The sequence below is a fragment of the Synechococcus sp. L2F genome (assembly GCF_024345695.1).
Taxonomy (GTDB): Bacteria; Cyanobacteriota; Cyanobacteriia; order PCC-6307; family Cyanobiaceae; genus MW101C3.
The window spans coordinates 1-110,562 of sequence record NZ_JAGQBP010000004.1 but is presented as its reverse complement, the minus strand read 5'-3'; the positions used below and the strand labels follow the sequence as shown (position 1 = coordinate 110,562).

At 67.6% G+C, this 110,562-nt stretch carries 117 protein-coding genes and 1 tRNA gene (1 of these 118 only partly in view); 57 read left to right on the top strand and 61 right to left on the bottom strand.

Features of this window, described 5'->3' with window-relative positions:
• The 5 genes from KBZ19_RS11640 to ftsH form a co-directional block, all read right to left on the bottom strand.
• A protein-coding gene (locus KBZ19_RS11640; protein WP_255101048.1) for a potassium/proton antiporter crosses the window boundary here: on the bottom strand, positions 1-1,336 show its 5' portion. The gene continues 365 nt to the left of window position 1, outside the view; 1,336 of the gene's 1,701 nt are visible here — the first part of the coding sequence; it begins with the start codon at positions 1,334-1,336; the stop codon falls past the left edge of the window.
• 727 nt (positions 1,337-2,063) lie between these two features.
• Positions 2,064-2,136: transfer RNA gene (locus tag KBZ19_RS11635), tRNA-Ala, on the bottom strand.
• 85 nt (positions 2,137-2,221) lie between these two features.
• Positions 2,222-2,866: a transcriptional repressor LexA gene (gene lexA, locus KBZ19_RS11630; protein WP_255101148.1), complete on the bottom strand. Its 645-nt coding sequence runs from the start codon at positions 2,864-2,866 to the stop codon at positions 2,222-2,224.
• Between the two features lie 187 nt (positions 2,867-3,053).
• Complete coding sequence (argF, locus tag KBZ19_RS11625; protein WP_255101047.1) at positions 3,054-4,037, bottom strand: ornithine carbamoyltransferase; 984 nt, start codon at positions 4,035-4,037, stop codon at positions 3,054-3,056.
• A gap of 106 nt (positions 4,038-4,143) precedes the next feature.
• A complete protein-coding gene (gene ftsH / locus KBZ19_RS11620; RefSeq protein ID WP_094512639.1) occupies positions 4,144-6,042 on the bottom strand; it encodes an ATP-dependent zinc metalloprotease FtsH in 1,899 nt (632 codons plus the stop codon).
• Between the two features lie 108 nt (positions 6,043-6,150).
• Between ftsH and KBZ19_RS11615 the strand changes: the two genes are divergently transcribed.
• From KBZ19_RS11615 to KBZ19_RS11605, 3 genes are all read left to right on the top strand, one after another.
• Positions 6,151-6,837, top strand: a complete 687-nt coding sequence (locus KBZ19_RS11615; RefSeq protein ID WP_255101046.1) for an SOS response-associated peptidase — start codon at positions 6,151-6,153, stop codon at positions 6,835-6,837.
• A gap of 74 nt (positions 6,838-6,911) precedes the next feature.
• Positions 6,912-7,718 (top strand): potassium channel family protein, encoded by an 807-nt coding sequence (locus KBZ19_RS11610; protein WP_233132934.1) that lies wholly within the window; start codon positions 6,912-6,914, stop codon positions 7,716-7,718.
• A 191-nt stretch (positions 7,719-7,909) separates the two neighbouring features.
• The gene (locus KBZ19_RS11605; RefSeq protein ID WP_255101045.1) at positions 7,910-8,155 is read left to right on the top strand and encodes a Nif11-like leader peptide family natural product precursor; all 246 of its coding nucleotides are present in this window, start codon (positions 7,910-7,912) and stop codon (positions 8,153-8,155) included.
• A gap of 92 nt (positions 8,156-8,247) precedes the next feature.
• On the opposite strand, the gene KBZ19_RS11600 is transcribed toward KBZ19_RS11605, so the two are convergent.
• Positions 8,248-8,517 carry a hypothetical protein gene (locus KBZ19_RS11600; RefSeq protein ID WP_255101044.1) on the bottom strand — a complete coding sequence of 90 codons (270 nt, stop codon included), beginning with the start codon at positions 8,515-8,517 and terminating at the stop codon, positions 8,248-8,250.
• Between the two features lie 49 nt (positions 8,518-8,566).
• Positions 8,567-9,145 (bottom strand): rhomboid family intramembrane serine protease, encoded by a 579-nt coding sequence (locus KBZ19_RS11595; RefSeq protein WP_255101043.1) that lies wholly within the window; start codon positions 9,143-9,145, stop codon positions 8,567-8,569.
• 261 nt (positions 9,146-9,406) lie between these two features.
• Here KBZ19_RS11595 and KBZ19_RS11590 point away from each other — a divergent pair, with 261 nt between their 5' ends.
• From KBZ19_RS11590 to KBZ19_RS11580, 3 genes are all read left to right on the top strand, one after another.
• Positions 9,407-9,706 carry a hypothetical protein gene (locus tag KBZ19_RS11590; protein WP_144036994.1) on the top strand — a complete coding sequence of 100 codons (300 nt, stop codon included), beginning with the start codon at positions 9,407-9,409 and terminating at the stop codon, positions 9,704-9,706.
• Between the two features lie 32 nt (positions 9,707-9,738).
• The gene (locus tag KBZ19_RS11585) at positions 9,739-10,203 is read left to right on the top strand and encodes a DUF427 domain-containing protein (RefSeq protein WP_255101042.1); all 465 of its coding nucleotides are present in this window, start codon (positions 9,739-9,741) and stop codon (positions 10,201-10,203) included.
• Positions 10,204-10,728: 525 nt separating this feature from the next.
• Positions 10,729-10,956, top strand: a complete 228-nt coding sequence (locus KBZ19_RS11580; protein ID WP_255101041.1) for a hypothetical protein — start codon at positions 10,729-10,731, stop codon at positions 10,954-10,956.
• Between the two features lie 222 nt (positions 10,957-11,178).
• On the opposite strand, the gene KBZ19_RS11575 is transcribed toward KBZ19_RS11580, so the two are convergent.
• The gene (locus KBZ19_RS11575) at positions 11,179-12,306 is read right to left on the bottom strand and encodes a fatty acid desaturase (RefSeq protein ID WP_255101040.1); all 1,128 of its coding nucleotides are present in this window, start codon (positions 12,304-12,306) and stop codon (positions 11,179-11,181) included.
• A 418-nt stretch (positions 12,307-12,724) separates the two neighbouring features.
• On the opposite strand from KBZ19_RS11575, the gene KBZ19_RS11570 reads away from it, so the two are divergent.
• The gene (locus KBZ19_RS11570; protein ID WP_255101039.1) at positions 12,725-13,342 is read left to right on the top strand and encodes a DUF3598 family protein; all 618 of its coding nucleotides are present in this window, start codon (positions 12,725-12,727) and stop codon (positions 13,340-13,342) included.
• 4 nt (positions 13,343-13,346) lie between these two features.
• Here KBZ19_RS11570 and KBZ19_RS11565 read toward each other — a convergent pair whose 3' ends face one another.
• The 7 genes from KBZ19_RS11565 to KBZ19_RS11535 form a co-directional block, all read right to left on the bottom strand.
• Positions 13,347-13,625 carry a DUF427 domain-containing protein gene (locus KBZ19_RS11565; RefSeq protein ID WP_094512630.1) on the bottom strand — a complete coding sequence of 93 codons (279 nt, stop codon included), beginning with the start codon at positions 13,623-13,625 and terminating at the stop codon, positions 13,347-13,349.
• 83 nt (positions 13,626-13,708) lie between these two features.
• Positions 13,709-15,238, bottom strand: a complete 1,530-nt coding sequence (locus tag KBZ19_RS11560) for a peptide ligase PGM1-related protein (protein ID WP_255101147.1) — start codon at positions 15,236-15,238, stop codon at positions 13,709-13,711.
• A gap of 17 nt (positions 15,239-15,255) precedes the next feature.
• Positions 15,256-16,296, bottom strand: coding sequence for a mechanosensitive ion channel family protein (locus KBZ19_RS11555; protein ID WP_255101038.1), 1,041 nt, complete (start codon positions 16,294-16,296; stop codon positions 15,256-15,258).
• A 48-nt stretch (positions 16,297-16,344) separates the two neighbouring features.
• On the bottom strand, positions 16,345-17,418 hold the full coding sequence (gene ribD / locus KBZ19_RS11550) for a bifunctional diaminohydroxyphosphoribosylaminopyrimidine deaminase/5-amino-6-(5-phosphoribosylamino)uracil reductase RibD (protein ID WP_255101146.1): 1,074 nt from the start codon (positions 17,416-17,418) through the stop codon (positions 16,345-16,347).
• A 44-nt stretch (positions 17,419-17,462) separates the two neighbouring features.
• A complete protein-coding gene (locus KBZ19_RS11545) occupies positions 17,463-17,981 on the bottom strand; it encodes a DUF3122 domain-containing protein (RefSeq protein ID WP_094512628.1) in 519 nt (172 codons plus the stop codon).
• A complete protein-coding gene (locus tag KBZ19_RS11540; protein WP_255101037.1) occupies positions 17,978-20,485 on the bottom strand; it encodes a GH116 family glycosyl hydrolase in 2,508 nt (835 codons plus the stop codon). Before KBZ19_RS11540 ends, KBZ19_RS11545 begins: the two co-directional genes overlap by 4 nt.
• Before the next feature lie 27 nt (positions 20,486-20,512).
• Positions 20,513-20,764 carry a hypothetical protein gene (locus KBZ19_RS11535; RefSeq protein ID WP_094512626.1) on the bottom strand — a complete coding sequence of 84 codons (252 nt, stop codon included), beginning with the start codon at positions 20,762-20,764 and terminating at the stop codon, positions 20,513-20,515.
• A gap of 53 nt (positions 20,765-20,817) precedes the next feature.
• On the opposite strand from KBZ19_RS11535, the gene cbiE reads away from it, so the two are divergent.
• On the top strand, positions 20,818-22,227 hold the full coding sequence (gene cbiE / locus KBZ19_RS11530; RefSeq protein WP_255101036.1) for a precorrin-6y C5,15-methyltransferase (decarboxylating) subunit CbiE: 1,410 nt from the start codon (positions 20,818-20,820) through the stop codon (positions 22,225-22,227).
• Between the two features lie 266 nt (positions 22,228-22,493).
• Here the strand turns inward: cbiE and KBZ19_RS11525 are convergent, their stop codons facing one another.
• The 4 genes from KBZ19_RS11525 to pheS form a co-directional block, all read right to left on the bottom strand.
• A complete protein-coding gene (locus KBZ19_RS11525; protein WP_315856355.1) occupies positions 22,494-23,102 on the bottom strand; it encodes a DUF192 domain-containing protein in 609 nt (202 codons plus the stop codon).
• The gene (locus KBZ19_RS11520; protein ID WP_094512624.1) at positions 23,099-23,767 is read right to left on the bottom strand and encodes a response regulator transcription factor; all 669 of its coding nucleotides are present in this window, start codon (positions 23,765-23,767) and stop codon (positions 23,099-23,101) included. Before KBZ19_RS11520 ends, KBZ19_RS11525 begins: the two co-directional genes overlap by 4 nt.
• Positions 23,764-24,720 carry an NAD(+) kinase gene (locus tag KBZ19_RS11515; protein ID WP_255101035.1) on the bottom strand — a complete coding sequence of 319 codons (957 nt, stop codon included), beginning with the start codon at positions 24,718-24,720 and terminating at the stop codon, positions 23,764-23,766. Before KBZ19_RS11515 ends, KBZ19_RS11520 begins: the two co-directional genes overlap by 4 nt.
• A gap of 92 nt (positions 24,721-24,812) precedes the next feature.
• A complete protein-coding gene (pheS, locus tag KBZ19_RS11510; protein ID WP_255101034.1) occupies positions 24,813-25,820 on the bottom strand; it encodes a phenylalanine--tRNA ligase subunit alpha in 1,008 nt (335 codons plus the stop codon).
• A gap of 97 nt (positions 25,821-25,917) precedes the next feature.
• Between pheS and surE the strand changes: the two genes are divergently transcribed.
• Positions 25,918-26,745 (top strand): 5'/3'-nucleotidase SurE, encoded by an 828-nt coding sequence (gene surE / locus KBZ19_RS11505; protein ID WP_255101033.1) that lies wholly within the window; start codon positions 25,918-25,920, stop codon positions 26,743-26,745.
• On the opposite strand, the gene KBZ19_RS11500 is transcribed toward surE, so the two are convergent.
• Positions 26,728-27,327 (bottom strand): DUF3611 family protein, encoded by a 600-nt coding sequence (locus tag KBZ19_RS11500; RefSeq protein WP_094512620.1) that lies wholly within the window; start codon positions 27,325-27,327, stop codon positions 26,728-26,730. The genes surE and KBZ19_RS11500 overlap by 18 nt on opposite strands.
• Positions 27,328-27,466: 139 nt before the next feature.
• On the opposite strand from KBZ19_RS11500, the gene ribF reads away from it, so the two are divergent.
• The 4 genes from ribF to KBZ19_RS11480 all read left to right on the top strand — a co-directional run bounded on the left by ribF (position 27,467) and on the right by KBZ19_RS11480 (position 31,080).
• A complete protein-coding gene (gene ribF / locus KBZ19_RS11495) occupies positions 27,467-28,483 on the top strand; it encodes a riboflavin biosynthesis protein RibF (protein ID WP_094512619.1) in 1,017 nt (338 codons plus the stop codon).
• A 229-nt stretch (positions 28,484-28,712) separates the two neighbouring features.
• Positions 28,713-29,819 (top strand): thiamine phosphate synthase, encoded by a 1,107-nt coding sequence (locus KBZ19_RS11490; protein ID WP_255101032.1) that lies wholly within the window; start codon positions 28,713-28,715, stop codon positions 29,817-29,819.
• Between the two features lie 39 nt (positions 29,820-29,858).
• Complete coding sequence (gene thiS / locus KBZ19_RS11485; protein ID WP_094512617.1) at positions 29,859-30,068, top strand: sulfur carrier protein ThiS; 210 nt, start codon at positions 29,859-29,861, stop codon at positions 30,066-30,068.
• Between the two features lie 28 nt (positions 30,069-30,096).
• Entirely contained in the window at positions 30,097-31,080 is a 984-nt protein-coding gene (locus KBZ19_RS11480; RefSeq protein WP_369803013.1) for a DUF1517 domain-containing protein, read from the top strand.
• Between the two features lie 142 nt (positions 31,081-31,222).
• Here KBZ19_RS11480 and larB read toward each other — a convergent pair whose 3' ends face one another.
• The 6 genes from larB to era form a co-directional block, all read right to left on the bottom strand.
• On the bottom strand, positions 31,223-32,014 hold the full coding sequence (gene larB, locus KBZ19_RS11475; protein ID WP_094512615.1) for a nickel pincer cofactor biosynthesis protein LarB: 792 nt from the start codon (positions 32,012-32,014) through the stop codon (positions 31,223-31,225).
• Positions 32,011-32,490 (bottom strand): TIGR03792 family protein, encoded by a 480-nt coding sequence (locus KBZ19_RS11470; protein ID WP_255101031.1) that lies wholly within the window; start codon positions 32,488-32,490, stop codon positions 32,011-32,013. Before KBZ19_RS11470 ends, larB begins: the two co-directional genes overlap by 4 nt.
• Entirely contained in the window at positions 32,487-32,966 is a 480-nt protein-coding gene (gene ispF / locus KBZ19_RS11465; RefSeq protein WP_094512614.1) for a 2-C-methyl-D-erythritol 2,4-cyclodiphosphate synthase, read from the bottom strand. Before ispF ends, KBZ19_RS11470 begins: the two co-directional genes overlap by 4 nt.
• 28 nt (positions 32,967-32,994) lie before the next feature.
• Positions 32,995-33,723 carry a tRNA (guanosine(37)-N1)-methyltransferase TrmD gene (gene trmD, locus KBZ19_RS11460; protein WP_094512793.1) on the bottom strand — a complete coding sequence of 243 codons (729 nt, stop codon included), beginning with the start codon at positions 33,721-33,723 and terminating at the stop codon, positions 32,995-32,997.
• Between the two features lie 14 nt (positions 33,724-33,737).
• Positions 33,738-34,211, bottom strand: a complete 474-nt coding sequence (locus tag KBZ19_RS11455) for a phycobiliprotein lyase (protein ID WP_094512613.1) — start codon at positions 34,209-34,211, stop codon at positions 33,738-33,740.
• A gap of 102 nt (positions 34,212-34,313) precedes the next feature.
• The gene (era, locus tag KBZ19_RS11450) at positions 34,314-35,327 is read right to left on the bottom strand and encodes a GTPase Era (protein ID WP_255101030.1); all 1,014 of its coding nucleotides are present in this window, start codon (positions 35,325-35,327) and stop codon (positions 34,314-34,316) included.
• A gap of 31 nt (positions 35,328-35,358) precedes the next feature.
• Here era and KBZ19_RS11445 point away from each other — a divergent pair, with 31 nt between their 5' ends.
• Positions 35,359-35,922, top strand: a complete 564-nt coding sequence (locus KBZ19_RS11445; RefSeq protein ID WP_255101029.1) for a hypothetical protein — start codon at positions 35,359-35,361, stop codon at positions 35,920-35,922.
• A 57-nt stretch (positions 35,923-35,979) separates the two neighbouring features.
• On the opposite strand, the gene KBZ19_RS11440 is transcribed toward KBZ19_RS11445, so the two are convergent.
• The gene (locus KBZ19_RS11440) at positions 35,980-38,124 is read right to left on the bottom strand and encodes a bifunctional aldolase/short-chain dehydrogenase (RefSeq protein ID WP_255101028.1); all 2,145 of its coding nucleotides are present in this window, start codon (positions 38,122-38,124) and stop codon (positions 35,980-35,982) included.
• Between the two features lie 55 nt (positions 38,125-38,179).
• Here KBZ19_RS11440 and KBZ19_RS11435 point away from each other — a divergent pair, with 55 nt between their 5' ends.
• The gene (locus KBZ19_RS11435) at positions 38,180-38,644 is read left to right on the top strand and encodes a hypothetical protein (protein WP_255101027.1); all 465 of its coding nucleotides are present in this window, start codon (positions 38,180-38,182) and stop codon (positions 38,642-38,644) included.
• 10 nt (positions 38,645-38,654) lie between these two features.
• Complete coding sequence (locus KBZ19_RS11430) at positions 38,655-39,656, top strand: zinc-binding alcohol dehydrogenase family protein (protein ID WP_255101026.1); 1,002 nt, start codon at positions 38,655-38,657, stop codon at positions 39,654-39,656.
• A 31-nt stretch (positions 39,657-39,687) separates the two neighbouring features.
• Here KBZ19_RS11430 and KBZ19_RS11425 read toward each other — a convergent pair whose 3' ends face one another.
• Complete coding sequence (locus tag KBZ19_RS11425) at positions 39,688-40,665, bottom strand: class I SAM-dependent methyltransferase (RefSeq protein ID WP_255101025.1); 978 nt, start codon at positions 40,663-40,665, stop codon at positions 39,688-39,690.
• A 95-nt stretch (positions 40,666-40,760) separates the two neighbouring features.
• Between KBZ19_RS11425 and KBZ19_RS11420 the strand changes: the two genes are divergently transcribed.
• Both KBZ19_RS11420 and KBZ19_RS11415 read left to right on the top strand, forming a co-directional pair.
• Positions 40,761-41,189, top strand: coding sequence for a hypothetical protein (locus KBZ19_RS11420; RefSeq protein WP_255101024.1), 429 nt, complete (start codon positions 40,761-40,763; stop codon positions 41,187-41,189).
• 24 nt (positions 41,190-41,213) lie between these two features.
• Positions 41,214-41,633 (top strand): cytochrome c oxidase assembly factor Coa1 family protein, encoded by a 420-nt coding sequence (locus KBZ19_RS11415; protein ID WP_094512598.1) that lies wholly within the window; start codon positions 41,214-41,216, stop codon positions 41,631-41,633.
• Between the two features lie 30 nt (positions 41,634-41,663).
• Here the strand turns inward: KBZ19_RS11415 and mtnA are convergent, their stop codons facing one another.
• A complete protein-coding gene (gene mtnA, locus KBZ19_RS11410) occupies positions 41,664-42,782 on the bottom strand; it encodes an S-methyl-5-thioribose-1-phosphate isomerase (RefSeq protein WP_255101023.1) in 1,119 nt (372 codons plus the stop codon).
• 142 nt (positions 42,783-42,924) lie between these two features.
• On the opposite strand from mtnA, the gene KBZ19_RS11405 reads away from it, so the two are divergent.
• Positions 42,925-43,296, top strand: a complete 372-nt coding sequence (locus KBZ19_RS11405; protein ID WP_094512593.1) for a VOC family protein — start codon at positions 42,925-42,927, stop codon at positions 43,294-43,296.
• Between the two features lie 73 nt (positions 43,297-43,369).
• Here KBZ19_RS11405 and KBZ19_RS15225 read toward each other — a convergent pair whose 3' ends face one another.
• From KBZ19_RS15225 to KBZ19_RS11375, 7 genes are all read right to left on the bottom strand, one after another.
• A complete protein-coding gene (locus KBZ19_RS15225) occupies positions 43,370-43,639 on the bottom strand; it encodes an HD-GYP domain-containing protein (RefSeq protein ID WP_399220175.1) in 270 nt (89 codons plus the stop codon).
• Between the two features lie 283 nt (positions 43,640-43,922).
• Positions 43,923-44,798 carry a bile acid:sodium symporter family protein gene (locus tag KBZ19_RS11400; protein WP_094512587.1) on the bottom strand — a complete coding sequence of 292 codons (876 nt, stop codon included), beginning with the start codon at positions 44,796-44,798 and terminating at the stop codon, positions 43,923-43,925.
• A gap of 500 nt (positions 44,799-45,298) precedes the next feature.
• Positions 45,299-45,928, bottom strand: coding sequence for a DJ-1/PfpI family protein (locus tag KBZ19_RS11395; RefSeq protein WP_255101022.1), 630 nt, complete (start codon positions 45,926-45,928; stop codon positions 45,299-45,301).
• An 86-nt stretch (positions 45,929-46,014) separates the two neighbouring features.
• Positions 46,015-46,239: a DUF2164 family protein gene (locus KBZ19_RS11390; protein ID WP_255101021.1), complete on the bottom strand. Its 225-nt coding sequence runs from the start codon at positions 46,237-46,239 to the stop codon at positions 46,015-46,017.
• Between the two features lie 172 nt (positions 46,240-46,411).
• Positions 46,412-46,861 carry a hypothetical protein gene (locus KBZ19_RS11385; RefSeq protein WP_255101020.1) on the bottom strand — a complete coding sequence of 150 codons (450 nt, stop codon included), beginning with the start codon at positions 46,859-46,861 and terminating at the stop codon, positions 46,412-46,414.
• A gap of 331 nt (positions 46,862-47,192) precedes the next feature.
• Complete coding sequence (locus KBZ19_RS11380; RefSeq protein WP_255101019.1) at positions 47,193-47,693, bottom strand: hypothetical protein; 501 nt, start codon at positions 47,691-47,693, stop codon at positions 47,193-47,195.
• 237 nt (positions 47,694-47,930) lie between these two features.
• Positions 47,931-48,872, bottom strand: a complete 942-nt coding sequence (locus KBZ19_RS11375; protein ID WP_315856354.1) for an SDR family oxidoreductase — start codon at positions 48,870-48,872, stop codon at positions 47,931-47,933.
• On the opposite strand from KBZ19_RS11375, the gene KBZ19_RS11370 reads away from it, so the two are divergent.
• Both KBZ19_RS11370 and KBZ19_RS11365 read left to right on the top strand, forming a co-directional pair.
• The gene (locus KBZ19_RS11370) at positions 48,871-49,269 is read left to right on the top strand and encodes a helix-turn-helix domain-containing protein (protein ID WP_255101018.1); all 399 of its coding nucleotides are present in this window, start codon (positions 48,871-48,873) and stop codon (positions 49,267-49,269) included. The genes KBZ19_RS11375 and KBZ19_RS11370 overlap by 2 nt on opposite strands.
• A gap of 189 nt (positions 49,270-49,458) precedes the next feature.
• Positions 49,459-50,187, top strand: coding sequence for a class I SAM-dependent methyltransferase (locus KBZ19_RS11365; protein ID WP_255101017.1), 729 nt, complete (start codon positions 49,459-49,461; stop codon positions 50,185-50,187).
• 14 nt (positions 50,188-50,201) lie between these two features.
• On the opposite strand, the gene KBZ19_RS11360 is transcribed toward KBZ19_RS11365, so the two are convergent.
• From KBZ19_RS11360 to KBZ19_RS11340, 5 genes are all read right to left on the bottom strand, one after another.
• Positions 50,202-51,488: a SufS family cysteine desulfurase gene (locus KBZ19_RS11360; RefSeq protein ID WP_255101143.1), complete on the bottom strand. Its 1,287-nt coding sequence runs from the start codon at positions 51,486-51,488 to the stop codon at positions 50,202-50,204.
• 92 nt (positions 51,489-51,580) lie between these two features.
• The gene (locus tag KBZ19_RS11355) at positions 51,581-52,921 is read right to left on the bottom strand and encodes a SufD family Fe-S cluster assembly protein (protein ID WP_255101016.1); all 1,341 of its coding nucleotides are present in this window, start codon (positions 52,919-52,921) and stop codon (positions 51,581-51,583) included.
• Positions 52,921-53,724, bottom strand: a complete 804-nt coding sequence (gene sufC / locus KBZ19_RS11350) for a Fe-S cluster assembly ATPase SufC (RefSeq protein WP_255101015.1) — start codon at positions 53,722-53,724, stop codon at positions 52,921-52,923. Before sufC ends, KBZ19_RS11355 begins: the two co-directional genes overlap by 1 nt.
• Positions 53,725-53,802: 78 nt before the next feature.
• Entirely contained in the window at positions 53,803-55,245 is a 1,443-nt protein-coding gene (gene sufB / locus KBZ19_RS11345) for a Fe-S cluster assembly protein SufB (protein ID WP_255101014.1), read from the bottom strand.
• A 13-nt stretch (positions 55,246-55,258) separates the two neighbouring features.
• Positions 55,259-55,621 (bottom strand): ferredoxin-thioredoxin reductase catalytic domain-containing protein, encoded by a 363-nt coding sequence (locus KBZ19_RS11340; protein WP_094512789.1) that lies wholly within the window; start codon positions 55,619-55,621, stop codon positions 55,259-55,261.
• Positions 55,622-55,937: 316 nt separating this feature from the next.
• Between KBZ19_RS11340 and sufR the strand changes: the two genes are divergently transcribed.
• Together sufR and KBZ19_RS11330 are read left to right on the top strand one after the other, a co-directional pair.
• On the top strand, positions 55,938-56,618 hold the full coding sequence (sufR, locus tag KBZ19_RS11335; protein WP_255101013.1) for an iron-sulfur cluster biosynthesis transcriptional regulator SufR: 681 nt from the start codon (positions 55,938-55,940) through the stop codon (positions 56,616-56,618).
• On the top strand, positions 56,611-57,012 hold the full coding sequence (locus KBZ19_RS11330; RefSeq protein WP_255101012.1) for a hypothetical protein: 402 nt from the start codon (positions 56,611-56,613) through the stop codon (positions 57,010-57,012). Before sufR ends, KBZ19_RS11330 begins: the two co-directional genes overlap by 8 nt.
• On the opposite strand, the gene KBZ19_RS11325 is transcribed toward KBZ19_RS11330, so the two are convergent.
• The gene (locus KBZ19_RS11325) at positions 56,960-57,892 is read right to left on the bottom strand and encodes an EamA family transporter (protein WP_399220167.1); all 933 of its coding nucleotides are present in this window, start codon (positions 57,890-57,892) and stop codon (positions 56,960-56,962) included. The genes KBZ19_RS11330 and KBZ19_RS11325 overlap by 53 nt on opposite strands.
• A 21-nt stretch (positions 57,893-57,913) precedes the next feature.
• Between KBZ19_RS11325 and KBZ19_RS11320 the strand changes: the two genes are divergently transcribed.
• From KBZ19_RS11320 to KBZ19_RS11290, 7 genes are all read left to right on the top strand, one after another.
• On the top strand, positions 57,914-58,543 hold the full coding sequence (locus KBZ19_RS11320; protein WP_094512540.1) for a phycobiliprotein lyase: 630 nt from the start codon (positions 57,914-57,916) through the stop codon (positions 58,541-58,543).
• A 105-nt stretch (positions 58,544-58,648) separates the two neighbouring features.
• Positions 58,649-59,410: a phycobilisome rod-core linker polypeptide gene (locus KBZ19_RS11315; protein ID WP_094512535.1), complete on the top strand. Its 762-nt coding sequence runs from the start codon at positions 58,649-58,651 to the stop codon at positions 59,408-59,410.
• 222 nt (positions 59,411-59,632) lie between these two features.
• On the top strand, positions 59,633-60,745 hold the full coding sequence (locus tag KBZ19_RS11310; RefSeq protein ID WP_255101142.1) for a DUF4912 domain-containing protein: 1,113 nt from the start codon (positions 59,633-59,635) through the stop codon (positions 60,743-60,745).
• Positions 60,746-60,816: 71 nt separating this feature from the next.
• Positions 60,817-60,978, top strand: coding sequence for a hypothetical protein (locus tag KBZ19_RS11305; protein WP_198948281.1), 162 nt, complete (start codon positions 60,817-60,819; stop codon positions 60,976-60,978).
• Positions 60,979-61,553: 575 nt separating this feature from the next.
• Positions 61,554-62,933: a phosphatidylserine/phosphatidylglycerophosphate/cardiolipin synthase family protein gene (locus KBZ19_RS11300; RefSeq protein ID WP_399220245.1), complete on the top strand. Its 1,380-nt coding sequence runs from the start codon at positions 61,554-61,556 to the stop codon at positions 62,931-62,933.
• Between the two features lie 439 nt (positions 62,934-63,372).
• On the top strand, positions 63,373-64,608 hold the full coding sequence (locus KBZ19_RS11295) for an FAD-dependent oxidoreductase (RefSeq protein WP_255101010.1): 1,236 nt from the start codon (positions 63,373-63,375) through the stop codon (positions 64,606-64,608).
• Between the two features lie 134 nt (positions 64,609-64,742).
• Positions 64,743-65,195, top strand: a complete 453-nt coding sequence (locus KBZ19_RS11290; RefSeq protein ID WP_255101009.1) for a hypothetical protein — start codon at positions 64,743-64,745, stop codon at positions 65,193-65,195.
• A 6-nt stretch (positions 65,196-65,201) separates the two neighbouring features.
• Here the strand turns inward: KBZ19_RS11290 and KBZ19_RS11285 are convergent, their stop codons facing one another.
• Positions 65,202-65,441, bottom strand: coding sequence for a hypothetical protein (locus tag KBZ19_RS11285; RefSeq protein WP_094512518.1), 240 nt, complete (start codon positions 65,439-65,441; stop codon positions 65,202-65,204).
• Between the two features lie 6 nt (positions 65,442-65,447).
• Positions 65,448-65,849, bottom strand: a complete 402-nt coding sequence (locus tag KBZ19_RS11280; protein WP_255101008.1) for a hypothetical protein — start codon at positions 65,847-65,849, stop codon at positions 65,448-65,450.
• 105 nt (positions 65,850-65,954) lie between these two features.
• Between KBZ19_RS11280 and KBZ19_RS11275 the strand changes: the two genes are divergently transcribed.
• Positions 65,955-67,616 carry an alpha-D-glucose phosphate-specific phosphoglucomutase gene (locus KBZ19_RS11275; RefSeq protein ID WP_255101007.1) on the top strand — a complete coding sequence of 554 codons (1,662 nt, stop codon included), beginning with the start codon at positions 65,955-65,957 and terminating at the stop codon, positions 67,614-67,616.
• A 172-nt stretch (positions 67,617-67,788) separates the two neighbouring features.
• Here KBZ19_RS11275 and KBZ19_RS11270 read toward each other — a convergent pair whose 3' ends face one another.
• The 7 genes from KBZ19_RS11270 to KBZ19_RS11240 form a co-directional block, all read right to left on the bottom strand.
• The gene (locus KBZ19_RS11270) at positions 67,789-69,519 is read right to left on the bottom strand and encodes a SulP family inorganic anion transporter (protein ID WP_255101006.1); all 1,731 of its coding nucleotides are present in this window, start codon (positions 69,517-69,519) and stop codon (positions 67,789-67,791) included.
• 62 nt (positions 69,520-69,581) lie between these two features.
• Positions 69,582-69,878, bottom strand: a complete 297-nt coding sequence (locus tag KBZ19_RS11265) for a hypothetical protein (protein ID WP_094512510.1) — start codon at positions 69,876-69,878, stop codon at positions 69,582-69,584.
• Between the two features lies 1 nt (position 69,879).
• Entirely contained in the window at positions 69,880-73,155 is a 3,276-nt protein-coding gene (locus KBZ19_RS11260) for an efflux RND transporter permease subunit (protein ID WP_094512504.1), read from the bottom strand.
• Entirely contained in the window at positions 73,152-74,165 is a 1,014-nt protein-coding gene (locus KBZ19_RS11255) for an efflux RND transporter periplasmic adaptor subunit (RefSeq protein ID WP_255101005.1), read from the bottom strand. Before KBZ19_RS11255 ends, KBZ19_RS11260 begins: the two co-directional genes overlap by 4 nt.
• A 285-nt stretch (positions 74,166-74,450) precedes the next feature.
• Positions 74,451-74,735, bottom strand: a complete 285-nt coding sequence (locus tag KBZ19_RS11250) for a hypothetical protein (RefSeq protein ID WP_094512495.1) — start codon at positions 74,733-74,735, stop codon at positions 74,451-74,453.
• Complete coding sequence (locus tag KBZ19_RS11245; RefSeq protein WP_255101004.1) at positions 74,735-78,142, bottom strand: efflux RND transporter permease subunit; 3,408 nt, start codon at positions 78,140-78,142, stop codon at positions 74,735-74,737. Before KBZ19_RS11245 ends, KBZ19_RS11250 begins: the two co-directional genes overlap by 1 nt.
• Before the next feature lie 10 nt (positions 78,143-78,152).
• The gene (locus KBZ19_RS11240; RefSeq protein WP_255101003.1) at positions 78,153-79,259 is read right to left on the bottom strand and encodes an efflux RND transporter periplasmic adaptor subunit; all 1,107 of its coding nucleotides are present in this window, start codon (positions 79,257-79,259) and stop codon (positions 78,153-78,155) included.
• A 92-nt stretch (positions 79,260-79,351) separates the two neighbouring features.
• Here KBZ19_RS11240 and KBZ19_RS11235 point away from each other — a divergent pair, with 92 nt between their 5' ends.
• The gene (locus KBZ19_RS11235) at positions 79,352-81,619 is read left to right on the top strand and encodes an AAA family ATPase (RefSeq protein ID WP_255101002.1); all 2,268 of its coding nucleotides are present in this window, start codon (positions 79,352-79,354) and stop codon (positions 81,617-81,619) included.
• A 17-nt stretch (positions 81,620-81,636) separates the two neighbouring features.
• Here the strand turns inward: KBZ19_RS11235 and KBZ19_RS11230 are convergent, their stop codons facing one another.
• Together KBZ19_RS11230 and KBZ19_RS11225 are read right to left on the bottom strand one after the other, a co-directional pair.
• On the bottom strand, positions 81,637-82,290 hold the full coding sequence (locus KBZ19_RS11230) for an alpha/beta hydrolase (RefSeq protein WP_094512787.1): 654 nt from the start codon (positions 82,288-82,290) through the stop codon (positions 81,637-81,639).
• A gap of 200 nt (positions 82,291-82,490) precedes the next feature.
• Positions 82,491-83,015, bottom strand: coding sequence for a hypothetical protein (locus KBZ19_RS11225; RefSeq protein WP_094512480.1), 525 nt, complete (start codon positions 83,013-83,015; stop codon positions 82,491-82,493).
• Between the two features lie 68 nt (positions 83,016-83,083).
• On the opposite strand from KBZ19_RS11225, the gene bcp reads away from it, so the two are divergent.
• Positions 83,084-83,563: a thioredoxin-dependent thiol peroxidase gene (bcp, locus tag KBZ19_RS11220; RefSeq protein ID WP_094512786.1), complete on the top strand. Its 480-nt coding sequence runs from the start codon at positions 83,084-83,086 to the stop codon at positions 83,561-83,563.
• Here bcp and KBZ19_RS11215 read toward each other — a convergent pair.
• Together KBZ19_RS11215 and KBZ19_RS11210 are read right to left on the bottom strand one after the other, a co-directional pair.
• Positions 83,529-84,359 (bottom strand): type III pantothenate kinase, encoded by an 831-nt coding sequence (locus KBZ19_RS11215; protein ID WP_255101001.1) that lies wholly within the window; start codon positions 84,357-84,359, stop codon positions 83,529-83,531. The two genes, bcp and KBZ19_RS11215, sit on opposite strands and share 35 nt — an antisense overlap.
• Positions 84,360-85,109, bottom strand: a complete 750-nt coding sequence (locus tag KBZ19_RS11210; protein WP_233132926.1) for a phosphoadenylyl-sulfate reductase — start codon at positions 85,107-85,109, stop codon at positions 84,360-84,362.
• A gap of 77 nt (positions 85,110-85,186) precedes the next feature.
• On the opposite strand from KBZ19_RS11210, the gene KBZ19_RS11205 reads away from it, so the two are divergent.
• From KBZ19_RS11205 to KBZ19_RS11170, 8 genes are read left to right on the top strand one after another with little or no spacing between them, the layout of a single operon-like run.
• Entirely contained in the window at positions 85,187-86,488 is a 1,302-nt protein-coding gene (locus KBZ19_RS11205) for an NAD(P)/FAD-dependent oxidoreductase (protein WP_255101000.1), read from the top strand.
• Positions 86,485-87,147 carry an HAD-IA family hydrolase gene (locus KBZ19_RS11200; protein WP_261346547.1) on the top strand — a complete coding sequence of 221 codons (663 nt, stop codon included), beginning with the start codon at positions 86,485-86,487 and terminating at the stop codon, positions 87,145-87,147. Before KBZ19_RS11205 ends, KBZ19_RS11200 begins: the two co-directional genes overlap by 4 nt.
• 18 nt (positions 87,148-87,165) lie before the next feature.
• Entirely contained in the window at positions 87,166-88,803 is a 1,638-nt protein-coding gene (gene hflX, locus KBZ19_RS11195) for a GTPase HflX (RefSeq protein WP_255100999.1), read from the top strand.
• 44 nt (positions 88,804-88,847) lie between these two features.
• The gene (locus tag KBZ19_RS11190) at positions 88,848-89,483 is read left to right on the top strand and encodes a peroxiredoxin (RefSeq protein WP_094512461.1); all 636 of its coding nucleotides are present in this window, start codon (positions 88,848-88,850) and stop codon (positions 89,481-89,483) included.
• Positions 89,484-89,532: 49 nt separating this feature from the next.
• A complete protein-coding gene (locus tag KBZ19_RS11185) occupies positions 89,533-89,754 on the top strand; it encodes a hypothetical protein (protein ID WP_255100998.1) in 222 nt (73 codons plus the stop codon).
• On the top strand, positions 89,751-89,918 hold the full coding sequence (locus KBZ19_RS11180; protein WP_255100997.1) for a hypothetical protein: 168 nt from the start codon (positions 89,751-89,753) through the stop codon (positions 89,916-89,918). The genes KBZ19_RS11185 and KBZ19_RS11180 overlap by 4 nt, the downstream gene beginning before the upstream one ends.
• A 43-nt stretch (positions 89,919-89,961) precedes the next feature.
• Positions 89,962-90,666 (top strand): TrkA family potassium uptake protein, encoded by a 705-nt coding sequence (locus KBZ19_RS11175; protein ID WP_094512450.1) that lies wholly within the window; start codon positions 89,962-89,964, stop codon positions 90,664-90,666.
• 4 nt (positions 90,667-90,670) lie between these two features.
• Positions 90,671-91,828, top strand: a complete 1,158-nt coding sequence (locus KBZ19_RS11170; RefSeq protein WP_255100996.1) for an anhydro-N-acetylmuramic acid kinase — start codon at positions 90,671-90,673, stop codon at positions 91,826-91,828.
• Between the two features lie 72 nt (positions 91,829-91,900).
• Here the strand turns inward: KBZ19_RS11170 and KBZ19_RS11165 are convergent, their stop codons facing one another.
• Positions 91,901-92,233: a ribbon-helix-helix domain-containing protein gene (locus KBZ19_RS11165; RefSeq protein WP_094512444.1), complete on the bottom strand. Its 333-nt coding sequence runs from the start codon at positions 92,231-92,233 to the stop codon at positions 91,901-91,903.
• 220 nt (positions 92,234-92,453) lie between these two features.
• Between KBZ19_RS11165 and KBZ19_RS11160 the strand changes: the two genes are divergently transcribed.
• From KBZ19_RS11160 to KBZ19_RS11150, 3 genes are all read left to right on the top strand, one after another.
• Positions 92,454-92,747: a hypothetical protein gene (locus KBZ19_RS11160; RefSeq protein WP_261346545.1), complete on the top strand. Its 294-nt coding sequence runs from the start codon at positions 92,454-92,456 to the stop codon at positions 92,745-92,747.
• A gap of 133 nt (positions 92,748-92,880) precedes the next feature.
• The gene (locus KBZ19_RS11155) at positions 92,881-94,944 is read left to right on the top strand and encodes a glycosyltransferase (RefSeq protein ID WP_255100995.1); all 2,064 of its coding nucleotides are present in this window, start codon (positions 92,881-92,883) and stop codon (positions 94,942-94,944) included.
• A gap of 34 nt (positions 94,945-94,978) precedes the next feature.
• Positions 94,979-95,224, top strand: a complete 246-nt coding sequence (locus tag KBZ19_RS11150; RefSeq protein ID WP_094512441.1) for a hypothetical protein — start codon at positions 94,979-94,981, stop codon at positions 95,222-95,224.
• A 114-nt stretch (positions 95,225-95,338) separates the two neighbouring features.
• Here KBZ19_RS11150 and KBZ19_RS11145 read toward each other — a convergent pair whose 3' ends face one another.
• Positions 95,339-95,572 carry a hypothetical protein gene (locus tag KBZ19_RS11145; RefSeq protein ID WP_255100994.1) on the bottom strand — a complete coding sequence of 78 codons (234 nt, stop codon included), beginning with the start codon at positions 95,570-95,572 and terminating at the stop codon, positions 95,339-95,341.
• 116 nt (positions 95,573-95,688) lie between these two features.
• On the opposite strand from KBZ19_RS11145, the gene KBZ19_RS11140 reads away from it, so the two are divergent.
• From KBZ19_RS11140 to KBZ19_RS11130, 3 genes are all read left to right on the top strand, one after another.
• Complete coding sequence (locus tag KBZ19_RS11140) at positions 95,689-97,416, top strand: ABC-F family ATP-binding cassette domain-containing protein (protein WP_315856353.1); 1,728 nt, start codon at positions 95,689-95,691, stop codon at positions 97,414-97,416.
• A gap of 404 nt (positions 97,417-97,820) precedes the next feature.
• Entirely contained in the window at positions 97,821-98,021 is a 201-nt protein-coding gene (locus KBZ19_RS11135) for a hypothetical protein (protein ID WP_094512430.1), read from the top strand.
• A gap of 129 nt (positions 98,022-98,150) precedes the next feature.
• Positions 98,151-98,423 carry a hypothetical protein gene (locus KBZ19_RS11130; protein ID WP_094512427.1) on the top strand — a complete coding sequence of 91 codons (273 nt, stop codon included), beginning with the start codon at positions 98,151-98,153 and terminating at the stop codon, positions 98,421-98,423.
• 331 nt (positions 98,424-98,754) lie between these two features.
• Here the strand turns inward: KBZ19_RS11130 and KBZ19_RS11125 are convergent, their stop codons facing one another.
• Positions 98,755-99,894 carry a trypsin-like peptidase domain-containing protein gene (locus KBZ19_RS11125; RefSeq protein WP_233132923.1) on the bottom strand — a complete coding sequence of 380 codons (1,140 nt, stop codon included), beginning with the start codon at positions 99,892-99,894 and terminating at the stop codon, positions 98,755-98,757.
• A gap of 320 nt (positions 99,895-100,214) precedes the next feature.
• On the opposite strand from KBZ19_RS11125, the gene KBZ19_RS11120 reads away from it, so the two are divergent.
• The 3 genes from KBZ19_RS11120 (at position 100,215) to hrpB (ending at position 103,956) form a co-directional block, all read left to right on the top strand.
• Positions 100,215-100,517, top strand: coding sequence for a DUF2973 domain-containing protein (locus KBZ19_RS11120; RefSeq protein ID WP_094512419.1), 303 nt, complete (start codon positions 100,215-100,217; stop codon positions 100,515-100,517).
• Positions 100,518-100,655: 138 nt separating this feature from the next.
• Positions 100,656-101,039, top strand: a complete 384-nt coding sequence (locus tag KBZ19_RS11115) for a hypothetical protein (protein WP_094512782.1) — start codon at positions 100,656-100,658, stop codon at positions 101,037-101,039.
• A gap of 331 nt (positions 101,040-101,370) precedes the next feature.
• Entirely contained in the window at positions 101,371-103,956 is a 2,586-nt protein-coding gene (hrpB, locus tag KBZ19_RS11110) for an ATP-dependent helicase HrpB (protein ID WP_255100993.1), read from the top strand.
• Positions 103,957-104,021: 65 nt separating this feature from the next.
• Here the strand turns inward: hrpB and KBZ19_RS11105 are convergent, their stop codons facing one another.
• Positions 104,022-104,780 carry an HAD family hydrolase gene (locus tag KBZ19_RS11105; protein WP_233132922.1) on the bottom strand — a complete coding sequence of 253 codons (759 nt, stop codon included), beginning with the start codon at positions 104,778-104,780 and terminating at the stop codon, positions 104,022-104,024.
• Positions 104,781-104,798: 18 nt separating this feature from the next.
• Between KBZ19_RS11105 and KBZ19_RS11100 the strand changes: the two genes are divergently transcribed.
• From KBZ19_RS11100 to KBZ19_RS11075, 6 genes are all read left to right on the top strand, one after another.
• Positions 104,799-105,302, top strand: coding sequence for a hypothetical protein (locus KBZ19_RS11100; RefSeq protein WP_255100992.1), 504 nt, complete (start codon positions 104,799-104,801; stop codon positions 105,300-105,302).
• Positions 105,295-105,441 (top strand): chlorophyll a/b-binding protein, encoded by a 147-nt coding sequence (locus tag KBZ19_RS11095; protein WP_094512408.1) that lies wholly within the window; start codon positions 105,295-105,297, stop codon positions 105,439-105,441. The genes KBZ19_RS11100 and KBZ19_RS11095 overlap by 8 nt, the downstream gene beginning before the upstream one ends.
• 149 nt (positions 105,442-105,590) lie before the next feature.
• A complete protein-coding gene (locus KBZ19_RS11090; protein WP_255100991.1) occupies positions 105,591-105,767 on the top strand; it encodes a hypothetical protein in 177 nt (58 codons plus the stop codon).
• The gene (gene xseA, locus KBZ19_RS11085) at positions 105,757-106,956 is read left to right on the top strand and encodes an exodeoxyribonuclease VII large subunit (protein ID WP_255100990.1); all 1,200 of its coding nucleotides are present in this window, start codon (positions 105,757-105,759) and stop codon (positions 106,954-106,956) included. Before KBZ19_RS11090 ends, xseA begins: the two co-directional genes overlap by 11 nt.
• Complete coding sequence (gene xseB / locus KBZ19_RS11080) at positions 106,953-107,267, top strand: exodeoxyribonuclease VII small subunit (RefSeq protein WP_255100989.1); 315 nt, start codon at positions 106,953-106,955, stop codon at positions 107,265-107,267. The genes xseA and xseB overlap by 4 nt, the downstream gene beginning before the upstream one ends.
• Positions 107,264-107,680, top strand: coding sequence for a DUF2834 domain-containing protein (locus KBZ19_RS11075; RefSeq protein WP_255100988.1), 417 nt, complete (start codon positions 107,264-107,266; stop codon positions 107,678-107,680). The genes xseB and KBZ19_RS11075 overlap by 4 nt, the downstream gene beginning before the upstream one ends.
• A 755-nt stretch (positions 107,681-108,435) precedes the next feature.
• On the opposite strand, the gene KBZ19_RS11070 is transcribed toward KBZ19_RS11075, so the two are convergent.
• The gene (locus KBZ19_RS11070; RefSeq protein WP_144036990.1) at positions 108,436-108,921 is read right to left on the bottom strand and encodes a zinc ribbon domain-containing protein; all 486 of its coding nucleotides are present in this window, start codon (positions 108,919-108,921) and stop codon (positions 108,436-108,438) included.
• A 256-nt stretch (positions 108,922-109,177) separates the two neighbouring features.
• The gene (locus KBZ19_RS11065; RefSeq protein WP_255100987.1) at positions 109,178-110,170 is read right to left on the bottom strand and encodes a YihY/virulence factor BrkB family protein; all 993 of its coding nucleotides are present in this window, start codon (positions 110,168-110,170) and stop codon (positions 109,178-109,180) included.
• Between the two features lie 133 nt (positions 110,171-110,303).
• Here KBZ19_RS11065 and KBZ19_RS11060 point away from each other — a divergent pair.
• Positions 110,304-110,562 (top strand): hypothetical protein (locus KBZ19_RS11060; protein ID WP_255100986.1); only part of this gene is annotated, 259 nt, incomplete at its 3' end.

The window sequence follows — 110,562 nt, the reverse complement described above, 5'->3', positions numbered from 1 at the left end:
CCCGCAGGATCAACGTGACCAGGACACCATCGGGCAGGGCCAGATCACGCAGGTGCTGGCCGGCCACCTGGGCGCCTGGCTTCACGGTGTAATCCACGATCTCGCCATCGACATGGCGCAAGGCGTGGATCTCCACCGACAGGGCCGGTGCCGGATCCGCCGGGCGGCCGATGCGCAGCCAGCGCGCCACCAACGGCAACGACCAGCCCTGGGTGATCGCCGAGATCAGCACCACAAAAAACACCGCATTGAAGATCAGCTGGCTCTGGGGAACTCCGGCCAGCAGCGGAAAGGTGGCCAGGGTGATCGGCACCGCCCCCTTCAGGCCCACCCAGGAAAGAAAGGTGAGCTCGCGCCGTCGAAAACGGAACGGCAGCAGGGACACCACCACCGCCACGGGTCGCGCCAACAGGATCAGCACCAGGGCGATCAGCAGCCCCTCGCCGGCAACGGCCAGCAGCCGACTGGGAAAGCTGAGCAGGCCGAGCATCACGAACAGCACGATCTGGCCCAGCCAGGCCAGCGCATCGTGAAAGGAGAAGATGCCGCGCCGGAACACGATCGAACTGTTGCCGAGCACGATGCCGGCGACGTACACCGCCAGAAAGCCGCTACCCCCCAGCACCGCCGCCAACCCGAAGGCCACCAGCCCAAAGGCCAGTGCCAGCAGCGGATAGAGGCCCGGGTAATGGAGATGGATCCGGTTCACCGCCCAGGCCGCCAGCCGGCCCACGGCGATGCCCACCAGGCTGCCCACGCCGAACTGGCTGAAAAACAACCCCACCAGACCCTGGAAGGAATCGCTGCTGCCGGTGATCAGGCTGATCAGCCCAACGGTGAGGAAGATGGCCATCGGGTCGTTCGACCCGCTTTCCACTTCAAGGGTGTCGGTGAGGCGCTCTGGCAACTTCAGCCCGCTGGTGCGCAGCACCGAAAACACCGCCGCCGCATCCGTGGAGCCGACGATGCTTCCCAGCAGCAGCCCCTGCAGCAATGGCAGTTGCAGCACCCAGGCGGCTGTCAGGCCCGTGAGCAGCGAGGTGATCAGCACCCCCACGGTGGAGAGCGCCAACGCCGGGCGCCAGACGGATCGCACCGCGCTCAGGGACGTGCGCAGGCCGCCGTCGAACAGGATCAAAGCCAGCGCCGCGCTGCCGGCGTTGCTGGCCAGGGCGTAGTCCTCGAAGGGGATGCGCCCGAGGCCCTCCGAACCCGCCAGCATGCCAACGCCGAGAAACAGCACCAGCACCGGCACACCGAGGCGGGCGGAGAATTTGCTGGAGCCAATGCCCACCAGCAGCAGCACGCCCACCAGCAGCATGGAGACGTTGATCACGCGCTGATCTCCTGCAACTGCGGCATGGGTCGCTGACGGTCCAGATGCATGGCCGAGCCCTGGGCGAGGTGATGGAGGAGGGGATGGGGGGATGGACGGACCTGTCCCTCGTGTTTACCCACCAGCTTGCTCAAACCCCAGCTGGGCGAGCCACTGCCAGGGGAACCCTCCAGGCTGATGAGGCACCTGCGCTCCCCCACACCTTCGTCACCACACCTTCGTCAATGGAGAGCACCTCAATACAGACCGCTGAGCGGCTGCCGCCGATCTCAGGCCCTCGTCCAACCCGGGTCCAGCCCAGGTCCAGCGCCGCCTTACGCAACCACAACCGCATGGACGAGCTGCTCAGGCGTGAGCCGGCAGGCTTCTCGGCAGCACTGCCCGGTTCCCTCTGCAAGGGTCTGGAGCGGCACGGCATCGACGAGGCGCTGACCCATCAGGCGCTGCAGGCTGATTGGGGAGCTACCAGCGATCGGTGTGCGGTCTTGGCAGGAGTAGTGGCGCCCCGCCCTGGTGGTCTCACCCCTGTTGGCTGCTGTCCGAATTGGTGGGTGTCGTCAGCCCCCGGCTGCAATGGGTTCCGATCGTTGGCTTTCGACCGCTCGAAAGGAGGACGATCTGGTCACCCACCCGTGGATTCTGCGCACAAAAAAATGGTGCTGAGATGGGGAGCAGATGTGCGCCCATTTCTGCAACAAGGGTGTCTGGCGGTGATCCAGAAAGTGAATGGAGCCAAGCGGATTCGAACCGCTGACCCCCTGCATGCCATGCAGGTGCTCTACCAGCTGAGCTATGGCCCCATTGGGCTCACGCCGATGCTCGAAAGCCCCGCCGTTTTGCCTCGAAAAGCTTACACCGCAGGCTGACTGGCCCCCGGCAGCGGCCTCACACCTGGCGCCAGACGGCCACCAGCCGGCCCTGCACCGTGACCTGATCGGCGTCCAGCACGATCGGGTCATAGGCAGGGTTGGCGGCCTCCAGCCGCACCTGGTGCCCCACCCGCTGAAAGTGCTTGAGGGTAGTGCCGCTGCCTGGCACAAGCGCCGCCACGATCGTGCCCGGCTTCAGCCGGGCCGGGTCGGCCACCGGCTCCATCAGCACCACATCGCCGTGGTCGATGTGGGCGTCCACCATGCTGTCGCCGTTCACGGTGAGGGCGAACAGGCCGCGGGTGTCGAGCACGGGCTGCAGGTCGAGCCGCTCCTCGTTGTCGTGGAAGGGCTCCACCAGCCCGCCCGCCGCCACCGATCCCAGCACCGGAATCCCCGGACGCTGGCCGCCCAGCAGCTGCAGGGTGCGTGCCTGGCCCTCCTGCCAGGTGATCCAGCCTTTCTGCTGCAGGTGCCGCAGGCGGCTCTGGATCGGCGCCGGGGAGCGCAGCCCCATGGCCTCCATCATCTGGCGGATCGAGGGGCTGTGGCGGTGTTCACCGATGTAGCCGGCGAGCCAGTCGAACAGTTCCTGCTGGGCGCTGGTGAGCTCGCCCTGGGGGCCGTTCTCGCCGCCGGAGCCGGCAGGGGCCAGCGGCAGCGGGGCGCCGAACGGGGCGCGCGAGGGGTTGGAGCGCGATGGTGCAGATCGCGATGGGCCAGAACGGGACGGGGCAGAGCGGGGCACCATGGGCAAGGTCACAGTTGCCGGTCAGTACATTTGTGCCATCGATCGGCGCACTTGTCCAGTCCCTGGCCTGGTTTTGACTGCGGTTCGCCGGCCCGGTTCAGCCCGCCACGCCCCCCAGGAGAGCCGCCAGCAGGGCCTGCTGCACGTGCAGGCGGTTCTCCGCCTGGTCGAACACGCGGCTGGCGCTGCCTTCGATCACACCGGCGCTGATCTCCTCGCCCCGGTGGGCCGGCAGGCAGTGGAGCACGATCGCGCGCGGATCGGCTTCCGCCAGCAGGTTTTCATCAAGGCAGAAGCCGGCGAAGGCCTGCTCGCGCTGGCGCTGCTCCTGCTCCTGCCCCATCGAGGCCCACACATCGGTGTAGAGGCCATGGGCGCCGCGTACCACCGCCACCGGATCGTGGCTCACCTCAATGCTGCTGCGGCTGCCCGCCAGCTGGCGGGCGTGGTCGAGCACCTGCGCCGACGGCTCAAAGCCCGGCGGGCAGCCGATCCTCACATTCACCCCCAGTAAGGCGCCGCAGAGCAACAGCGAGTGAGCCACATTGTTGCCATCGCCCACGTAGGCCAATGTGAGGCCGGCAAGGCCATCCGCCGCCGCACGGCTGCTGGAGCCACTGCCGCAGAAGGCCTCCTGCAGGGTCAGGTAGTCGGCGAGGGCCTGGCAGGGGTGCTCCAGATCGGTGAGGGCATTGATCACCGGAATCGAGGCCCAGTGCGCGTACTCCTCCAGCTCGCTCTGGGCAAAGGTGCGGATGGCCAGGACGTCCACGTAGCGGCTCAGCACTCGGGCGGTGTCGGCGATCGGTTCGCCGCGCCCCACCTGGGTGACGGCCGGGTTGAGGTCGAGGGTCTGGCCGCCGAGGCGGGCCATCGCCACTGAAAAACTCACCCGCGTGCGGGTGGAGGCCTTCTGGAAGATCAGCCCCAGCACTTTGCCGCCGAGATCGATGCGTTGCTCACCGCGCTTGAGCGCCGCCGCCAGCCGCAGCAGCTCCAGCGTCTGGTCCCCGTTGAGATCGGCTGAGGAGAGCAGGTCGCGGCCTTGGAGCGGGTTCAGGGCGGCGAAGGAGAACGCCATCGGCCCACGGCAAACAACACTTATGCGAGATCAACCCCCCTGACGTCAAGGGGGGAGATCCCGCTGGTGGTGGACGCGCCGGTGCTGGTGCGGCTACTGGCCGGGCTCAGGCGGGAACCGGCACCGGCTCGGCGAAGGCGGCGTCCTCAGGCATCACGCTGGAGGAGAGCAGCTGCTTGAGCTCGTCGCCTTCGATCACCTCTTTCTCGAGGATCTTGGCGGCGATGTCCTCCAGCAGGCCGCGGTTCCCCTTGAGGATCGCCAGCGCCCGTTCATGGGCCCGGTCCACCAGGCTGCGCACCTCGCGGTCGATCGCCACCGCCGTGGAATCGCTCACCACCCTGCGGGGGTTGCTGCCGTTGCCGAGGAAGCGGTTGCCGCCCTGCTTGTCGTAGGCCAGGGGGCCGAGCGTGTCGCTCATGCCGTAGGTGCCCACCATCTGCTCGGCGATATCGGTAGCGCGCTGCAGGTCGTTGGCGGCGCCGGTGGTGATTTCACCGAACACCACCTCTTCGGCGGAACGACCGCCCAGCAGGGTGGCGATCTGGCCTTCGAGGTCTTCCTTGGAATTGAGGAAGCGCTCTTCCTGCGGCAGCTGCAGGGTGTAGCCGAGTGCCGACATGCCGCGCGGCACGATCGAGATCTTGGCCACCTTGGCGCCGCCGGGCATCAGGTGCCCCACGATCGCGTGGCCCACTTCGTGGTAGGCCACCACCCGCTTCTCGTCGTCCTGCAGGACGCGGCTGCGCTTCTCGAGGCCCGCCACCACCCGTTCGATCGCTTCGTTGAGGTCGCCCTGTTCCACCGAGGTGCGCTTGACCCGTGCCGCCAGCAGGGCCGCTTCATTCACCAGGTTGGCCAGGTCGGCACCGGCGAAGCCGCTGGTGGCCTGGGCGATCTTGTCGAGATCGACGCCAGGGGCGAGTTTCACCTTGTCGGCGTAGATCTCCAGGATCGTCTTGCGGCCGGAGAGGTCGGGGCGGTCGACCAGCACCTGGCGGTCGAAGCGGCCAGGACGCAGCAGGGCGGCATCGAGGGTTTCCGGCTGGTTGGTGGCTCCCACCACGATCACCGGCTTGTCCTTGGAGGTGAAGCCATCCATTTCGGTGAGCAACTGGTTGAGGGTCTGCTCCCGTTCGTCGTTGCCGCCCACCACGCCCATCGAGCCGCCCCGGCTCTTGCCGATGGCATCGAGTTCGTCGATGAAGATGATGCAGGGCGCCTTCTGTTTGGCCTGCTCGAACAGATCACGCACGCGGGCGGCACCGGCACCCACGAACAGCTCCACGAATTCCGAGCCGGAGATGATGAAGAACGGCACGCCGGATTCACCCGCCACTGCCTTGGCCAGGAGGGTTTTGCCGGTGCCCGGAGGGCCCACCAGCAGCACGCCTTTGGGGATGCGGGCGCCGATCTCCACATAGCGCTCAGGGGTCTTGAGGAAGTCGACGATCTCGGAGAGCTCGGCCTTGGCTTCATCCACGCCGGCCACATCCGCGAAGGTGACGCGGGATTCCTCATCAGGCACGTAAACGCGGGCCTTGGATTTTGTGAAGCTGAGCGCGCCCTGGGCACCGCCACCGCCCATCGAACGGCGGGCGAAGAACTGCAGCACCACGATGAAGATCAATGGCGGCACCACCCAGCTCAACAGGGTGGTGAAGAAGCTGGGGCGCTTCGGTGGCGCAGCGGCGAATTCCACCCCTTTCTGCTCCAGGCGCTGGGGCAGGTCCATGTCGAAGATCGGCGTGGTGGCCAGCACCGACGGTGATCCCTCAGGGGCGTTGCTCAGCTCGTAGCGGATCTGATCCTGGGTGATGAAGGCACGTTTGACATTGCCGTCATTGACCTGGTCGATGAACAGGGAATAGGGGACGCGCGGCACCTGGGTGGCCGGGTTCGGCAGGAAGTTGCTGAACAGCAGCAACACGCCGAAGCCGATCAGCACCAGATTGATGATGCTGAAACGGCGGTTCGGCTTGTTCTCGTCCTGACGGAGGGCCATCGCCTGAAGATGCAGTGGAGCCAAGCTAAGCGGCCCTCCTGAGGCAGCGGCCCCTGCACCGGGGGGTGACAACCGAACGTGACCTGACCCGCCTGAACGTGTAACGCCATGTGTGGCCGCTACTCCCTCACCAGCGATCTCGACCGCCTGCTGCCGCGGCTCGGCGGTCGCCTGCCGGCGGATCTGGCGGCCCATCACGCCGCCCGGCCCGAGGTGCGCCCGGGCGAGCCGGTGCTGGCCCTGCGCCAGGAGCACGGCGTGATCGGCGCCGCCCTGCTGCTCTGGGGCCTGCTGCCGGAATGGGCCAAGGACCCGCTCGGGGCACCGCGGCCGATCAACGCCCGCGCCGAGACGGTGGCGGAGAAAGCCTCCTTCCGTGGCGCCTGGCGCCACCGCCGCTGCCTGTTGCCCGCCGACGCGTTCTACGAATGGAGCGGCCCGAAGGGACGGCGCCGGCCCTGGCGGATCCACCGCCGCGATCAGCAGCTGTTCTGGCTGGCGGGAGTGTGGGACCGCTGGATCGGCCCTGACGGCAGCGAGGTGGAGAGCTGCTGCGTGCTCACCACCTCCCCCAATGCGCTGATGGCGCCGATCCACGGCCGCATGCCGGTGATCCTTCCCGACGGCCTGGAGGAAGCGTGGCTGGCGCCCAGCGATGGCGCGGGGCTGCGGGCCCTGGAGCCGCTGCTGCGCGGCTGGGAGCCGGAGGCCTGGCAGGCGGATCCGCTCGGGACTGACACCACGGACACCAGGGAGACCGGCAGAGCGGCAGCGCAGCTGGATCTGTTCGGCTGAGCGCTGGCCGGGGCTGCTGCTGCTGGTTTCGGTGCTGCCGTCGACACAATGGGTGGCCCGCTGCGGTCGCGCCCTTGTTCGCTCCGGCCTTCCGGCATGACCCCAGCGCGCTGCTGCGCCTGGAACGTCGCCTGCGCTTCTACCCCGCCCTGCTGCTGCTCACCGTGCTGGTGATGGCGAGCTTCGCCCTGCCGATGGAATGGCGCCCGCTCGGCGCCCTCGGCTACGGGCTCACCCTGCTGCTGCTCGTGGTCGCCATGGGCGGACCGATCCGGCTCGCGGGACGGCCCTGTCTCGGCAATCTCCTTTACCGCCTGCTGGGCCTCTCGGTCCTGATGGTGCAGGGGCTGTGGTCGTTTGCCCCCGCCGGCGCGCAGCGCAGCGGGCTGCCGCTGCTGGTGATGGTCACGGTATTCATCACCTGGAGCGTGCTGCGGCTGCTGGCGCTGCTGGCACTGGAGCCCACGGTGGAGCGGCGGGTGCTGATGGGTGCCGTGGCCGGCTATCTGCTGCTCGGCCTCACCGCCGGGCTGTTGATGACGATCCTCGAGACGATCGTGCCCGGCAGTTTCACGGCGCTGGATGCCTCGACGCAGCTGCTCGGGCCGATCACCTCGGCCGAGATGCAGAAGCTCATCTGGCAGCTCGATTTCGTGCGGCTCAACTATTTCGCCTTCGTCTGCCTCACCACCGTGGGCTTCGGGGACATCGCCCCCCAGACCCCGCAGGCGCAGATGCTCACGATCAGCTTCTGCGTGATCGGCCCCACCTACATGGCCCTGGTGCTGGGCTTGCTGATCAACCGCTCCAATTCCGCCGAGGCGCAGGAGGTGGCGGAAGCGCTCAGGCAGCTCAAGGCCGGTCGTCCGCCATCGCCCTGAGGGTTGACGCTGGCCGCTCGCCAGTTGGCCCTTCGCCGGACGCCCTTCTGCCGGACGCCCACCAGCAGGTTGACCGCCCGCCATCGCACCGAAGGTTCCCGGTTGGCCGGTTGCCGGAGGCCCGAGTGCCTCGTTCGACTGAGTTCTTTTGGCAGCGATCCGTTAGGACAGAGCCGATCCGCCCGGACACCGTGAGCCTCGCCCAACTCGATGCCTTCCTGGCTCACGCCCGCCGCACTCCGGCTCTGCAGGCGCGCCTGGCTGAACCGCTGGAGCTGGAGGCGTTCCTCGCCCTGGCTTCCCAGGAGGGCTACACGGTGGAGGAGCGCGACGTGCTCGCCGCGCGCGAACGGGATGAGTCGCAGTGCAGCGCCGCCGAGCTGCAGCAGCGGGCTGGCGCCGATGCCCGCCGCCTGCGCAGCTTCATCCCTGGCTGAGCGGCAGGCCTTCAAGCAGAGCTGCCGGCGCAGGGCACCCACGCAGTTCGCGGCTGCGCCGGGTTGGGGCGGCTAAGCGGCTCAACGAACGGTCAGCGGACCTGAGTGGCGGGTGGCCACTCCTGGGGGCGATCGGCGCTCACCTGGGCCAGGTAGGCGCTCACCAGCAGCAGGCCGAGCGGCAGCGTCCAGCGCCATGACCGCAGCCGGGAGAGCCCGCCCAGGCGTGGCAGACCGGAGCGGGGAGTACCGCCGCGACTGGCGTTCGGGCCCAGCGGCAGGCTGCAGTTACCGCACACCATGCGTCCGGCCAGGCTGCGGTCCCTTCGCACACTCCAACTGCCGCAGCGGGGGCAGGACATCAGAACAAGCGCAGAGTCGAAGGGGAAAGGGCAATGCGAAGGACAGGCCCTAAAGCCTCGGTCCTGGTGCGGGCTCCCGGTAGATCGCCCCAGCCGCCAGTATGCCGCCTGCGAATCCGGACGCATGGCCGATCCAGCTCACTCCCGGTGGGGAGAAGAAGGGAATCAGGCTGGGCAGCAGGCCGCCGTAGCTCACCAGGCTGAACAGCGACAGGGCCAACACCAGCGGGCGCTTCTCCAGAAAACCGATCACCAGCAGATAGCCCAGCAGGCCGAACACCACCCCCGAAAGGCCATGGCTGCCATTGGGCCAGAGCAGCCATACCGGAATGGCGGTGGCGTACACCCCGAGCCACACCGCCAGGTAGTCGCGCCAGCTCTTCAGCAGCACCAGCCAGGACAGCGGCAGGAACCAGAGGGTGTTGCCGATCAGGTGGCCGAAGCCGCCGTGGCTGAACGGCGCCGTGAGCACGCCCATAAACGAGCCACCGGGCTGCATCGGCAGGTTCCACTGGCCGCCGAAGAAGATCTGGTCGATCAGCTCCTGGCCCCAGGGCACCGCCACCACCAACAGCGGCAGCCAGAAGGTCTGCTGCAGTTTGACCATCACACCGGAGCCGTTCGCCATCAGCGGCAGCCGCGGGAGAAACGGCGGGCGAAGGCATGAGCGGAGAGATGGCCTGGGGCCGGCTGCAGCCCCGGCAGGATTGGAAGCGGCATCGTTAGCCAACGCTCCTTGGCGCGTCCGACGCTATCGGGTAAGGGGCGCCTGGGGCGGGCCGGCTGCCTGAGAGCCCCCAGCCCGTTCGCTGGCTGGCTGGGCGGGCTTCCCAGGCCTGACCACCGTTGCCATTGTTTTTCTCGAAGTTGGGAGTTTCCCCGGAACGTCATGGCCGCTCCTGCTTCCTCCAACAACCCCTCGCTCAAGGATCCGCTGGCTCCATCCCCATCTCCACCTTTGTCCCCGCTCACGCCCCCTCCAATGGGCGCCGAGCCCCAGCAGCGTCAGGGGTCGATTCGGTTTCCGCTCGCCTGGATGGGCTCGCTGGTGGTGGTGGACGGCAGCTTCCTGCTGGCTGCCGCCGCCATTCACCAGCCAGGCTGGGCCAGTGCCGTGCTGGTGATCGCGGCGGTGATCAACGTGCCGCTCTTCCTTGGCGCGCTGCTGCTGCTGCGGGGGAAGTTCTGAGCCATCACACTGACGGCAGCACAGCCAGGACCATGGAGCGCGTCGCTGACTATCCCCGTCCCCCCGCCCTCGTGGCGAGCACAGCCCATGTGGAAGTGGAGGCCCTGGGCAGGCGGCTCGCCGACAGCCACCGCTCCCTGCTGGTGAAGGAAACCTTCCATCCCCCCACGGTCTACCTACCACCGGAGGCCGTGCAGCTGGAGCTGCTTGAGGCTGTGCCGGGCCGCAGCTTCTGCGAGTGGAAGGGGCTGGCCACCTACGTGGATGTGGTGCTGGACGAGCGGCGCCTGCGCCGTGCGGGCTGGACCTACACAGACCCCACGCCGGCGTTCCGTGAGCTGGCCGGCTGGTTCAGCTTCTATCCGGCCCTGATGGACGCCTGTTTCCTTGATGGTGAGCGTGTGACGCCGCAACCCGGAGGCTTCTACGGTGGCTGGATCACCTCGCGGGTGTGCGGCCCGTTCAAGGGAGATCCACAGCATCCGGAGCTGATCTGAGTGGATCTCATCAGAGTGGATCTCATCAGAGTTGATCTGATCGGAGTGGATCTGATCTGCCCGGACCCCCCCCACTAGCAGCCGATCCGATCCGCAGCATCGTGGAATTCCCTGGAGGGTGTACGGTGAAGTGTCGGCCGAAGCTCCGCGAGGGGCCGATTCAATCAACGGTTTGTTTCAGCGGCTTCCTCCAAGCTGGCTCAACCCACCTGTTTCATCGCCTGGCTGCATCGCTTCAGCGCCAGGCAAGAGCTGGATGGCTTTCCGGGATTCCGGTCTTCCTCTGCTCGTGGTCAATCCGGCTCCGGCCTTCCTCCCTTGATGGCCCTTTCTCACGCAGCGCGTGAGGCGGCTTGTTCGGTGACTGGATCCAACGGCGCCTCGTGGCCGGATCCAGTGTTTCTGCGTCAAGCCCGGGCTTTCTGGGTCCGTGCCGTGCTTGCTCCTTGCTCCTGGGCGTTTCCATGCCCCGCTTTTTCACTTCATCCAACGTTCTTGACCCGTTTTTTCATGCCCACTGTTTCCATGACCATCACCACCACCTTGCCCACCACCACCAGCCCGGCGACGCGTACCACCCGATCGGCCCGCCGCCAGGTGCTGCCGGCCCCGGCCGCCACCAGCGCCCTGTTCTGCTGCATTGATCGCGCCAGCCACTTCGCCGGCCTGGCTTCCATGGCCTCGAAAGCGCGTCGCAGCAAGGAGCGCGCCCACCAGCCACTCAGCTGGGCTGAGCTGCTCGGCGAGCGCTGAGCACCGAGCAGATCCTCCGAAACGGGCGCCGTTATCGGCGTCCAGAGGCATCAAGGAGCCACACCCTGGTGCCTAGATCAATCAACGCGAATGGCGCCCAAGCAATGACGTCAGCCTGAGAGCGTCGGGTTGCTGAACCAATCAATGTCTGAAGCCCGGCCCGGGGGTTGAGGCCGACGCCGTCATTCGGGCTGACACCCTGCCCCTGAGGGAGGTGCCCCCTCAGGCCCGCGCCTCAACCACGGGAGCCTGTGGCCCGGCGGCGCCGGCCAACGCTTCCGCAAGGGCGGCCGCCACCGACTGCAGGCGATCGCGGTTGCGATCCCACAGGACGAACTTGAAGCAATCCGGTATGTCGCGGATGTGCAGAACCTGGGCGTGTTTCAGGAGCTCTGCGTTGCGTTCGTGGCAGGCCCGCAGGCGGTAGTTCGGGATCGTTTCGCAGAGGTGATGGATGTTGTGGAAGCCGATGTCGGCGGTGAACCAGTTCAGGATCGGCGGCAACAACAAAAGGCTCGTGCCATCGAGAGCACCGGTTAAGCCACTCCAGCCCTCGGTGCGATGGGCATAGGAGGTTTCAAAGTTGTGCTGCACGAAGAAGATGCAGATGAACAGCGCCGCCGAGCAAGCCATCACGATCGAATACACACTCCAGAAACGTCCGGCCCCCAGCCAATGGGAGAGCAGCACCCAGCCGCTGATCACGCAGATGTTGTTCAGAAGCAGATCAACAAACTGGGAAGTGGAATACCAGTGCTTTGAGGTGTGGGTGCTGAGCAGTTTGTTGAAGGGCGTGCGTGGGTTCTGGCGCCAGGTGCGCGCCGCATGGCGCAGCGCATCCACACTGCCAAGCAACAGGGCCACGCGGGGCTTGATCACCAGATAGAAGAAGCCACCGGGAAACAGCATCAGCGGGTGACGCAGAAACTGGTAAAAACGCTGCTGGCCGGCTGAGAGGTTGAGGAATTCGTCTACCGAAATCAGCGCCGATGGGCCTCGGTAGAGCTCCCAGTTGCCGTTGTGGCGGTGGTGATAGGCGTGCCCTTCCGACCAGGGATGCTGCGGAATGGCATTGATCACACCCAGCAGGAAGCCCGCGCCCCGGTTCATCCAGGCGGTGCGGAACAGCGAGCGGTGGCCGCAATCGTGCATCAGCGAAAAGCACCGCCCGGAGAACAGCACCATCACCACCAGCAACGGGGCGCACAGCCAAGGGTGACCGGCTGCCAGCAGCCGCATCACCAACGCCCACAGCAACAGGTAGGGCACCACGGTGTTGACCAGCTGCCAGGCAGCGATGCGGTCGTCGCTGCGGCAATAGGGGGTGAGGATGAAATCGGAGCGGCGCACGCGGCGGGATGGCAGGGCCTGGCCTGCTTGCGGCTGGGCGGCAACTGAAGGCCTGCTCTGCGCAGCCGCAGCGCGTGACGTCGGGCCCGGCGAATTGGCGCCAGGTTGGGTGGAAGTGGTGACGGACGGGATCATCGTTGGGGGGCGGCTGCCGCCGAAGCCGTGAGTGGACGGAGAAGGGGGCTGCAGGTCAGCAGCAATTGAAGGCTCAGGCGCGGGCCTCGGAATCACGATGATTCCCCGATGGTAGGCAGGCCTGCTGCGGAACGAAGCCACCGGCGATGACCCAGCCACCAGCCTTGGCCAAGGCCCCTGTCCCGGACCAGGCGCCGGCCGCACCATGGCGCAGGCCGTTCAGTGCCTCCGCTCGCGCGGCCAGCGCCATGCTTGCCAGCATGGGCGGTCTTACCAGCGCCCCATGCCCCGATCGCCGCGCCAGATCCTTCTCGATGCCAGCGCCGGGCTGTGGGAGGGCACCTTCATCCGGCTGGATGGGGCCGGGATCGAAGCTGAGCGCTTTCCCACCGGACTGGAGGTGCGGGAGGTGGACGGCAACGTGGAGGCCGCCCTCACCTACCGCCACACCGGCCGGGTTGCCACGATGCGGTTTCAGGAGCCTCCCGCCGAGATGGAGATCTCCCCGCAGGGGCACTGGAGCCTCGGCCCCGACAAGGTGGGCCCCTGGAGCTGTCTCACCGAGCTCTGCCTCGTGCACGGCGAGCGGCGCCGGCGGGTGGTGGTGCGGCACGGCGCCGAGCGCCTCGAAGCCGTGGTGCTGGTGGTGGAAGCCCGCCCCGGCCTCCAGGAGGCGGCGCCGGCAGCGCCCCATCGGGTGCGTCGCCAGCCCGCCGGCGGCAGCCGGGAGCTTTGGCAGCTGGAGGCGAACCTGCAGCTGGAAACCACCAACCCGCGCCTGCCGGGTGAACCGCTGATCACGGAACTGCGCTGGACGCCGGAGCCAGGGCTGGTCCACCACCTGCAGCGGGCCTACGGACCCCACGGGCTGCCGCTGCCGCAGCTGGCCGCGTTGGCTTGAGCGTTCAGGCCACGCTGACGCCTTTCCAGAAGGCCACCCGTCCGGCGATCTCCTCCGCGGCTGGCTTGGGCGACGGGTAGAACCAGGCGGCATTGACGTTCACCTGGTCTCCCACCACCACGTCGTAGTAGTGGGCTTCCCCCTTCCAGCCACAGACGCTGCGGTGCGTGGAGGGGCGGAAGCATTCCGGCCGCAGGGCCTGCGGCGGGAAGTAGGCATTGCCTTCGAGCTTGACGATGTCGTCACTGGAGGCGATCACGCAGTCGTTCCAGCGGGCTTCCATGGAAAAGGCACAGGGGCCCTCCATTTTCGGGCCTTTCGCAGAGGGTTGTCGCGCCGGGCCAGGCTGCCGCTGATGTGGCCACCTCAGCGTGTGCCGGGGTGTGGCTCCCGCCGCAGCGCCTGCGCGCCCTGCATCAACCGCTCGGCTGTGGCCTGGTAGAGGCGACTGGCTTCGGCGGCGTCATGGCCGATGCAAGTCATGCCAAGCTTGCCGTACTGGGACAGGCAACCCAGCAGGTGAAACAGGCTGCCGCGCAGCTCCGCGGGATCGAAGTGCAGCCCCGCCACGGCCACGATGTCGATCAGGTCGATCGGCAACAGACCGCGCAGGCGGGCATCGCAAAGGTTGTCGGTGGCCACATAGCAGAGCTCCTGGCCCGTGGGCGAATGGAACACGCCACTGACCGGATCGATCCGGCCATTGGTGGCGTAGCGCAGGGCCATGAACGGATGGGTGGTGCCCCCTTTGCGCAGGTTCACCTCGATCGCCTGCACATCCCACTGCTCAGCGAAGCGGCGGGCGATGAAATCCACCGCGAAGCGCTCCAGCGCGCCCTCCTGCGCCAGCGCTTCCCCCACCGCCCGCCCATGGCGCAGCAGCGCCTCCCGGTAGGCGGCGTCGGCGGGGAAGCGGCAGCCCTGATACGTCTGCCCGTTCGGACCGCCGAGGATCTGCTCGTGGGTGGAGAGCATCTCCACCTGCCCGCCCGGGTGGATCGTGCCCTGCACGCTGGGTGAGCTGAGCGCCTCTCCCCCCTGCAGCCAGGCCTCCACCAGGGCCCCCTGCTCCACCAGCAACTGCTGCCACTGGGGCGGCGGCATCGGCAGCACCTCCAGCACCTGACGCAGCAGCCGGCGCCGTTCGCCGCCACTGCGTTCCGCCAGCTGCAGCGGCCCCAGCTCCAGCGGGGCGTTGCCTTCGCCACTGAAGCCTTCGTTCAGCTTCACCACCACCCGCTCCAGATCCGGATGGGCCTCCCACAGGGCAGCGGTGGCCTCGCTGAGAGCGTCGAGATCGTGCACCAGCGCGCTGCCGGCCGGATGGGGCACCCCGCAGCGGCGGAACAGCTCGCGGCTGCCCGCCTTGCTGCCCCAGCGCCCCAGACCGGGATCGGTGCCCAGCAGCGGTACCTGCAGCCGCACCGAGAGTTCCTTCTCCAGTGGCGTCACGTTGAAGCAGGTCATGAAGCTGCGGCCGGGACGCAGCCGCTCGCGGATGCGCTGCAGCAGGGCGGGCCGCTCCAGCAGTTTCTGGGTGAGGGGCCGCGGCGAGGCGTCGTCGGTGTCGAACAGCTGCAACCGGCGCCGGGCGTGGGAGGCGGGCACCCCCGGCAGCAGCTCCAGCACCGCATCCACCACCAGATCGGGCAGCAGCTTGCTGGTGAGGTATACGGCCTGCACAGCCGGATGCCGCAGGCTGATCAGCGAGAACAGCTGCCGCTCCTCGTAGTGGTGAGCGCCGGCCACCAGGTCGATCTGGTTCTGATCCAGGCTCAACGACGGCACCACCAGCAGATCACAGCCCTCGGGATCGAAGCCATCGCTGGCGCCCACATCCAGTGCCCCCCAGGCGGGCCGCAGCTGCTGTTGGAGTTCCTCGAAGGTGAGCGGCATGGTGAGGGGGCAGCGGCTCAAGTCTTGAGCAGGGAGTGGAGCGGAGCTGGCATCTGGGCACCGTGCTCCTCCACCACCCGGCCGATCTGCAGCAGCAGCCGTTGCTGCAGGTCCCAGGCAGTGGCCATGTCGCCATCGCTGGCGTGGCAGAGCAGCCGCAACTGCAGGCTGGACTCGCCGTAGCCCACGAAATGCACCGCCAGGGTCTTGTCGTGATCGATGGCGGGATCGGCGGCCAGCTGGTGCTGCAGGGCGTTGATGATCACCTCCAGCACAGGGCGATCCTCGTAGCGCACGCCGAAATCGATCCAGATCCTGCGGTTATCGATGCGGGCGATGTTGATCACCGGCTGGGTGGTGAACAGGCCATTGGGAATGAACACCGGTTGCCGCTCGGGATCGCGCAGCTGGGTGTAGAACCAGCCGATCTGAACCACGGTGCCGGTCAGCTCTTCGGAGGGGATGCGGATGACATCCCCCACCACGAAGGGGCGGTTGATGTAAAGGCTGATGCCGCTGAGGGCGTTCTCCACGATCGTCTTGGCGCCGAAGCCGAGGGCCGCCGCCCCGAAGCCGCCGGCGGTGGCGAGCAACGCCGTGGGGGTGCCGAGCAGCCGCAGCAGCTCCAGGGTGACGATCACCGCCACCAGAATCGCGATCAGCTTGTCGGCCAGGTCGAACAGGAACAGGCGGTCGCGCTCTGGCAGGTTCGGGAACACCTGCTTGGAGTAGGTGTCCACCCGGCGCAGCAGCTCCCCCTTGCAGCGCAGCACCGTCCAGACCAGGCCGATCACGATCAGCCCGTCGCGCACCTCCAGCCCGCCGCGCGGCAGCGGCAGCAGCTCGGTGCCGATCAGCGTGGCCACCCACCAGCCCACGCTGGCCAGCAGGATCGTCAGGCAGAGGCTGAGCCGGCTGCGCATCAGCAGGGCCCGGGCCAGGGAATCCCGCCGCATGCGTGTGCCGATCAGCTGCAAGGCCACCCACACCGCCACCGCCAGCAGCAGGCCGGCGATCGGTATCGGGAAGCGGGGGGGCAGCAGGGCAGGCACCGGCATGGCGGCCGTGGTGGCTGCCCGACACCCTACGGATCAGGCTCCGGCGCTTTATGGATCAGGCTCCGGCGCCTCCAGCTCCCAGAGCAGATCGGGACCGCAGCGGCTCAGCTGTTGGCCGGTCCACAGCCGGGCTTCCGCCAGGTCTGCCAGCTCCAGATCACCCAGCGGCGTGCGGGCGGCCGCCCCACCGAGCAGCCGCGGCGCGATCACGGCTGCCAGCCGCTGCACGCAACCCTGCCGCAGGGCGGCGGCCGCCAGGCTGGGCCCGCATTCCCACAGCACCTGGTTGCAGCCGCGTCCAGCCAGGGCCGCCAGCAGCGGCCGGGGTTCGCAGGCGCTCAGCTCCAGCGTTTCCACACCGAGGGCCGCCAGTGCGTCACGGCGCTGCTGCGGTGCCTCAGGGCCATGGGCCACCAGGGTGCGGGCCTGCTGCTGATCCCAGAGCTGCATTGGCCGGCCGGGCAGCTCCAGCTGGCGGCTCAGCACCACCCGCAGCGGTTCGGGCTGGCGCCGGCCGCGGCTGGTGAGCAACGGGTTGTCGGCCCGCACGGTGCCGCCGCCCACGATCACGGCATCGCAGCGGGCCCGCAGACGGTGCACCCAGTCGCGGGCGGGGGGGCCGGTGATCCACTGGCTCTGCCCGCTGGGCAGGGCGGTGCGCCCGTCGAGGCTCATGCCCCACTTGAGCAGGCCCAGCGGCCTGCCGTTGAGCACCCTGTGCACGAAGGCGCGATTGAGTTCCAGGGCCTGCGCCTGACGCACCCCGCCGATCACCTCCACCCCCGCCTGCCGCAGCCGGGCGAGGCCACCGCCCGCCACGCGCGAATCGGGATCCTCCATCGCCACCACCACCCGGCGGATGCCGGCGGCGATCACGGCCTCGCTGCACGGTGGCGTGCGGCCGTGGTGGCAGCACGGCTCCAGGGTCACCAGCAGGGTGCCCCCCCGGGCTCGTGCCCCGGCCTGGGCCAGCGCCCCCACCTCCGCATGCGGCTGCCCGGCGGCGGCATGGAAGCCCTCCCCCACCAGGGTGCCGTCGGCGCTGAGCACCACGGCGCCCACCATCGGGTTCGGGCTGGTGCGGCCCTGGCCGAGGGCGGCCAGTTGCAGCGCCCGGTCCATCCAGGCCAGCCAGGGGCGGTGGCCGGAGTCAGCCGGCACAGCGCTCAAAGGGGCGCGTCCGGCAGCTGCCGCCATTCAGCCACCACGTAGGGAGGAACCAGCAGATCGGTGAATCCGCCGCGCAGCCGCAGACGCAGCGGCCGGTCGCGGTCAAGGTCGGCCAGCAGCGGCGCCAGATCGAATTCGGCCGCGGCCGCCCGGGCATCGGCTGTGAGCTGGGGATTGGCGAGGGTGAGATCGGCGAGCTCCCACTGGAACACCCCGGATCGCACCGCCAGCGGGGTGGGGTGATCGAGGCGCAACTTGCCCGGATAGCCCACGATGCGCAGGCGCAGCGGGCCGCCGGGTGGCCCCTGCCGGTAGCCCACCAGCTGCCAGCTCTGGTCGTCGAGATCCCGCAGGCTCTCGAGGCTGCGCACCACCGGCGTGCCGTTTTCGTCGGGGTGGCTGTGAATCTGGGCGAAGGCCGGTGGCGCCAGGCCGATCAGGCCAGCCAGTGCGCCCAGGGCCAGCAGCAGGGAGAGCGCGAGGGTGAGCGCCCTGGACGGCAAGCCGCTGCTCATGGCTGACGGGCACTGCCCGGAATCGGTTGCCACTGGGTGTGTGTGGCCCACAGAGCCCAGATCGCCATCGCCCGTAGATAGTGGCAGGCGCGGAAGGTGCCTGCGGCGGTGAGGGCTTCGGGGGTGCGGAACTGCAGGCCCCCGTCGTACACCTGCTGCACCACGGCGCCGGTGATCGCCAGAGCGGTGCCGGTCTGCCCCATGAGCCGGTAGTAGGCGGCCAGGCCGAAGTTGATGCCGGTCCACACTTCCAATGGGTGGGTGCCGTTGGGGTCGAGCGGCGTGCCGTCGCGGCGCAGGCCATTGGCCACCCCGAGCTTGCCGCCCTCGAAGCGCTCGAAGCAGGCGTCGCGGATCGCCGTGAGCGAGGACAGCGCGTTGGCGTCGCTCACCACCGGCGGCAGGTTCAGCAGGCGGGCGTAGAAGTCGCCGCAGAGCTGATCGGCCATCACCACCGGCGTGCCGCTGCCGGCATCGATGCGGTAGTACTCGCCGTTCCAGAGCAGCCGGTCGAAGTTCGCCCGCGACTGCTCCAGCCAGTCGCTGAACTGCCGCTGCTCCGCGCTGGTGTCGAGTCCCAGATCCAGCTGCAGCCGCTGCCCCATCGCCAGGGCCGCCTCCAGGGCCGCGATCCAGAGGGCGCCGCAATAGGTGCTCACCCCCTTCAGGGCCCAGTCGTCGAAGGTCTGGTCCGGGGCGCCGCCGTTGTCGGGCAGGCCGTCGTCGTTGATGTCGAAGGTCTTGAGGTACTGCAGGGCCTGCACCGCGGCGGGCCAGCAGTCGGCCAGGAAGCGCAGGTCACTGCCGGTGGGCGCCAGCTGGAAGGTGCGCCACACCTGCAGCACGAAATCACTGGCCAGGTCCTTCCAGAGGTTGCAGTCCTGGTAGGCGGTGTAGTTGGTGGCATCAAAGGGCCGCTCGTTCGGAGCGCCCAGATCGTGGGGCGTGGCCCCCGCCAGCTTGCGGGCCGCCTCCACCCGCCCCTTGCCCTGGGTGAAGTACCAACCGATCGGTCGTGGCGTGGCGTCGGCGGCGGGGATGGCCCTCGCGAAGCTGCGCAGCACCGCCTTGTCGAGCTCGGGCCACAGCTGCAGCAGGGCGAGGGAGCCGTAGAGGCGCACGTCGAGGCTTTCGTACCAGGCGTAATCCAGGCACTCGAGCACCCCGAAGCGGCCCACCGGGTCGGCGGTTGTGGCGGCGGTCCAGAGGCTGCCGCCGCTGGCGAGGTCGTAGAGCTCGTTGAGCAGCGCCATGCGGATCGGCTCGGGCAGGTCGCTGCGCTCCAGCACCGGCTGCTGCCAAGCCTCGATCGCCTCGCGCCACTGGGGCCAGTCGCGCAGGGCCTCGGCGGCGATCGCCGTGGCATTGGTGCCACTCCCACCGAACACATCGGTGTAGCGGCGCAGCGCCTGCTGGCCGCTGGCGAAGGCGGTCACCGGCAGGTCCCAGCTGATCACCACCGGCAGCTCGATCGTGGCCCCGGGCTCCAGCCGCAGCCGCAGGGCGATGGCGGCACTGGCCTGCTCGCCGGCGCTGCTGCGGCGGTCGTTGTCACTGGCGGGAATGGAGCCGTCGCGGGCGAACGGGGCCCAGATCTCGGCGCCGCTGCCGGTGGGATCCCAGCGGCTGCAGCGCAGCACTTCCACGCCGGGCAGGTCGTCGGGCACCGCCACGCACCACTGGCCTTCCCCTTCGGCGATCGGCGTGCTGATCGGCCCCTCCAGCAGCACCCCCTTCAGGCCGGGCTGGTTGATCTGGCGGTTGCGCTGGCCGGCGCCATGGCCGATCGCCGGCACGTAGCTGTGCTCGGGGCTGCCGTCATCACGGAAGGTGACGGCGGCGCTGGGATCGGTGTTGGTGAACCAGCCGGTGGTGTTGCGCCAGCTCACCAGCAGCGAGAGGTCCAGCGGCGCTTCAGTGGGATTGCTGAGCTGCCAGCGGAACACGGCCACCGGGTAGCTGCTGCGCGCGTAGTCGCCCGGCAGGATCGGGCTGAAGGCTTCGCAGCAGACACCGGCACGGAACACGCCGCTGTGCTGGAACCAGCTGAGCGGGTAGCGGGCGGCGTAGGTGCCGGTCTGCTGCTCGGCGCTGCTGGCCGGGTACCACTGCCAGGCAGGCAGGGGGTTCTCGCCGGAGCCCGGCCGGGAGTCGTCCTGCTCCGGCGCCGTGGCCAGCGCCATGGCCAGCGGTGTGGTGCCGTCGCTTTCGAACAGGGCGAACTGGCAGTCGGGCAGGGTGCCGAACCAGTGCTCGCCGCCATCGAGGTGCCAGAGATTCACATGGCCGGCGGAGCTGCGGCCGATGCAGCCGGCGCCGAAGCCGCCCAGCGGCATGCCGTGCCAGGGGCCGTCGTCCAGGTTGCTGGCGTAGCGCACCGTATAGGGCGAGTCCCAGCCCAGGCCGAAGGGCCGCTGCCAGCTGGCCGGCGGCGCCTGCCACCCCCCCTTGCCGCCCCCGCGTCCCAGCAGCGTCTGGAGAGCGGAGAAGCCGAAGCGCGCCATGGTGCTGCACAAGGTGGGGCCAGCTTGTCAGAGCTGGCCGTTGCTGTCCTGGTCGATCAGGGCGTCGAGGGTGACGGCCGAGCGCACCAGGGCCTGGTAGCGGGCCACCACCCGGCGGTTGCGCTCCAGCCACTGGCCGGCCTCGCCCGGGTTGCCGCTGAGGGCGGCCCCATCGCCGTCGAGCAGCTCCAGATCCCCCTGCTGCGCCAGCAGGGCCAGCACCAGTTCGTGGATCCGCTGGCGACGGCTGCGGATCGCGGCATCGGGCGGCTCAGCCATGGCGAAACGGGGGGGCGGTCATCATGGCCGGATTCCCTCGCCGACCTGCCGGCATGAGCAGCGACCCGCAGGCCGGCCGGCGGCAGCAAGGCCCGCCGTTGCAGGTGATCGGCACCGACGCGGGCGGCCTCGCCTCCCTGTCCGCGGCGGCGCTGGAGCTGGTGCGGGGGGCGTCCCTGCTGGCGGCACCGTCCCGGCTGCATCCCGGCCTTGAGGCCCGGCTGGCCGCCTGGGCGACGCAGGCGGCTGCGGCCACTGAAGCTGCCGAGGCCGTCGAGCCCAATGAGGCCATCGAAGCCACCACCCGCCCCGCCCTCGCCTGGAAGCCCCCGCGTCTGCTGGCCAGTGACAAGCCCGAGCCGCTGCTCGCGGCCCTGCAGCAGGCCCTTGCCGCTGGCGAGTCGGTGGTGCTGCTGGCCAGCGGCGATCCGCTCTGGTTCGGCATCGGCCGGTTGCTGCTGCAGCACATTCCGCCGGAGCGCCTGCACTTCCATCCGGCGCCCACCAGCCTGCAGCTGGCCTTCGCGCGCCTGGGCCGCCCCTGGCAGGACGCCGGCTGGGTGAGCCTGCATGGCCGCGAAACGGAACCCCTGGCCAAGCGGCTGCAGCAGCGCCCCGCGGCGCTGGCGGTGCTCACCGACCCCTCGCGTGGCGGCGCCGAGGAGGTGCGCCGCCTGCTGCGGGCCAGCGGCCTGGAGGCCGCCTACAGCCTGTGGCTGGCCGAGCGGCTGGGACATCCGCAGGAGCGGCTGATGCGGCTGGCCCCCACCGCACCCCTGCCCAGTGATCTCGATCCACTGCACCTGGTGCTGCTGATCGCCGAGCCCCCAACCGCTCCCGATCCGGCCGGCCTGCCCCTGTTCGGCCTCGACGACGGCCTCTGGCTGCAGCATCCCGATCGGCCCGGCCTGATGACCAAGCGGGAGGTGCGGATCCAGCTGCTGGCCGACCTGGAGCTGCCGGCCAAGGGCGTGCTCTGGGATCTGGGCGCCGGGGTGGGCTCGATCGGCCTGGAGGCCCTGCGCCTGCGGCCCCAGTTGCAGCTGTGGACGGTGGAGCGGCGCGGCGGCTCCGCGGCGCTGATCCAGGCCAATGCCGAGCGGCTGGGGGTGCGGCCCGCCGGGGTGCTGGAGCTGGAGGCGCTGGCGGCCTGCGCCCCTGGCGAGCACCCCTCCCCCCTGCCCGACCCCGACCGCGTGCTGATCGGCGGTGGCGGCCGCGGCCGCGCCGCACTGCTGGCGGCCGTGCTGCAACGCCTGCGGCCCGGCGGTGTGGTGGTGATTCCGCTGGCCACCGTGGAGGCGCTGGCGGAGCTGCGGCCAGTGCTGGAGCGGGGCCAGCTGGAGGTGGGCGTGAGCCAGCACCAGGCCTGGCGCGGTGCGCCCCTGGCCGAAGGCACCCGCCTGGCGCCGCTCAACCCGGTGCTGGTGCTGAAAGGGCGCCGCTCAGTGGCCGGGGCCTGAGCGCAGCGGTACGGCCTGCAGGCGGCGGCTCCAGGCAAAGGCGGTCGGCAGGGCGGCCAGCGGCAACGGGCCCACTTTCGCCAATCCAATCCTGCGCATCCGCTGAGCTGCTTGCCCCAGCTTTCCCTGATGCAGCCGCTCTGTGCTTAGCGCTCGGTACGCACTGTTCAGAGCTCACCGTTCAGCGACGAAGCGCTCCGTGCTCAGAGATCAGTGCTCAGAGATCAGTGCTTCCTGTTTTCCGTCTGTGGTTGGCCACGCACCGATCAGCGGCCAGCTCCCCGGCCGGGGAGCCAGCGCAGGGGTGCCGGGCTGCCCACCACGATCCCGAGCCGCTGGGCTTCGTGAGCCTGGAGCTCCACCACCCCATCGGCGGGTTCCGCCGGCCCGTAGCTGGGGCATGGCAGGCGTGGACAGGGCGGGACGGCTGCATCGATGGCGATCACCCGCCCCTGGCGCAGGTAGATCAGGTCGAGTGGCTGGGGCACGCGGTGCATCCAGAAGCTCACCGGTGTGGGCGGATCAAAGCGAAACCACATGCCCCGCAACGGGCCGAGCGGGGGCCGCTCCATCAACCCCAGGGCCATCTGGCGCACGCTGCGCGGCATCTCCAGCTGAATGCAGCCAGCAGGCCTGGCGGGATGCTCCAGACACCATTCCGCTTCCAGCGGCAGAAACTGCGGGGGCCCCTGCGCAGTGGATGCCCCGCCGGCCGCAGCGGCCCCTATGGCCCCAACCGGCCCGACCACCGCCGCCAGCACGCCCAGCCCCATCACCCGGAGCAAGTCCCCCCGCCCGACTACTCGTACGGGACCACTGAGGGCCGGCAAGGCTGCGGGCCTCTGACCGCTGGTGCGCAGGGGGGTGGGTGTCATGGCGCCGGCTTGCCGCTGGGAAGCTGACGATCGCAGAGGCAGTAGCCCCGCCCCCGCACCGTATGGATCAAGCGGCGCTCACCACCCTCCTCCAGCTTCTGGCGCAGGTAGCGCACATACACCTCCACCACGTTGCTGGCAGCTTCGGTCTGGTCGTCCCAGGCTTCCCGCAGGATCTGCTCGCGGCTCAGCACCTCGCCCGCCTGGCGCACCAGCAGCACCAGCAGCCGGTATTCACGGCCCGTGAGGGTGAGCACGCGGTTGCCGCGCTGGACGCGTTTGAGGGTGGGGTCGAGCCGCAGATCGGCCACCTCCAGCACGGCCTTGATCGGCAGGGGTTGCACGCGCCGCTGCAGGATCAGCCGCAGCCGCGTCAGCAGATCGCTGGCACCGGCCGACGACAGCCAGAAATCATTGGCACCGGCGCTGAGGCACTCGGAGCGGCCCTCCACGCTGTCCTCGACGATGTCGAGCAGCAGGGGCACCTGCTCCATCGTGAGCCGCAGGGCAGGAATGCTGAGAGCGCCGATCTCCCCAGACAGCAGCACCGCGGCGGCGGGCTCGGGCAGGGAGCCCGCCAGGGCGGTGCGGTAACCGGAGGCTTCCAGCCGCGGCGCCATCGCTTCGGCCTCCGGGCCGATCAGCAGGATCAACGGCTGGCTCACGCCCGCTCATCCCCGGTCTCCGGGCGCGGGCCGCCGCCGCCGTGCTCATGGCTGTCGGGTTTGGCCACATGGGGCAGGCCCCAGCCCAGCTTGTTGCGCAGCACCTGGAAGAACTCGTGGTCGTGCAGCCGCACGAAGCGGGCCGTATGTTCACTGCGGCGGATCAGCACCCGGTCTTCCGGCCACACGTAGCAGCCGGCACTGCCGTCCACCACCATCATCAGCCGCTCGGGCGTGGCGGGGAACACGGTCACCGGCTCCCGGTCGCTGAAGACCAGGGCGCGGGACGCCAATGAATGGGGCGCGATCGGGGTGAGCTGCAGCACCGGGCAGTCGGGGGTGATCACCGGACCGCCGGCGGAGAGGGCATAGGCGGTGGAGCCCGTGGGGGTCGAGAGAATCACCCCGTCGGCGGAGATGTCCACCGGCACGTGGCGGCCGATGGCGATCTCGAAGTGGCACATGCTGGTGAGCGGCTCCCGGTGCAGGGCCATTTCGTTGAGGCAGAGCACCTCCCAGCGGCGATGCTCCCCCCGCATCACGCTCACCACCAGCATGGTGCGCTCCTCCACCGTCCATTTGCCCTGCAGCAGCTGGTCGATGGCGGCATCGAGCTCGTTGAGGTAGGCCTCGGCCAGGAAGCCCATGTGGCCGGTGTTGATCGTCAGGATCGGCACCCCGATCGGGGCCGTCTGGCGGGCGGCGGAGAGCACGGTGCCATCCCCGCCGAGCACCACCGCCAGTTGCATTGCCCCATGAAAACTGGACGGCACGCAGGCGGCGTAGCCGAGGCTGCGCAGGTGCGTGTCGGGGTTGGCGAAGCCCACCATGCCGCCGGAACTGCTCACCCGCACCACGCTGTTGCCGGCGGCGATGAAGCGCGCCTCAATCGCATCGGCGGTGCGGACGGCCACAGCCTTGCCGTCGTTGACGATCAGTCCGACGCAGGGCACCGATCGCGCGCAGGGGTTTCGAGAGTTTATGAGGGGGGTCCGGCTCTCAGTGGTGGTGCTGGTGTGGGGATCCTGGCGGGCGCTCCGCAGGGTCAGAACTGTTCGAGGAAGCGCAGATCGCTGGTGTAGAGGCGGCGGATGTCATCGATGCCGTGGCGCACCATGCAGAAGCGCTCCACCCCCAGTCCGGCGGCGAAGCCACTCCAGCGCTCGGGGTCCAGTCCCAGCCCCTCCAGCACCGCCGGATCAACCATCCCGCAGCCCATCACCTCCAGCCAGCGGCCGCGCCACTGCACGTCCACCTCGGCGGAGGGTTCGGTGAAGGGGAAGTAGCTGGCGCGGAACCGCACCGGCAGGTCGCCGAAGAAGGCCTGCAGAAAGGTGGTGACCGTGCCGCGCAGGTGGCTGAAATCCAGCCCTTCGTCGATCGCCAGCACTTCCACCTGGTGAAACACCGGCGAATGGGTGGCATCCACTGCATCCCGTCGGTACACGCGCCCCGGCGCCACGATCCGCACCGGCGGTGGGTTCTGCTCCAGATGGCGGATCTGCACCGGTGAGGTGTGGGTGCGCAGCAGGGTGCTGGTCGTCAGATAAAAGGTGTCCTGCATGTCCCGCGCCGGGTGGTGGGGCGGGATGTTGAGCGCGGTGAAGTTGTAGTGGTCGGTCTCCACCTCCGGGCCTTCCTCCACCCGGTAGCCGAGACCGGCGAAGATGTCGACGATCTCCTCGGTGGTGGTGATCAGTGGATGGCGGTGGCCGGCGGGCACGTAGCGGCTCGGTGCGGTCACATCGAGGCTTTCGCCCCGCAGCTTCTCGGCCATGGCGGCCTCGCGCAGCGCCTCCAGCCGCTCGCCCAGCAGGGCCTGCAGTTGCTCCTTGAGCCGGTTGGCCCGTTGTCCCACCAGCGGCCGCTCCTCGGCCGAGAGCTTGCCCATGGCGCCGAGCACCGCCGAAAGCCGCCCTTTCTTGCCCAGCAGCGCCACCCGCAACTGCTCCAGGTCGGCGGCGACGGGAGCTGCCCGCACCTCGGCGGCCGCTTCTGCCTCAAGGGCATCGAGTTGATCGGTGAGCTGCTGGAGGGTGATCGTGGCGCTCACGGAGGGGTGGCGTAGCGGCTCGACTGTACGGATCCGGGCCGCCTAGGTTGCCGCCAGGCTGGATCCCTCCACCTCTGCCGCCGCTGTGCTCGCGCCGATGCATCCCCTCCGCATCCTGATCAGCAACGACGACGGGGTGTTCGCCGAGGGCATCCGCACCCTGGCGAATGCCGCCGCCGCCCGGGGGCATCGGGTCACGGTGGTCTGCCCCGACCAGGAACGCTCCGCCACCGGCCACGGCCTCACGCTGCAGACCCCGCTGCGGGCGGAACGGGCCGATGCCCTGTTCGCCGAAGGGGTGGTGGCCTGGGCCTGCAGCGGCACCCCTTCCGATTGCGTGAAGCTGGCCCTGGGCCGCCTGTTGGCGGAACCGCCCGATCTGGTGCTCTCCGGCATCAACCACGGCCCCAACCTGGGCAGCGATGTCTTTTATTCCGGCACGGTGTCGGCGGCGATGGAGGGCACCCTGGAGGGCCTCAAGGCGCTGGCGGTGAGCAGCGCCTGCTTCGACTGGCGCGAGTTCGGCCCGGCGGCCGGGCTGGCGCTGGAGGTGGCCGAGCAGATGCTCGCCGGTGGCTGGCCCGAAGGCCTGCTGCTGAACCTGAACGTGCCGGCCCAGCCCGCCGCTGCGATCGGCCCGGTGCGCTGGTGCCGCCCGGCGGTGCGCCGCTACGTGGATCAGTTCGATTGCCGCACCGATCCCCGCGGCCGCGCCTATTACTGGCTCGCTGGTGAGGTGGTCAACGATCTGGAGGCGGCCACCGCCGGCCCGCGCGACTGGCCCACGGATGTGGAGCAGGTGCACAGCGGTGGTGCGGCGCTCACGCCGCTGCAGCCGGAACTGTTCTGGCGCGGGGCGCTGTCGCAACTTGCGGCACTCGATCCCCTGCTGGTGCGGGGGTCCCTTTCAGCCGGGCCGCTCTGACGGCAGCGGCCTGTAGACCCGCTGCAGCAGCCACAGGCTGAGCAGCAGGCCCACCAGATGGGCGAACAGCACCTGGGTGTTGCTCAGCACCGAGAGCATCTCGATCGAGGTGATCGGCAGACCCATCACGTTGCCGCCCGCGCCGCCGGGGGTCGTGATCTGGGCGCCGAAGAAGCCGGGCACCTGCATGGAGGCCTGCACGAACAGGCTGCCGGCCAGGGCCTGGTAGCCCACCGCCGCCAGGGTGAGGCCAAGCAGATCGCCCAGCACGCTGCGCTTGATCAGCCGGCCGGTTTCGCCGCGGCTGGGCCGCACCGGGCTGGCCAGGGCGCGGCCGCAGCGCACCATCAGCCAGCCCTGCCAGAGGCTCCAGAGCAGCACGAAAAACGACAGCGTCGTGAGCGACAGCCCGGGGCCCAGCCCCAGGGCCCGCTGGGTGTTGGCCATCAGCCGGGTGCCGATGTTGTTGAAGATCAGCACCCCCACCACCACCACGGACAGCACCACCTGGGTCCAGAAACGGATCCAGGCCATGCGACGCACCGCCGCGGAAACCAGCTGGAGATCGAGGCGATCGGCCATCGGCGGCGCTTGCGTGGGGAAGGGCGAATGGCAACAAACTTGGCATGGCCGGCCACCCGTGCTGCGAGGCCCTGACCGCCAGGCCACAGCGCCCGGCGCCGCGTGGAAGGATGGACCCCCGCGGGAACCGTCTGGACAGTTGATACCGCTGCGATCTCCCCAGGATGCCCTGACCCCCACCGCCGTCGCCCTTGGGAGCTTCGACGGCCTGCACCAGGGTCACCAACGGGTCATTGCCTCGATCGCTGCCGCCCCCACCGCTGGCCTGGTGCCCACGGTGGTGAGCTTCTGGCCCCATCCCCGCGAGCTGCTGCATGGCGAGCCCCGCCTGCGCCTCGATCTGCCCAGCGAGCAGCTCTCGCTGCTTCAACCCTTCGGCATCCGCCAGCTGGTGATGGTGTCCTTCACCCGCGAGCTCGCCTGCTTCACACCGCAGGAGTTCGTCGAACGGGTTCTGGTGGGGGCGCTGCAGTGCCGTGAGGTGGCAGTGGGAGAGAATTTCCGCTTCGGCGTGAACCGCTGCGGTGATGCGGCTGCCCTCGTCGCGATCGGCGCCCAGCACGGCCTGAAGGTGTCGGTGCTGCCGATGCTGTGGGATGGCAGCGAGCGGGTGAGCAGCAGCCGCATCCGCAGGGCCCTGGCCGCTGGCCGGATCGATGAGGCCGGGCGGCTGCTGGAGCGTCCCTACCGGTTCAGCGGCACTGTGGGGCGCGGGCGCCGGCTGGGCCGCACGCTCGGCTGGCCCACGGCCAACCTGGCGGTGGACGGGCGCAAGTTCCTGCCGCTGGAGGGGGTGTATGCCGCCCTGGCCTGGACCCAGGGTGGCGGCCCTATGGCGGCGGTGATGAATCTGGGGCCGCAGCCCACGGTGGACCCCCTGGCGCCCTCGGCGGTGGAGGTGCACCTGCTGGATCGCCAGATCGAGCTGGAGGGGCGCGTGCTGGAAGTGCAGCCGCTGGCCTTGCTGCGTTGCCAGCAGCGGTTCGAGAGCCTGGAGGACCTCAAGGCCCAGATCGGCCGGGATGCCGAGCAGGCCCGCGCCTTGATGCCCGAGCGCATGCTTGAAGCGGCGGTGGCCAGCTCAGGCGGCGGGATAGGCGTTCGTGAGGCCCCAGCTGATGAAGGCCGCGATGCCGCCCAGCAGCAGAATCCCTGAAACCAGCACCCACATCGGGCTGTCGCCGCCGCCGGAATTCATGGGCTCTGAGAATGGTCCTCCACCCTAACGAGCCCATTCCGTCCCGTCCCCACATTCCCGCCGCGCCATCCCGGCGCGGTCCGCCCGCCTGCCACCTGGCTGGCTCACCTCCACGCCGTCTCATTGCTTCACAGGCCCGCCGCCACGCGGCCTCACCGTTGCCTGCCTCAACCCTTCCCCTGCTCCGATGGACGTTCCTTTCTCTGCCTCCGGTCCGCAGCTGGCGGAGCCGGCCGTGCTGCGCCTGCTGGACGCCAACCTCGACCGGGCCCGGGAGGGGCTGCGGGTGATCGAAGACTGGTGCCGCTTCGGCCTCGGCCGCGACGACCTGGTGGCCCGCAGCAAGGACATGCGCCAGCGTCTCGGCCGGCGCCATCAGGACATCTATAAGCAGGCGCGCCACAGCGCCACCGATCCGGCGGCGGGCCTGGCCCATCCGGCCCAGCAGCAGCGGCTTGGCTCCGCGGCAGTGCTGGGGGCCAATGCCGCCCGGGTGCAGGAAGCCCTGCGGGTGCTCGAGGAATTCGGCCGCAGCAGCGATCCGGAGCTGGCGGCGGAGGCCTCAGCGCTGCGCTATCTCGCCTACGACCTGGAAGTGGCCGTGCTCCAGGCCACGGCGGGCCTGGGCCACCGGCGCCAGCAGCTGGCCTCCTGCCGGCTGTATCTGATCACCAGCCCCTGCCAGACCCTTGAAGCTCTCGAAACCACGGTGGCGGCGGCCCTGGAGACGGGGGTCCGTCTGGTGCAGTACCGGGCCAAGCAGGCCGATGACAGCCAGCGCTTCGCCGAAGCCACCGCCCTGCGCCGGCACTGCGCTCGCCATGGTGCCCTGTTCCTGGTGAACGACCGGGTGGATCTGGCCCTGGCGGTGGACGCCGATGGCGTGCACCTGGGCCAGGGGGATCTGCCGCCGGCGATCGCCCGTCGCCTGCTCGGGCCGGAGCGTCTGATCGGCCGCAGCACCCACTGCATCGAGCAGCTGCGCCAGGCCGTGACCGATGGCTGTGACTACGTGGGGGTGGGGCCCGTGCATGCCACGCCCACCAAGCCTGGCCGCGCGCCGGTGGGGTTCGCCTATCTCAGTGAGGCTGCGGCGGAGAGCCCGCTGCCTTTCTTCGCCATCGGCGGCATCGAGGCCGCCACGCTCGCGCCGGTGCTGGCGGCCGGCGCCCGGGGGGTGGCGGTGGTGCGCGCGATCATGGAGGCCGCCGATCCGGCGGCGGCCAGCCGCGAGCTTCTGGCCGCCCTGCCACCACTTCACTCAGCACCATTTCCCTCACCACCCCTGCCCTGAACTCCGTCGCCTCCACCACCTCTTCGCCCTTCCGCTGCCGTGACCCTCTCTCTGAAACTCAACGGTGAGGCCCGCCAGTGCCAGGCAGGTCTCAGCCTGCAGGAGGCGCTGAAGCACTTCGGCTACGAGCCCCGCCTGGTGGTGGTCGAGTTCAACGGCACGGTGCTGGCCCGGCGGCATTGGCCGGAGCAGCCCCTCAACGATGGCGACGTTCTGGAAGTCGTCACCATCGTGGGGGGTGGTTCCTAGATTCGAGCCATTCGCAGCGGCAACTGACGTGTCCTCTCCCCAAGCCACCGGCCGTGCCAGCGCGGGGCGCCTGCGCCTGTCGGCCTGGCTGGTGCTGCCGTTCCTGCTCAGCACCCTGGTGATGTTCGCTGCGCCGCAGCCGAGCCAGGCCGCCAGCGGTGGCCGCATCGGCGGCGGCAGTTTCCGTTCCGCCCCCTCCATGCCGCGTAACTTCAGCGGCGGTGGTGGCGGGAGCTTCGGGGGTGGCGGCTACCGGGGCGGCGGTGGCGGCTTCGGCGGCGGCATCGGCTTCCCCTTCCTGATCCCGATCTTCGGCTTCGGCGGCGGCGGCTTGTTCGGCTTCCTGGTCCTAATGGCGATCGTGGGCGTGATCGCCAACACCCTGCGCGGTGGAGGTGGCGGCGCGCTGACCGGCGGCAATGGCGGCGGGGCGATGGTCGCTCCCCGCGCTGACGGCCCCGTGGCAGTGGCTCAGCTGCAGATGGGCCTGCTCGCCACGGCCCGCGATCTGCAGAGCGATCTGCGCCGCCTGGCGGCACAGGCGGACACCGGCAGCAGCGCCGGCCTCCAGCGGGTGCTGCAGGAAACCACCCTCTCGTTGCTGCGCAACCCCGATCTCTGGGTGTACGCCAACGTGGAAGTGGGTCAGGTGCCCTTTCCCAGCGCCGAAACCACCTTCAACCGCCTCTCGATGACAGAGCGCAGCAAGCTGCGCCGCGAGGTCACCTCCAATGTGGGCGGCAAGCGCTTCCAGGATGCCGCCGCGCCGGTGGGCAACGCCGATGCCACCAGCGATTTCATCGCCATCACCCTGCTGGTGGCCAGCCGCGGCCGCATCCCGATCAAATCTGCCAGCACCGCCGACGACCTCCGCAACGCGCTTGGCGTGCTGGGAGCTGTGAGCTCCACTGATCTGCTGGCCCTCGAAGTGATCTGGCAGCCCGAAGGCGAGGGCGAAGTGCTCAGCACCGAGGAACTGCTTACCGCCTACCCACAGCTGCAGCACCTCTGAGCCTCAGCCACGGCTGCACGCGCCACACAGCCATAGCCGTTCAACCCCTGCAAAGGCCAAGCAACGGCTGCAGCCGCTCGATCCCATCAGTTGAACCGGCTGTCGGCCACAGCCGGTTCAACTGATTGAGCTGGCAACCCGCTCAGTGATCGCCCTGTTCATTTGCGTTGAGGATGCGCAGAGCGGCCATGGCGGCGCCGTAGCCGTTGTCGATGTTCACCACGGCAAGCCCTGGCGCGCAGCTGGCGAGCATGCCGTGCAGCGCCGCCATGCCGCCGGCACTCACGCCGTAGCCCACCGACACCGGCACGGCAATCACCGGCTGGGGCAACAGCCCGGCCACCACGGTGGGCAGGGCCCCTTCCATGCCGGCGCACACGATCAACACGCGGGCACGCCGCAGCCGCTCCAGCTTGCCGAGCAGGCGCTGCAGTCCCGCCACGCCCACGTCCACCACCAGGTCGTGGGCAATGCCGTGGCAGCGCAGGGCCAGGCCCGCCTCCTGGGCCACGGCCAGATCGCTGCTGCCGGCGCACACCACCGCCACCGACGGCGTGGCAGCCACCGGCGGCTCGCTGCTGCCCTCCTGCAGGCCGAGCGTCAGGCAGCGGGCGATCGGGTGATAGGCCAGAGCCCGCTCTGCCGGTAGCGGCGGCAGCGCCTCTCGGCAGAGAACGGCAACAGCGGCAGCCTTCTCGTCACTCACGCGCGTCACCAGAACGGTCTGGGCGGTCTGGGCCAGCCGCAGCAGGATGGCGGCGATCTGTGTAGCGCTCTTGTCCTGGCCCCAGATCGCTTCCGTCATCCCCAGCCGCAGCGGACGCTCCAGATCGAGCTCGGCCACCCCAGCAATCAGGCCGGGCCCCGGGTTGTGCTGAGACGCGATCTCGGGGTCGTTGTGAGGAGGGATCGGCCCGGTGCCGAAGGTGTTCATGGTTGCGGCAGCAGTTCGGCGCTGCCCAGCAGCGCAAAGGGGTTGTCTGCGGTGGTGGGCAGAGCCAGACAGCGGCGTGCCTCCGCCTCGAAGCGTTGCTGGGGCTCCGCCAGGCTGGTTTCTGCAAGGCCATGCCAGTCGGACGCCCGCCGCCAGCGGATCAGCAGGACGCCTTCCGTGTCGCGGGCGTTCCAGAACAGCTCCCGGCCCGCGAAACCCTGCTGCCGCTCCAACCAGGGCCCCCACCCCACCGCTTCAGCCTGCAACCAGCAGTTGCGCTGCTCTGCCGGCACCCGCAACCGCAAGAGCTCGATGGCTCCAGCTCCGATGCCCACGTCGGCCCTGGCTGCCACGTCTGCGCCAGCTTCCAGGCCTGAGCCGGCAGCGCCCGGCGCGGCAAGAGCCATGCCCGGTTGTAGCCCAGGCGCCACCAGCAGGGCCAGCCCCAGGCAGAGCGCCAGCCACCAACCCTTCATGGTTTCTGCAGCAGGGCGACGGCATGGCAGGCGATGCCCTCCTGACGGCCGGTAGGCCCCAGACCTTCGTTGGTGGTGGCTTTCACCCCCACCTGTTCCGGCTCCACCGCCAGCCGTGCGGCGATGGCGGCGCGCATGGCCTCGATGTGGGGCTTGAGCTTGGGCTGCTCCGCCACCACCACCGCATCCACGTTCACCACCTGCCAGCCCTGCTCGCGCACCAGCTCCATCACCCGCTCAAGCAGCAGCAGGCTGTCGGCGCCTTTCCAGCGCGCGTCCTCCGGCGGGAAATGGCGGCCGATGTCGCCGAGGCTGAGGGCGCCCAGCAGGGCATCCATCAGCGCGTGCACCAGCACGTCGGCGTCGCTGTGGCCATCGAGGCCGAGCGGATGGTCGAGCCGGATGCCCCCGAGGATCAGGGGCCGTCCGCTTACCAGCCGGTGGATGTCGTAGCCGTTGCCGATGCGCAGCTGCATGCCGAAGCCGTGAGGCGAAGCGGAGCCATCATGGGCATTCTCCCGGCGCGGACGCGTCGTCCGCGCCGCCTCCCTGCTCCAGCCAGCGCTGGTAGAGATCGGGGCGGCGCTCGCGGGTGCGCTGCAGTTGCTGCGCGTGGCGCCAGCTGGCGATCACCGCGTGGTGGCCGTTGCGCAGCACCTGGGGCACCTCCATGCCGCGAAAGCTGGCCGGGCGGGTGTACTGGGGATGCTCCAGCAGCAGGGCGCTGTGGCTTTCGTCGTCGAGCGAGGCGGCGGTGCCCACCGTGCCGGGCAGCAGCCGCACCACCCCATTGATCACGGTCATCGCCGGCAGCTCCCCGCCAGTGAGCACGAAGTCGCCGATCGACACCTCCGCATCGGCCAGGCTGCGGATGCGCTCGTCGAAGCCCTCGTAGTGGCCGCAGAGCAGCACCAGCTGGTCGCAGCTGGTGGCCCAGTGGCGCAGGTGGGCCTGCCGCAGAGGCTGGCCCTGCGGGCTCATCAGCAACACCGTGCGGCGCTCCAGTTGCGGGATCGCCTCGAAGGCGGCGAAGACCGGCTCGGGTTTGAGCACCATGCCCGCACCACCGCCGTAGGGCACATCGTCCACCTTGCGGTAGCGGTCGGTGGCGAAATCGCGGGGGTTGTGGGTGTGCAGGCTGGCCCGACCGGCGGCGAACGAGCGGCCGATCACCCCGAGCCCGCGCAGGGGCTCGAAGGCCTCCGGCACCAGCGTCACCACATCGATCCGCAGGCCGCTCACGGTGCTCAGGAGGCGCTCACGCGGCGAATCTCGCTGCAGAAACTGGCCACCGCGGCACTGCCATCGGCGCGGTGCTCCACGCTGCTGCGCAGGCGCAGGTTGGGCTTGGTGAACCAGATCCGTTCCCGCACCAGGCCCTCACGGCGCTGAAGTTCCAGTTCCAGGCTTCCGTCAGGCCAGAGTTGCCAGCGACCGATCGTTCCGTCGACGCCCCGCAGGCCGCCGTCACCGTCAAAGCCGAGCGTGCTGCGGATGCCCTCCGGGGCATTCACCTGCAGGCCGCCCAGATCGCCTGCGGCACCTGCCTCCAGCAGGGTCACCTCCACCTCCCCCCGCTCGCTCAAGGGAGCGGCGCCGTCGTCTGGGTTGCTGCTGGCGCTGCCGGCCAGCGTGCTGCGCAGACCCATCCAGCGGCCGGCGCAGAGCTGCAGGAAGGCGGGCAGATCCGCCGGTGGGAACGCTGGGCTCGGGCCGGTCATGGCGGCAGTGGGCGGGCGGTGCGCCCATCCTGAAGCACGGCTCAGGGCCCAGCGGCAACGGCAGGGGCCAGCGCGCCGCCGGGCGGCTGGCGCGGCCAGCCTTCACTCCTCCCGGTAGCCCAGCTCCGCCAGCCGCGCCGGGTTGCGGCGCCAGTTCGGCACCACCTTCACGAACAGCTCGAGGTACACGGGCCCGTCGAACACCTTCTGCATCTGGACGCGGGCGCCGCTGCCGATGTCCCGCAGCATGGTTCCGCCCTTGCCGATCAGGATGCCTTTCTGGCTGGAGCGCTCCACCACCACCGTGGCGAGCACGGCCGTTCGCTTGCCGTCTTCCACGATCCGCTCCACCTGGACCGCCACCGAGTGGGGCACCTCCTCGCGGGTGAGGGTCAACACCTGCTCGCGGATCAGTTCGGCGAGCAGCAACTGCTCCGGCTGGTCGCTGATGGTGTCGGCCGGGTAGAGCGCCGGGCCCAGCGGCAGCCGTGCCGTGAGGGCCGCCACCAGCGCCTCGCAGCCCTCGCCACTGGTGGCGCTGCACGGGAAGAGCTCGGCGAAGGGGGCGAGGGCTTCACGGGCGCCTGCGCCGCTGGTGGCGTCAGCAGGGGCACCACCGGGCTCGTCGCCGCGGAAGCCGGTGGTTCCTCGGTCGTTCAGCAGGGCGTCATAGCTGCGTTGCAGGGCGGTGGCTTCCGCCGGATCCACCAGGTCCCATTTGTTCAGGGCCACCAGCACAGGCCTGCGGCTCTGGCGCAGCAGCTCCACGATGAAGCCGTCGCCGCGGCCGGCCGGCTGGCTGCCGTCCACCAACAGCAGCACCACGTCCACGTCGCCGATGGCGGAGCGGGCGCTGCGCACCAGCCGTTCCCCCAGCAGGTGATGGGGCTTGTGGATGCCGGGAGTGTCCAGCAGCACCAGCTGGGCGGCGGGAGTGGTGAGGATCGCCCGTAGCCGGTTGCGGGTGGTCTGGGCCACGGGGGAGGTGATCGCCACCTTCTCCCCCACCAGCTGGTTGAGCAGCGTCGATTTGCCGACGTTGGGCCGGCCCACCAGGGCCACGAACCCGGAGCGGAAGTCGGGCGGGTGGCTCGCCGGTAGGAGCGGAGAATGCATACCTTCAACAGTGTCATCCCAAGGGCCGTCGATGTCTGCCTCCACCCCGGCTTCACTCGGTGCGGGAGCCGGAAGCCCCGCTGCTGTTCCCAGCTTTCCGCAGGCCATGGAGATCACGGCCCAATGGCTGGGCTTGTGGGAGAACGGTGAGCTGAGCGACGAAGTGCTGGCTGATCGGGTGGGGGAGCTGGTGCAGAGCCGCGATGGCGCCAGGGGGTTCTTCGTGGTGGCGCTGGCCGGCGATTCCCCCCTGATGGACCGCCTGCCCGATGGCCTGGTGTGGCAGTTACGCCAGGCAGGCGCCGGTGTGGTGGATCTCACCGCCCGCAACCTGGCGATGAGCAGGGCGATGGCCTTGCACCATCAGCGCCAGGACGATGGGGCCATGCAGGCCAGTTCCGAGCGGGTGCACCAGCGGTGTGTGGAGTTGCTGCGCCTGCTGGACCCCAGGGCTGTGAAGGAGCGGCTGGAAACGCTGCTGGAGGCCACGGCAGGCCGTGGTAACGACGTGGCTTTCCTGGAGCGCTGGGGCTACGACGCCGAGCAGCGTGCCGCGATCGCGGCGGCGATCAAGGAAGTGGCAGAGCCCGCTTGAGAGGGAATGGCTGGTTGCAAGCGCATGGGCCGGCAGTTGGTTGGTGAGCTTGATCCCTCACCGCACCATCGCCGCCACGTTGCCGCCGTCGACGGTGAGCACGGCGCCGGTGGTGCGATCCAGGCGGGCCAGGGCCACGAAGGCCTCGGCCACATCGGCGGCGGTCACTTCCTGGCCCAGCAGGTTGCCGCCCATGTAGGCGGCCTCGCTGACGCCGCGGGCGACGGAGCGCGCGCGGATCATGGCGTCGTCGAGCAGGCCGGAGCGGATGCGATCAGCATTGATGGCATTGGCACGGATGCACTCCGTACCCCCCTCGAGCGCGTATTGGCGCATCAGCGCCAGCAGGGCCGCTTTGGCGATGCCGTAGGCACCGAAGTTCGGGCCGGGATTGAGGGCCTGCTTGGAGACGTTGAACAGCAACTGGCCGCCCAGCGGGGAGGGATCGGGAGCAGCTGAGGTGAGGCCTGCGCCGTCCTGGGCGCGGAACACGGCGACAGCGGCCTGGGCCACGTGCTGGTGGGCGAAAAGGTTGAGCTCGAAGCTGGCACGCAGATCGGCGTCTTCAAGGGTGGCGATCGGGCCGGTCCAGGCGGCGCCGGCATTGGACACCACCAGATCGAGGCCACCGAAGCGGGTCACCAGCTGATCGATGGCCGCGCGCACCTGCGCCGGTGCGGTGACATCGGCATTGAGCGCCAGCGCCCGCTTGCCGCAGCTGGCGGCCACGGCGGCAGCCCCCTCGGCGTCACGATCGAGCACGGCCACCTCAGCACCGACGACAGCGAAAGCTCGGGCGATCGCCGCGCCGATGCCACCCGCTCCACCGGTGACCAGCACCACGTGCCGGGCCAGGGGCAGCTCCTTGCCCTTGCCGAGCTTGGCCTGCTCCAGGCTCCAGTACTCCATGTCGAAGGTGTCGTCCTCACCGACGGGCTGAAAGCGGCCCAGCGCCTCGGCGGCCAGCAGCGTCTGGGCCCAGGCCTCGGCGATGTCGGCGGTGACGGCGGCCGCCGCCGCACTGGCGCCCACTCCCACCAGGCCAAGGCCGGGGATGGCGATCACGCGCGGCAGGGGATCCAGCGGCGTCTTGTGGCCGCCCACGCGGCTGTTCTGGCGGTGCACGTAGGCCTGATAGTCGTCCACATAGGCCTGCATCGCCGCTTCCAGTTGCACCGCCCAGGACTGCAGGGCCGGCCCGGCCTCGGGACCCTCTGCCGGCGGCGCCGGCGGCAGCACCAACGGTTGGGCCTTGGTGCGGATCACATGGTCGGGGGTGGCTACTCCCCGCCCGGCCCAGTCGCCAAGGCGCTGGTCGTTGGCCACCGCCAGGGAGTTGGCGGTCTGCCGCAGATCCAGCAGCCAGCGGCGCGCACAGCCCTGACGCTCGGCGGCCCGGCTCAGGGCCCCACGCACCAGCGGCAGCAACGCCGCCGCAGGTGCCGGGCGGCTCGGCAGGGCGCATGGCTGAAACAGGCGCTCGCTGTGGCTGAGGGCGCGCTCGGCCTCCTCCACCAGCGCAATCATCCGCTCGTAGCTCTGCTTGGCCGTGGCCCCGAAGGAAAACAGCCCGTGCTGGAGCAGCACCATCCCCTCCAGCTCCTGGCCGCGGGCGGCGGCGGCCTCGGCGGCCGCCTCATAGGCCTCGGCGGCGGCCTTGGCCAGCGCGAAGCCGGGCATCACGTAGGGAACGATCGCCACCCGCTCGCCATAGACCCGGCGGCACACCGCCTCGGCGTCGGGCTGATCGGCCAGCGCCAGCAGCGCCACCGCATGGGTGTGATCGATGAAGGCGTGGGGCAGGAAGGCATGCAGCAGGGCCTCCACCGAGGGGTTGGGCGCCGCCGGATCGATCAGGTGGCGCCGCTGGGCCGCCACCATGTCCTCGTCGCTGAGGGACGGCAGCGCGCGCAGCCGCAGCAGCGGCTCCAGCTGCACGGCCGGGTGGCCCGGCGGCTCGATCGTGGCCAGATCCCAGCCGCTGCCCTTGACGCACAACACGGAGATGGTGTCGCCGAGCAGGTCGGTGACGCTCGTTTTCAGCGAGGTGTTGCCGCCGCCGTGCAGCACCAGTTCCGGGTCGGCGCCCAGCAGGCGGGCGGAGTAGGTGCGCAGGGCCAGCGCCTCGCTCACGCCCCGGGCGCCGTAGTGGGCCACAGCCGCCTGCGCATCGGCGTCGGACCAGCGGTTGAGCACGGCCATGGGACGGGAAGGAGCTTGGGGGAGACTACGGGGAGCCACCCTGCAGGGCCTGCCCGTGTCGTCCCACTGCCGCCGCAGGCCCCCGCTCACCCCGCAGCAGAAAGGCAGGGGGTGGGCGGCAGCGGCGTTGCTGCCGGTGGTGCCACTGGTGCTGCTGGCCATGGCGGCGCCCGGCCCGGCCCAGCAGCCGAACCCGCCCCAGATTCCCCGCGACGGCTGGAAGGACTGCGAGTACAACGGCAAGCCCCTGGCCTGCGTGGATGAGCAGATCCCCGGCGGCCTGAAGATCCGCTGGAAGGACGGCCTGTCGATGACCTACCGGGAGGTGTCCGGCAAGGGCAAGGACCCCAGCGGCAGCGACCTGCTGCGCGACCGGCTGGGGGGCCTCTGGCGCCGGGAGCTCTACGTGCAGGGCAACATCTCGCTCACCAACGACGCCAACGGCAACCGGATCTTCGTGCCGCTGCGCTTCCCCTGCAAACCGCCCCTGAAGGGGGAGGTGGGCTACTGCCGCTACTGACCCCGCCGCCATGAGAGCGATTCTCGCCACCCCTGCCCTGGTGGACACGGAGCTGCCGGAGCCCGTGCCCGGCCCCCACGACCTGCTGGTGCGGATCGAGGCGGTGGCGGTGAACCCGATCGACACCAAGTTGCGGGCAGCCGTGGGCCCCGGCGCGGCTCCGAAGCAGCTGGGCTGGGATGGTGCCGGGGTGGTGAGCGCGGTGGGGGAGCGGGTGCGCCGCTTCCGGGTGGGGGATCCGGTGATGTTCGCCGGCGATGCGGGCAGGGCCGGCTGCAACGCCGAAGCCGTGCTGGTGGACGAGCGCCTGGTGGGCCGCAAACCGACCCGGCTCTCCTGGGCCGAGGCGGCCAGCGTGCCGCTGACGGGGCTGACGGCCTGGGAGTCCCTGTTCGAGCGCCTCGGGCTGGATCCGGATGGCGGCGGTGGCGGGAGCGCCAAGGACGCCAGCCTGCTGATCCTCGGCGGCGCCGGCGGGGTGGGCTCGATTGCCATCCAGCTGGCCCGCCGGGCCGGGGTGGTGGTGATCGCCAGCGCCTCGCGCCCCGAGAGCACCGCCTGGGTGCAGGAGCTGGGGGCCCACCACGTCGTCGACCACCACCGGCCCCTGGCTCCCCAGCTGGCCGCCCTGGGCTTCGAGGCGGTGGATCGGATCGCCAACTTCAGCGACACTGACGCCTACTGGGAGGTGATGGCCGAGCTCATCGCCCCGCTGGGGTCGATCGTGGCGATCGTGGGCAACCGCCACCCCCTCGACCTCAACCGGCTCAAGGCCAAGAGCGTGACCTTCGCCTGGGAGTTCATGTTCAGCCGCTCCCAGTTCCAGACCGCCGACATGGGACGGCAGGGGGAGATCCTGGATCGCCTCGCCGCGCTGTTCGAGGCCGGCGAGCTGCGCCCCACCCTGGGCCGCACCCTCAGCCCCATCAACGCCGCCAACCTGGAGCTTGCCCACGCCCAGCTGACCTCCGGGAGCACGATCGGCAAGATCGCCCTGGAGGGCTGGGGCTGAGCGCCTTGGGCGCACGGCGCACTCGGGGGCCTCAGCGCACGGCCACCAGCACCCGGTGGCGGGGGTCGCAGGCCTCCCGGCGCACGTGGCCGAACCCGGCCTGCTCCATGGCCCTGGGCAGATCGAGGCTGAAGTAGTCCGCCAGGTAGGGCTCGGTGCTCTTGAGCAGGGTGGCGATCGGCGCCGGCAGGCGGCGGATCACGGCCGAATCCGGGTCCTGGTCCACCAGTGCCACCACCCCGCCGGGCCGCAGCAGCCGGGCCGCCTCCCGCAGCACCGCCCGGGTGGCGCCTGCGGGCAGCTCGTGGCAGACGAACTGGAGGGTGATCAGGTCGACGCTGGCCGCCGGCAGGCCGGTGGCTTCGGCGGCGGCGTGGTGCCAGCGGCGGATGCGGCCGCCGGGGTCGCGGACCCTGGCCACCGCCAGCATCTGGGGGGAGAGGTCGAGGCCGTCGACGGCGACGCCTGTGCCCTCACGTCGCTCCAGCCAGTCCTTGAGGGCCAGGGTGCCGACGCCCACCGAGCAGCCGATGTCGAGGGCACTGCGCACCGGGCCGGTGAGGCTCGGCTCGATCGCGGCGAAGATCGCGTCCCTCAGCCGCCGCTGGGCGTCCTGGGGCTCCAGGGTCTCCCCCGGCCACACCCGCAGGGCCATGGCATCGGTGGCCTGCTCCGCCTCACCGGCCGCCTGCCAGCAGAGGTTGCCCTCCTGGTAAGCGTGGAAGCGGGCCCGGTAGTAGGCCGGCGTGGCGGTGGCCGCATCCGTGCTGCTGGCCAGCAGCGGCTCGGCCTGCCGCACGAGCTCCTCGCGCCGGGCCCGCCAGGCGATGCCGCGGCGCTCGGCGGTGCGGATGATCAGCTGGCGGGCCTGCAGGAACAGCAGCCGGCGCAGGGGCTCGACCGCCAGCAGCCGGTCGATCAGCCAGCCGAGGGGATGGCGCGAAGCCACCCAGTTGGGGGGCGGGGCGGCGGCGGTCAGGGCCGGAGCGGCGGGCTGGGCCTGGGCCATGGCGGCGGAGCGGCAGCGGCGGGGGACTGCATTCTCGCCGCAGCCAGCCCGGCTGAATCGGGGTACGGTTGCACTGCTGCCGCGAAGAACAAGCCATGCACTGGCGTCCCCGTCTGCTGGCCTTCTCCACCTCCCTGCTGGTGGGAGCCGGCGCCCTGGTCGGCGGAGCCGCCCTGGCCACCCCGGCCGGATCCCTGCTCAAGGGCCTGTCACTGCCGCTGCCCAAGCCGGCCGCCAGCCTGTTCGCCGCGAACGCCATCGGCCAGACCAGCCTCAACACCCAGCTGCCCGGCAAGCCGGACGAGCTGCTCGCCAAGGTGAAGGCCTCCCTGGCCAAGCAGGGCTACAGCGAGCGCAAGATCAACACCGTGGTGGGCCCGTGGGGCTTCAACCTGGTGCTGGATCCGCCGGCGGGCACCAAGGTGGATGGCACCGCCGAGGGCAAGGCGGCCGCCCTGGTGCTTCAGGCCACCGCCCTCGGCCCCAACCAGCTGAACCTCAACGTCCGCTTCGAAGGGCTCTGAGGGGTCAAGGACCAGAGTGGCCCCATGGACAGCAAGCCAGCCCCCAACTGGTGGGCCCGCAACTGGAAATGGCTGGTGCCGGCCGGCTGCCTCACGGGGGTGGCCGGGCTTGCCGGCTTCATCGCTCTGATCGTCGGCCTCGTGTTCGGGCTGATCAAATCGACCACGCCCTACCAGCAGGCCCTGGCCAAGGCCCAGAAGGATCCGGTGGTGATCAGTCGGCTGGGCGCCCCGATCAATGGGGGCTTGCTGGTGTCCGGCAGCGTCAATCTTTCCGGTGGCACGGGCCAGGCCAACCTGGCCATTCCCCTGCAGGGGTCCAGGGGCAACGGCACCCTGTACGTGGAGGCCCGCCAGAGCGCCGGCACCTGGACCTACTCCACCCTGACGGTCCGACCGGACGGCGCCGGTGAACCCATCAGCCTGCTGCGGCCCTCGCTCTGAATCGAGCGACGGGCGGCGACGGGCAGCTGCTCAACCCGCGGCCACCGCCACCGAGGCGGCATAGAGGGCCTGGAGGCCCGCCTCGCTGGCCGGCGCCACGCCCCGCTCGGTGATCAGGGCCGTCACCAGCCGGGCGGGGGTGACATCAAAGGCGGGGTTGAAGCCGTCGCTGCCATCGGGCACCAGCTGCACGCTGGTGGGCTCCCCTGCGGCGGGCTTGCCGGCGATGCGGGTCACCTCCAGGGGGGAGCGGGCCTCGATCGGGATCTCGGCCACCCCGTCGGCGATCGACCAGTCGATGGTGGAGGCGGGCAGGGCCACGTAGAAGGGCACGCCGTTGTCGTGGGCGGCCAGGGCCTTGAGGTAGGTGCCGATCTTGTTGCAGACATCGCCGCAGCGGGTGGTGCGGTCGGTGCCGACGATCACCGCATCCACCTGGCCGTGCTGCATCAGATGCCCGCCGGCGTTGTCGACGATCACCGTGTGGGGCACCCCTTCGCGGCCCAGCTCGAAGGCCGTCAGGCTGGCCCCCTGGTTGCGGGGGCGGGTCTCGTCGACCCACACGTGGATCGGCAGGCCGCAGCGGTGCGCCTTGTAGATCGGCGCCAGGGCCGTGCCCCAGTCGACCGTGGCCAGCCAGCCGGCGTTGCAATGGGTGAGCACGTTCAGAGGCTGGCCGCGGCGCTCCTCGGGGCGGCGGGCGGCGATCTCCTGAAACAGGCGCAGGCCGTGGTCGCCGATCGCCTCGCACATGGCCACGTCCTCCTCGGCGATGGCGGCCGCCTCGGCCTTGGCCGCCTCGGCGCGCAGCTCCACCGCCAGAGGCAGCACGGCGGCCCGCACCCGCTCCAGGGCCCAGCGCAGGTTGATGGCGGTGGGGCGGGTGGCATCGAGGCGCTCGAAGGCCGCCGCCAGGGAGGCATCGGAGGGATCGGCCTGCAGGGCCAGCATCAGGCCGTAAGCCCCGGTGACGCCGATCAGGGGAGCCCCCCGCACCACCATGGTGACGATCGCCTCGGCCGCCTCCTCAACGCTGGTGAGCGAGCGGGTCAGGAAGCGGTGCGGCAGCAGGGTCTGGTCGATCACACCGACCGAGCGGCCGCCATCCTCCAGCCAGATGGTGCGCCAAGGCCTGCCGTCGATGTTCATGGGGGTGCGGGGGGTGCGGGCATCGGCCCCATTGTTTCGCCCTGCTGCCCAGCGGCGCCGGGCGGGGACGTGAGCCAGAACACCACGGCAGGAAATGATCAGAAAACCAACCTAAAATCGGTGAAACCCATCCCTCCAGGCCATGGCGTCGAATCCGGTCACCTGGTTTGAGCTGAACGTGCACGACATCGAGCGTGCCAAAGCGTTCTATACGGCCGTGTTCCAGGTGGAATTCCAGGACTTCTCCAACCCAGAGATGGCCTACTGGTGCTTCCCGATGGATGACGGGCAGGTGGGCGCCGGTGGGGCACTGATGAAGATGGCGGGGTGCGAACCGGGGAAAGGCGGCACGATGGTGTATTTCAATTGCGACGATTGCGCGGTGGAGGAAAGCCGCGTGGTGCCCGCTGGCGGCACGGTGTGCCGGCCGAAGATGGCGATCGGCAACTTCGGCTTCATCTCCGTGGTCATCGACACGGAGGGCAACCCAATCGGGCTGCATTCGCTGCGTTAGCCGAAGCCACCAGGGTCAGGCGGCGGAAAGAAGGCGTCCTGTTCTGGCGGTTGTCGGCGTTGGAACGCAGCCTTCAGCTCGGGCAGCGGTATCCCTTGTCGTTGAACAACACCAGGCAGGCATCCGTCACCTCCGGGTCGTAGAGAACACCGCGGTGGTGGGTGATCTCCTCGACAGCGGCAGTGGGGCCCAAGCCTGCACGGTAGGACCGGTGGAAACACATCGTCTCGACCACGTCGGCCACAGCCAGGATCCTGTCTTCCATCAACAATTGATTGCCTGGCAGGGCGTCAGGGCATCTACTTCCGTTGATGTGCTCGTGGTGTTCCAAGTGGCACTGCACAGCTAAGCGGCCAGGCTCGTCAATCCGCCCGGCCAGGGGAACTACAGGTGCCGCCGATGTTCATCGCGTGGTCAGCTGGGAGGTATTCAGTTGATGCAGAGCGGATGACCTGCTCATGCGTTGCGGATACAGCACTGATGAAGGCGTAGAGGCAAGAGCATCTGGTGGCGGGAAGGAGCGGGGAGCCTTTCCAAGTCCATCCCCCTCGCGGGATGGTCACTGAGCGGACCATTGTTTCAGCATGCCATTCGTGCACGAAACCTTCCTGCAGCAAGCCATTCATTCAGCGGGCAGCGCGTGCTGCGCTGCTGCGACGGCCATAGACAATGGCGCCGAAACCGGTGACATACATCAACAGGCTGTAGACGGCGGCTGGTATCGCCATCTCCGGGCTGTTGAGCAGGCCGGCGGTGATGGCGATCGCCAGCGTGCCGTTCTGGAGGCCCACCTCGATCGCCAGGCAGATCCGCTGAGCTGGGGGCAGACGAAACAGACGGCCAGTGAAGAAACCCGCCAGCATCGCCAGCAGGTTGAGCATCAGCACAGCGAGGCCCACCTGCGCCAGGAAGCCCGGCAGCCTGGTGCCCTCCCGCGCGAGCAACAGCACAATGATGAGCGCCAGCAGCCCCGCCGCCAGGCGGCTCATGTGCGGCTCGAGACGTCGCGCCGTTCTGGGGAAGCGCCGGCGAATGATCATGCCGATCGCTGTAGGCAAGAGGGTGATCAGGAAGATCTGCAGCATGGTGGATCCAATTGGCAGGGAAATCGCCGCCTGCGCGTTGAGAAAATGCTGCAGTGCCAGGTTGGTGAACAGAGGAATCGTGAACACGGTGAGGATGCTGCTCACGGCCGTGAGAGTGACCGACAACGCCACATCACCCCGCGCCAGATAGGTGAGCAGGTTGGAGGAGGGGCCACCAGGACAGAGCGTCAACACAATCAGACCCACCGCAATCGTCGGCTGCATGGGCACCACCAGGGCCACAAGAACGCCGATCAGCGGCAACACCAGGAGCTGGCACAACGTACCGATGGCCACAGCCTTGGGATCACGTGTGATGCGCTGAAAATCCTCAGCCACCAGACTGAGCCCCATGCCCAGCATCACGATCGCCAACGCAAGCGGCAGCAGAACCGCCGTGAAGATGGTGCTCTGCATCAGCCGCTGCTGGTCAAGAGAGGAAAGAAGTCTGCCGGCCTAGACCCTAATCCCAGCCCTCACCGGGCTCACGTAGAAGCCGGACCTGAGGCGCGGGCCTGGGGTGCTGTAGCGATCCAGACAAGAGGCCGCAGGCGGTGAGCCAGCTCTGGCGATCACCCTGAAGGGAGCTCATGAAAGCGCATCAGGAGACCAAAGCCAGAAACCTCATCTGAGGTCAAAACCAGGAGCCAATCCTGTGTCAGGACGTCCTGAGTGTGCCCAGGGGCGATACCCCCTGGCCTCCCCGTGGCCATCCTCCAGCCAACAGGTGACCAACCTTTGACCGAGCCGCAGCCAACCGGGGGCGACCCCGTGGCCAACTGCAAGGAGGCTACTCAAGATGTTACGAACCTCCCATCTGCGAAGGATGAAGCTCAATAGGAATGGCATGGCCACCTGCACCTCGCACGACGGGAATGGTTCCAGGGAACAGAGCTGGTTTGACGAGAAGCAGCCAGTCAGTCAGTTTTCCGGAGATAATCCGGAGCTTGATCATCACTGTGGGCATGGCCATAAACAACACCCGATGGGAAGTACTCGGCATCGAACTGCACCTTGCCGGCCACCTCCTCACCCGCCACCTCAGCAATGAAGCGCAGCGTGAGATCAATACCAGCAGAAACACCCGCAGAACACCAGAGCATTCCATCCCGGGTGAATCGCTCCTCCACCACCTCCACATCGCCAAAAGCACGCAAACGATCCAGCGAGGCCCAGTGAGTGGTGGCTCGCTTGCCGGCGAGCAGCCCCGCCGCCTGCAGCAGAAAAGCACCGGTGCATACGGACAACACCGCCTGACAAGAGCGGGCCTGCTCCGCCACGAACTCCAGCAGGCAAGTGTTGAACACTTCTACGCGGGTTCCCTGGCCGCCCGGTACCAGCAAGACATCGAGTGCTGGGCACGCCTCGAAGGACACATGCGGATTGATCGACAGGCCATTGGCGCAGACCACCGGCTCCAGCCGCTCCGCCACGGTGAGGCAGCTGCTGGGGCCACCGTCATGCTGCTTCCAGAGCGAGAACATCTCCCATGGGCCGATCACATCGAGCTCTTCAACCTGAGGAAACACAAGAAGGCCGATGTCCATGGAAAAACCTGCAGGTGAAGGTCTGGGCCTGAAGCTGGGAGCAAGGGCATACCCACACGGACGCCCCTCGTGAAGCCAGCCGGCGGCTAGCGCTCCGGCCTGGACGACAAAGGACGCTCCTCTTCATCATCGACAATGTCGCCGACCGAGACGTGTGCCTGCATTCCCATCGAGGACTTAGCAACAGTCTTGTTATAGAGGCTGGCCCCAATGCTTGCAAGAAAGACAGCGAGCAACCAGCCTGCAGCAAGCAAGCCAATATCCTCCTCTCTGCTGTCAGGGAAGTGGTACCCAATCAACGCGATCGCCATCTGCGCGAACCCTTCGGCAACCCCTCATCCATGGCAGTCTCCATGCTGAATCATAGCGATCACGACAGCAGCGCTGAGGCTCAGGACCTGGAACAGAGATGGCCAGGCTCAGGGTCATTGCGGAATGCCGAAAAGACAAGAACCGGTGGAAGCGAGAAGCCACACGGATCCGTCAACAGGGTGGCATCAGAACCTCATTGGAAAATGGTGAATCCAGATCGGTGGCATGCACGTGCACATCGGGATCGGCGCAGAGGATAGCCACCAGGTCGTTGTGCAATGCTCCGGCAGCTTCATCGGCACCGGTGTTAACGAAGCGAAAGCGACGCCAACTCCACCGGCTTGTGGGAGTAGCCCCATCGCCGAGGTAGAGCTCCAGGCTGCCATCAGCACAGGCACGCCCATAAACACACACACCAAAGGTGAAGGGGTAGCCGGCCAACTCCACCCACCACCCCCAGTCTTCACAACAGAAGAATGGAGCAAGGTATCCAAGTTCCCGCAGTCTGTCAGTGAGATACTCAGCCAGGGCCTTCCCATAGGTGCCTTCGTTGATGATCTGATCAGCTTCTCCTGGAAGAATGGAGAACTTCGCAGATGTGATGTGGATGAAGCGGGTCATCGGCAGGTCACCACCTAGAGCCGGCAGTCAGGCATCGCACCGCGACAACGCCAAAAAAACTCCAAGCCTGAATCCAGAAATGACCTGAACCATGGCCCCTCGCCTGCCCCGAAGCGAGATCCAAACAATCGCCTCAAGCCTTCCGCCTGACGTCGTCCGAAAAGCACCTGAAATGACCTCACCAATGACCTCACCAATGACACCCAGGGTTCACCGAATTGAAGGTAATGGCGAAACGAGTGGCTCAAAAGAAGCCTGAAGCAGCGCCGGCCAGAGCCATCAGCCTGCAAGTCCACACCACTCACATCGCCAGCTCGTGCGTGGCAGCCCATCAGCGGGTTGTCCAACGGGGATCAAGATGCGGGTCTTCGCCCTGAGCCGCTTGTTCAGCGGAGACGGGCCTAAACCCATCGATGTATTCGAAACGATCAACAACATGCCCTTGCATGAAGGCACGTCCAGACGTGGGGCAACGGCGAAACTCCCAGGTGTGCTCAATGCGGGCCTTCAGGAGCTGGCTGGTTGGACTGTTCTCAGGGCGATGGCGATAGGTCCACAGCATCACCGTCCTGGCCATGGTGAAAGGCTCCTGAACCGCCACATGGATGGAGGTGTAATCGTGAATCTCATCGAAGAATCTTCTCTTCGCGATCTGGTGGGCTTCAAAATCCGCGTAACCAACCCATTGCTTATCACCAAAACGCATGTAGAAGCCATCCGTGGCAATGACAGGGAGGAACGCAGACAACCCCACCTGCAGATCGTGCAGACGTCCCCACTCCAGGATGATTGAACGGGCCTCGTCTTCAGAAACGGGTTCCAGTGCGGGCACGGGAAAGAGGGTTGACACAGTCTCTGGATGCTAGCTACGCGATTCACTCCCGTCGGGGTCGACGGGAGTGCCTGAATGCCATGCAAGCGTGAAGCAGCACACAGAGATCACGGCTGCACGGGTCAAGAGCGCAGCGTAAAGCCCATGCCTCCACTGACGGCACTATTCGTTAATCACTGAACAACCGAAGGCTAGCCGCCAGGAGCAGAGGCCTGATGTCTACACTTGAGTCGCTGGTCAGGCGAGAAGTGTTGCTTGAATCGATGTGCTGAGTGGAGTCGTCGGACAGCCGATCAGTCTGCTCAAGGTTCTGCTGTCGTCATACAATCCACCCTGAGCAGCGCCAGTGTCTGACTCCGCCAGCATCATGGCAAAGGGCGGCGGGAAGCCGGCACCTTCCAGCGCTTGGCTGTAGTCAGCCTGAGACATGTTCTGATAGCAGACCGGCTTGTGAGCCTGCCGGCTGAGCTCGTCCGCAAACTCCGTCAACGTGTAAGCCTCATCACCTGCCAATTCATACACCTTGCCAGCCTGATCATCGGCCAGGAACACAGCAGCATCGGCAGCTGCGTAATCAGCGCGCGTTGCCGAAGCAATTCGGCCTTCACCCGCGCAGCCCATCACGACACCGTAGCCAAGGGCGGCCGGAATGCTCGCGAGATAGTTCTCGGTGTACCAGCCATGCCGCAAGACAACGTGGGGAACTCCAGAGTCTTGCAGGAGGATTTCCGTCTGGTGATGTTCTGCCGCCAGCGGAAGCGGGCTCACATCAGCGTGCAGAAGGCTGGTATACGCCAGCAGCTTTACACCCACAGCTTTGCAGGCATGGATCACGTTGGCATGCTGAGGCACGCGGCTTCCAACCTCACTGCCGGAGATCAACAACACTTTCTCGGCACCGGTAAAAGCGGCTTCCAGCGTGGAAGGCTGGGCGTAATCCATCTGCCTAACCTGTACACCAAGGCTGGCGAAGCCAGCAACGCTCTGAGGGTTACGAACCGCGGCCACCAACGCACTGGCCGGAACCGATTGCAACAGCTCACGCACAACCAACTGGCCAAGTTGCCCCGAGGCGCCCGTCACAACAATCATGAAGTCAGCTCGTTCCTTTTGGTCGGCAAGGTCACCGTAATGTGAGACACTAACGAATCGCAAGTACCAACCAAAAGGTAAGTGCATGAGCGTCTTCCCTGCCCAGCCCGACACGCTGAGCCAGCGCCTCGACCAGGGCGATCTCTTCGCCCAACCCTGCCCCTCGCGCGACATCCTCAAGCACGTATGCAGCCGCTGGGGAGTGCTCTGCCTGCTATCCCTGCGCCAGGGCACGCATCGGTTCAGTGAGCTCAGACGCAAAATCGGTGGCGTCAGCGAGAAAATGCTGGCCCAGAGCCTCCAAGCTCTCGCAGACGATGGCTTTGTCCTGCGCGTGTCCTATCCGGTGGTGCCTCCATTCGTGGAGTACAGCCTCACGCCCTTGGGAGAAGAAGTGGCCGAGCATGTCGCCACCTTGGCCAACTGGATTGAAGTGAATCTGCCGAGGGTGTTGGAGGCCAGAACACACGTGTCCACGCCCTGATGAGCCTCAATGGAAAGCGGCCCTGATGATCTGCGCCGAACCAGCAACGTGCACGTCCTCAGATCTTTCAAGCCACCAGATCCTTCCAGTCACCAGATCCTTCGAGCCATCCGCACGACGTTCCACACCAGCCACCTACGCTCCCTCCACAAGCTGCGGGAGGCCTCACCGGCAGCCCAGTCCTGAGCCATGGACCTTTTCGAGCGCCAGTGGAGCACCTACCGCCGCGTGGTTGACCACGACCTGATGGAGCACAAGGCGCTCTCGGCAGCCACCACAGCGGCGATCGAAGGCTGGCTGGCTCAGCGCCCATCAGGGTCGCCGCTGCCCCGGATGGTGGATCTGGGCTGTGGCGATCTGGCCCTGCTGGCGCCCCTGCTGCGGCGGCTGCCGCTGGGGTCGTACCTCGGAATTGATCTTGCCGCTCCCGTGCTGCCCCTGGCCGCCGCCCAGCTGCAGGGGGTGCCCTATCCCTGCGCCTGGCGTGAGCAGGATCTGCTCTCCTGGGCGCTGGAGCCGGCCGGCGACGACCCCGGCGCCAGCGCCGCCGCACCGGTGGATCTGATCCACACCTCCTTCGCGGTGCATCACCTCACCACGCCGGAGAAGGCCCGGTTTCTGGCGGCCTGCCGCGCACGGCTCGCACCCACCGGCCTCCTCCTCTGGGCCGATGTGTTCCGTGAACCGGGCGAAAGCCGCGAGGCCTATGTGGCCCGTTACGTGCAGCGCATCTCGGACGGCTGGCAGGCGCTCGCAGCCGAAGAACGGCAGCGGGTGATGGATCACCTCAGCCGCTTTGATCACCCCGCCGACGCGACCGGGATCCAGCACACGGCAGAAGCGTGCGGCTGGCGATGGCAGTGGCTCTGGCGTGGAAGCCACCGCGCCGAAGCCCTGGCCCTGCTCACCCCCTGCTGACCGGCGGCCGGTGGTCAGCCGTGCTCCTTCAGAAACTCCACGCTGCTCTGCAGTTCGTCGGCGAAGCGGTCGATTTCTTCGAAGGTGGTGGTGAAGGCCAGGCTGGCGCGCGCCGTGGCCGACAGGCCGTAGTGGCGATGCAACGGCTGGGTGCAGTGGTGGCCGCTGCGGATGCAGATGCCACCGGCATCCAGCAGGGCCGAGAGGTCGTTGGCATGCAGGCCCTCCACCGTGAAGGCGGCCAGGGCGCCGCGATCGGGTTGCTGCTCCGGCGTGGGGCCGAGGACCGTGAGCCCTTCGATCGCCTGCAGCCGCTGGAACAGGTGGCGGGTGAGCCCCTGCTCCCAGGCGTGGATGCGCTCCATACCAATGGCATTGAGGTAATCGAGCGCGGCGCCCATCCCCACAGCTTCACCGATCGCCGGGGTGCCGGCTTCAAACTTATGGGGCAGCTCCGCCCAGGTGCTGACGTCGAGGCCCACATCCTGGATCATCTCGCCGCCGCCCAGAAATGGCGGCATCGCCTCCAGCAGCGCCTCGCGGGCCCAGAGGAAGCCCATGCCGGTAGGGCCGCAGAGCTTGTGCGAAGAGCCCACCAGGAAATCAGCGCCCAGCGCGGCCACGTTCACCGGCAGGTGCGGCAGGCTCTGGCAGGCATCCACCAGCAGCAGAGCACCGGCCTGGTGCGTGAGCTGGGCGATCGCCGCGATCGGATTGAGGCAACCGAGCGTGTTGCTGATCTGCACCACGCTCACCAGCCGCGTGCGTTCATTGAGCAGACGGCTGAAATCCTCCATGTCGAGCTCGCCGGTGTCGGTGAGGCCGGCGTGGCGCAGCACGGCGCCGGTGCGGGCCGCCAGCAGCTGCCAGGGCACCAGATTGCTGTGGTGCTCCATCACCGTGAGCAGGATTTCGTCGCCGGGCCGCAGGAATGCATCCCCCCAGCTGCGGGCCACCAGATTGATCGCCTCGCTGGCATTGCGGGTGAACACGATCTCCCTGGGGGTGGCCGCAGCGATGAAGCGGGCGGTCTTGTCGCGAGCGCCTTCAAACGCATCGGTGGCCCGGGCGCTCAGCTGGTGGGCGCCGCGGTGCACGTTGGCATTGTCGTGGGAGTAGTAGCCCTGCAGCGCCTCCAGCACCTGCCGCGGCTTCTGGCTGGTGGCAGCGTGATCGAGATAAATCAGCGGTTGCCCCAGGCAGGCCTGCTGGGCGAGCAGCGGAAAATCGGGCCGGGTGAGCGCCGCCAGGTTCTCGCCCGGGGCGGTCCCAGCCGCCGCAGCGGCAACCCCAGAGGCCATCGCGCCTGAAGCACCATTCGGCTCGGTGCCCGGAGCACCGTTGGGCTCCGTGGTGGCTGTGGTCAGCGAGGGAACGGTGACGGGCATCGGGGTCAGGCCTCCGCGAGCAGACGCTTGAGGGGCTCCCACCCTGCCGCCGCCGGCGGCAGATCGCGTAGCACCTCCTGGCAGAAGCCCCGCTTGAGCAGCCCCGCGGCCACGGCGGCACTGATGCCCCGGCTCTGCAGATAGAAGAGTTCGTTCTGCTGCAGACGGCTCACCGTGGCGCCATGGGCGCAGCGCACGTCGTCGGCAACGATCTCGAGCTCGGGCTTGGTGTCGATGCGGGCCTGGTTGGAGAGCAGCAGGTTGCGGCTCAACTGGGCGGCATTGGTGCGCTGGGCCAGCCGCGGCACCTTCACGGCGCCGTTGAACACGCTGCGGCCGTGGCCGTCGGCGATCGCCTTGTGGAGTTGCTCCAACTGCCCGTCGGGCCCTTCGAACACCACCCGGCTGTGGGTGTCCACGCGCTGGTGCTCTTCAGCCAGCTGCAGGGCCTTGAGGCTGGTGAAGGCACCGCCCTCGGCCTGGCTCACCCGCGGCTCGAAGCGCGCCAGCGCCCAGCCGCGGCTGGCCCACACCGATTCCAGACGGCTTTCGATCTCCTGCTCCACCGCCAGATGGCCCAGGAAACAGGCCTCGCCCGTACCGAACGCCAGCAGACCGTGGCGCAAAGTGGAGCCACGTCCCAGCCGGGCCTCACACACCAGGCTGCTCAGGCATGGGCCATCGCCCAGCTGCACCTGGAGCACATTCAGGCTCGCCTTCTCCTCGAGCAGCAGCAGCACCCGCACCGGGGTGAGGCGCTGCCCGATGGGGTGAGTGCCGGGTTCAGCTGCATCGGGACGATTCGCGCCCGCCACACTCACCAGCTCCAGCGTGGAAGCCACCGTGCCGCTGACGCGCAACGCCAGGCAGCGGCTGGCGGTGGCCTGGTTCAGTTCCACCGGCCAGTGGGCCTGGCAGCCGGTGGCCGCCAGGGTGTGGCCCAAGGCCAGCGGCCATTCGCCTTCGCCCAGCAGCGACAGGCCGGCAGGCAGTCTCTGGCCGGCCAGGGGATCACTGCGGCCATCCAGCAGCAGCCGCACCGTGTCCGGCGCCGGGGGGGGCAGGGCGCTGGCAGCGGCAGGGCTGTCAGTGCCGCCGAAGCTGCCGGCTGTGGGGGCGGTGCCGTCGAACACCGCCAGGAGGGGAGCCAGGTCGGTGAAGCGCCAGTCTTCGTCGCGGCGGGAGGGTAGCGGCTGACGGGCCAGGGCTTCGCGGCCGCGCCACTGCACGGTTTCCAGCTCGCCGGCCGGCGCATCGAGCGCGTCGAGGAAGCGCTGGGTCCAGGGGGCGGTGGCCACGCCCTGGGCGAGGGCGGCGGCGTCAGTGTCGGAAAGGGACGCCATCATCAGGCCACCTCGGCAACGCTGCGCTGCTCGGATGCCAGTTCGGCGTCGACCCAGTCGTAACCGCGCTCTTCCAGTTCGAACGCCAGTTCCTTACCGCCGGTACGCAGGATCCGCCCGGCCGCCATCACATGCACGTAGTCGGGGATGATCACATCCAGCAGGCGCTGGTAGTGGGTGATCAGCAGCGTGGCGTTCTCCGGGGTGGAGAGCTGATTGACGCCGGCGGCAACGATGCGCAGGGCGTCGATGTCGAGGCCGGAATCGGTTTCATCGAGGATCGCCACCGACGGCTCCAGCAGCGCCATCTGCAGGATTTCATTGCGCTTCTTCTCGCCACCGGAGAAGCCTTCGTTCACACTGCGCTCCAGGAAGGCGGGGTCCATCTTCACCACCTCCAGCCGCTCGCGCACCACATCTTCAAAGGCGAAGGTGTCCAGTTCTTCCTTGCCCAGCTCACTGCGACGGGCGTTGGTGGACACCCGCAGGAACTCGAGATTGCTGACCCCGGGGATCTCCACGGGGTATTGAAAACCGAGGAACAGACCGATGCGGGAGCGCTGCTCCGGCTCCAGATCAAGCAGATCAGCACCCCGGTACCGCACGCTGCCACCGGTGACGGTGTAGGCAGGGTGGCCGGCCAGCACCTTGGACAGCGTGCTCTTGCCGCTGCCGTTCCGGCCCATCACCGCATGGATCTCGCCGGCACGCACCGTGAGGTTCACACCCTTGAGGATCGGCTGGTCCTCCACGCGCGCATGGAGATCCACGATTTCAAGCAGAAGATCAGCGTCGGGGCGAATCACGGGCAGGGGGGCAGGGGAGAACGGGGTGGGGAGAGGGAGCGGGGCCGCCAGAGAGGCGGCGGAGCTGAGTGGCGGCGATCAGCCCACGGAGCCTTCGAGCTTCAGGGCCAGCAGTTTGTCGGCTTCGGCGGCGAACTCCATCGGCAGCTGGTTGAACACATCGCGGCAGAAGCCACTCACCATCATCGACACCGCCGCTTCGAAACCGATGCCGCGGCTCTGCAGATAGAACAGCTGATCGGCAGAGATGCGACAGGTGCTCGCCTCATGCTCGATCGCGGCATCCGGCTGCTGGGAGCGGATGTAGGGGTAGGTGTTGGCGGCGGCCTGGTCGCCGATCAGCATCGAATCGCACTGGCTGTAGTTCTTGGCACCCACGGCCTTGGGGCCGATCTGCACCAGCCCCCGGTAGCTGTTCGAAGACTGGCCGGCGCTGATGCCCTTGCTCACGATCGTGGAGCGGCTGCGCGGACCCAGATGGATCATCTTGGTGCCGGTGTCGGCCTGCTGGCGGTTGTTGGTGAGGGCTACGGAGTAGAACTCGCCCACCGAATCAGCCCCCTGCAGAACACAGCTGGGATACTTCCAGGTGATCGCTGAGCCGGTTTCCACCTGGGTCCAGCTGATGTGGCTGCGATCGCCGCGGCACTGTCCCCGCTTGGTAACGAAGTTGTAGATGCCACCATTGCCGTGCTCATCGCCGGCATACCAGTTCTGAACGGTGGAATACTTGATCGAGGCATCATCGAGGGCCACCAGCTCCACAACGGCGGCGTGCAGTTGGTTGGTGTCGAACATCGGGGCGGTGCAGCCCTCCAGATAGCTGACCGATGCGCCTTCCTCCGCCACGATCAGGGTGCGCTCGAACTGGCCGGTGTCACCGGAGTTGATCCGGAAATAGGTGGAGAGCTCCATCGGGCACTCCACCCCCTTCGGGATGAACACGAAGGAGCCGTCGCTGAACACCGCCGAATTGAGAGCAGCGAAGAAGTTGTCGTTGCTGGGAACCACCGTGCCGAGATAACGGGCGATCAGTTCGGGATGGTCTTTCACCGCCTCACTGATCGAGCAGAAGATCACGCCGTGCTCGGCCAGCTTCTCCCGGTAGGTGGTGGCGATCGACACGCTGTCGAACACCGCATCCACAGCCACATTGCTGAGCCGCTTCTGCTCGCTCAGCGGAATGCCGAGCTTGTCGAAGGTTTCCAGCAGCTTGGGATCCACCTCGTCAAGACTGGCCTTCTTTTCCTGCTGCTTGGGCGCCGCGTAGTAGATCAGCTCCTGATAATCGATCGGGGCATGGCCAAGGGCTGCCCAATCGGGCTCAGTCATGCGCAGCCACTGCCGGTAGGCCCGCAGGCGGAAATCCAGCAGGAAGGCGGGCTCGTTCTTCTTGGCCGAGATCAGCCGCACCACGTCCTCGCTGAGGCCCTTGGCGATCTTCTCGGTTTCGATGTCGGTGACGAAGCCGTACTTGTACGGCTGGCTGACCAGATCACCAACGGTGGGCGCTGTGGACATGACGGAGGCCTCCTCAGCCGGCTGTATGGGAAAGAATCTCTTCGGTGCTGATCGTCTGCTGGTCGCCGCGGAAGGGATTGTCTTCGGTGAGGAAGAGCATGCAGTGGCACTCCTTGCGTTCCCGCATCGGCACGCAAGGGCAGTTCCAGAACGCCTGGGACACTTCCGCCTGCTTGTCTTCGTAGTGGCGGCAGGGGCAGAGGGCGCCGCCCAGCTGGTCTTTGTGGCGGGCGAGGCCTTCCAGGACCACGGCGGTGACGCCGGGATCGCTGCAGAAGTAGGTGCCGGTGCGCTGGGCGTAGGTTTCGGCAAACTTCCGGATCACCTCCAGGCTTTCGCTGGTGGGGGCGGAGGGGGCGGAAACGGATTCGGGCATGGGCTCGGCGGGAAAGCGGGCGAAAGGCTGGTGGCTGGCCTGAAGCGGGGATCGCGGCAAGGGTTTCGCGTGGCCGGCCCCCTTCGAGAAGAAGAAGAGACCCGCTCGCCGGAAGCGATCAACCAGAGGCGATCTAGTGGCGGGAAAGAGCTACGCGAATTACGAAACCAGGAAGTTTCGTTAATCACCTGAGCCTAGGACAGCGAGACCGCCGGCCGGTGATCCGCGCACATCACCGGTCACTCTCCCCCAGTCGCCAGCGGAGCGTGGCAAGGTGTGAGGAAGGTTGCGTCTCGCCAGACCGGCCTGCTTTTCCATGCCTTCCACCACCCAGGCCCCCACCCGCGAGGCGGTGCTCGCGCTGCTGATGCGTCTCGGTGAGGCCACAGCGGCCCAGCTCGCCGAAGCACTCTCGGTGTCGGTTCAGGCGATGCGTCGTCATCTGCGCAGCCTCGAAGAAGAAGGCGTGCTTGAAGCCAGCCCCACGCCCGAAGGTCCAGGCCGTCCCAGCAATCACTGGCGCCTCACCCGCCAGGGCCACGATAGCTTTCCCGACAGTGGCGAGAACTTCGCCATCGGCCTGCTGCAGTCGATGGCGGCGAGCATGCCCCGCGATGCCATCCAGACTTTGCTGAAGCAGCAGGCGGTCGCCAAGGCCAGCGTCGATCGACGCCTGATCGGCGAAGGCAGCCTCACCGAGCGGGTGCAGCGGCTGGTGGAGCTGCGTCGCCGCGAGGGCTACATGACCGAATGCCGCCGCGATGGCGACGGGCTTTCCTGGTGCATGAGCGAATTCCACTGCTCCGTCTCCCGCATCGCCGACCAGTTCCCGCTGATCTGCGACCAGGAGCTCCAGCAGATCCGCCACACCTTCCCCGATTGCACCGTGGAGCGCGTCCACTGGCGGTTGGAGGGCGGCCACTCCTGCGGCTTCCGGCTCACCCCAAGCCCCCCGGCCGCCCCCACCAGCTCCAGCGACACCCCCGGTGATGGCTGAGGCAGGCCCACTCAGCCACAACGACCTGGCCCTGCTCGAAGCCACCCTGCTCCCCGCGCTCGAACGCCACCACCTGCGGCTGCTGGCCCACAGCCTGCGCAGCCTTCAGGAGATCGCCGGCCGCCGCGACGGCGCCCTGCCCAGCCAGCCGGAGCGGGAGCGCTGGGTCAACAACCATCCAGTGTTGGCAGGTGATCCCGGCTTTCGTCAGGCTTTCCTGACGGAACTCGATCGCGCCGCCTGCCAGCTCGACGCCCTCGCCGGGGCCCTGGGCCGCGCGCCGCTTTCGCTGCAGCTCGACGACCTGATCACCTGGGTCGATGGTCTGGCCCGCGCCCGCGTCACCGCGTCATCGCCGCAGCCAGGTTCCCCAGCGCCCCCGTCACCAGGCTGACCCCGGCCAAAGCCAGCACGGCGGCCGCCAGGCCCCGCCAGCCAGGCGTGTCGCCTTCCAGCCCCGCCAATGGCAGCGCCATCACAGGCGCCGTGGCCAGCAGCGCCACGGCCAGACCGCCCGGCAGGTGCTGCAGGGCGGTCTGCTGCAGCACGATGCCCGCGCTGGTGCCCAGCAGCGTGGCCAGCAGCACCAGCGGCCAGCGCCGCCAGCCCAGCCGGGGCCGCTGGCCAGGGAGCGGCAACCGCCATAGCAGCGGCAGCATCACCACGGCTGCGGCCGCCAGGCGCAGGGTGGCCGATTCCAGGGGAGTCAGGGCCGAGGCCCGCAGCGCGGCGCGGGCCAGCAGGGCGCCCGTGCTGCCGCACAGCAGCGCCGCCAGCGCCAGGGCCAGGCCAAGCCGATCCCGCTGCGGCACCAGCGGGGTGGCAGGGGCCTGTCGCGCCACCAGCAGGACCGACAGACAGATCAGCCCCACCCCCAGCCACTGCACCAACGTGGGCACCTCTGCCAGGAACACCACCCCGCCAAGCATTGCCACAGCCGGGCCGCCGGCATCGAGGGTGAGGGTGCGGCGGGTGCCGAGCCGGCGCAGGGCCGCCAGATACAGGCTGTCGCCCAGGGCAATCCCCACCACACCGCTCAGCACCAGCAACGCCAGCGGCAGTGGCGCGACGCGCCAGGGACTCAGCAGCACGAGCGGCAGCAGCGTCGCCACCGCCAGCAGGTTCTTCACCAGGTTGAGCTGGGCAGCGCTCAGCGAGGTGGGCAGCTGCCGCCAGAGGCTGCTGGAGGCTGTCCAGCAGAAAGCGGCGGCGAGGGCGGCCAGAACTCCCGTGATGGCCACCGGCAACAGTCGAGGTGGACGGATTGCGATCATCGCTGTAGCCGTCCACCCGCCGTGACCGTTCCGATCGCCGATGCCATCAGCTTTTTCCGGCTGAGTTGCGGCCGCTGGCGTTCCCAGCGCACCAGCCACCACCTGTTGCATCGACGCGCCGAGGGGGGCGGCTCGCTGATCCAGGTGGTGGACGTGAGCGCCGACGATCCCCGCCTGGTGGCGATCGCCGAGCTGCATGGCCAGGATCCCGGCGCGCTGGTGGGGGGCTGCCAGGTGCGCTGGAGCGGTTCGATGGATTGGGATAAGGCCGGAGAGGAGCACCAGGGGGAGTCGGTGTTCGGCCTGATCCCCACCGATGCCCACGGGCGCGAGGGCCTGCTGCTGCGCGACCGCGGCTACGCCGAAACAGCCCCGGTGGCCGGGCGGTTCTGCATGGATGAGCGCGACGGCCTGCTGCTCACCACCGCCTACGAAACGATGAGCTCCCTGGAGCGCTTCTGGTTCCCCAACCCGGATCTGCGCCTGCGCACCAGCACGGTGGAGGGGCTTTCGAACACCGCATCCTTCTGCATGGAAACCCGCTGCCGCGACGACAACGCCCCAGGCAGCGAAGCCGCCGGGGGGGAAGCAGCGTCGGTGGGGGCCGTAACCGGCGATGGCAACGAGAGGCTGTCCGCTTTCGGCTGGTGAGCCGCCGATGTCGCAAACGTTACGGACTGTGAGCCCTGCCCCTTCGCTGACGGGGTCCGCGGGGCCTCACTTCTACGATCCACAGCGACGGATGACGATGCTCGTGTGGCAATTCCGCTTCTGAAGTACGCGCCCACCACCCAGAACTCCCGGGTGAAGGCCTTCCGCGTGGGTTCCGACGAGGACCCGAAGGCTGTCGCGCTCGACAAGGCGATCGACCGTGAAGACCAGAACTTCGTGATCGAGTCGGCTTACCGCCAGATTTTCTTCCACGCGTTCAAGGTTGACCGCGACACGATTCTCGAGTCGCAACTGCGCGACGGTCAGATCACCGTGCGTGATTTCATCCGCGCACTCTGCCTGTCTGACACCTTCACGCGCAGCTTCTACAACCTCAATAACAACTACCGGGTGGCCCGCCACCTTGTGGAGAAGCTGCTGGGCCGCCAGGTGTATGGCAAAGCTGAGGAAATCGCCTGGTCCGCCGTCATCATGACCAAGGGCGTGGCCGGTGCTGTCGATAAGATTCTCGACAGCGATGAATACCTCGAGAACTTCGGCTACGACACGGTTCCATACCATCGCAACCGGGTGGTCGGCTCCCGCGAGGTGGGTGAAACCCCCTTCAACATCACCACCCCCCGCTACGACGCCTACCACCGGGGCATCCTGGGCTTCCCCCAGATCATCTACACCGGCACCAAGCGCTCCCTGCCCGAGCGCGCGCGTCAGCGCCGTGGTGGCTATCCCGAGGATTACCTCCCCTGGGTGCGCACGCTGCCCGCCCTGCGTGTGGGGGCTGCGTCCTCCGGCAACGCCGGCATGGATTACCTCTCCAAGGTTCCTTATCGCAGCGTCGGACGCTGACAAACCGGCGGGTCCCTGGGCCCCGTCTCCTGGCTCCCAGAGCAGCAAACGGCGGTCCTCCGCCGTTTTTTTGTGTCCAACGCCGCCGGGAGGACACAGGGGCCGTCAGAGCTTGCTGACGCAGCGGCGGGGAACCAGCTCAAAACCGGGGATCTACCCCCAGACTGATCCCAAACAAAAGCTGGAGATCAGGTGACCCAGGCCCTCAATGCCCTCGCTCGTATGACGCTCAGGCAACTCCGCCAGATCGCCAGTGATCTGGGTGTGAGCCTGTACAGCCGTAAATCCAAAGACGAGCTGGTCACGGAAATCACCACCCGCCAGCCGTCGGCCCAGGCCGCGAGCACTGGCTTCAGTGAAGCCGCTGCCCCCGGTGGGGCCAGCGGTGAACCCGCCTCACCCGCCACCCTGGCGGATCTGGAAGCCAGCTTCGAGCCGGCCCCCCGTCCCACCGCCCAGACCCGGGTGGTGTTCCTGCCGCGCGATCCCCAATGGGCCTACGTGTTCTGGGAAATCGCCGAAGCTGATCGGCGCCAGGCCCTCAATGTGGGTGCCAGCCAGCTCTGCCTTCGGGTCGCCGACGTCACCGGTCTGAGCGAGGGCGCCGCCCATCCCCACACGCTGCAGGAAGTTCCCGTCGACAGCCATGCCTCGGAGTGGTACCTGCCGGTGCCCCTGAGCGACCGCGACTACCGGCTTGAGCTGGGCTATCGCAAGATCGGCGGCGGCTGGATCTCCCTGGCCTTCTCCTCGGTTGCACGCGTTCCCGCCCTTCATCCGAGCGAGCAGATCCTTGATCAGTTCGTGCCCTTTTCCCTTGATGTGGCACCTGCACCGGGCAGCCTGCCCGCTCCCGCCGACTATGCCGACAACGGCCTGCACGAACGGCTCTATCAAACGGCCACCGTGCGCTGGAAACACTTCGGTCGCGGCTCTGAAGCCTTCCACGAAGTGGAGGATTCAGGGGCGGATCATCAGCGGCGCGCGCTCAGCGACTCCGGCGTCGGTGTCTGGGCCAGTGGCCGTAATGAATCCGGCGTGGGTGGAGTGGCTCCCCGCCAGCGCTCCTTCTGGCTCGTGGCTGATGCTGAGCTGATTGTCTACGGCGCCACAGATCCTTCCGCCCAGCTCACGATCGGCTCTGAGGTGGTGCCGCTCTCCGCCGAAGGCACCTTCCGGGTGCAGGTTCCGTTCCGCGACGGCCAGCAGCTCTATCCCATCCAGGCGGTTGCCGCCGATGGCGAGCAAAAGCGCAACATCACCTTGCAGTTTGAGCGCTTCACCCCCGAAGACAACAGCAACCCGGCCAGCCAGGCCGTGGCCGAATGGTTCTGACCCCACCGCCCAGCGACGAGTCGGCCGCTACCGCGGCTCACTCTGACTCACGCGCGGCTCTGAAGGCTTTCGTGGCCTTCACCCCGCTGGTGGGAGCGGTGGTACTGCCCCTCGTGGTGCCCGTGCTGATGGTGCGTTTCGGGGTGAGCACCGGTGTGGGCGTAGCAGTGGCCGCCAGCTGCGTGTGGTTTGTGGCCATGCTGCGCACTGCCGAGATGCCTGGCCACCACTGAGCTTGCCCGTTGCGCCCGGTGTTGAGGCGCTGAAGTCGACCACGGACTCATCAGGATCCCAGAATCCTGCTTCAGTTGATCATCTGCTGGCGGTAATCACAGCCTGACGAGGATCTCACCCCCCCTTGACCAGGCGATCCACTTCCTCACGTGTTGCTCTTGAACACCGGAGGAGTTGCATCTCGAGCCTGTGATTACAGGCTGTCAGCTTCCAACTGCCACGTGCAAGCGGCCAAACCCATACCACTGTCCGCCATCTCCTGATCGCATTGCTTCTGTCTGCACGGCGCTGATCATGAGCTGTGCCGAGGGTTTGTTGCTCTCATTGTCTCTATCCAGCGCTCTCTTGCATTCCCGAGGCCTTCGGCCGGCGGTTGCAGCAGAGCGCTTTTGTCCGTACCGAATGGCGGCAGGCTGGGAACGCTCAGCTGAGTTCACGCCGTCCGCCCGTGCCCAAGCCAGTGCCAGCGCACGTGCTCCTTCGCATCCCTTCGCCGTGCCGGCGACCACCCGCTGCTGGGGAGTTGCCGAACGTCGCAAGGACGCGGCGGAGGTCCGGAGTCACCGTGCTCGCCCTGGGCGGGTTGATGCTCAGCCTGGCCGGTTGCAGCGGCGCCGCGCGCATCACCGGGCAGCCTCCCTCCGATCTGTCTTTGCCGCCGGGCATGGAGGTGGCGTTCAACCACAGGGTTGACCGTCACTACCGCAGCCCGGTCAGTGGCCTGAAGCGCAATGGCGACAACCTCGAGCAGATGCTGCTCGATACGATCGCTCGCGCCCAACGGGAGATCCTCGTGGCGGTGCAGGAGCTCAGCCTGCCGGAGGTGTCGCGGGCGCTGGTGGCCAAACAGCATGCCGGGGTCAGTGTGAAGGTGGTGCTGGAGAACACCTACAGCCGGCCGTGGAGCGAAGAGCACCCGGTGGATCTCGACAGCCGCCAGCGCAGCCGGCACCACCAGTTGAAGGCACTGGCGGACAGCAACCGTGACGGGGTGCTCAGCCTGGAGGAACGGCAACAGGGGGATGCGGTGGCGCTGCTGCGGCGCGGCGGTGTGCCCCTGCTCGATGACACCGCCGATGGCAGCGCCGGCAGCGGTCTGATGCACCACAAGTTTCTCGTGGTGGATGGCCGCTGGGTGGTGACCGGCTCGGCGAATTTCACCCCCTCCTGCATTCACGGCGACCTCAATGATGGGCGCACCCGGGGCAATGCCAACCACCTGCTGCGGATCGACAGCCGCCCCCTGGCGACTGTGTTCAACCACGAGTTTTCCCGTCTCTGGGGCGATGGCCCTGGCGGCTTGCCGAACAGCCGCTTCGGCATCGGCAAGGACAACGGGGACCTCCAGCAGGTGATGGTGGGCCCCACCAAGGTGGAAGTGCTGTTCGCACCACACCGGCGTCGCGATCCCCGCAACGGCCTCGCCCTGATCGAGACGGAACTGGGCCAGGCGCAGCAGCGCCTCGATCTCAATCTGTTCGTGTTCTCTGCCCAGAATCTGGCCAATCGCATCGCCCAACTGCACCAGCAGGGGGTACGGATCCGGGTGCTGGCAGATCCAGGCTTCGCCACCCGCTCCTTCTCGGAGGTGCTCGACCTGCTGGGCCTGGCCATGGCCGATCACCGCTGCAAACGGGAAGCGGGCAACGCGCCCCTGGCCCATCCCCTCGCTGGGGTAGGCACGCCGCGGCTGGCCCGGGGCGACAAGCTGCACCACAAGGTGGCAGTGATCGATGACCGCAGCGTGATCACCGGCTCTTTCAACTGGAGTCCATCAGCGGCCCATGGCAATGACGAAACCCTGATGATCATCCGCTCACCGCAGCTGGCCGCCCACTTCAACCGCGAAATGGATCAACTGTGGCAAGGGGCCGAGCTGGGGCTGACGCCACGACTGCAGCGCAAACTTCAACAAAGCAGGCAGCGCTGCGGCACCGGTGAGCAGCGCAGTTGACGCGGCATGAAACCATCCCAGCGCCGGATCCGTAGCAACGATACAGCCATGCCAACGCTGGAGTCTTCAGGCTGTTGGCAGGTTGTGAACGAGTAGTTAGCGCGCACTGCAACAGACGCCTGTCAATGCTGATGGCGGCGGGAAAGTTCTAATGCCAATGGCAACAGGCCACTGGTACAAAGAGTAGCGCCGGGCTGATCGTGCCGTTCTCAGCCGGAAAGCTTCCAGGCCAGACGCTCCGAAAGGTCGTGGAGATAAGCGGCTGTGACGGCAGAAAGGCCCACCATCTGCATCACGGAAAGCGGATCCAGCCTCTCTCTATACGAACAGGGTGCGCACCAATGCCGTGCACCCCACCCACGCAATTCATCCACGTGGGTCCCACCATGGGTCTGGGAAGCCCTGCGCCCCACCGACCGCCACCCGGCCGCTCCACGCCTTGCCCGTCGCCTCCTCCGCCGCTGCCGCCCCTTCCCGCAGCGATGTTGTGATCGTGGGCGCCGGCCCTGCCGGTGCCTCCCTTGGCCTGCTGCTGGCGGAGCGGGGCCTGAGGGTCACGCTGGTGGAGGCGACCCGCCGCTTCGATCGCCAGTTCCGCGGCCAAGGGCTGATGCCCTGCGGGCTGGAGGCGCTCGCCCAGATGGGTCTGGAGCCCCTACTGGCCGGTCTGCCCCAACGGGCGCTAGCGGGGTGGTCGTTCTGGATCAACGGGCGCGAGCTGTTCGACGCCGCCGAGCCACTGGGCAGCACAAGACCGTGCACGCTCGTGCCCCAGCCGGCCCTGCTGGAGGCGCTGGTGCAGCGGGCCTGCCGGAACGAGAGCTTCAGCTGGAGGCCGGGGGAAACCGTGCAGGGCCTCGTGCGCCGACAGGGGCGCGTCGATGGGGTGCGGCTCTCCGGCGATCGGGTGCTGGCCGCCGATCTGGTGATCGCCTGCGATGGCCGCAGCTCGGGCCTGCGGCGCGCGGCCGGCCTGCCGATCGTCAGCGCTCCCAGCCCGATCGACGTGCTCTGGTTCCGGCTGCCCGCCCAGCCGCGCTGCAGCGCCGACAACCGCTTCATGGTGCTGCTCGGCCCCGGCGGCGGCTGCAGCGTCTTTCCCGCCGCAGAAGGCGGCGAGCTGCAGCTGGGCTGGCTGGTGGGCCCTGGCGAGCGGATCACGCGCACGTCGCTGGAGTGGTCAGAGGCCTTCGCCGCCCTGGCGCCCGACTGGCTGGCCGCCCACGTTCGTGCCCATGCTGCTGCAATCCGGGGTCCGGAGGCGCTGTCGGTGCAGGTGGGCTGCTGCCCGCGCTGGCAGGAGCCCGGCCTGCTGCTGCTCGGAGATGCCGCCCACCCGATGAGCCCGGTGCGGGCGCAGGGCATCAACATGGCGCTCCGCGACGCGATCGTGGCGGCCAACTGGCTGGTGCCGCCGCTGCAGCAGGGCGCCGGCACGCAGGCCATCGATGCGGTGCTGCCCCGGATTCAGCAGGAGCGGCAGGCGGAGATCCAGCTGGCGCAGCGGGCCCAGCAGGCCGAGGCGGCCCAGGGCGATCTGTTGCGGCGGCGACCTGAGCTGCGCTCTCTGCTCGCGCCACTGGCGCCACTGGCCGGCCCCCTGGTGAAGGCGCTCTGGGTGCGGCGCCAGGCACCGCTGCGCGACGGCTTCCTGCCGGTGCGACTGCGCGTGTGACCACGGCGTTACCCCAGCATCACGGCCGCTACGGTCATGATGAGCGGGCTACCCCTCCGCGCCCCATGTCCCGGCACCGCCTCCCCATCTGGCGCTCCGCCATCTCCCGAAGGCTCCCGCCATGGACTGGACCTGTGAGCGCCGGCTGGCTGCTGGGTGGTTGGCTGGCGGCTGGAGCCCTGACGGGGGCCAGCCCCGTCGCCGCGGCCAGGCCCAAGCCGCCGACGTTTCCCACCACGACGGAGTTGCGCACAATTCAGTTGGCCACCTTCGCCTGCTCCCGCGAGAACGGTGCCGAACCCTGCAGCCGCGCCCGCAGCCTCGCGGATCCGCTGATGGACAACCCCCTGCTGACCTCTTTCTGCAAGGACACGGTGTGGAGCATCGTGCAGCAGGCCGAGCCGGCCGCCACCAACAGCTTCCAGCGCCGCGACGACCTCGACCGGGCGGGTGAACAGCTGCTCAAGCGCTGCCAGCAACCCAGCGCCGCCAGCACCAGGAAACAGGACGATGGCCCCCGCCGTCCGCCCGCCGCTGGTGGGCCTGGAGCCGGCAGCGGGCGGCCCGCCGGCGCCGGTGGCTCCTGACGCGGGTCAGTCCCAGTCGTAGCTGAGGCGGGAACCGGGCATCCGTTCGCTCAGCTCGGCGAACACGGTGGCGAGGATTTCAGGACCGCAATCAGGATGGGCCCGCACCTCCTTGACCAGACGCTTCACGTCGGATTCGGAGAGACCGCGGTACTTGATCACCTCGTCCACCTTGGCGCGGAAGAGATCCAGCAGCGCCTGCTGCTCCGCGGTCAGGGGCTTGCCGCCGGTGCGTTCGATGTCCATCGGCGGTCAGGGTTGGGTGTGAGGGCCTGCAGTCGGGGCTGCCAGCGCCAGCAGCTGACGCGCTGTCGTTTCCATGAATGTCACCGACCAGCCGGTGGTGACCACCACGCGATCAGCCAGCTCACAGAGCGGCGAGGCGGCACCGGCGCAGCTGGCTGAGAGCCCCAGGAGTGCGTTGGTGAGCTTGCCGCGCAGGCAATGCTCCGTGCCCGATTGATCGAGCACCGCTTGGGCGGCCTCCCGGGTGCGGTTGATCGCCTGGGCGAGGGCAGGCGATGGAGCAGCCGCAGGAACACCGCCACGGGCCGGGAGGGAAGGCGCTCCCACCAGGGCGACGGCGGCCAGCAGGGACGTCACCAGGGCGTATCGGCCCCGCGGACGACGCAGGACGGGAGTGAACAGGGTCACGGGCCTGAAAAGCGAAGGGGGGGTGTCCTTGCGCACGCTACCGAGGTCGCCCGGATCTGCCTCACAGGAGGCAGGGTTACGTTGGACCCCCACACAGTTGGCCCGATGACGAGCAGCGCTTCCGCAGGCTCTGTTGCCTCCTGCCGCGTGACGCTGGCCAGCCCGTTCACCGACCAGAAACCGGGCACCTCCGGGCTGCGTAAAAGCACCAGCCAGTTCCAGCAGGCCCACTACCTGGAAAGCTTCGTGGAAGCTGTGTTCCGGGTGCTTCCTGGTGTGGAGGGCGGCACCTTGATCCTCGGGGGCGATGGCCGTTACGGCAACCGCCAGGCCATCGATGTGATCTGCCGCATGGGCGCCGCCCACGGCCTGGCCCGGCTGATCACCACCACCGACGGCATCCTCTCGACCCCCGCCGCCTCCCACCTGATCCGCAGGCACGCGGCGATCGGCGGCATCATCCTCTCGGCCAGCCACAACTCCGGCGGTCCCGACGGCGACTTCGGTGTGAAGGTGAACGGGGCGAACGGTGGTCCGGCGCCGGAATCGATCACCGACGCCATCTACGCCGTCACCCAGACCCTCGACGGCTACCGGATCGTGGAGGGCAGCCCCTTGCCATTGGAGGCGCCCGGCACCCACCACATCGGCGGGTTGCAGGTGGAGGTGATCGACGGCGTGGACGACTATCTGACGCTGCTGCAGAGCCTGTTCGACTTCGACGCGATCGCCGACCTGCTGGCGGGTGACTTCCCGGTGGCCTTCGATGCCATGCACGCCGTCACCGGCCCCTACGCCCGCCGCTTGTTCGAAGGGCTGCTGGGGGCACCCGCAGGCACGGTGCGCAACGGCATCCCCCTCGAGGATTTCGGCGGCGGGCACCCCGACCCCAACCTCACCTACGCCCATGAGCTGGCGGATCTGCTGCTGAAGGGCGATGCCTACAGCTTCGGCGCCGCCTGCGATGGCGATGGCGATCGCAACATGATCCTGGGCCGCCGCTGTTTCGTGAACCCCAGCGACAGCCTGGCGGTGCTCACCGCCAACGCGACGTTGGCACCGGGATATGCCGGCGGCCTGGCGGGTGTGGCCCGCTCGATGCCCACCAGCGCCGCGGTGGATGTGGTGGCTGCCGAGCTGGGGCTCCCCTGCTACGAAACGCCCACGGGCTGGAAGTTCTTCGGCAACCTGCTGGATGCCGGCCGGATCACCCTCTGCGGCGAGGAAAGCTTCGGCACCGGCAGCAACCACATCCGCGAAAAAGACGGGCTGTGGGCGGTGCTGTTCTGGCTGCAGATCCTGGCCCGGCGCCGCTGCTCGGTGGCCGAGGTGATGGCCAGCCACTGGGCCCGCTTCGGCCGCCACTACTACTCCCGCCACGATTACGAAGCCATTGCCAGCGACCGCGCCCACGGCCTCTACGACCGCCTGCATGGCCTGCTGCCCTCCTTGAAGGGCACCGGCTTTGCCGGCCGCTCGATCGCCACCGCCGACGACTTCAGCTACGACGATCCGGTGGATCAATCGACGACGCGGGGGCAGGGCCTGCGCCTGCTGCTCGACGACGGCAGCCGGGTGGTGTTCCGCCTCTCCGGCACCGGCACCCAGGGCGCCACTCTGCGCCTTTACCTCGAGAGCTTCGTGCCCTCCGGCGGCAACCTGGCCCAGGATCCCCAGGCGGCCCTCGCCGATCTGATCAGCGCCGCCGATGGCCTGGCCGAGATCCGCAGCCGCACCGGCATGGATCGGCCCACGGTGATCACCTGATCGGCGGTTCGATCCGGCGCAGGCCTGAGTATTAACCTGGTTCTGGGCCTTGGCCCGGAACTGGACCTGGACCTAGTTCTGTTCCCAGGGCAGGGATTACGCCTGTATCTGGTTCAGTGCCTGGACCTAAAACTGGGACTGGGCCATCTTCCGGCTTGGCATCGTCTCCAACTCAATCCTCCGGGGCGGCAGCATCGTCCGCGGGGTCAAGCGCTGCCGTCGTCGGTCTGGCCGCCGCCGAGCTGGTGGCATCCTGCTGGGCAAGCTGCGCTGACAGCGCCCGGATCGCCTTCTTGACGGTGCGATAGGGCTTGCCGTGGGGGGTGAAGCCATAGCGCGACAGTTTGGCCAACAGCTCGTCAGCGCTCACCACGAACACCGGAAACAACTGACGGCGCTGGAACTCGGCCTGGAGATCCATCAATGTCTTGGCGGCTGAATAATCCACCGCATCGATACCGGAGGCATCGATCACCAGCCCCTTGAGGTCCGGGCCATTCAGTGTGATCAGGTTCAGCACCTCCTCCATGAAGGCGCTGGCGTTGGCATAAAACAGATTGGCCTCGAAGCGATAGGCCACGATGCCCGGCGCCGCAAACACCCCCGCCGCCACCGGCACTGTGTGCCAGCCCCGGTCGGCGTCATGGGCCCACAGGCGCGTTCGGGGCCTGTAGGTGTGCCGCACCTGATCGATCAACGACAGGCCCACTGCCAGCAGAATCCCCTGCATCACCCCCAGCAGCGCCACACAAAGGGCGGTGAGGATGGCAATCACGAACTCGCTGCGCTGCAACCGGTAGAGCTCACGCAGGCCGCGAAGATCGATCAACTTCAGGCCGATCACAAACACGATCGTCGACAACACCACAGCCGGGAGAAAGCCGAGCGGATCGGTGAAAAAAGCCAGCACCGCCAGCACCACCGTGGCCATGGTGAGGTGCGCCACCTGGCTGCGGCCGCCGGCGGCATCCAGCATTTCCGTCTTGGTGGGGCTGCCGTTGACCACGAACGTCCCGGAGAGCGCCGCGCCCAGGTTGGCGATGGCCAGGCCGATCAGATCGCCATTCTGATCCACACGTTCGTGATGCCGCTGGGCATAGGCCCGGGCCGTGGCAGCACTCTGGGCAAGAATCACCACAAAGCAGGAAGCGGCGGTGGTGAGGGCCTGATTGAGCTGGGCGGCCTGCAGCGTGGGCCAGGCCAGCTGCGGCAGACCATGGGGAACCGCGCCCACCACCTCCAGGCCGTGGTGCTGGAAATCGAGCGCGGCACTGGCCACGATCGTGGCCACCACCGCGATCAGAGCCCCGGGCAGCCGCGGCGACCAGCGCTTGCAGCCAGCGATCACCACCAGCACCAGCACCGCCAGCAGCAGGGACACGCCGCTGGCCTGCCCCAGCCGCTGCAGCACCGAGAGGATCTGCGCGAACGATCCGTCCCCTTGCTTCTCCAGACCCAGCAGGCCGCTGAGCTCGCCGGCGGCCACCTGCAGGCCGATCCCAGTGAGCAGGCCGATCAGAGCACTGCGGGAGAGGAAGTCTGCAAGAAAGCCCAGCCGCAGCCAGGTGGCGAGCACAAGCATGGCCCCCACCAGCAGGGCTACCGCCGAGGTGAGCTGCACATAGGCGCTGGAACCTGGCGCCGCCACCGCGCTGAGCGTGGCCGCCAGGATCGCGGCGGTGGCGGAATCGGCCGCCACCACCAGCTGGCGGGAGGCGCCGAATACAGCAAAGGCCAGCACCGGGATCAGCAGGGTGTAAAGCCCGGTCACCACAGGGGTGTGCGAGATGCGGGTGTAGCCCATCACCTCGGGAATGGCCAGAGCCGCCAGGGTGAGCCCGGCGAGCAGGTCGTCGGCGAGGCCGGAGCGGCGGACCGGCAGCACGCCCCTCAGCAGCGCCACACCCAGCACGTGCGGACCGTCCGTGTGCGGGGCGGGCCGGTTGTGGGGCTCGCGGCCGGCCCTCAGAAGTCGTCTCCGCGTTCGTCCAGCGGCGCGCCAGGCTGGCCGCGGCGGGTGAGGCTGATCTGCCGCAGCGTTTCTCCCCAGGCGCCGCAGAAGCCCGCCATGCCGATCACCAGAGCCCAGAAGCGGGGGTGGATGGTCGGCAGAAGTTCACCAGGGGTGCGCGAGGCGTGGTGGGCCAACACCAGCAGCACCAGCACGGCGAGGGCATAAAGACATCCGGCCAGGGCGATGCGGCGGCGATCCACCCGCAACTGGCGGCGCGGACGGTAGCCGGCAGGGCGGGGCAGGGGCATCTCAGGCGGCCGGGCCTGACGGGAGCACCGGTTCGGTGGCCTGGCTGGCGGGGAACCAGGAGGCTTCCAGCTGCTTCATCAGCACATAGAAGGAGGGCACCACAAACAGGCTGAGCACCGTGGCCACCAGCAAGCCACCGAAGATCACGGCCCCCAGCGACTGCTGGCTGAGGGCGCCGGCACCGCTGGCCACCAGCAGGGGGAAGAAACCGGCCAATGCCGCCATGGCCGTCATCAGGATCGGGCGCAGGCGAGAGCAGGCGGCCGCCATGGCCGCTTCGGCGGAGCTCATGCCCTGCTCCATGCGCTGGTTGGCCAGATCCACGATCAGGATGCCGTTCTTGGCCGCCAGGCCGATCAATGTCACCAGGCCCACCTGGGCGTACACGTTGTTCACCTGGCCGCGCAACACAAGGAACATCAGCGCCCCGAGCATGGCCAGGGGCACCGTCATCAGGATGATCAGCGGATCGATGTAGCTGCCGTACTGAGCGGAGAGCACCAGGTACACCACCACGATCCCCAGCGCGAACACCAGGATGGCCAGGGCGCCGGCCTGCACCTCCGATCGGGTCAACGCCGACCAGGCTGAGCCGATGTTGGCGAAATTGAGCCGGCGGAACACCGCCGCGATCGTATCGATCGCCTGGCCGCTGCTCTTGCCGGCGGCCTCCACCCCCTGAATCAGCACGGTGCGATAGAGATCGAAGTGGCTGATGATCGGCGGGGCGCTGTCGAGGCGGGCCTTCACCACGTTGGAAAGAGGCACCAGCCCACCGGAGCGGTTGCTCACATAGAGATTGTTGAGGTCCTGGATCATGGTGCGGTGGCTCGCATCGGCCTGGACATACACCTGCCGGTATTGCTGCTGCTCGTAGGTCTGGTTCACGAAGCTGCCGCCCGTGAGGGTACCCAGGGCCTCCATGGCGGCACTGAAGTCGATGTCGAGCGAGGCCATGCGGTCGCGGTCCACGTCGAGGCGCCACACCGGCGCATCACTGACGAACTGGGTGTAGAGGTTACCGAAGGTGCCGGTGCCCCTGGCCTTGGCGATCAGTTGCTTGGCGAGGCCGGCCAGTTCGGTGGGGCTGTAGCCGCCATTGCTGAGGTCGTTGAACTGGAAGGAGAGCCCCCCCTGGGCGCCGAAGCCAGGCACGGCCGCGGGCGCCTGAGCGAGCACAATCGCCCCGGGAATCTTGGCGAAGGCCTGGTTCATCCGCCCGATGATGGCATTCGCCGATTGCTCCGGGCTGGTGCGTTCCTCGATCGGCTTGAAGCCGAAGAAGAAGATGCCCTGGTTCAACGAGCCGCCGTTGAATCCGGCCCCACCCACCAGTTCTCCGGACACCACATCAGGCTCCTTGGCGATGATCCTGCGGGCCTCATCCGCCACCGCCATGGTGGCCTCGATCGACGACTGGGCCGGCAACTGGATGATGCCAAGGCCATAGCCCTGGTCTTCGGTGGGAACGAAACCGGTGGGAATCAGCACGAAGGCGGCGCCGGTGAGCAGCACCCCGCCCAGCAACGCCGCCAGCACCAGCCGCCTAAGCCGGATCACCTGTTGAAGCAAGGCGGCATAGCCACGGGCCACCTGATCGAACACCTTGTTGAAGGCCGTGAAGATGGGCATCAGGAAGGTGCCCACCACGGCCCCCACCAGGCCCAGCACCACAGCCAGCAGCCAGCCGCCGGCCAGGGTGCCGTACAACGCACCGAAGGCCCCGCCGATCGCCGTCCAACGCCAGCCCCTGGGTTCGGTTTTGCCGCCACCGAGCAGCAACGCCGATTGCAATGGCTTGCCGGTGATCGCATTGAAGGTGGACACGATGATCGAGAAGACGATCGTGAGCGCGAACTGCCGGTAAATCACGCCGGTGGCGCCCGGGAAGAAGGCCACAGGCACGAACACGGCCAGCAGCACCAGGGCGGTGGCCAGGATGGCGCCAGTGAGTTCCTTCATGGCATTGGAGGCCGCCACAAACGGTGGGTCGCCGGCTTCGATGCGCGCCGACACGGCCTCCACCACCACGATCGCGTCATCCACCACCAGGCCGGTGGCCAGGATGATGCCCAGGAGCGTGAGTTCGTTGATCGAAAAGCCGAACGCCTTCACGAACACCATCGCCCCCAGCAGGGCGATGGGGAGGGCGAGGGCCGGCACGGCCGTGGCCTTCCAATCCTGCAGAAACAGGAAAATGATCAGCAACACCAGCACCACCGCATCGCGCAGGGCATCGAGGGCCCCTTCGATCGAGGCATTGATGAAGTCGGTCTGGTCAAACACCTTCTCCAGCACCACACCTGGCGGCAGGGAGTTGCGGAACTGGGTGAGCACCTCATCCACTGCATCCGCTGTAGTAATCGCATTGCTGCCAGGCAACTGGATCACCCCGAAGCCCACCGATGGGTAGCCGCTGATGGCATTGATGGCGGCCTGATTGAAGTTCTGAAAGGCGTATTCTGCGCGGCCCACATCCCCCAGACGAATCAATCCACCGTCGGGGCCCTTGGAGAGAATGAGTTTTTCGAAGTCACCAACTGTCTCCAGATTGCCGTTCACCAGAATCGGGAAGGTGGAGCGGTTTGTGGGCAGTGAGGGCGGGCCGCCCACGCTGCCGGCGATCACCACCACGTTCTGAGATTTCAGCGCATTCACCACATCGGTGATGGAAAGGTTGAAACGGGCCAGCCGTAGTGGATCCACCCAGAGACGGAAGGCGGGATCACTGGCCCCGAAGATGTTCACCTGGCCGACACCATCCGCGCGCGTGAGCGGATACACAAGATTCAGTTGCAGGAGCCCGTTCAAGAAGGTGCCGTCGAACTGGCCTGCTGTGGACGTGAGGTTGTAAACGAGGAGGTAGCTGCCGGAGGTCTGCTGAACCGTGACCCCTTGAGCATTCACCTGGGGCGGTAATTGCGGGGTGGCGGTCTGAACGCGGTTCAGCACGTTCACCTGATCGATGTCCGCGTTCGTGCCCGGCTTGAAGTAGACGTTGATCTGGCTGCTGCCCTCCCCGGTGCTGGTGGAGGTGATGTAATCCATCCCCGGCGCCCCGTTGATCTGCTCCTCAAGCGGCCCGGTCACGGCGCTTTCCACCGTGAGCGCATCGGCCCCGGGCAGGTTGGCGTTCACCTGAATCGTGGGCGGAGCGATGTCCGGCAGGTTCTCGATCGGCAGCAGGGGCAGGGCGATCACGCCTGCCAGCAGGATGAGCACACTGCACACCGTGCTGAGCACGGGGCGGCGGATGAAGGTGTCCGAAAGGCTCATTGACGGGCCGCCGGGGGGGCGGAAGCAGGCGCCGCTGCAGCGGCGGCGCGCACAGCCAGGCCACTGCGCAACTGGGCCAGGTTGCCCAGGATCACCGAATCGGTGCTCTGCAGGCCCGAAGCCACCGGGAACATCCCGCCCTGCAGCGTGCCCAGGGTGACGGGCACCTGCACCGCCACCAGGGCACCGGCGGGTGGCGGTGGCTCAATCGGCCGGCCCAGCCGCTGCCGTGCCTCCTCGGGGCTCACAGCCAGGAACACAAAGGTCTTGCCGGCCTGGAGCAGCACCGCCTGCTCGGGAATCGACAACGCGTTGCCCTGCGAGAAGATCAACCTGGCGTTCACCCGCTGGCTGTTGCGCAGGACGCCGTCGTCGTTGGCGAAGGTGGCCTTCACCAGCAGGGTCTGGCGCTCCTTGTCGAGGGACGGGGCCACAAAACTCACGGCGCCGCGGGCCGTGAGCTCGGGGCGATCGGGCGCGCTCAGCACCACGGGCATCCCCACCTTCACGCGGGCGGCATCGGTGCCCGGCACATCGAGGCGCACCCACAGGCGGGAGTTGTCGACCACGCTGGTGACGACACCGCCGGCACGAACGACATCACCAAGCTTGGCGTTGATGCTGCCCACCTGACCGGTGATCGGAGCCGTGACGTTCTTGTAACCCAGGGTGGCTTTCGAGGACAGCAGCCGATCACGGCTCACCAGAGCCTGGGTGACATAAAAATCACGTTCCTTGGTGGTTACGGCACCCTGCTCGTTGAGAAAAATATAACGCTCGGCGTTCACCAGGTCCTTCCGGGCTTCCGCCCGATCCGAATTGGTGGTGGCCTCCTGCTGCACCTGGTCGAGCCGGAAGAGCAACTCTCCCTTTCGCACCGCCTGTCCCTCCTGCATCGGCATCGCCACGATGCGGCCATCGATCTCTGGAGCGAGCTTGACCTCGCGGATAGCCTCCAGCGTGCTCTGGTAATCGGCGGAGTCGGTGAAGACGGAAGTGCGTGGATTCACCAGCCTGACGGCCGCCGGGGGCTGCTCGGGAAGCTTGGCCGGCGCACAGCCAATGAGAGCAACCAGCGAGAGAAGAGAGGATGCCGCCAGAACGGTGGTGGGTGGCCGCAACTGCCTGGTCATGCGTTCGCCCCAGGCTGGCGCACAACGGCTGTGGTGTCTACACCCATCGCCACTCCGTTGCGTGTTGATGGGTTGCGTGGGAATGCGATAGCGAAAGCGATTGCCTATCACAGACCCGCGTAAACCTTGTGGCACCGATGCCCACTGTGCCGATCGGAAGGATCAGATCCGTTCGCGGCTTCGGCCCGTTCGGTAAACCTTCCTGTGGTAGGCGGGATCCGGGTTAGTGACCTGCAGCTGTCGCACGGTTTCAATCGCCATGCCACCCAGGCTGCCGAAGGAGGCCAACAGGATGCGGAACCACACCAAAGCACTGGAGCTCACCGTGACCGGTGTATGGGCAACGATGGCCTGAAGAAAGAGGCTGACGGAAAGACCGAGCACGGCCCCCACAAGTCCGGCGAGAACGATGCGGCGGCCTTGCAGGGGCTCGGGAGGACAGGCCATCAGGGAGCAGCGGAGGGCAACTGGTCAGGCTTGGAAGCCTCAGCGGAGCCGAATCCCTTCAGCACCACGTAAAACACAGGCACCACGAACAGAGACAACACCGTGGCCACCGTGAGGCCACCGAACACCACGGTGCCGAGTGAGGCCTGGCTGCGGGCGCCGGCACCATTGGCCAGCACCAGGGGGAGAAAGCCAAACAGAGACGAGATGGCCGTCATCAGGATCGGCCGCAGGCGGGATTCCGCCGCGTCCCGCGCCGCCGCCATCGCCGTGGCCCCCTCAGCCATGCGCTGGTTGGCCAGATCCACGATCAGGATGCCGTTCTTGGCCGCCAGGCCGATCAGCATCACCAGGCCTACCTGGGCATAGATGTTGAGCACCTCGCCGCGGGCCGCCAGAAACGCCAGAGCGCCGAGCATGGCGGTGGGCACGGTCATCAGGATGATGATCGGATCGGTGTAGCTCTCATATTGGGCGGCCAACACCAGGTACACCACCAGGATGCCGAGAGCGAAGATCACCACAGCCAGCGCTCCGGCCTTGATCTCCTCGCGCGAGAGGCCGGTCCAGTCGAAGCCGAGCCCGTTGACCTCCATCTGCTTGAACAGGTCCTGAATGCCCGTGATCGCTTGGCCGGAGCTGCGCCCCGGCGCCGGGCTGCCTTCCACCTTGATCGAGCGGAACAGGTTGAAGTGAGGGATCACCGAAGGGCCGGTGGCAGGTTCCACCGTGAACACCTCTGCCAACGGAACGGGTTCACCCTTGAGATTGTTGACGAACAGCGAGGTGAGCTGCTGCGGCGTGGCCCGGAAAGCCTCATCCGACTGCACATAGACACGCCGGATCTTGCCCTCCTGGAAGGTGTCGTTGATGTAGGCACCACCGAAATAGAAGCTGAAGGCCTGCATCGCCTGGCCGTAATCCACCTGGAGAGCCGCCAGCTGATCGCGGTTGACACTCACCTCCAGCTGCGGAGATTCAGGGCTGAACTGGGTGAACACCCGGCCAAAATCACCGGTGGCGGTGGCCTTGGCGATCAGCTGTTGGGCTCTGGCGAAGAAATCGGGCAGGGTGAGGGCGCCGGCGCTCTGGTCGAGCATCTGGAACTCGAAACCACCGGAGGTGCCGTAGCCGGGGATCGCGGGGGGCTCCACCACGAAAATCCGAGCGCCACTGATCACCGAAAGCTTGCGGTTCAGCCTCTCCACGATCGCCTCCATGGCCTGATCGGGGTTGGGACGTACGTCCCAGTTCTTGGTACCGAAGAAGAACAGGCCCTTGTTGGGGGCATTGCCATCCAGGCTGAAGCCACTGATGAGCAAGGCGGTACTGATGTCTTTTTCGGTGCGAAGGATCTCCGCCACCTGAGCATTGATCTTGCTGGTGGTCTGAGACGAGCTGCCATCGGGGGCCTGCACAAAACCGATCGCATAGCCCTGGTCTTCGATCGGCACGAAGCCGGAGGGGATCGAGGTGAAGGCCACTCCCGTCAGCACCACGCCCCCCACCAGCACTCCCATGATCAGGGCGCGGCGGCTGAGCACCCAGCCCAGGGCCCGCTGGTACCACGCTTCTCCGGAGGCGTAGACCCGGTTGAAGCCCTTGAAGATCGGGCCGAGGAAGAAACCCACCAGCACGCCGATCGCGGTGAACACCAGCACCGTGATCGGCGCTTCCACCCGGGCCATCAGCAGCCCCACCACGGCAGCGCCGATCGTGATGGGCAGACGAAGTGGCAGCCGGGTGATCAGACTCAGCAGATAGCCCAGCAGCAGGCCCGCGACTACCACACCGATCACCAGCAGAGCGCCGCGGCCACTCACCAGCAGGCCGTAGATGAAGCCGATGGATCCGCCGGCGATCGTGTAAGCCCGGCGGCCTGGCGGATCCCCCTCCCTGGCCAGCAGCAGGGCCGAGAGCATGGGGGAAAAGGTGAGCGCATTGAAGGTGGAGATCGCCACCGAGAAGATGATCGTGGCGGCGAACTGCTGGTAGATCGTGCCGGTGGCCCCCGGGAAGAAGAGCACCGGGAGGAACACCGCAAACAGCACGAGCGACGTGGCAATCACGGCGCCGAACAGCTCGTTCATCGTGCTCTTGGCGGCCTCCAGGGCAGTCATGCCCTGCCCCTTTTTGGTGGAGGTGTCTTCGATCACGGTGATCGCGTCATCCACCACCAGGCCGGTGGCCAGCACCAGGCCGAACAGGGTGAGCTGATTGAGCGAGAAGCCCGCCACCTTCACAAACAGGAAGGTACCCACCAGCGCCACCGGAATGGCAATGCCGGGCACGAGCGTGGCTTTCCAGTTCTGGAGAAACAGGAACAGGATCAGCACCACAAGCACCACCGCATCCCGCAGCGAGTTGGTGACGCCTCTGATGGACGCGTTGATGAAATCGGTGGTGTCGTAGATCTTCTCGATCTTCATTCCCGGCGGAATCGTGAGCCGGAAGTTCTCGATCACGTTCTCCACCGCCTCTGACACCTCCAGAGCATTGCTGCCGCCCAGCTGATAAACCAGCAGGCCCACAGAAGGTGTCGCCCTGAGGTCAGTGGCATTGGCGTCGTAGCTTTCCGCCCCCAGCTCCACCCGGCCCACATCTCGCAGACGCACCAGGCCGCCCTGATCGGTGGTGCGCAGAATCAGGTTGCTGAATTCCTGGGTGCTGCGCAGGCGGCCCTGCAGTTGCACGGTGAAGGTGAACAGCTGGCCCTCCGGTGAAGGCTCGCCGCCCACCTGGCCGGCCGGCACCAGACGGCTCTGGCTGCGCAACGCGTTCACCACATCGGCCGAGCTCAGCTTGTTGGCCGCGAGCCGGTCGGGGTCGAGCCAGAGACGGAAGGCGAGCTTGCGGTTACCGGCGTAGGCAATGTTGCCCACCCCACGCACCCGTTTGAGCTCATCGATCAGGTTCTGGTCAAGCAGACCACTGATGAATTCCGTGCTGTAGGCATTGGCGGCATCCTCGCTGCCGAAGTTATAAACGAGCAGAATGGAGTTGGAGGCTTTGTTCACCAAGACCCCCGACTGCCTCACTTCTTCGGGCAACTGGGGCTGGGCTTGAGACACCCGGTTCTGCACATTCACCTGGTTGATGTCACCGTCGGTGCCACTGGCAAACGACACGGTGATGGAACTGGCCCCAGAAGCGGAGCTGGAGGAGGTGATGAACTCCATGTTCTCCACCCCGTTGATCTGCTGCTCCAGCACATTGGTGACCCCCTCCTCCACCGACACCGCATCGGCGCCGTTGTAACTGGAATTAACCGTGACGGTGGGCGGAGCAATATCAGGGAGGTTCTCGATCGGCAGCAGCGGAATCGCAATCAATCCGCCGATCACTATCAGAAGGCTGCAGACGGTGGTCAGAACCGGCCGCGTGATGAAATTGTCGGAAGCAGACATCGGCGGCTCCCTACTTCACCGTCACGGGTGTGCCGTGACGCAGGGTGAGCAGGTTGGTTGTGATCACCCGATCGTTGAGATCCACGCCCTTGAGCACCGGATAGCGGTTGTTCTGCAGCTCACCGAGCTGCACCGGCACCTGCAAGGCGAAGCTGGTGCCCGGTGGCAACTTGCGCAGCGCCTCCAGGTCGGCCCTGCCGGGGTTGCGCTCCAGATCCTGCAGGGTTCCCACTGCGAACACAAAGCTCTGACCCGACGATTGGGTGACCGCCACGAACGGCACGGAGGGCACATCGCCAGCCGCCAGCTGCACGCGGGTGCGCAGCCGCAGACCGGTGCGCAACGCGCCATTGGGATTGGGGAACTCCGCCTTCAGCAGCAACGCCTGGGTGCCGGGGGTGACGGCCGGGTCCACCGATCCCACCACGCCCCTGGCCAGCACCCGATCGCCCAGCGGCTCCTGGAGCACCACCGGCAGGCCGGGCCGCACCCGGTCGCTGAAGGCCCCCGGCACATCGATGCGGGCCATCAGCCGGTCGTTGCGCACCACCTTGGTGAAGGGCGCGCCGGCGGCGATCACATCGCCCTGCTTCACCTGCAGGTCACTGATCACCCCCCCGATCGGCGCGGTGAGGTTGTTGAAGGCAAGGTCGGCCTGTCGGGCCACCACCGCCTCGCGCGACTGGATGTATTCGGCGCGCAGCTGATCACGCTGCAGTGCGCTGGCGGCACCCTGGCGCACCAGGAACTCAAAGCGCTCGTAATTGAGCCGGTCCTTGTCGCGCTGCGCGATCAGGCTGGCCACATCGGCGCGCACCTGGGCCTGGTCGAGCACGAGCAGAAGCTGGCCCTGGCGCACCACATCGCCCTGACGCACGAACAGGCGCTCGATGCGGCCGGCGGTCTGGGCGGCCAGCTGCACCTCCTCAATCGCCTCCAGGGTGCTGATCGTGTCGACATCGTTGCTGAAGCGACCCAGCGCCACCGGCTGGGTGGACACCTGCACCTGGCGCTGCTGCGGGGCTGGCGGCCCGCCTCCACAACCTGAGAGTGCCAGCAGGGCGGCCGCCAGAGACACACCCGTTCCAACTGACATGGAGCGGAGAGGAAGAATCACGCAGCAGGCTCTGGTTGGGGGGATTCTGAAGGACCCACGCGTCAATGCAGTGCGCCGGGGTGGGTCGCAGGATTGTCACCCACCGGGTCAGCATGCCGAGGATTGCGGCGAACCAGAAGGGTGTGACCGATCTGTTCGACTTCGAAGCTGCGCGCCAGCGCCAGCGGATCGCCCCGCTGGCCGACCGCATGCGGCCGCGCGGGCTCGATGATTTCGTCGGCCAGGAGGCGATCCTCGGCCCGGGGCGCCTGCTGCGCCGCGCCATCGCCGCCGACCGGGTGGGCAACCTGATCCTGCACGGGCCACCTGGTGTGGGGAAGACCACACTCGCCCGCATCATCGCCGGGACCACCCGCTCCCACTTCGCCAGCCTGAACGCCGTGCTGGCGGGGGTGAAGGAGCTGCGGGCCGAGGTGGAGGCTGCGCGCGAACGGCTGGGTCGGCACGGTCTGCGCAGCTTCCTGTTCATCGATGAGGTGCACCGCTTCAACGCTGCCCAGCAGGACGCCCTGTTGCCCTGGGTCGAGAACGGCACGATCACCCTGATCGGCGCCACCACGGAAAACCCGTTCTTCGAGGTGAACAAGGCGCTGGTGAGCCGCTCCCGCCTGTTCCGCCTGCAACCGCTCGATCCTGGGGATCTGCGCCGCTTACTGGAGAGGGCGCTGGCGGATGTGGAGCATGGCTATGGCGGGCGGCCGATCCAGATCGAGGCCGACGCCAGCGCCCACCTGCTGGATGTGGCCGGCGGCGATGCCCGCAGCCTGCTCAATGCCCTGGAACTGGCGGTGGAAACCACAGACCCCGGCGCCGATGGGGTGATCCGCATCGATCTGGCGATCGCCGAAGAGTCGATTCAGCAGCGGGCCGTGCTCTACGACAAGCAGGGCGATGCCCACTTCGACACGATCAGTGCCTTCATCAAGTCACTGCGGGGCTCCGATCCCGATGCCGCCCTGTTCTGGCTGGCCCGCATGGTGGAGGCAGGCGAAAACCCCCGCTTCATCTTCCGCCGCATGCTGATCGCCGCCGGTGAGGACGTGGGGCTGGCGGATCCGAAGGCCGTGGTGGTGGTGGAGGCCTGCGCCGCCGCCTTCGAGCGGGTGGGCCTGCCCGAAGGGCTCTACCCCCTGGCCCAGGCGGCGCTCTACCTGGCCTCCACCGAAAAGAGCAACAGCGTGCTGGGGTTCTTCGATGCGCTCAAGAGCGTGCGTGCCACCAGCCGCCAGGAGGTGCCCTCCCACCTGCGAGATGCCAACCGCGATGGCAAGGCCTTCGGCGACGGGGTGGGCTACCGCTACCCCCACGCCTACGCGGAGCACTGGGTGGCCCAGCAATATCTGCCCGGTGCCCTGCAGGGGGAGGTGTTCTGGAAGCCGGGTGCCCTGGGCTGGGAGGGAGGGCTCGGAGCGGGCCTGCAGCGGCGTCGGGCTGCCCAGCTGGCGGCCGCGGCCGAAGCCGATCTCGAGCAGGGGATCCTGCTCACCACTGGCCCCGAGGATCCGGCTCTGCAACGTTGGCTACGGCGCCAGATCGGCAGTGAGGGCCAGCGGCTCGAGCGGCTGCGGCAGCGCTTCTGGCAGGGGGTGCGGTGGCAGCGGCAGGACCGCTGCCTGGTGTTGAATGCGCGCTCGCTGCTGTGGAGCCTGGATCCGCTCGACGCCACGCCGGAAGGAGGCGTGGTGATCACGGTGGCGGCAGAGGCGGAACGGGGCCGGCTGGAGGCCCAGCTGCAGGTGCTGGATCAGCTGCGACGCCCGCGGCTGCTGTGCGTTCCCAGTGATCAGCCCGAGGCGCTGATCGCGACTCTGGAGCCGGGGGAGCGCTTCGAGTGGATCGTGGGCCGCTCTCCTTTTCAGGAGCTGGGGCCGTCAGGCCTGGCGGCCTGGCTGGATCGCATCGACGAGCTGGCGGCGCCCCAGGCCCAGATCCGGTTGCTGCAGAGCCTGCCGCTGATCGGTCCAGCAGGAGCCCTCACTGAGCTGGTGCGGCAACGGCAGCGATCCATGCCCCGGGAGCTGGCCACCCTCCTGCAGCAGGCGGCTGCCTGGGAGAGCGGCGAACTGGCCAACGGCCCCGGCGCGGACGCCCTGCAACAGGGCCTTGAGGCGCGGGGCTGGCGCGTGGCAGCGGAACAGTGGCGCGAACCGCTCAGCGTGACGCTCTCCGCCGGTTTGCGTCAGCGCTGGTTCGGCGAGGGGGCGAGCTATGGGCGCCAGCTGAGCGCCGCCCTCGGCAGCAGCTCCACCGGGCGGCTGGAGCAGCTCAGCGCCGATCTGGAAGGGGCAGAGCTGGCACAGGCCTTGCAGCACACCCTGCTGGTGGCCATGAAAAAAGCCCCGGGAATCCCGGGGCGGTAAGGCTGAACCGCGAGGGTTCACCAGAGGCCGCGGATGGGCATGGGGTCGGCGGCGGCAGGGGCAACCACAGGAGCCTGGAAGTTTTGAACCTTGGCCACGGGATCGCCCATCTGGTTGGCCTGGATGCAGGCCGGCAGGAAGACGTACCAGGACAGCAGGGAGGTGCACTGGGCGGAACCTTCCTTGCACTTGCCTTCGGCGCAGATGTTCTGCTTGCCGTCGTAGGTGCCGCAGGTATCAGCCAGGCGGTAATCCACCGGCAGCGCCGCCATGATTCCGGCCGAGGAAATCTGGCCGTCCTTGGCATCGGCGATGATCGCGCTGCGCAGACCCTGCACGGCGTAGGTGCTCATCGTCCAGTAAGGGAAATAGCTGCGGCTCTGATTCTTGAGGAACTTCACGCCCTCATCGGAATAGAGGAAACGGGTGACGCCGACCAGGTCGACGCTGTACGACTTGGAGAGACCGTCGCGCACTTCGGCGGCCGTCCAGCCGGAAAGATTGAGGCCACCAGCCAAGCCACGGTCGGTGATTTCGCCGGTTTCAAGGAAGGTGCCGAAAGCGCCCATGGGGGTGGACCAAACGGCACCGCCGGTGTTCCAGCGCACGGGGAGGTCGTTATCAACAGCGGCGGAGGCCGGCAGGGTGGAGGCCACGAGAGCCGACCCCATCAGGAGGCCAGCGGCAAGACGCTTCAGCACGGATCAGTTCTGGAACAACAATCCGAACCTAATCAGCCCGGTTGCATCTGCCAACAACTCGTCATCGGTCGAACATGAAGACCCAAGCGCGTCAGGTGCTAGGGATGCGGCGCCTCTGCAGCGGAACCTCATCAGCGTGGGGCATGACCGGCAGGCCGCTCACCAGGGGTTCAAGACCGCACCGCCCCTGCGGTGGCGGGGCGAACGGCCGGTAGGGCCACCCAGCCGGCGGGACACAGGAGCCGGTTGTCCTGGCTGGGGAAGGCCTCGGGATCAGGCGCCGGCCGGGATCCACGGCAGACGGCACCGCGGGGGGCATTCTCGACCGCCTCCACCCGGGCAAGGTAGATCTCATCGCCACCGGTCGGGGTGAGCACCAGCTGAACCCGGTCCTGGTTGAAGACCACATCGGCCGTCATGGTGGCGGGAATCTCGATGCCGAGCACATCGAGGTAAGGGGTGAAGCCGCCCCAGAAGTAGCGGGTGATCTCCGCGCCCACGAAACGGTTCAGCAAGAGCGACACCTGTTGGCGCTGCCCGAGCAGGGCTTCCTGGGTCTCCAGCCGCGCCAGCAGACCCGCCGTGTCCGCATCGGTACGGCTGGCCAGGGGGGGGTGCAGGCGCATCTGGGTGAGGCCGGCCAGGCCGAGCACCGCCAGGAATCCGATCAGACCGAGGCGCACGACGGGGGCCATGAGCGGCCAGGAAGTGGGCGGACCCTAGCCGCCCCTAGGCTCCAGCCAGCCCAGCTTTGGACAGCTTCATGACCCTTGAGATCGGTGATCCCGCGCCTGAGTTCACCCTGCCGGATCAGGAAGGCCATCCGGTGCAGCTCTCCGCTCTGAAGGGCCAGCGCGTGGTGATCTACTTCTATCCGAAGGATGACACCCCTGGCTGCACCAAGGAAGCCTGCGGCTTCCGCGATCTGTGGAGCCAGTTCGAAGCCCATGGCATCAAGGTGCTGGGCATCAGCAAGGACGGGGCCGCCAGCCACGGCAAGTTCATCAGCAAATACGAGCTCCCCTTCACCCTGCTCACGGATGCGGAACCCTGTCCGGTGGCCACCGCCTACGAGAGCTATGGACTGAAGAAGTTCATGGGCAAGGAATACATGGGGATGATGCGCCACAGCTTCGTGGTGGCCCCCGATGGCACCCTCGAGAAGATCTACCGCAAGGTGAAAGCCGAGGAAATGGCGGAGCAGGTGCTCATCGATCTGGGCCTGAGCGCCCCAGCCGCCTGAGCCGGGCAGCGCTCAGCGCGTCCAGCGCCTCCAGCGCCAGGTCGGGCACGAGCTCGAACGGCTGACCCAGCTCCTGCAGCAGCGGGGCCAGCCGGGGGCCATCGCCGCCGGTGAGCCACAGGCCCGGCGGCGGCTCCGGATCGTGTTGTCGGCAGGCCCCGGCGATCGCATGGGCCAGCCCCCACAGGCAACCGCTGGCCATGGCAGCTCCAGTGACGCTGGGCCAGAGGTCGAGGGGCATGCCCGGATCCGGCAGTCGCTGTTGCGGCAGCAGGGCCGTGGCCCCGGCCAGCGCCGCCAGCTGCAGACCGGCGCCAGCCAGCAGCCTTCCGCCCGCGAAGGCGCCGCTTCCGGCCACCCGGGTGAGGCTCAGCGCCGTGCCGGCATCGGCTACCAGCACCGCGCCACTGGTGCCATCGCTTTGGCCACCACCCCCCAGGCGCCCTTGAGGCGCCAGACGCGCCTGCTGACGCTGCCAGGCTCCCCAGCCCGCCAGAGCCCGATCGATGCCAAGCCAGGCCGGCATGCCCAGCAGGGGCACGGCATCAAGCGTGCACCTGTGCCGCAGCGGCAAGGCCAGCTCCGGCGGCAAGGGGCCCACGGCGGCCCAGGCCACCAGCAGGTCGCGGTCTGCTGGCTCCAGGCGCTGGGGCGGCCGCGTGCTCCAGCAGCGGAGGCCTGCCAGTTCATCAGGCTCCGAGGCCGGTTCGCGCCGCCCCCAGTGCCAGTGAGTGTTGCCGATCAGCAGCACCAGGCTCGCAGCGCGGCCCGGAGTGCCGCCGGCGAGCCCCACCACCTAGATGCCCTCGCCCATCACACCGGAGAGATGGATGCCGCATTCCTGATGCAGGCCACCGAAGCGGGTGGCGCGGCCACTACCGTCGTCGGGGCCGCTGGAGTGCCAGTCGCCCACAGTGGAGTACCCCTGTTCGAAGAGCGGGTGCTGGGGGAGGCCGTTGTTCTGCAGGTAGTAGTAGACGTCCCGGTTGGTCCAGTTCAGCAGCGGTCGAAGCGACCAGCGGCCCCGCACCGGTTGGAGCGGCAGCATTGAGGCGCGGTGGTCAGTCTGTACGCCACGCACCCCGCTGGCCCAGCAGGCCACGCCGATCGTGTCGAACGCGCGATCGAGTGGTTCCACCTTGCGGAGGCGGTGGTACAGATCCAGATCATCGGCATCGCCTGTGGCCCACAGCCGGCCATGCAGAGCCTCCATACGGGCCGGGCTGAGCTCGGCTTGGGCCACGTGCAGATTGAGCGACAGCAGATCCGTGAGCTGCTCTGCATAGCGGTAGGTCTCGGGGGGGAGATAGCCCGTGTCGACCCAGATCACCGGCAGAGCGGGATCGTGGGCGGCGGCCATGTGCAACAGCACCGCAGACTGAATGCCAAAGCTGGTGATCACGGCGAAGCGATCCCCGAAGGTGTCCGTTCCCCAGCGCAGCTGATGCGGGGGAGTGAGGCTTTCCAGTACCGCCCCTGCGGCCTCGGCGTCGAGTGGCAGGCCCTGGCGGTCGGTGGGAAGGGTGGGGGAGATGGTGGCGGCCATGAACGCCATCATCTCCTGTGATGAAACGCTCTGGTTAGGGTTCGGGTAGCCAACGCCACAACCGAGACGCCGTACCCATGGCGGAGACCAGCGGGGACCGCACCCCCTTCCCCAATCCAGCCGAAGCCGGTGCGGGCACCACGTCCTCGTGGGAGCCCCCCCATCCGGTGGTGATCGTCGGGGGCGGCTTCGGTGGCCTCTACACGGCGTTCGCCCTGGCTGCCCGGCGTGACCCTCCGCCTGTGGTGCTGGTGGAGCCGAACGAGCGGTTCGTTTTTCTGCCGCTCCTCTACGAGCTGCTCTCCGATGAGCTGCGTGCCTGGGAGGTGGCGCCGCCCTACGCCAGCCTGCTGGCCAGCCGCGGCATCGCCTGGCTGCGCGACCGGGTGGTGAGCATCGACGCCGCCAGCGGCACCGTCACCACCGCGCAGGGCCGCTGCCTTCCCTACTCCCGGCTGGTGGTGGCCACCGGTAGCCGCAGCAATGATTTCGGCATCCCCGGCGTGCACGACCACGCCCTGCAGTTCCGCTGCCTGGCGGATGTGGAGCGCCTTCAGGCGCTGGTACAACAACTCCAGGCGCAGCAGCGCCCCCTACAGCGTCTGGCGATCGTGGGGGCCGGGGCCAGCGGAGTGGAGCTGGCCTGCAAGCTTGCCGACCTGCTGCACGGCCACGCCGTGCTGGAACTTGTGGAGCAGGGCGCCGAGCTGTTGCCTGAGGCGCGAGCCTTCAACCGGGAGCAGGCCCGCGCCGCCCTGCTGCGCCGCGATGTGCGCCTGCGCACCCACACCCGGGTGGAAGCCGTGGAGGCGGGCGGGGTCACGCTGCGACACGAACCGGCGGGCGGGGGCGCCGCCAACACGGAGCATCTCAGCGTCGATGGCGTGGTCTGGACCGCCGGGGTGACAGCGGCGGCGCCGGCGATCACGCCCACCGCGGCCACCGACCGCCGCGGCCGTCTGCTTTGCCACCCCGATCTGTCGTTGGTGCACCATCCCCACCTGTTTGCCCTCGGCGATGTGGCCCATGCGGCCGATGCCGATGGTGAGCCCCTGGCCGGCACGGCCCAGGTGGCCTTCCAGCAGGCCGACGTGCTGGCCGACAACCTGATTCGCAGCCTGGCCGGCGAACCCACCAGCCCATTCCGTTGGAACGATCTCGGCGAGATGATCAGCCTTGGCATCGGCGAGGCCAGCCTCACCGGGCTGGGCCTCACCCTGGCCGGATCCGCCGCCTACCGCCTCCGCCAGCTCACCTACCTGGGCCGTCTGCCGGGGCTCCCCCACCAGCTGCGCGTGGCCGCCGGCTGGCTTTCCGACCTGGGCCGCCCCCTGTTCGGCGCCGGCGAACCCGCCCGCACGCCGCCGCCCCGACCCTGATCGCCGCCGCTGCCACGGACGCCTGGCCGGCCCCGAAGGGGCTGCTGCTCGATGCGATGGGCACCCTGATCGGCCTGCGGGAATCGGTGGGCACCACCTATGCCGCCGCCGCCGCCGGGCATGGAATCACGCTGAGCGCTGCCGCGATCGACCAGGTCTTTCCGGCCGTGCTGCGCCAGGCCCCGCCCCTGGCCTTTCCGGGTCTGCAACAGCAGGAACTGGAACGGGCCGAGCGGCAGTGGTGGGGCGCACGCATCGATGCTGCCCTGCAGGGCGCTGGCAGCGGCGCGCCCGCCCCTGGCGCCCTGCAGGAGGAGCTGTATCTCCGCTTTGCTGATCCTGCTTTGTGGCGGGTGCTCCCCGGGGTGGCTCCCGCGCTTGAACACTGGGCGGCCGTGGGCCTCCGGCTGGCGGTGGTGAGCAATTTCGACGGGCGTCTGAACGGGCTGCTCAGCGGGCTGGGCCTGGCGGAACATCTTCAGGCGGTGATCGTGTCCAGCGCGGCCGGGGCCGCCAAACCCGATCCCCTGCCCTTCCGGCTGGCGCTGACGGCCCTCGGCCTTGAGGCCGCTGAGGTGTGGCATGTGGGGGACAGCCCCGAGGATGCTGAAGGGGCGGCTGCCACCGGTGTGCGTTGCCTGCGGATCCAACGCCCCTGACCCGATGCACCCGCGCCGTTGAAACAAGCTGTGCTGCTGGGGCGTGTCAGCGGTCTGCGCCCCGCCCAGAAACGCCGCCTGGAGCGGCTGTCTCACCGCCGGCACCCGGAAGGGGGAGGCGCGGAACTGCTCTGCCTGCAACGGCTGGCCGCCGAGGCCCGTGAGCTGGAGCTGCCGCTGAGCCTGGTGGTGGACGGCCGCGGCCTCACCCGCCTGCTGTGGGTGGGGCCACTGGAGCAATCGGGCCGGCTGATCGAGCGACTGCCCGGCAGCGAGCGGCGCCAGGGGAGCGACCTGCGCCTGATCACCTGCGTGGGCCGCAAGCCCGGCCTGGAGCCGCTGGCCAGCGAAGCGCTGGTGGGGCTCGATCTGGAGCCGCTGGTGTGGCTGCGCTACCCCGACAAGGCCGCCGCGGGGGGGCGCTGGGCGGCAGCGTCCTACACCATCAGCCAGGAGGAGGGGCGCCCCTGGGCCCTGTACCGAGAGGCCGACCTGGCCGAGCTCTGCGAGGCCGCTGACTCGCCGTTGCCCGCGGAGGCCGCCAACGACGCCCCGGGGCCGGCGCCCCAGGCTGGGCCCGAACGGGTGCTGTTGCTGGCCCTGATCGGTGAGGACGGTGCCGCCAGCCAGCGCGACATCGCCGAGCTCGAAGGGCTGGTGCGAAGCGCCGGCGCGCTGCCGGTGGGCTTGATCCAGCAGAAGCGCCAGCAGGCGGCGCCCCAGACGCTCTGGGGGGAAGGGAAACTGCGCGAGGCGGCCCTGGAGGCCCGCCGACTGGGAGCCACCCTGGTGGTGACCGATCGGGACCTGACGCCGGTGCAGGCCCGCAACCTGGAGCGGCTGCTGGACCTGCCGATCAGCGACCGCACCGAACTGATTCTCGACATCTTTGCCCAGCGGGCCGCCAGCGGCGCCGGGCGTCTGCAGGTGGAACTGGCCCAGCTGCGCTACCGGCTGCCGCGGCTCAGCGGCCGCGGCCAGAGCCTCTCGCGTCAGGGGGGTGGCATCGGCACCCGGGGCCCGGGGGAAACCCAGCTGGAAAAAGACCGGCGGGCCATTGCCCGACGCCTCGACCGCCTGCAGCGGGAGGTGCAGCGGCTGGGGGAGCACCGGGCGCGCCTGCGCGAGGGACGCCAGGGCGTCAGGCGGCTGGCCCTGGTGGGCTACACCAATGCCGGCAAGAGCTCCCTGCTCAATGCCCTCACCCGCCCGGTGGCGGGGGAGGAGGTGCTGGCCGAGAACAAGCTGTTCGCCACCCTCGATCCCACCACGCGGCGGCTTGACCTGCCGGATGGGCAAGGGGGGCTGGTGCGGCTGTTGATCACTGACACGGTCGGCTTCATCCGCGCCCTCCCGCCGCCCCTGGTGGAGGCGTTCCGCTCGACGCTGGAGGAAACCCTCGACGCTGATCAGCTGCTGGTGGTGGTCGATCTTTCGGACCCGGCCTGGCCGCAGCAGCTCGAAGCGGTGAACGCCCTGCTCGACACCCTCGGCAGCACCGCGCCGCGTCAGATGGTGGGCAACCAGATCGACCGCTGCGACGCGCAGGCGCTGGAGCTGGCCCGCACCTTGCACCCCACCATGCTGTTTGTGTCAGCGACCGCAAACTTCGGCCTGGAGGGACTGCGTAACTGGATGATCACCCGGGTCAGCTGACCGCAGGGCTATGGCACGATCAACCATGTCTCATCCCCCCTGCCATGCCTCTTCAACTCGGTGACACCGTCCCCGATTTCACCCAGGATTCCCAGCTGGGTCCGATCAACCTCTACGACTTCGCCGGCGACAGCTGGGTCGTGCTGTTTTCCCACCCGGCTGACTACACCCCCGTGTGCACCACGGAGCTGGGTGAAGTGGCCCGCCTGCGCCCGGAGTGGGAGAAGCGCAATGTCAAGACGATTGCCCTGAGCGTTGATTCCGCCGAGAGCCACAAAGGCTGGATCGGCGACATCAATGAAACCCAGTGCACGATCGTTGATTATCCGATCCTGGCGGATGCGGACAAATCAGTGAGCGATCTGTACGGGATGATCCACCCGAAGGCGCTGAACAACCTCACCGTGCGTTCGGTGTTCATCATCGATCCCAGCAAGAAACTGCGTCTGCAGATCACCTATCCCGCCAGCACGGGCCGGAACTTCCATGAAATCCTCCGGGTGATCGATTCCCTGCAGCTCACCGATCACCACCAGGTGGCCACACCGGTGAACTGGCAGCAGGGCGACGACTGCGTCGTGGTTCCCTCGATCTCCACCGAAGACGCCCGGGCCAAGTTCCCCAAAGGCGTCACTGAGGTCAAGCCCTACCTGCGCATGACCCCCCAGCCCAACACGTGATCACACGATCGGGCTGGCAGCACGTCTCATCGTTCCGCGGTTCACCCTGGTGACAGGGATGCTGGTGATCGCCCTGAGCACCGTGGTGATGGCCAGCCCGTTCTGCTCCAACGACGACGTGTGCTGGTGGGAAGGGTTGTTCACCGTCACCTCGGTGATCACGGTCATGCAGCTGTCGATCATCGGTGTCGGCACCACAACCACCACATTCGCCCTGCTTCGTGCTGTGCGTGGTGGCCATGGCCCCGGTGCTTGGCCTTCGACGCCGTGAGGCTCGATGTCGGCGTCACCGCCCAGTTCAACCGCTGGGGGCAGTTGGTGCTGATGGTGGGCATGCTTGTGGGCCGGGTGGGGATTCTGCTGCTGCTCTCCTCCCTCTACCCCAACAGGACCCACAATCGTGAGGGCTATCCCCGCGAAGAGCTCTCCCTCTGATCGTCATGCGCCTTTCCCTGTGTCCCCTGCCGTTGCACCGCTCATGACCCAGTGGTGGCAGTGGCAAGGTGGCAGCGACACGGTATCGAGAAGCTTCGCCGTGATCGGCGTGGGCCGCTTCGGCAGTGCCGTCTGCAAGGAGTTGCTCCGCTTCGATGCGGAAGTGCTGGCCATCGACAACTCCCAGCGGGCGATCGATGAAATGCGCCAGGTGGACCCGGCCATCGAGGCGCGGGTCGTGGACTGCACCGATGAGGAAGCGCTGCGCGCAGCTGGCGCCCTTGATGTGGGCACGGTGGTCGTGGCGATCAGTGAGCCGATCGAGGCGAGCATCACCGCCACCTTGATCGTCAAGGATGCTCCCGGCAGCCGCGTGCGCCAGGTGATCGCGCGGGCCACCAGCGATCTGCACGAAAAGATGCTCCGGCGGGTCGGCGCCGATCGGGTGGTGTTCCCCTCGAAGATGCAGGGCACCCGGCTCGGCATGGAGTTGGTGCGGCCCAACTTGCTGGAGCGGCTGCGTCTCGACGACCGCAACAGCATCGAGGAGATCAAGGTGCCGTCGGCGTTCGTGGGTCGCTCGTTGCGCGATCTGAACCTGCGCAAGAACCACGACGTCAGCGTGCTGGCGGCCGGTCCCCAGAACCACCTCACCGTGAACCCTCCGGCCTCCCACGTGCTCAACGAGGACGAACTGCTGGTGGTGATGGGCAGCAGCGAGGCGCTCGAGGCCCTCCCCTCCCATTGAGCCGATGAAGGTTCTGGGCCTGATGAGCGGCACAAGCGCCGATGGCATCGACGCCGTGCTGGCCAGCTTTGAAGGTCCTCGCGACCATCCCCGTTGGCGTGTCTTGCACAGCACCTCGACCCCCTACCCCGAGCAGCTGCGCTCCCAGTTGGTGGCGGTGGGTCAGGGGGAGCCACACACCGCCGCCGCGCTATTGGATCTGGCGGAGGCGGTCACCATCGAACAGGCGCGCACCGCCCGCAGCTGCGATCCTGCCGGCGAGGCGGAGCTGGTGGGCTGCCATGGCCAGACCCTCTGGCATCGCCCGCCCACACCCGAAGGTCGCGGTGCCAGCTGGCAACTCCTGCAGGGCCCCCTGCTGGCCCAGCTGTTGCACACGCCGGTGGTGTTTGATCTGCGCGCCCATGACCTGGCACTCGGCGGGCATGGCGCGCCACTGGTGCCAGCCGCCGATGCCGCGTTGCTGCCACGCATCGGCGGCTGGCGGGCGGTGCTCAACCTCGGTGGCATCGCCAATCTCACCTTGCTGCCGCCGGCCAGTGGCCCGGAGCGGCAGGCCCCGGTGACGGGCTGGGACTGCGGCCCGGCCAACACTCTGATCGACCTTGCGGTGGCGCAGTTCAGTGATGGCCGCCTCGGCTACGACCGCGATGGCGCCTGGGCTGCCCGCGGCAAGGTGCAGAACGCCTTGATCGCCCGTTGGCTGCAGGACGACTATTTCCACTTGCCACCGCCGAAGTCCACCGGCCGCGAACTGTTCGGCCAGGAGGATCTGCGCCGCCGCCTGCAGGAACTCGCCCTGGCAGCCGAACCCGGGAACTCAGGACTTGCCACCCAGCAGGCAGATGCACTTGCCACCCTCACCGCCTTCAGTGCGGCGGTTGTCGCTCAGGACCTGGAGCGGGGCACCCGGCCAGTGGAGCTGGTACTGGCCGGCGGCGGCGCCCACAACGGCACGCTGGTGCGTGAGCTCCGCCAGCGCTGCCGCGGCGTGATGGTGAGGCCCCTGTCGGAGCTGGGGGTGGAGCCAGCCCAGCGGGAAGCGCTGGGTTTCGCGCTGCTGGCCTGGTGGCACCACCACCGCCATCCCGGTTCCCTTCCTTCCGTCACCGGGGCCTCCCGCAGCGCAGTGCTGGGCGTACGCGCAACTCCCACCACCTGAGCGCCCGCCACTGCCGCTGCCGCAGGCACCGGCCAGCCCAAGCCGCGGTCAACCGACGGACCAGAAAGCCGTTCAGCTCGCCGGCCGGTAGAGCCGTAGGCGCCGCGGCGCCCCCCGCAGACGACCTGGTCCATTGCGTTGCTGCCGCTCCAGGGCTTGGCGGAACTGATCGGTGCGCAACTGGCGCTGACTGCGGGCATCGCGCGGCCGTTCCGGCGGCAGCTCGGGCGGCGGCTGATCGAGACGATCCAGGCCCTGCTGGATGAGCACCTTGGCCATGTTGCTGACCGTGCGCGACTCCGCCTCCGCCACCGCGGCGAGCCGTTCACAGAGTTCTTCAGGCAGCACCACCTGAATGCGAGGTGACTTGGGGCGGCCGCTGGCGGAGGTCTGACGGGTGGCCACGGCCCCAGGGTGCGCTTGCTCTACACACGAGTGTACAGAGGTGCACAGGGATAGTATCCAGCCGTATGCTTGTGGAGCTCTGCGCATGCGCCGCCCCCAAGCCATGACCAAAGCCATGACGAAAGCTGTGACCCGGGCCACGGACGGACCCACCACCCCCGGCGACACCAAGGCAAGCCAGGTGGCAGCCTCGAAACCCGCCAGGCGCGCCGCCAGCAAACTGCCAGCCCAGGCTGCCGCCAGCACTGCAGCCCGCGCCGCCGGCCGCAGCGATCGATCGGGCCGCGGCGCCGAGAAAAGTGACGTGCTTGTGTCCGCCGTGATCAGCACGTATCTGCTCACCCATCTGCACCACGTTCTTCAGCGCGCGGAGTTCGCCGCAGCCCAGGAGGGCCACAAATCCCAGGCCTCCAACTACGCCCAACTGCGCAAGGTGCTCTGCCTCGACGCCCGCACCATGGAAGATGCCTCCGCATCCGAACAGGAGGAGCTCGACTCGCCCTGCGCGGCCTGAAGCGAGCGCCCCGTTCCCGCTGGCCAAGCAACGCTCAGACGCACCCTGTCACAGGCCCGGCCGGCGATTCCCACGGCGCAGGAATGCATCCGGCAAGGTGTTGGGACGGTATTCAGGGAACGCCGACCCCACCTTGGACGCCTTCCCTCTGATTCCTTCGGCCTCGCTGGCCCCCGCCCTGCTGCCGGTGCTGTTGGTGCTGGCGGCGGCCCGCTGGCTCACCCACCGGCCTGAAGCCCTGCGTCCGCTGGCGGCGCGCCGATTGGCGGTGGCGCTGCTGCTGTTTCTGGTGCTGCGTTACCTGGTGTGGCGGGTGGGCTTCAGCCTCAACACCTCATCAGCGCTGGCGCTCACCCTCTCTCTGGTGCTGCTGGGCTGCGAAGCCTTCCTGCTGGGCACCGGCATGATGCAGATCCTGCTCAGCTGGCGCGCGATTCCGCCACGGGAGCGGCAGGCCGATCGACTCGAAGCCTGTTTCCGCATCGGAACCTGGCAGCCGCCGGTGGATGTGCTGATTCCCACCTGCGGCGAGCCGCTGGCGGTGTTGCGGCGCTGTCTGGTGGGCGTGACGGCGATGCGTTATCCCCACAAGCGCGTGTTCGTGCTCGACGACAGCGGCCGCGCTGAGGTGGAAGAGCTCGCCAACCGCCTCGGTTGCACTTACCTCAGCCGCCTCGATCGCCGCGGCGCCAAGGCGGGCAATCTGAATTTCGGTCTCAGCCACAGCCATGCGGAACTGGTGGCGGTGTTCGATGCCGACTTCATCCCGCAGACCCACTTTCTCGAGCGCACGCTCGGCTTCTTTCTGGAGGCGGATGTGGCGCTGGTGCAAACCCCCCAGACCTTCATCAACGCCGATCCGTTGATGCGCAACCTGGCGATGGAGCGCTGGCTGCTGCCCGATGAGGAGAGCTTCTACCGCTGGATCCAGCCGGTGCGGGATGGCAATGCCGCCGTCGTCTGTGCCGGCACCTCCTTCGTGGTGCGGCGTTCGGCGCTGGCGGCCATCGGTGGGTTCAACCCGGGGGCGCTCTCCGAGGATTTCGTGGCCGGCCTGGAGCTCACCGCCCGCGGCCATCGCCTCGTGTACCTGCCGGAGAAGCTCAGCGCCGGTCTGGCGGCGGAAACGATGGCCGATTTCGTCCAGCAGCGCTTGCGCTGGTGCACCGGCACCCTGCAGACCCTGCGCCTGAACGCCAATCCGCTGCGGCTGCGGGGGCTCTCGGCCCAGCAGCGCTTCTCCTACAGCGAGGGACTGCTGCACTGGTTCAACAACCTGCCCCGGCTGATCCTGCTGCTGATGCCGTTGTGTGTGGGGCTGCTGGGCATCCTGCCGATCCGCATGACGCTCGAGCAGTTTCTCGTTTACGCCCTGCCCGTGCTCTGCAGCCAACTGGCCCTGGTGGGCTGGCTCACCCGCGGCTCCCGCCATGCCCTGCTGCCGGAGCTGATGAGCTGGCTGTTGGCGGTGCCACTGGCGATCACCGTGCTGCGCAGCCTGGTGATGCCGGGCGGAGGCTTCACGATCACGCCCAAGCACCGCCTGCGCCAGCACGGCGGAGGCGCCTGGTCGTTGATGTTGCCGCTGCTCGTGCTGCTGGTGGTCAACCTCGCCAACCTCAGCGCCGTGCTGCTGCAGCTGCAGGCGGGCCCGCTGGCTCCCACCACCCACTGGGTGGGGCTGTTCTGGGGCGGCCTCAACACCTTTGCCCTGCTGGTGGCGTTGCGCTGCTGCATCGATCCCCCCTGTCTCGATCCCACCCCCTGGCTGGCGCTCCACCTGCCGGTCCAGCTGCGGGCAGAGGGGATCACCTGCACGCTCCAGCTCGAAGCCATCAGCGAGCGGGGGTTGGAAGGCCGCCTCACCGCCGACCTGCCGCCGTTCAGCGAGGCCACCCTGCAGCTGCCTGGCCTGCCGGCGCCCCTGCCGGCCAGCTGCCTGGCCAAACGCGAACGGAACGTGGCACTGGCCTGGGAGGCGCTCAGCTGGGACAGCCACAACGCGCTCATTCAGTTTCTGTACTGCACCCCGGGCAGCTGGCCGCAGCGTCAGGCTCCGCCGGAGTGGAAGGCGCTGGCGGTGCTGTTCTCCCAGCTGCTGCGGGCCCCGCGGGAGGCACGCCCCTTCCGCCGCAGCCTGGTGCCGAAGTCCATCAACACCACACAATCTCTCGCCCCACTCACCAGCCACCCATAACGTCGAACCAGATCAACGGCTCCCATCCGTTTCCATGACAGATTCCAGCGCTGCTCCAACCCCCGTTGCCGAGCTGTACGCCCGCATCCAGCAAGACCACGAGCTCACCCAGTTGCTGTTCCGCCAGGCGCTGCAAGACCCGAAGGGCACCTTGCAGCGGATCGTGGAACTGGGCGCGCAATGGAATCTGCCCGTCACCGCTGAGCAGGTGAAGGAGCATCTGGCCAGCCACGATGAAGGCACGCGGCAGTGGCTGGTCAAGGCGCGCGGCGGGCTCTGATCGAGGTGCGCAGCTATCTGCTCAGGCCAGGCCAGCGAGCTCTACGTAACCCGGCCGGCGTGGCTCTGCGCAAGCCCCTTGGCGCACGTCTGATGAAGAGGGAGGTGCGCCAGCTCAGGGGTATGTGCGGTCCGCTGGCAGCGGCAGGTTGCCCCCTGCTAACGGCGCGGCTGTTCCTTGGGGGCGCGCCAGCTCGGTTCCCGTTCCTTCCGGCATGGGCGTCAGGCTGCGCGGAGCCAGGCGATCGGAGCGGCCACCCTGCGACCAGCTGAAGAACAGCCAGTAGCTCACCAGTGCCAGACCGGCGGCCACCACCAGCGCCGCCACTTGCTCCAGTCGTTTCACCATGGCTCCAGCCGGTGGGTCATCATCGCGGCGCCTTTCTCCTCCCTCCAGTGTGCCGATACGGTTCCAGGCGGGCACAGGCGTGATGATGGGACACAACTCCCAATACCCCCCACGCTGTGCTTCGTCTGGAACGCGTCTCAAAGCTTTACCCCACCGGCGAAGTGCTGCGCGACGTCACCTGGGAAGTGAAGCCAGGCGACCGTATCGGTCTGGTGGGGGTGAACGGTGCCGGCAAATCCACCCAGCTGCGGCTGATCGCCGGGCTTGAGGAACCCAGCAGCGGCCAGGTGGTGCGCCAGGGGAATCCCCGCATCGTGTACCTCAAGCAGGAATTCGATGTGGATCCCAGCCGTACCGTGCGGGAGGAGCTCTTCCAGGCGTTCGGGGAGGCCGCCGAGGTGCTGATCCGGCAGCACCGGGTGGAGCATGAAATGGCGAGCGAGCAGGCCAGCACCGACCCCGATCATCTCGACGATCTGATCCACGAACTGGGGCGGCTGCACAGCCGCTTCGAAGCCCTGCACGGCTACGAACTCGACGCCCGCATCGACAAGCTCCTGCCCACGATCGGCTTCACCCCCGAATCCGCCGACCTGCCGGTGGGCGACTACTCCGGCGGCTGGCAGATGCGGATCGCGCTCGGCAAGGTCCTGCTGCAGGATCCCGATCTGCTGCTGCTCGACGAACCCACCAACCACCTGGATGTGGAAACGATCCAGTGGCTGGAGGGTTACCTGGTGGCCCAGCCCGTGCCGATCGTTGTGGTCAGTCACGACCGCACCTTCCTCGACAGGATCTGCAACCAGATCGTGGAAACCGAGCGCGGCATCTCCCGCACCTACCTGGGCAACTACAGCCAGCACCTTGAGCAGAAGGCACTGGAGAGGGAAGCCACCCAGGCCGCCTTCGAACGGCAGCAGAAGGAACTGGCGGGCCAGCAGGCCTACATCGACCGCTTCCGCGCCAGCGCCACCCGCAGCACCCAGGCCAAGAGCCGCGAAAAGCTGCTGGAGAAGGTGGAGCGGATCGAAGCTCCGCTGGAAGGGGTGTCCGGCCCCAGCTTCCAGTTCCCGCCGGCGCCCCGCTCCGGCCGGCAGGTGGCGCTGATCGAAGACATGAGCCACAGCTACGGCAACCGGATCCTGTTTCTCGGCGCAGGGCTCGAAGTGGAGCGGGGCGATCGGATCGCCTTTGTCGGCCCCAACGGCGCCGGAAAATCGACGCTGCTGCGCCTGGTGATGGGTCTGGAGCCGGTCGACGAGGGCATCGCCCGCCTTGGCGATCACAACGTGGTGCCGGGTTACTTCGAGCAGAACCAGGCCGAGGCACTCGATCTGGAGAAAACCGTGATCGACACCCTGTTCGAGGCGGTGCCCGACTGGACCCAGACCCAGGTGCGCTCCCTGCTGGGCAGCTTCTGCTTCAGCAACGATGCGGTGTTCAAACAGGTGGGGCAGCTCAGCGGCGGCGAAAAGGCGCGGCTGGCTCTGGCGTTGATGCTGCTCACTCCCTGCAACCTGCTGATCCTTGACGAGCCCACCAACCACCTCGACATCCCCGCCAAGCAGATGCTCGAGCAGGCACTGCAGGAGTACGACGGGGCGGCGCTGATCGTCTCCCACGACCGCTATTTCATCGCCCAGGTGGCCAACCGCATCGTGGAGCTGCGCGATGGCGAGCTGGTGCTCTACCGGGGGGATTACGCCTACTACCTGGAGAAAAAGCGCGAAGAGGCCGAAGCCGAGCGGCTGGAGCAGGAGGTCCAGGCCCGTCGCGCCAGAACGGCCGCCAACAAGGAAAAGCAGCAGGCCAAAGCGGCCTCGCGCAAGACCCGCCAGGACTGAGCGCGGCCGCCCGCAGCCAGGGCAAGCCACAGCGCCAACCCCAGACGGTTGGCCACCAGGAAGCAGGGGTACCAACCGAAAGCAACCGGACCAATCGGTGCATCCCACCGGCCCCTCAACGTCTGATCACCCGCTGTCGGAGCCGGGCTTCAGCTGTGCCGGGTCAGTGGTGCCCAGGCCTTTTGCGCGGGGCGCCAACCATGGCCAGGCCCGCTTCCCGCCACTCCACACCCGCTTACGGCCGGATGCATCACCTGGACCTGAGGCAGGAGAAGCGCCTGAGAGCCCGCTCTATGCAGCGAATACCACAGAAAACTTCATGAAGGCTTAGGCAGGAAAACTCATTTTCCTGGACCCCTCCTATTGATCTGCATATCCTGACCGTATCCCACGCCGCAAGACCAATGAGCGATCCCCGTCTGACCTCCTCCTCCTCCTTTGGCGCCGACGCCCTTGACGGCGGCATGATCGCCATGGATGCTGCCCTCGGGCGAGATGCCGCAGGAGACTCTGTCGAGTCTTACTTCGAATGCATCACCACTTGCTCACTGGATGATGGTGCCTGCATCACCGAGTGTGTAGAGCAGCTGCGGATGCACCACTGATCCCTGGGCGCGAGACCCGCCATGGTGGGACCCTGACACGATCCCTCTAACTCTGTGGCGATCGATACGAGCGACCTCGAAACACTTCGTAGCATTGGGGCGGCTCATTGATCCGCCGCGATGCCAGGAATGTCCGAACCGCTCGCCCTCACCCTTGGCCAGCAATTTGAGTTGGAGCGCATGACCCGCGTCATCGACTCCACCGGAGACGCCCAGTCGCTGCGCGGTCTGGCCAAACAGTTGCTCCAGGCCTGGCAAACCCAGCGGGCCGCTACCGAGTGGATGATGCGCCAGCAGCTCGGCAGTCCGCCGAGCCGCCTCAGCGACCCTCCGGGGCAGAGCCAGCCCACGGCTCTCAAAGTGAATCAGGAGTTTTCCGTGGCTGGCCCGGATGTGCTCTGACGGTGGCCTCTGAACTGTCGCCCCAGCGCTGCCAGCCCCTCCGGCCGGCAGCGCTCAACCAGCGGCTGCATGGTTCACAAGATCCAATCGCAATGCCGATTGGCGCACGGCCGATTGTCCCAAGGAGGACGGACCCAAGCCCGTTTGACTCAAGCCTGAACGCCAACGAGCAAGCCATTGGGTCTGACGACCCAATGGCTTTTCTCTGACCTTTCGCTTCGTGGTTCCTCTCGCCGGGTTCTGCAGCAGTGCTCGTTTTTGTGGCCCTGCTGATCACCGTCCGTTTCTGCGAGCTGCTCAGTGGCCCGGATCGCTGGGCACCGGAGATCGATCAGCGCCGCTGGCCCTGGCCCACCATGGCGGTCGGGGTGACCTGAAGGTCGATGTCAGCGCCGTTCCGGATGATGCGCAACGCCATCGGCCGGCCCACACCATTGCTTTCCACGGCGGCGATCATCTGGGCGGGGCCGGGCAGCGGACGCCCCTCGACCGCCACGATCACATCGCCGGGCCGCAGACCCGCTGATGCGGCAGGGCTGCCCGGCAGCACCGAGCGCACGAGGGCACCGCGCGGGGCGCTGCCTGGATTTGTGCCGGGCACGTTGTCGAGGCCGACGCCGATCATCGGGTGGTCCACTCGGCCGGTGGCCAGCAGCTGATTCGCGATGCTGCGGGCGCGGTTGATCGGAATCGCAAAACCAAGGCCGGCGCCGGGGCCGGAGCGCACCAGGGTGTTGATCCCCACCACTTCACCATCGGCATTGAGCAAGGGCCCGCCGGAATTGCCGGGATTGATGGCGGCATCGGTCTGGATCAGATCCAGCCGCTTGTCGGTGATGCCCAGCTTGCTCACGTTGCGGTTGAGGTTACTGATGATCCCCATGGTCACGGTGTTATCGAGACCGAAGGGATTGCCCACTGCAATCGCCCAGTCGCCCACCTGCAGCGCATCAGAGTTCCCGAGCCTGGCCACCGGCCACGGCCCCGGGCTCAGCAAACGCACCAAGGCGAGATCGGTGAGCCGGTCAAGCCCCACCACTTTCCCTTCCACCCGGCGCCCATCCTTGAGGCCAACATACACCCGGTCGCTGTTCTCCACCACGTGAGCGTTGGTCAGAAGCAGGCCATCGGCCTGGAAGATCACACCGCTGCCCTGACCCCGCTCGGTGCGCTGGGACGGCTGCTGAGCCTGGGGCAGGTTGAAGAACTGGCGGAAAAAGGGATCAGCCATCAGGCCGCGCGGCAGCCCTGAGCCGCCACCGCTCACCACCGTGCGCTCCGTGTCGATCGTCACCACCGCCGGCCCGGCGCTGCGGACAGCGTCCGCGACGAACGACTGCCGGGAGAGCCCAGGCGCACCGCCTGGCTGAGCCTGGGCCGGCGCAGGAGCGGGCCGGGTGAGCACCGGGGAGGCCAGCAGAACGGCAAGGGGGAGCAGATAAGGCAGCTGGCGGAGAGACAAACGCCTCATGGACATGGCGATCAGAACAGGAACGGGACGTGATTCCGACCGTAACGGTGTTGCCTGGCGTTGAGGAACGCCTGCGGCAGTGAAGGTGTGACGAAGTGCGGCAAAGCGCAGGCTCAAAGGATCTCTGCACGCAAGACGCTCCGCCCCTAGGGTTGAAGAACTTTTATGAATGAATATGGACACAAGCAGCGTTCTGCTGGTGTTTCTCGCCTTTGGCGCCGCCTGCAGCACCCTCTGGGCCTGGAGCATGGCACCCGGGTCTTCAAGCAGGCGATGATGGGCCATGGCCTTCCACGGCCACGGCAGCTTGCCCATCACCGATGGACCCCTTTCTCGCCCGCCTGTTTCCCCTCCTCTACGGCGCCTGCCTGCTTGGCCTGCTGTGGCAGGCGTTCCGGGTGATGGCCAAGGGATTCACAGCGGTCTCCCGACCCGCCGATCTCCCGTTTCCCAGCCCCTTCGCCCCGGTCAGTGCTCAGCCGGAGAGCACTGACCGCACCGGCCGTCTCACCATCCACCCGGAGTTACTCGACGCCGACGGCAGCCTTACCCAGGAGGATCTGTTGACAGTGCGCTTCAGTGATGGTGCGGAGGAAACGGTTCTTCCTCCGGAAACCCCTTAGCCCAGCCAAGGCGCCATGAACTGCTACCCGCTCTGAGCGGAGCCTTGGCTTGCGCACATGCGCACCGGATCAGCCTGCTGCGGTCCCATGGGCTGGTACAACCAGAACGTAGAACCGAATCACGGCGGAGGCCGACAGTTGGATCAGAGAACTCGAATCGTGGCGGCCGTTCTGCGCAGCCTCAAACTTCCTCCCCGGTTTCGCCTCCAGCTCACGAAGGAGGATCCGATCCGCCTGGAGCTGAGCCTCACGCCCTCCTACGGCAAGGATCCGATCCTGGTGGGCCTGGTGGAATCCCAGGATCTCGTGGCACGCCGCGATCGGGAGGGCAGGATCCCCCGCGACCTGCAGGGCACCTGGGACTGGACCGTGCGGCACGGCAAGGTCACAACCGGGGGCTGGAACCCCTACCTGAAGGAAGCCCTGCAGACGATGTTTGAAACCGGCTTGCCGGCAGTCGTCTACGAAGAAACCACCGGCGAGGCGTATCACCCGGTGGATGGCGCCCGTCACGTGCGTTGAAAGGCGGCCGGCGGTGCCGTGCGCAAGCTGCTGACGATCGGCGTGGCAGCGGCGCTACCCCTGATCAACAGGCAAAGAAACGTGGCTAAGACCACCACCTGTGGTCCAGAGGGGCGCTAAAACGGACGCATCGGTTTCTTCCGTTTTTCTTTATGTCCTCGCTGGCCCTGTCCATCGGACCCCTGGTGAGACTGCTGGCATCCCTCGGGCTGCTCAGCACCGCCCTGCTGGCTCTGATCCTGAAGCTGCTCGGCTGATCCCGCAGCGACCTCCGGCTGACCCCCCGCCTGCGTTGCCGGGGACCATCGTCGGACTGCCGCTGAGATCCGGCATGCAACCGCTCGGTCGTAGCTTCCCTCCGGCCTCTGGCCCGTCCAAGGCCCCCCTGCCGATTGAGGCGGTTCTGCCGGACATCCTGGAGCGGCTTGAGCCGGCCGGATCCACAGTGCTGCTGCACGCCCCCCCCGGAGCAGGCAAGACCACACGTGTCCCGCTGGCGCTACTGCGCCGCCTGCAGGAGCAACTGCCCCAGGCTGAACCCCACACCGTTCTGATGCTGGAGCCCCGGCGTCTGGCGGCCAAGGCCGCCGCACAGCGGCTCGCCGCCAGCCTCGATGAAGCGGTGGGCGGCACGGTGGGCTATCGGGTGCGGCTTGAGCAGCGCTGTTCGGCAGCCACCCGGCTTGAAGTGCTGACCGATGGGCTGTTCCTGCGGCGGCTGCAAGGAGATCCCGCACTCACGGGCGTGTCGTGTGTGATCTTCGACGAGTTTCACGAGCGCCGAGCGGACACGGATCTCGCCCTGGCGTTACTACTGGAATCCCGGCCACTGCTGGCGCCGGAGCTGCGACTGCTGGTGATGTCGGCCACGCTGGATCTCACCCCGCTGGCCCGCCAGCTGCCGGAGGCCGCAGTGATCCGCAGTGAAGGGAAAAGCTTCCCGGTGCAACTGGCGTACCAGCCCCCGAGGCCGCAGGAGACCCTGGAGCAGCAGGTGGTGCGCGGGCTTGAGCAGCATTGGCTGGAAGCCCGCGGCACAGGCGAAACCGTGCTGGTGTTTCTGCCCGGGCAGCGGGAAATCCTCCAATGCCAACGGGCGATCCAGGCCACTGGCTGGGGGGCGGAGCTGGAACTTGCCCCCCTGCACGGTGGCTTGCCGCTGGGAGCGCAGTCGGCGGCCATGCGGGAGGCACGCAGCGAGGCGGGCAAGGTAGTGCTCGCCAGCGCCATCGCCGAGAGCTCGCTCACGATCGCGGGGGTGCGTCTGGTGATCGACAGCGGCCTCAGCCGTCGCAGCCGCTTCGATCACGGCACCGGCATGGATGGGCTGGTCACGCAGCCAGCGAGCCAGGCCTCAGCCACCCAGCGTCAGGGCAGGGCCGGACGACTGGGCCCGGGCCGCTGTCTGCGGCTCTGGTCGCCGGCAGAGCAGCAGCGGCGTCCTCCGTTCGATCTGCCGGAGCTGCTGGAGCGGGATCCCCTGCCGGTGGCCCTGCAACTGGCGCAGTGGGGCGCTGGAGCCGGGGGGTCGTTGCCCTGGCTGGATCCCCCCCCACAGCAGCCATTGCTGGCGGCGATCGACCTGCTGGGCCAGCTCGGAGCCACGGACGTCCACGGCCGCATCACGGCCCATGGCCGTGCCATGGCCCAGCTAGGCCTGCATCCCCGGCTCGCCCACATGCTGCTGATCGCCAAGCAGCGCAACCTGCTGCCGTTGGCCTGCGAGCTGGCGGTGCTGCTGGAGGCCCGCGATCCGCTCGGGCTACAGGAAGCCGGCTCGGATCTGCTGCGGCGGCTCGACTGGTTGAGGCAAGGAGGCGCTGACCCTCGCCGTCAGCTCCTGCTCCAACAGCTGGCACAGCTGCAGCGGCAGGCGGGCGGGTGGCGCGTGGCCCAACCGTTGGCGACCAGCGGCTTCAGAGCCAGCACGGGTGGCTCTGAAGCCCAGCAGGCGGCCGAGCTGATCGGCTTGGCCTACCCGGAGCAGGTGGCCCTGGCCCGTCAGGAAGCCGGGGGCCGCTTTCTGATGCGTAACGGTCGCGGCGCCCGGCTCCATCCCGGCGATCCGTTGGCGGGCGCCGAGGTCCTGGCCATCGCCCGGGCCGACGCCGGAGGCAGCGAGGCGCGGATTCTGCTGGCCCTCCCCCTGGCGAGGGCCAGCCTGGAGCAGTTGGCCCAGCTTGAAGGCAGCAGCGTGGCAACGGTTCGCTGGGATGGCCAGGAGCAACGGGTGGTGGCCGTGCGGGAGCACCGACTGGGGGCCCTGGTGCTGAGCCGGCGGCCCTGGCAGGACGCCCCGCTCGATCAGGTGCAGGACGCCCTGATGGCGGGCCTGCGGGAGCACGGCCTCATCGCCCTGCCCTGGAGCGCCGGCAGCCGGCAGTTGCAGCAACGCCTCTGCCTGGCCCATCGGGAGCTGGGGCCACCCTGGCCCGACCGGAGCGAGGCGGCCCTGGGGGGTGATTTCGGCGCCTGGCTCGGCGATCAACTCGCCGGCCGGCGTTCCCTGCAGGAGTTGCAGGCGCTCGATCTACAGGAAGCGCTCTGGTCGGGGATCCCCTGGGATTGCCGCCGCGACCTGGACCAGCTCCTGCCTGCCAAGCTGCTGGTGCCATCCGGACGGCTGGTACCGATCGACTACGGCCACTCTCCCCCCGTGCTGGCCGTGCGGCTGCAGGAGATGTTCGGTTGCAGCCGCACGCCGGCGCTGCTCCAGGGGCGCCTGAACTTAACCCTGCACCTGCTCTCCCCCGCGGGCCGCCCGGTCCAGATCACCCAGGACCTCGACGGCTTCTGGGGCAGCAGCTACCGGCAGGTGCGCGCCGAGCTTCGGGGCCGCTATCCGCGCCATCCCTGGCCGGAGGATCCCCGCCAGGCCCTGCCCACGAGCCGCGCCAAGCCCGCTGCCCGCAAATAACCGCAACATGACGGCGGCGAAGATGTGGCAGCGACGAGCCGACGTCGAAGGGCTGGCCCGAAGTGTCAGTCGAACAGGTGGGCAAAGCCGAAATGCCTCAACCCCTCCGCTATACCCTCACAGCCAGGAGCGCGCGCCGCATAGGTGCGCTGCAGCCGGGGCAGCTCCTGGCGCAGGGCGGGTTCTGCATTGCCCACCATCACGCCCTTGAGGCCGGTCTCGAACATGGCCAGATCGTTGAGGCTGTCGCCGGCGGTGATCACTGTGTTCGGATCCAGCTCCAGCCACTCCACCAGTGCCTGCAGTGTCGAGCCCTTGTTGACTCCCGCCGGCAGCACATCCAGGTAGCGGTCGGCGGAGATGAGGCAATCCACCCCCAAGTCGCTCAGGCGGGACGGCAGGCCCGGGTCGAGCTTGCCAAGATCCACGTCGTAGGCGAGGCGGCGGTGGGCGCTCACCGGCTGGGGGCTGAGCCCGGGCTGGTTCCGCAGCAGAGGGGCCAGCCGTTCCGCGCAGCCCTGCCAGCGGCGATCGATCGGATCCACCAGACCCGGCAGTAGCGCCAGGCTGGTGCCACAGGCCACGGTGGCGCCCACGTCACTGATCACCAGATGGGGAGCTGGTGGCCGCTGGATGGTCTCCTGGAGCAGCAAGCGACCCACGGAGGCCAGATCCCTGCCGGTGCTGAAGACGTGCAGCACCCGGTCGCGGCGCTGCTCCAGCCAGGCGTAGAAGGCGCCTTTGGCCGCCGGACTGCCCTCCAGCAGCGTGCCGTCGAGATCGGTGACGAGCACGAGCTGCGGCTCCCGCGGCAGTCGAGCCACCAGCTGGGCCGTGGCCGGATGGTCGGTCGCGCAGCGACTGATGGCGCGGACATCAGCGGCGGGATGGCCAATGGCGCGGTGGTCGTTGGTGAGATGTTCACCGAAGTGTTGGCCGCCGGCGTGCTGGTTGAAGGGGTGGTTATCGATGGCGGGATAAACGATGGGATGTTGATCGGTGGGGCGTTGACGGGTGGAGCGTTGATCGCTGAAGCGTGCGGAGTGAACGATCGCAAAGGGGTGGATTGCCGAGCGCTGGGTTGCGGAGGGCTGAACTGCGGCGGGTTGGCTTGCGAAGTGGTGGTCGGCGGCCTCTGCCGCAGTTGTCTGTGGCTGTCTGCTGGCTCAATAACTGCTGGCTGTTTGCCGGTTGGTCGTTGGCAGTTGGTAGAACCCTCGGAAACACGGTGGAGCAAGCATCACCAGAACGGATTCCCGAACCTCCCAACGACAGGCCGGCAACTGTCAAGCCATCCCCATCTTTCGTTACGATTTGATCTGTCATTGAGCTTGCGTCATGGCTGACTCCACCTCCCCCCGCTTCGGCTTCGTCAACTTCGCGGAAACCTGGAATGGCCGCCTGGCCATGCTGGGCTTCGTGATCGGCCTGACCACCGAAGTGCTGACCGGCCAGGGAATTCTCTCCCAGATCGGCCTGGGCTGATTTCCTGCCTGCAGCGTCCCATTGGCCTCGCCGCTTCTTCAGGAGTGGTGGGGCCTATTCCTTTGACGTTTCACAGTGGGCCTGTCCACTGGTCCACCACGACGACTGCTGATCGGCAAGACTGGGCCTTCCGTGCCGACGTTGCTCGCATGGCTCCGTTCTACGTCAAGAACCGACGCGAAGGATCTCGCCTGTTGAGCACAGCCCTCGTGGTGTGCGCCGCGGGATTGGTCCGTTTTGATCACCCCAGCGGCCGATCCATTTTCCTGGTGGCCGCCGCCGTGAGTCTCTACTGGGGTTTCTGCTACGGCCGTCTTGAACGCTGACTCCGCCACCGGTGTTCTCCCCCGCTTCAGCGTCGCCGAACTCAACGTGGCGATCGGCACTTTGATCGAGCGGGGCTTCGCGCCACGCTTCCTGATCGAAGCCACGGTGTCCCGGCCTCAGCTCAAGAAGGGTCACCTCTGGCTCACGCTGATGGACGAAGAGGCCTCCATTGCCGGTGTGGTGTGGGCTTCCCAGTTGCCGCGTCTCAGCTTTCGCCCCGGCGATGGGGACGGCGTCACGGTGGTGGGGAAGCTGAATTTCTGGCCGGCGCGGGCCACTCTCTGTGTACAGGTTCTCGACGTTCGGCCAAGCCTCAGCAGTGTGCTGCGTCGTTTTGAGCGGGTCCGCGACCTGCTGGAACCGTCCGGGATCTTCAGTGCCGCCCGCAAACGTCCCCTCCCCGCTCTCCCCGAGGCGATTGCCTTACTCACCAGCGTGCCGAGCGCAGCGCTCGCGGACATGCTTCGCACCGCGCGGGAACGATGGCCGGCCACCCGGATCGTGATCCTGCCGATCCCTGTGCAGGGGGGCGTGGAGGACGAGATCTGTCGTGCCATTGCCGCTGCGGGCCGGCACGCCGGCGCCCTCGGCCTTGAGGCGCTGGTGCTGGCCCGTGGTGGGGGGAGCCGTGAAGATCTCTCCGTCTTCGATGGTGAACGACTGGCCCAGGCTCTGGCAACGTGCCCGCTCCCCGTCATCACCGGGCTCGGCCATGAAAGCGACACCACCATCGCTGACCTGGTGGCGGACTATCGGGCCGCCACACCTACCGCTGCGCTGGTGGCCCTGTTGCCGGACCGCGCCAGTGCCCTCCAGCGCCTGCGCTCGCTCAGGTCCCAGCTGGGCGGCGAATTGCGCTGGCGCCTGCAGAGCCACCGCCAGAACCTGCTCGCCCTAGCGGCCCAGCGTGACCGTTGCCATCCCGCCCGGGTCCTGCAGTACCGTCGCCAGCGGCTTCAGCAATTGGAGAATCTGCGCGAAGCCCTTTCGCCTCAACGCCTGCTGCGTCGGGGCTTCTGTCTGGCCCGTGGCGAGAACGGTCAGCTGGTGCGTTCGCTCAGACAGGTGGGCATCGGCCAGCACCTTCAGCTGGAATGGACTGATGGGCTAGCGGACGTTCAGGTCACCGACACCAGCCCCATCGGCGAAGCCATGGTGGAGTCTTTCGTCAGCTTGCCCCCTTCATGACCCTACGCAAAAGCAAGCCACAGGCCAAAGCCCGCGCAGCAGGCCCCCTTGCCGGCGTTCCGCCCGCCTGGGCCGCGGAGATCGGCGAACTCACATACAGCCAGGCCCTCACGGCACTGGAGCTGGCCCTGGCCCAGCTCCAGTCGGAGGATCTTGAGGTGGAAAGAATGGCGGAGCTCTATCAGCGTGCACTGGCCTACGGCCACCGTTGCGAAGCCGTACTGCAGCAGGTGGAGCAAGAGGTCTTGCAGCTTGAGGTCAACGCAAGTGATCAAGCCACTGCCGCCCCATTCATCGAGACGCAGCCATGACAATCCCGGAACGGTCAGAACGGCCCACTTTCCTTCCGATCACAGGGGCGCCCGCCAGTTCGCATCGACTTCAGTGGCTCTATCTGGCGTTGGCGGTGGCGGGAGCCGTCCTGCCCTGGCTGGCCAATCTGGAGTTCATCCAGCTCAGCAACAGCGCCTTTGATCTGGGTCTGTTCCTCCGCCTGGCGAATGCCAATCCAGCGGCGCAGTCTCTTTCGCGTGATCTTTTCATTGGCGCTACAGCCATAACCATCTGGATGGTGGCAGAAGCCCGTCGGCTGCAGGTGAAGGGCATCGCGATCTGCCTCCTCTGCTGTGTGACACTGGCCTTCGCCTGCGGTGCTCCTTTGTTCCTGTTCCTTCGCGAACGGCGGTTGCAGGAGCTGGACCATACCAACGCAGCCAGCGGATAGGAGCCCGCTGAAATTGCCGCTCAACCGATTGCTGTAGCGCTTGCACCACCACCGGCGGCGTTTGTCGGCGCCATGTGGGGAGGTCGATCGGCCAATCGGGCGATTCCTGTGCGCATCTGTGAGCATCCGCTCCGTGCGATTGCCGTAGATCCCCTGCAGCAACAGGGCCATCAGCAACTGCTCAGGAGGGACTGGGGGCCAGGCACCCTCGGGGTACAGCCTGAAAAAGCTTGGAGTCAGCCGGTCGAGCACCTAGTGGTCCAACTCCTGTGCCTGCCGCATGGCGTGGCGCTTGGGGATTCGGTCCTTGGTTGGGGACGTAGGAGAAGAGAGGACCGGTCCGTTCCTGCTGGCCGCGCCTCTGCTCGGTTCCGTTGGGCCAATCTCCCGCGGCTCGGTTGATCTTTCAGCAGCCGCATAGAGGCGAGTCACCAGTCTCAGCCGCTTGAGCGTCGGTGAACAGTGATGCCGGCGGTTGAAAAAACCGCTGACAACAGGGTTCAAGCTTCAATGGTGTTCACGGAGACAATCAGTGGGGACATCGGCGATGTCGACAATATTGGATAGATAGGCGGCGCGAACGGTATCAAGTGTAGATGCCCGAAGCAGAGTCTGTATGTTTACGGCCAGGGGTCCCGCTGACTCACTAACCCTCATGTGGTGTCGGCCGTTAGCGATGGGAGACCGTACTCACCTGGGGGTCTCCTCAATCTCTTCTGGATACGATCAACACAAACAGTGTCATCGGTGCTGGATCATTCCGGCGGTTCGTTGTCACTGATCGGCCTGGCAGCAACGTCAATAGTCACATCGGTTGCCTCGCGTTCTGAACCAGTCGTGCGGCTCGCTTGGTCCCTCCCAGGGTCGTCATCGACCTGAATGAAAAGAGAGCGGTTGAACAACGAGGCAGAAAGCGGATTTCGCCGTAATCCGGCGTCCATTGGTGCCTGTGTTTGCTGATCGACGCCACGAGCCTGTGGTCCATCTAGATCAAGTCGGGATCCACAGGCCGGGCAGTTCACCGCCGACAGGGTGGTGAGTCCGCAGGTGGGACAAGTGCGCACGCGGCTGCTAATGATTCTCCACGCCACCCATCCACCGCCGGCCAGCAAAAATGGCAGCAGCACAATGATGAGGGTGAGTCCACCCAGCAGATCAAGGATGAGCCGTCCAGCAGGTCCCGGTGCCAAGAGCAGCAGAGCACCCAACAGAATCCAGACCCAGGGAATCCGCCGCTCCATCAGCGTTGAAAGCGAGGGTCGCTTTCGATCCACCTCTCCAGAGCCGCAAGCCCCTCAATACCAGCCCAACTGAAAAGCACAACGCCCACCAAAAAGCAAAGCAGGAGGCCAGCCCCCAGCAGCACAGGCACCAAGGCAAGGCTGAGAAGGCCAATCAGAACGATGGAGCCCACACCGGCAGCAAGCAGCAAAAGGCTGGCGGGGAGTGGTCGGAGGGAGAGACCTGGTCGGGCCACGCGTTTACTCCTAGCTCCCATCATCCTCGCGCGAATGGCGCAAGACGATCGGCCGAATCGAGGTGTGGATCGCCCCCACTGCGCCGCCGGCCCAGAACGACGCTCCATGCGATGCCGTAATAAAAAATCAGACCCTGCAACCAGACCCAAAGAGTCAGCACGAGCACACCACTGATCACGCCATAGGCCTGAAAGCGGGTCCCTAGGGAAACGAGACTGCGGCCCACCGCTAAGTTCAACACCAACTGCACCACCCCGATCAACAACGCAGCAGGCAGCAGGGGACGCCAAGGCGTCACCCCTGAAGGCAACACGCGCAAAAGAAGAAGTGCCACCAACACGGAGATGAGCAGCGACCCCACCAGATTCAACACGGTCGGGTCAGGAAGGAAGACCTGGATCAACCAGGAGAAGTGTGAATCAAACATGGAACGCCACGTCTGCGTGCCCATTGATCGGAGGTTAGTGGTGAGCTGATCAATCACCAACAGGAGACCGACTGAACCCACGAACCCAAACGCCTTGAGGCGTTGCAATACAAAGCGGCGAACAGCGAACCAGGGCTGCTGTTGCTGAATGGGAGCGGCAACGGAAGGGATGGCCGAGTCATCGCCCCAGAGACGGTCAGCCCCACGCTGCAGTGTGAGATAGGCGTTGCTGGAGGTGAGCAACAACATCCCCAACCCAAACCAACCAGCACTGGCCCTGGCAGATTGCAACTTGAGCAGAGTGGTGCGAATCAGTGGCAAAGAAGCCTCGGGAAAGAACTGGGCAGACCAACTGATAATCTGTTCAGTAAGCCCATCCTCTCTACCGAGAATGCCACTCGCAGTAGAGAGCACGATCAGCAACACTGGGAATATGGATTGAAGTGTGTGATACGCAAAGGCCGCACTGAGGTCAATACAGTCGCAACGATCCCAGAGGCGATAGGCCCTCCAACCAGTCAGAGCGAGCCTCTTTGCTGCCAGCGGAAGCCTGATCGGCACAGTATCAACACGGCCAGCCTGCATACTTTAAGCACACACCAGCGGCTGCACAGCGCAGTTCTTGGCATGGGCCGCTGGATCACGCCTCACAGAGTCCTGTTGCAGCAGCACTTGCTGGGAGCGAAGAGGCAAAACCCATAAACAAATGATGCCCAGCATGTGTCTTGAATCTGCCCCACCAGCAATCCATCCTCCAGCCAACACGCAACCAACAAAAAAGCCACCCTTTCGGGTGACTTTCAGTGTTTTGCTTCTCTCGATTCATCATCATCAGATGACAAGCTCGATCAAAGCAAAACTTGGTAGGAATGAAAAGTTTTATCCTGGCATTGAGCTATTTTTGCAGGAAGCTACCCTCCAACTATCTTCGCCGCTACTGCGTTTCACAACCGAGTTCGAGATGGATCGGAGTGGGG

Coding starts and splice junctions, on each gene's coding strand:
- KBZ19_RS11565 (WP_094512630.1), bottom strand. CDS start 13,625: ATGGAAGCCCGCTGGAACGACTGCGTGATCGCCTCCAGTGACGACATC.
- KBZ19_RS11330 (WP_255101012.1), top strand. CDS start 56,611: ATGGCTGAGGCAGGCCCACTCAGCCACAACGACCTGGCCCTGCTCGAA.
- KBZ19_RS11130 (WP_094512427.1), top strand. CDS start 98,151: ATGTCCGAACCGCTCGCCCTCACCCTTGGCCAGCAATTTGAGTTGGAG.
- KBZ19_RS11470 (WP_255101031.1), bottom strand. CDS start 32,490: ATGAAGGGTTGGTGGCTGGCGCTCTGCCTGGGGCTGGCCCTGCTGGTG.
- KBZ19_RS11090 (WP_255100991.1), top strand. CDS start 105,591: ATGGCTCCGTTCTACGTCAAGAACCGACGCGAAGGATCTCGCCTGTTG.
- KBZ19_RS11490 (WP_255101032.1), top strand. CDS start 28,713: ATGGACGTTCCTTTCTCTGCCTCCGGTCCGCAGCTGGCGGAGCCGGCC.
- KBZ19_RS11235 (WP_255101002.1), top strand. CDS start 79,352: ATGCCGAGGATTGCGGCGAACCAGAAGGGTGTGACCGATCTGTTCGAC.
- KBZ19_RS11095 (WP_094512408.1), top strand. CDS start 105,295: ATGGCTGACTCCACCTCCCCCCGCTTCGGCTTCGTCAACTTCGCGGAA.
- KBZ19_RS11400 (WP_094512587.1), bottom strand. CDS start 44,798: ATGCAGAGCACCATCTTCACGGCGGTTCTGCTGCCGCTTGCGTTGGCG.
- KBZ19_RS11100 (WP_255100992.1), top strand. CDS start 104,799: ATGGTCGGTCGCGCAGCGACTGATGGCGCGGACATCAGCGGCGGGATG.
- KBZ19_RS11585 (WP_255101042.1), top strand. CDS start 9,739: ATGGAGCGCGTCGCTGACTATCCCCGTCCCCCCGCCCTCGTGGCGAGC.
- KBZ19_RS11430 (WP_255101026.1), top strand. CDS start 38,655: ATGAGAGCGATTCTCGCCACCCCTGCCCTGGTGGACACGGAGCTGCCG.
- KBZ19_RS11420 (WP_255101024.1), top strand. CDS start 40,761: ATGCACTGGCGTCCCCGTCTGCTGGCCTTCTCCACCTCCCTGCTGGTG.
- KBZ19_RS11175 (WP_094512450.1), top strand. CDS start 89,962: ATGACCCAGTGGTGGCAGTGGCAAGGTGGCAGCGACACGGTATCGAGA.
- KBZ19_RS11370 (WP_255101018.1), top strand. CDS start 48,871: ATGAGCGTCTTCCCTGCCCAGCCCGACACGCTGAGCCAGCGCCTCGAC.
- KBZ19_RS11570 (WP_255101039.1), top strand. CDS start 12,725: ATGCCCCGATCGCCGCGCCAGATCCTTCTCGATGCCAGCGCCGGGCTG.
- KBZ19_RS11075 (WP_255100988.1), top strand. CDS start 107,264: ATGACAATCCCGGAACGGTCAGAACGGCCCACTTTCCTTCCGATCACA.
- KBZ19_RS11120 (WP_094512419.1), top strand. CDS start 100,215: ATGGACCCCTTTCTCGCCCGCCTGTTTCCCCTCCTCTACGGCGCCTGC.
- KBZ19_RS11445 (WP_255101029.1), top strand. CDS start 35,359: ATGTCTGCCTCCACCCCGGCTTCACTCGGTGCGGGAGCCGGAAGCCCC.
- KBZ19_RS11375 (WP_315856354.1), bottom strand. CDS start 48,872: ATGCACTTACCTTTTGGTTGGTACTTGCGATTCGTTAGTGTCTCACAT.
- KBZ19_RS11500 (WP_094512620.1), bottom strand. CDS start 27,327: ATGGCCGATCGCCTCGATCTCCAGCTGGTTTCCGCGGCGGTGCGTCGC.
- KBZ19_RS11360 (WP_255101143.1), bottom strand. CDS start 51,488: ATGGCCTCTGGGGTTGCCGCTGCGGCGGCTGGGACCGCCCCGGGCGAG.
- KBZ19_RS11440 (WP_255101028.1), bottom strand. CDS start 38,124: ATGGCCGTGCTCAACCGCTGGTCCGACGCCGATGCGCAGGCGGCTGTG.
- surE (WP_255101033.1), top strand. CDS start 25,918: ATGCATCCCCTCCGCATCCTGATCAGCAACGACGACGGGGTGTTCGCC.
- KBZ19_RS11425 (WP_255101025.1), bottom strand. CDS start 40,665: ATGGCCCAGGCCCAGCCCGCCGCTCCGGCCCTGACCGCCGCCGCCCCG.
- mtnA (WP_255101023.1), bottom strand. CDS start 42,782: ATGAACATCGACGGCAGGCCTTGGCGCACCATCTGGCTGGAGGATGGC.
- KBZ19_RS11190 (WP_094512461.1), top strand. CDS start 88,848: ATGCCTCTTCAACTCGGTGACACCGTCCCCGATTTCACCCAGGATTCC.
- KBZ19_RS11355 (WP_255101016.1), bottom strand. CDS start 52,921: ATGATGGCGTCCCTTTCCGACACTGACGCCGCCGCCCTCGCCCAGGGC.
- KBZ19_RS11540 (WP_255101037.1), bottom strand. CDS start 20,485: ATGGCGCGCTTCGGCTTCTCCGCTCTCCAGACGCTGCTGGGACGCGGG.
- KBZ19_RS11365 (WP_255101017.1), top strand. CDS start 49,459: ATGGACCTTTTCGAGCGCCAGTGGAGCACCTACCGCCGCGTGGTTGAC.
- era (WP_255101030.1), bottom strand. CDS start 35,327: ATGCATTCTCCGCTCCTACCGGCGAGCCACCCGCCCGACTTCCGCTCC.
- KBZ19_RS11385 (WP_255101020.1), bottom strand. CDS start 46,861: ATGACCCGCTTCATCCACATCACATCTGCGAAGTTCTCCATTCTTCCA.
- KBZ19_RS11250 (WP_094512495.1), bottom strand. CDS start 74,735: ATGGCCTGTCCTCCCGAGCCCCTGCAAGGCCGCCGCATCGTTCTCGCC.
- KBZ19_RS11225 (WP_094512480.1), bottom strand. CDS start 83,015: ATGGCCCCCGTCGTGCGCCTCGGTCTGATCGGATTCCTGGCGGTGCTC.
- KBZ19_RS11535 (WP_094512626.1), bottom strand. CDS start 20,764: ATGGCTGAGCCGCCCGATGCCGCGATCCGCAGCCGTCGCCAGCGGATC.
- KBZ19_RS11260 (WP_094512504.1), bottom strand. CDS start 73,155: ATGAGCCTTTCGGACACCTTCATCCGCCGCCCCGTGCTCAGCACGGTG.
- KBZ19_RS11125 (WP_233132923.1), bottom strand. CDS start 99,894: ATGAGGCGTTTGTCTCTCCGCCAGCTGCCTTATCTGCTCCCCCTTGCC.
- KBZ19_RS11265 (WP_094512510.1), bottom strand. CDS start 69,878: ATGCCCCTGCCCCGCCCTGCCGGCTACCGTCCGCGCCGCCAGTTGCGG.
- cbiE (WP_255101036.1), top strand. CDS start 20,818: ATGAGCAGCGACCCGCAGGCCGGCCGGCGGCAGCAAGGCCCGCCGTTG.
- xseB (WP_255100989.1), top strand. CDS start 106,953: ATGACCCTACGCAAAAGCAAGCCACAGGCCAAAGCCCGCGCAGCAGGC.
- KBZ19_RS11595 (WP_255101043.1), bottom strand. CDS start 9,145: ATGGCGAACGGCTCCGGTGTGATGGTCAAACTGCAGCAGACCTTCTGG.
- KBZ19_RS11415 (WP_094512598.1), top strand. CDS start 41,214: ATGGACAGCAAGCCAGCCCCCAACTGGTGGGCCCGCAACTGGAAATGG.
- KBZ19_RS11275 (WP_255101007.1), top strand. CDS start 65,955: ATGACGAGCAGCGCTTCCGCAGGCTCTGTTGCCTCCTGCCGCGTGACG.
- KBZ19_RS11065 (WP_255100987.1), bottom strand. CDS start 110,170: ATGCAGGCTGGCCGTGTTGATACTGTGCCGATCAGGCTTCCGCTGGCA.
- KBZ19_RS11405 (WP_094512593.1), top strand. CDS start 42,925: ATGGCGTCGAATCCGGTCACCTGGTTTGAGCTGAACGTGCACGACATC.
- KBZ19_RS11210 (WP_233132926.1), bottom strand. CDS start 85,109: ATGGCCGCCACCATCTCCCCCACCCTTCCCACCGACCGCCAGGGCCTG.
- sufB (WP_255101014.1), bottom strand. CDS start 55,245: ATGTCCACAGCGCCCACCGTTGGTGATCTGGTCAGCCAGCCGTACAAG.
- KBZ19_RS11545 (WP_094512628.1), bottom strand. CDS start 17,981: ATGAGCAGCGGCTTGCCGTCCAGGGCGCTCACCCTCGCGCTCTCCCTG.
- KBZ19_RS11150 (WP_094512441.1), top strand. CDS start 94,979: ATGACAGATTCCAGCGCTGCTCCAACCCCCGTTGCCGAGCTGTACGCC.
- KBZ19_RS11310 (WP_255101142.1), top strand. CDS start 59,633: ATGACGCTCAGGCAACTCCGCCAGATCGCCAGTGATCTGGGTGTGAGC.
- argF (WP_255101047.1), bottom strand. CDS start 4,037: ATGGCGTTCTCCTTCGCCGCCCTGAACCCGCTCCAAGGCCGCGACCTG.
- KBZ19_RS11340 (WP_094512789.1), bottom strand. CDS start 55,621: ATGCCCGAATCCGTTTCCGCCCCCTCCGCCCCCACCAGCGAAAGCCTG.
- KBZ19_RS11230 (WP_094512787.1), bottom strand. CDS start 82,290: ATGGGGTCGGCTCTCGTGGCCTCCACCCTGCCGGCCTCCGCCGCTGTT.
- KBZ19_RS11615 (WP_255101046.1), top strand. CDS start 6,151: ATGTGTGGCCGCTACTCCCTCACCAGCGATCTCGACCGCCTGCTGCCG.
- KBZ19_RS11070 (WP_144036990.1), bottom strand. CDS start 108,921: ATGGAGCGGCGGATTCCCTGGGTCTGGATTCTGTTGGGTGCTCTGCTG.
- KBZ19_RS11525 (WP_315856355.1), bottom strand. CDS start 23,102: ATGACACCCACCCCCCTGCGCACCAGCGGTCAGAGGCCCGCAGCCTTG.
- ftsH (WP_094512639.1), bottom strand. CDS start 6,042: ATGGCCCTCCGTCAGGACGAGAACAAGCCGAACCGCCGTTTCAGCATC.
- KBZ19_RS11580 (WP_255101041.1), top strand. CDS start 10,729: ATGACCATCACCACCACCTTGCCCACCACCACCAGCCCGGCGACGCGT.
- KBZ19_RS11600 (WP_255101044.1), bottom strand. CDS start 8,517: ATGTCCTGCCCCCGCTGCGGCAGTTGGAGTGTGCGAAGGGACCGCAGC.
- ribD (WP_255101146.1), bottom strand. CDS start 17,418: ATGGACCGGGCGCTGCAACTGGCCGCCCTCGGCCAGGGCCGCACCAGC.
- KBZ19_RS11135 (WP_094512430.1), top strand. CDS start 97,821: ATGAGCGATCCCCGTCTGACCTCCTCCTCCTCCTTTGGCGCCGACGCC.
- KBZ19_RS11560 (WP_255101147.1), bottom strand. CDS start 15,238: ATGCCGCTCACCTTCGAGGAACTCCAACAGCAGCTGCGGCCCGCCTGG.
- sufR (WP_255101013.1), top strand. CDS start 55,938: ATGCCTTCCACCACCCAGGCCCCCACCCGCGAGGCGGTGCTCGCGCTG.
- KBZ19_RS11455 (WP_094512613.1), bottom strand. CDS start 34,211: ATGACCGGCCCGAGCCCAGCGTTCCCACCGGCGGATCTGCCCGCCTTC.
- larB (WP_094512615.1), bottom strand. CDS start 32,014: ATGAACACCTTCGGCACCGGGCCGATCCCTCCTCACAACGACCCCGAG.
- KBZ19_RS11245 (WP_255101004.1), bottom strand. CDS start 78,142: ATGTCTGCTTCCGACAATTTCATCACGCGGCCGGTTCTGACCACCGTC.
- KBZ19_RS11205 (WP_255101000.1), top strand. CDS start 85,187: ATGGCGGAGACCAGCGGGGACCGCACCCCCTTCCCCAATCCAGCCGAA.
- KBZ19_RS11145 (WP_255100994.1), bottom strand. CDS start 95,572: ATGGTGAAACGACTGGAGCAAGTGGCGGCGCTGGTGGTGGCCGCCGGT.
- KBZ19_RS11170 (WP_255100996.1), top strand. CDS start 90,671: ATGAAGGTTCTGGGCCTGATGAGCGGCACAAGCGCCGATGGCATCGAC.
- bcp (WP_094512786.1), top strand. CDS start 83,084: ATGACCCTTGAGATCGGTGATCCCGCGCCTGAGTTCACCCTGCCGGAT.
- KBZ19_RS11285 (WP_094512518.1), bottom strand. CDS start 65,441: ATGGACATCGAACGCACCGGCGGCAAGCCCCTGACCGCGGAGCAGCAG.
- KBZ19_RS11325 (WP_399220167.1), bottom strand. CDS start 57,892: ATGATCGCAATCCGTCCACCTCGACTGTTGCCGGTGGCCATCACGGGA.
- KBZ19_RS11390 (WP_255101021.1), bottom strand. CDS start 46,239: ATGGCGATCGCGTTGATTGGGTACCACTTCCCTGACAGCAGAGAGGAG.
- KBZ19_RS11555 (WP_255101038.1), bottom strand. CDS start 16,296: ATGCCGGTGCCTGCCCTGCTGCCCCCCCGCTTCCCGATACCGATCGCC.
- hrpB (WP_255100993.1), top strand. CDS start 101,371: ATGCAACCGCTCGGTCGTAGCTTCCCTCCGGCCTCTGGCCCGTCCAAG.
- ispF (WP_094512614.1), bottom strand. CDS start 32,966: ATGCAGCTGCGCATCGGCAACGGCTACGACATCCACCGGCTGGTAAGC.
- KBZ19_RS11590 (WP_144036994.1), top strand. CDS start 9,407: ATGGCCGCTCCTGCTTCCTCCAACAACCCCTCGCTCAAGGATCCGCTG.
- KBZ19_RS11395 (WP_255101022.1), bottom strand. CDS start 45,928: ATGGACATCGGCCTTCTTGTGTTTCCTCAGGTTGAAGAGCTCGATGTG.